Source organism: Roseomonas acroporae (genome assembly GCF_023223525.1).
Classification (GTDB): domain Bacteria; phylum Pseudomonadota; class Alphaproteobacteria; order Acetobacterales; family Acetobacteraceae; genus Roseomonas_E; species Roseomonas_E acroporae.
Genome location: NZ_JALPRX010000071.1, coordinates 1 through 103,410, shown reverse-complemented (window position 1 = coordinate 103,410; position 103,410 = coordinate 1). Strand labels below are relative to the sequence as shown.

The following is a 103,410-nucleotide window of genomic DNA, read 5'->3' as shown; positions in this document are numbered from 1 at the left end:
CGACCACGCTGGTCGGCACCTGGATCTCGGCGGCGACGCGCGGCGGGCGCGCGGCGAGGTCGATGATGCTGATCGTGTCGGGCGCCGGGTTCTGCGCCACCCCGGCCACGCCGTTGCGCAGCACCGCCTTGTTGTCGTTGGCCGAGATCGCGATCTCGGCCGAGGCGCCGGCGGCGCCGGCCGCCAGCAGGGCCAGTGCCGCCACGCCGGCGCGCAGCCGGTTCCGAATGCCCATCGTTTCCAACCCCATGGCTCGTTGCGGGGCCGTCGGCCCCGACGCACTGTCGGCCGGGCGCCGGCGGTTCGGCAAGACGGGGGCGGCGGATCCCCGGGGCGTCCACCGCGTCGCTCCGCCGGCCCCGCTACGGCGAACCGCAGTCCGGTCGGGACTGCGGTTCGCTGTCGCTCGTTGTTCTCGGCACGGATTCACGCCGCCGGGACCGGTACCGTCTCGCCGGGGACCGGTGCCGGCCGGAGCGGTGGGGCCGGGCGCTGCCCCGGCGGCGATCGGGCCGCGCTTTCCGGCGCGGCGTCAGGCCGTCGAGCCGGCCGAACGGTCCGTGGGGTGGTCGGCGGGCTTCGGGTTGCGCTCCAGCGCGTGGCGCAGCAGCGCCGCGGAGCGGTACACGCCGTGCACCATCTTGCTGTAGGGCACCACCAGGAACAGCGACAGCACGATGCCGAGATGGAGGGCGAGCAGCACCCCCATCGCCCCGGTGCCGCGCAGCGCCAGCAGCAGCAGGCCGGTGGCGGCGGTGAGCAGCAGCAGCACGAGCAGCGCGTAGTCGGCGCCGAGCAGGCGGCGCGCCACGGGCGCCTGGTCCTGCACCACCTTGAGCCAGATCAGCCCGCCGCAGCCCGCCACCATGCCGATGCCGCCCACCGTGCCGAGCAGCACGGGCAGGCTGAGGAAGGGGTAGGGCGCCACGCGGCCGAGGAAGTGGTCGTAGAAGGTCGCCGTGACGGTGGCGGCGAAGCAGAGCAGGAAGCCGTAGAACATGGCGTGGTGGAAGCGGCGGCGCAGGGTGGAGAAGTGCTCGCCCGTGTCGTTGCAGCCGCCGCCCCCGCCGCCGAGGTTGCGCAGCGTGAGGATGTCGTGCAGGGCGAGGGCGAGCGGTCGGCCGCGCGTCAGCTCGTCCGGCCGGCCGCCCGTGTCGCGCCAGAAATTGCGGAAGCCCATGGCCAGGGCGAGCACGGCGAACAGGAAGCTGCCGCCGGCGAGCGTCACCATCAGCCACCACGGGATGATGCGGTAGAAGGCACCCGGCCCATGCTGCGGGCTGTACAGCACCGCCGGGTCCTGGATCGCGGCGGTCAGGATCAGCGCCAGCGCCATGCCGAGGGCCGCCGCGAGCGAGACGATGGTGCCGTTGCGCCGGAACAGCCCGGCGAGCGGCTTCGGCCAGGCGTATTCCTCGTAGGTCTCGGCGCGCACCCTGGCGAAGGTGGCGGGCAGGTTGATGCCGAATTCGTGCGGCGGCGCGTACTGGCACGCATAGTAGCAGCCGCGGCAGTTGTGGCAGAGGTTGGCGAGGTAGGAGAGATCGGCCGCCGCGAATTCGCGTCGCAGCTCCATCGCCGGGAAGACGGCGCAGAAGCCCTCGCAGTAGCGGCAGGCATTGCAGATGTCCATGGCGCGGCGCGCCTCCTGGACGGACTCAGTTTCGCGCATGCTTCGCGGCCTCCCTGCCCGCGATCCGGCCGAACACGGTACCGATCGCCATGCCGAAGCCGGCGAGATAGCCCTTGCCGAGAATCGACCCCGCCATGATCTCGCCCGAGGCGAAGAGGTTGGCGGTGGGCCGGCCATCCTCCATCAGCACGCGGGCGTTCTCGTCGACCTTGACGCCGAGATAGGTGAAGGTGATGCCCGGCCGCAGCGGGTAGCCGATATAGGGCGGCACGCTGATGTCGCGCGCCCAGTTGGTCTTGGGTGGGGTGATCCCCTCGGTGCGCAGCCCGTCGAGGCGCGAGCTGTCGAAGGGGCCGGGCCGGCAGGCGGCGTTGAACGCGCGCACCGTGGCCGCGACCTTCGCCGGTGGCAGGCCGAGCTTCTCCGCCAGCCCCTCGATGGTGTCCGACTTGATGGCGGGGAAGACCGAGGGCATGAACAGGCGCTCGGCGCGGCTGTCGATGATGGCGTAGCCCACCTGGTCGGGCTGCTGCGCGACGAGCCGGCCCCAGATGGCGTAGCGCTTGGGCCAGACATCCTCGCCCTCGTCGTAGAAGCGCTCGCCGTTCCGGTTCACCACGATGCTGAACGGCACGCAGTCGAGCCTTGTCACGATGCCGCCGTCGAATTTCGGCGCCCGGCCGTCGATGGCGACGGCGTGGCACTGCGTCGGGTCGCCCACCGAGGCGACGCCCTGGTCGAGCAGGTTGCGCAGCACGCGGCCCTTGGCGTAGGGCGTGCCGCGGATCAGGAAATTCTCGGCCGCCGGTCCCCAGCCCTGCTTGAGCCATTCGAGATTGGCCTGGAAGCCGCCGGAGGAAGCCACCACCACCTTGGCCCGAACCCGTTCCGGGAAGCCCTTGCTGGTGACGACCGCCTCGCGCACGAAGCCGTCGTCGAGCACGAGGTCGGTGACTTCCGTGTCGTACAGGATGTCGATGCCCAGGCGTTCGGCCGTCGCGTAGTAGGCGTTCACCAGCGCCTTGCCGCCGCCGAGGAAGAAGGCGTTGGTGCGGGAGAGGTTCAGCGTGCCGGTCAGCGAGGGCTGGAAGCGCACGCCGCAGGCTTCCATGAAGGGCAGCGCATCGGCCGTGGCGCGGATGGTCAGCCGCGCCAGCCGCTCATCCGTCTGCCCGCCGGTGACGCGCAGCAGGTCGTCCCAGTACTCGTCCTCCAGATAGGCCTCGGTGAGCACCGAGGTGGGCGCCTTGTGCATGGTGCGCATGTTGCGCGTGTGCCGGCTGTTGCCGCCGCGCAGCGGCTTCGGCGCGTGCTCCAGCACCAGCACGCTGCACCCCGCCTGGCGCGCCGTGACCGCCGCGCACAACGCCGCGTTGCCACCACCCACCACGAGGACGTCGTAGAGCCGCGACAGGTCCACCATGGGCCGCCTCGCATCCCTTCATTGTATCCCTTCGGGTACAATACGGCGGCGGGCTGCCGGCCGCAAGCGGCGAGGCAGTGGGGAATGGTCCGACGAAAGCTGGCATGGCTATGGTGTGGTCATGCCCCCTCCCGGCCCCGACACCCCGGCGCTGCGCGACGCCCTCCGCTTCTGGGAGCGCGGCCGCCTGCTCTACGTGCTGGCGCTGGCGGCAACCGTGCTGCTGGTGGCGGGCGGGCCGGCCGGGCTGGCCGGCAGGCTGGTGCCCGGCGGCTGGCTCGGCCTGTTCTCGCTCGCGGTGATCGCCAACCTGCTCTACTGCCTCGCCTACGTGCCGGAGGGCCTGGCGATGCTGCTCGGCGTGCGGCACGGGTGGCGTCCGTTCCGGCCACCGCTGCTCGTCCTCGGCACGCTGCTGGGCTGCCTCGCCGCCTGGGCGCTCACGCCCGTGCTGCTGGGCGCCGACCCGCTGCCGATCCGGCCGGACTGAGAGGGACCCGGGCGGGCCGCCGCGCCGCTCACACGGGTCCGCACAAGTGCGGACCCGTGTGATTCGCCGATGCGGCGTGCGGCCGCCCCGCCAACCCCGCGCGGGGTGAGCGCGATGCTGCGCCCGGCGCGCTGGAACAGGCGGACGCCGAGCGCCGCCTCCAGCACCTGCACCATGCGGCTGACGGCGCCCTGGGTCACGCCCAGTTCGCGCGCGGCGGCGGTGAGGCTCGGCGTGCGGCCGGCGACGGCGGAGCCGCGGATGGCGTTGAGCGAGGGACGGCGTGTCCCGGTCATGAATTCCGATGAGTTCATCTCATGACATCCGACGGCGATACCGTTTGCGCGCCGTCAGGGAAGGACGCACCCGCCCGGCCTGCCGCGCGAGGGCGCGGGACGAATGCCCTTGCCCCCTTCCACATCGCGTTCCCGCTCAAGCACTTGGAAGCCGCGCGCGAATTCCATGGAGGCATTGCCGGAACCTCCGCAGGGCACAGTCCCGATACATGGATGCCTTCGGGTTCTTCGGCCACCGGATCGTCGCCCGCCACCGCCGCGCGCGGCGGCGGGAGCGGGGCTTCGTGATCGAGCCTCATCTCCGCTTCAGGAACCGGACAGGCGGGCGGACCACGATCCCTTCCTCGATCCGGCCGCAACTCGCTGAAGTTCGCGGCTTTCGGCGACATGTCGCCGCCATTCGCGAAGCGGGACGGGATGATCGGTTGCGGGCCGGGCAGCTCGCCCGGATCGCGGCGTCCGCCGCAAGGCAGTGCCTCTTTCGTCGTTCGAAGTATCCATCCTTCGACCGAAAGTATTGATTCCGGAGATGGACAGATGCCGCACAGGCCACGGCCAGATCAGGAAAATGCCCAGACTTCGGACTTCCTGCCGGCATCATGGGCACACGAAGGAAATTCCCCTGTCGATGCCTTTTTCTGTTGCATCGCGAAAAAGTGGGGTCTAGGCAGCCTGCGCGGCGACGACGCGGCGCAAGCGCAGCATCGCCTCGACGCAAAAGTCATGGATCGACAGCATGGGCCCGCGTGCCGTCATCGTTCCGATGCGGCCCGCCGCGGCGAGAGGCATGGATGACACGAGGCGCGCGCTTGGCCGTCGACATCGGCGGCACCTTCACCGATCTCGCCGTGGAGTGGGCCGGCCCCGGCGGGACGGCGCGCCAGACCGCCAAGGTGCTGACCACGCCGCACGCGCCGGAGCAGGGCGTGCTGGAAGGCATCCGGGTGCTGCTGGCCAAGGCCGGCCTCGCCCCCGGTGACATCGCGCTGTTCGTCCACGGCACGACGCTCGCGACCAACGCCGTGATCGAGCGCAAGGGCGCGCGCACGGCGCTGCTGACCACCGAGGGCTTCCGCGACGTGCTCGCCCTCGGCAACGAGAGCCGTTACGACCAGTACGACCTCGACATCGAGCTGCCGCAGCCGCTGGTGCCGCGCCGCTGGCGCGTGCCGGTGCCGGAGCGGCTCGACAACACCGGCAAGGTGCTGCTGCCGCTGGACGAGGCCGCGCTGCGCGAACGCGTCGCCTTCCTGCGCGCCGAGGGCATCGAGAGCCTGGCGATCGGCTTCCTGCACGCCTTCCGCAACCCGGCGCACGAGCAGCGCGCCGCCGCGATCCTGCGCGAGCTGTGGCCGGAGCTGCCGGTCTCGCTGAGCAGCGAGGTGAGCCCGGAGATGCGCGAGTGGGAGCGCTTCTCCACCACCGTCGCCAATGCCTATGTCCAGCCGCTGATGGCCAGCTACCTGCACCGGCTGCGCGACGGCGTGCAGGCGGCGGGCTTCGCCTGCCCGCTCTTCCTGATGCTCTCGGGCGGCGGGCTGACCACGCTGGAGACGGCGGCGCGCTTCCCGATCCGCCTCGTGGAGAGCGGCCCGGCGGGCGGCGCCATCTTCTCGGCGCACGTGGCGCGCCAGCGCGGCTTCGCCAACGTGCTCTCCTTCGACATGGGCGGCACCACGGCGAAGATCTGCCTGATCGACGACTTCCGGCCGCAGAACAGCCGCACCTTCGAGGTGGCCCGCGTCGGGCGCTTCAAGAAGGGCTCCGGCCTGCCGCTGCGCATCCCGGTGATCGAGATGGTGGAGATCGGCGCCGGCGGCGGCTCGATCGCGCAGGTGGACAGCCTCGGCCGCATCCAGGTGGGGCCGGAGAGCGCCGGCGCCGATCCGGGCCCGGCCTGCTACGGCCGCGGCGGCACGCGCCCGGCGGTGACCGACAGCAACCTCGCCCTCGGCCGCTACGACCCGAAGCTGTTCGCCGGCGGCAACCTGCCGCTCTTCCCCGAGCGGGCGCGCGCGGCGCTGGCCGAGCATGTCGGCGGCAGGCTGGGCCTCGACGCGCCGATGGCGGCGCTCGGCGTGGTCGAGATGGTGGACGAGAACATGGCCAACGCGGCCCGCGTCCACGCCATCGAGAGCGGCACGGGCTACGAGGGCCGCGTGATGATCGCCTTCGGCGGCGGCGGGCCGGTGCACGGCTACCGCGTCGCCGAGAAGGTCGGCATCGACCGCGTGCTGGTGCCCTCCGGCGCCGGCGTCGGCTCGGCGATCGGCTTCCTGCGCGCGCCGGTGGGCTACGAGGTGGTGCGCTCGCTCTACCAGCGCTTCGCCAGCTTCGACGTGGCGGCGGTGAACGCGCTGCTCGACGACATGGTGGCCGAGGCGGAGCAGGTGGTCGCGGCCGGCGCCTTCGGCGCGGCCACGGTGCAGACGCGCATCGCCTACATGCGCTATGTCGGCCAGGGGCACGAGATCGCGGTGCGCCTGCCCGCCCGCACCCTGACGGCGGCGGACGTGGCGGCGATCCGCGCCGAGTACGACGCGGAGTACAGCCGCTTCTTCGACCGCCCCGTGCCGGGCAGCGACGTGGAGGTGATGAGCTTCGCCGTCACCGTCGCGACCGAGGTGGCGGCGGCCGAGCCGGTGGCCGAGCCCGAGGCGGCGCCCGCCCCGGCGCCGGCGCGTACCCAGGCGGTGCGCGACACGGCCACGGGCGAGGTCTCGGACTGGGCGGTGTACGACCGCGCCGCGATGGCGCCCGGCGCCACCCTGCGCGGCCCGGCGATCGTCGCCGAGGCGGAAACCAGCACGCTGGTCGGCCCCGGCTGGCGCTGCCGCGTCGACGGGCTCGGCTATCTGGAACTGGTGAAGGAGGCGGCGTGATGCCCGACGGGAACAGCAACGGCGCGCTCGCCGCCATCCAGCGGCAGATCCAGTGGAACCGCCTGATCGCGGTGGTGGAGGAGCAGGCGCAGACCATGATCCGCACCGCCTTCAGCACCACGGTGCGCGAGGCGGGCGACCTTTCGGCCGGCATCTTCGACCTCCAGGGCCGCATGCTGGCCCAGGCCGTCACCGGCACGCCGGGGCACGTCAACTCCATGATGGAGAGCGTGGGCCACTTCCTGGCCAAGTTCCCGGTGGAGACGATGCAGCCGGGCGACCACTACATCACCAACGATCCCTGGCTCGGCACCGGCCACCTGCACGACCTGACCGTGGTGACGCCGGCCTTCCACAAGGGCAGGATCGTCGGCCTGTTCGCCAACACCGCGCACGTGATCGACGTGGGCGGGCTCGGCATGGGGCCCGAGGGGCGCTCCGTGTTCGAGGAGGGGATGTACATCCCGATCGTCAAGTGCTTCGACCGGGGCCGGGCGAACGAGACCTTCTTCGACTTCATCCGCGCGGGCTCCCGCACGCCGGTCGAGCTGGAGGGCGACGTCTATTCCCTCTGCGCCTGCAACGACGCCGGCGCCAAGCGGCTGGTCGAGATGCTGGACGAGTTCCGCCTCGACGGGCTGGACGCGCTGGCCGCCTACATCTTCGACAGCTCGCTCCGCGCGACGCTGGCCGAGATCGAGCGCCTGCCGCGCGGCACCTACCGCGCCGAGATCCGCTCCGACGGCTACGAAGCGCCCGTCACGCTGAAGGCGGCGATGACGGTCCACCCCGACCACATCGAGGTGGACTACGCCGGCACCTCCGGCCTCTCCGGGCGCGGCATCAACGTGCCCGCCGCCTACACCCGCGCCTATGCCTGCTTCGGCATCAAGTGCGTGGTGGCGCCGGAGATCCCGAACAACTGGGCCAGCCTCGCGCCCTTCCGCATGGTGATCCCGGAGGGCTGCATCCTCAACGCGCCGCGCCCCTTCGCGGTCAGCGTGCGCCACATCGTCGGCCAGCTCCTGCCCGATCTGATGATGGGCTGCCTGCACCAGGCGGTGCCGGACCGGGTGGTGGCCGAGGGCTCCTCGGCGCTGTGGAACCCGCCGCTGCGCGGCGGCGCGCAGGTCTCGGGCGGCGAGGCGGTGCTGCCGGACTTCGAGATCATCACCTTCAACTCCGGCGGCACCGGCGCGCGCCGGGGCAAGGACGGGCTGGACGGCACCGCCTTCCCCTCCGGCGTGCGCACCATGCCGGTGGAGGCGACGGAGAACGTGGCGCCGGTGATCTTCTGGAAGAAGGAGCTGCGCCCGGATTCGGCCGGAATCGGCCGCACCCGCGGCGGCTTCGGCCAGATCATGGAGATCGGCACCAAGGGCGAGCAGGAATTCGCCGTCAACGCCATCTTCGACCGCGTCGCCAACCCGCCGCGCGGCCGCGACGGCGGCGGCGACGGCGCGCCGGGCTGGGTCGGGCTGACCGACGGCGAGACGCTGCGCAGCAAGGGCTACCAGGTGATCCCGAAGGGCAAGCGCCTGCTGCTGCTGCTGCCCGGCGGCGGCGGCATGGGCGACCCGGCCGGGCGCGACCCGGCGCTCACCGAGCGCGACAGGGCCGACGGGCTGGTCACGCGCTGAAGGCGGGGCCGCCCCGCCGCCGCGCCCGCCGGGGCGTGGCGCCGCCGGCGGGCGTGGCGCGGCTCACGTCTCCAGGGCCGCCGCCTCGGCCAGCACGTCCGACAGGTGGTGCGCCAGCATTTCCGTGGCGATGGGCAGCGGGGTGCCGGCGCGGCCGTAGAGGTTCAGGCCGCTCTGCAGATGGCCGCGGCCGTGCCGCAGCGGCACATGGGCCAGGAGACCGGCGGCGAGCTCCTGCTCGATGCCGATGCGGGTCATCAGCCCCACCCCGAGGCCTCTGAGGACGAGCTGCTTCATCAGGTCGATGGAGCCCGCCTCGTAGCGCCCGCGATCCGCCAGCCCCGCCTGGACGAGCATGGGGTGGAGCTGCTGCCGGTTGGCGAAGTTCCCCTTCGGCAGGATGAGCGGGTGGTGGCGGATCTCGCTCAGGGAGGTGTGCGGCAGCGCCGCCAGGGGTGAGGCCGCCGGCGCCACGGCGCCGAGGCGGAACCGTGCCGCGGCGATCCGGCGCAGCTCCGGGCGCGGCCCGACCTCGAAGGCCAGGCCCAGATCGGCCTCCCCGGCGGCGACCGCGGCCGGGATCGCCTCGGTGCCGAGAATGGCGACCCCGATGCTGACCCGCGGGTAGCGGGCGCTCATGGCGGCGATGGCGGCCGGGACGAGGTGGTGGCACAGGCCCTCCAGGGTCGCCAGCTCGACATGGCCCGCCTCCAGCCCCTTCAGCGCGTCCAGCGCCGACCGGACCCGCTCCGCGTCGCGCAGCACGCCGATGACGTGGTGGGCGAGGATCTCCCCCGCCGCGGTCAGCTTCAGGCCGTCGGGCAGGCGCTCGAACAGCGGCGCCTGCACTTCCGCCTCCAGCGCGAGGATCTGCCGGTTGACCGCGGAGGAGGCGACGTTGAGGCGGCGCGCGGCCTCCCGGATGCCGCCGGCGCGGCGGACGGCGTCGAAGTAGGCCAGCGCCGCCGCGTGGATGCGATAGCGGGGCCGCTGCACGGCCGCCTCCGTCACTGATGCCGGAACGGCATCAGCATGGCCGATATCCTGTTCTTGTTCGAGCGGTATCCTTCTGGGAAAGGTGCGGACGGGCGGCCCGGCGGCCGGCGCGGGAGGTGCCGGCGGCGCTTCACCCCGGGCCGGCGCGGCACCCGCGACGCGACGCGGGACCTGCCGCCGACGCAACGCACCGGTCCGGACGGTCCCGGCCCCGGCACGCACGGAAGGGAATGATCCTCGATGCCGACTGCTCCACCCGATCTTGCGGTGCCCGCGCCGGGCGCCGTCCCCGCGGGAGGCGACGTCGTCACCCGCGACGCCTGGAAGGCCCTCGCGGGTTCCGCCCTCGGCTACGCTATGGACGGCTTCGACCTGCTGATCCTGGGCTTCATGCTGCGGGCCATCGCCGCCGATCTCGGCCTCACCCAGGCCGAGGCCGCCTCGCTGGTGACCGCCACGCTGGTCGGCGCCGTGATCGGCGGCGTCGGCTTCGGCATGCTCTCGGACCGGCTCGGGCGGGTGCGGGTGCTGACCTGGACCATCGTGCTGTTCGCGGTCTTCACCGGCCTCTGCGCCCTGGCGCAGGGCTACTGGGACCTGCTGGCCTACCGCACCATCGCCGGCATCGGCCTCGGCGGCGAGTTCGGCATCGGCATGGCGCTGGTGGCCGAGGCCTGGCCGGCCAGCAGGCGGGCGCGCGCCTCCTCCTATGTCGGCCTCGGCTGGCAGCTCGGCGTGCTGGCGGCGGCGCTGCTGACGCCGCTGCTGCTGCCGGCGATCGGCTGGCGCGGCATGTTCGCCATCGGCCTGTTCCCCGCCGTCGCCGCCTACTTCATCCGCCGCGGCCTGCACGAGCCGGAGGTGTTCGTCGCGCATTCCGCGCGCGGGGAGAATGCGAAGGCCGCGACGCCGCCGGCAAAGTCCTCGCTGCGGCTGCTGGTGGCGGATGCGGAGACGGCGCGCCGCAGCCTCGGCATGGTGATCCTCTGCGGCGTGCAGAATTTCGGCTACTACGGCGTGATGATCTGGCTGCCGAACTACCTCTCGGGGCGGTTCGGCTTCGGCCTCACCCAGTCGGCGGCCTGGACCGCCGTCACCATCCTCGGCATGGCGGTGGGCATCTACGCCTTCGGCCACGTCGCGGACCGCGTCGGCCGCCGGCCGGCCTTCCTCGCCTGGATGCTCGGCGCCGCCGTGATGGTGGTGGTGTATTCGCGGCTGACCGATCCCATGGCGCTGCTGGTGGCCGGCGCGGTGATGGGCTTCTTCGTCAACGGCATGCTCGGCGGCTACGGCGCGCTGATGAGCGAGCTCTACCCGACGGCGGCGCGCGCCACGGCGCAGAACGTGCTGTTCAACATCGGCCGCGCCATCGGCGGCTTCGGCCCGGTCGTGGTCGGCGCCGTCGCCATGGCCTGGGGGTTCGACACCGCCATCGCCCTGCTCGCGCTGCTCTACGGGCTCGACATGCTGGCGCTGTGGCTGCTGATCCCCGAGCGCAAGGGCGAGGCGCTGTCATGAGCGCCACGGCAGAAGCCGCGGCCGAGGGGCCCGGCGCCTTCCGCCCGAGCGCGGCGGAGGAGGCTGTCGCGGTCCTCGCCAACGAGGTCGTCAACGGCGAGTACCGCCATCTCGTGGTCTCGTGCAGCGAGCTGGCGGCGACGGCGGCGCCGGGGCAGTTCTACCAGCTCCTCTGCCCCGCCCCGCCCGGCACCCCGGCGGGCGCGGCGCCCTTCCTGCGCCGCCCGATGAGCCTCTACGGCGCCGACCCGGCGCGGCGGCGGGTGGAGTTCCTCTACAAGGTGACGGGCCTCGGCACGCGGGGCCTCGCCACCCTCGCCCCGGGCGACACGATGCAGCTCCTCGGCCCGCTCGGCCGCGGCTACCGGCTGGACCCGGCCTGGAAGCACATCGTCGCGGTGGGGCGCGGCGCCGGCCTCGCGACGCTCGGGCCGATGGCGCAGGCGGCGCGGCGGGCGGGGATCGGCGTCACCGCCATCCTCTCGGCGCGCCGGCCGGACCTCGTCGTCTCCGACGCGCTGTTCCGCGCCCACGGCGCCACGGTGCTGACCGTGACCGACGCCGAGGGCAGCAGCGGCCCGGCCAATGTGGAGCGGCTGCTGCGCGGCCTGATCGCCGAGGGGCGCTGCGACGCCTTCTTCACCTGCGGCTCGGCCCGCCTGCTGCGGGTGCAGCAGCTGCTCGCGCGCGAGTTCGGCCTGCCCGGCCAGGTGGCGATGGAGCAGCAGATGGCCTGCGGCCTCGGCCTCTGCTTCTGCTGCGTGCGCGACTTCAACCTGGGCGGCGAGATCGTCCACCGGCGCGTCTGCTGGGACGGCCCGGTCTTCGACCTGCTGGAGGCGCTGCCGTGACCGACCTTGCCGTGACGATCGGCGGGCTGCGCCTCGCCAATCCGGTGATGCCCGCCTCCGGCACCTTCGCCGAGGGGCTGGGCGAGGCGATCGACCTCGACCGGCTCGGCGCCCTGGTGACCAAGACCGTCACCCGCGAGCTGCGCGACGGCAACCCGCTGCCGCGCGTGGCCGAGGTGGCGGGGGGCATGCTCAACGCCATCGGCATCCCGTCGAAGGGCATCCCCTACCTGCTGGAGAAGACGGTGCCGCTCTACCGGCGCTGGTCGCCGCCGCTGGTGGTCTCCATCTCGGCGCCGACCGCCGAGGGCTTCGCCTCGCTGGCGGCGGAGATCAGCGTGCCGGGGGTGGCCGCCATCGAGGCCAACATCTCCTGCCCGAACATCGAGGAGGACGGCAAGGCCTTCGCCATGCGCGCCGCCTCCACCGAGGCGGTGGTGCGCCAGCTCCGCGCCGCGACCGCGCTGCCGCTCTGGGTCAAGCTCACGCCCAACACCGGCGACATCGCCGAGGTGGCGCGGGCGGCCGAGGGCGCGGGCGCCGACGCGCTGGTGGTGGCCAACACGGTGCTCGCCATGTCGATCGACCTGAACACCTTCCGCCCGCGCCTCGGCAACGTCATGGGCGGCCTCTCGGGCCCGGCGATCAAGCCGATGATCCTGCGCCAGGTCTACCAGTGCGCCCGCGCCGTGCGCGCCCCGGTCATCGGCTGCGGCGGCATCGCCACGGCGGCGGACGCGGCCGAGTACATGCTGGCCGGCGCGGCGGCGGTGCAGGTGGGCACCGCGACCTTCCTCAACAGCCGCGCCATGATCGAGGTGATCGAGGGGCTGGACCGCTTCTGCGAGGCGCGCGGCATCGACCGCGTCGCCTCGCTGACCGGCGCGCTGCGGCACGAGGAGGCCGACGAGGAAGACCTTTCCTGGGTATCCCCGGCGCCATGACGGCGGACCGGACGGGCGCCGCGCCGGCGGTGCCGGGCGCCACGACGTCATCCGCGCCGGGCGTCACGATGCCACCCGCGCCGGGCGGCGCGGCCGCCGCGGCGCCGGTTTCCGGACCGGCCCCCGGATCGACCGAGGCGCCTCCCTGGCTGGGCGAGGCCGCCGCCGCGAGCCGCGCCCTGGCGGAGGAATTGTTCGACGCGCTGCGCCGCGCCGGCGACGACGGCGTCGGCATCACCCGCGACAGCTACGGCGCCGGCGAGAGCGCGGCGCTCGACCTCGTCGAGGCGGCGGCGCGCCGGCACGGGCTGGAGACGGCGCGCGACGCCGGCGCCAACCTGGTCGTCACCCTGCCCGGCAGCGATCCCGCCCTGCCCGCCCTGGCCTGCGGCTCGCACCTCGATTCCGTGCCGCAGGGCGGCAATTTCGACGGCGCGGCGGGGGTGATCGCCGGGCTGATGGCGCTGGCGCGGCTGCGGGCCGAAGGCTTCGCGCCCCGCCGCGCCATCCGCCTCTACGCGCTGCGCGGCGAGGAGAGCGCCGCCTTCGGCCGGGCCTACATGGGCTCCTCAGCGCTGTTCGGGCAGCTCTCCCCGGCCGACCTCGCCCTGCCGCACGCCGTCACCGGCCGCACCCTGCGCGACTGCATGGCCGAGGCCGGCGCCGACGTGGCGCGGATCGGGCGCGGCGAGGCGCTGCTGGACCCGGCCTCGCTCTCGGCCTGGCTGGAGCTGCACATCGAGCAGGGGCCGGTGCTGGTCGCCCGCCGCCTGCCCGTCTCGGTGGTGACCGGCATCCGCGGCAATGTCCGCCACCGCAGCGTCACCTGCCTCGGCGAGGCCGGCCATTCCGGCGCGGTGCCGCGCTGGCTGCGCCACGACGCGGTGTTCGCCGCCGCCGACCTGCTGCACCGGCTGGACGGGCACTGGCAGGCGATGCTCGGCCAGGGCCACGACCTCGTGGTGACGACCGGGGTGCTGGGCACCGACCCGGCCGAGCACGCCATCGCCCGAATCCCCGGCCGGCTGCGCTTCTCCTTCGAGGCGCGCAGCCAGTCCCAGGCGACGCTGGAGGCGTTCCATGCGCTGTTCGTGGAGGAGTGCGGCCGCGTCGAGGCGGAGCGCGGCGTGCGCTTCGCGGCGGAGCGGCGCCTGGACACCGCGCCGGCGGTGATGGACCCGGGCTGGATCGGGCGGCTGCGCGGCATCGTCCGCCGCCTGGGCCTGCCCGACGAGCCCATGGCCAGCGGGGCGGGCCACGACGCGGCCGTCTTCAGCAATGCCGGCGTGCCCAGCGTCATGCTCTTCGTGCGCAACGAGAACGGCTCCCACAACCCGCGGGAGGCGATGGAGATGGAGGATTTCATGGCCGGTGCCGAGGTGCTGCGGCTCGCCCTGACCGAGGGGGCCGCCTGACCATGCCGGCGGACGCTGCGACCGCCCCGATCGCGTCCCGCCGTCCGGGCGGATCCGCGCCCCCGGGCGTTCCCGCCTGCCGGCGCGCCGCTCCGGTGCCGACGGCCGCCGCGGCGGATGCCCCGGCGCAGGGTGGCGGAGACGCGGCCCGGGACATCCGGGAGGACGGCCGATGACGGGCGCGGACGGCGCCGGTGCCGCCCCCGCCGGGACGGGTGCCGGGATGGCCAGGCTCCTGCTGGAGGCAGGGGCGGTCCAGGTCAGCCATGACCGCCCCTTCGTGCTGGCGGCGGGCTGGGCCAGCCCCGTCTACGTGGACTGCCGGCGCCTGCTGGGCATGCCGCACCTGCGCGCCGGGGCCATCGCCCTGGCCCTGGACTACCTCCGGCAGCGCTTCGGCGCCGCGCCGCCCTTCGACGCCGTCGCGGGGGGGGAGACGGCCGGCATCCCCTGGGCATCCTGGATCGCGGACCGGCTCGGCCTGCCGCTGCTCTACGTCCGCAAGCGACCCCTGGGCATCGGGCGCCACGCCCAGGTCGAAGGTGGTGCGCCGGAGGGCTCGCGGGTGCTGCTGGTGGACGACCTCGCGACCGACGCGGCCAGCAAGGTCGCCTTCGCCCAGGGGTTGCGGACCGCCGGGATGCGGCTGTCCGACGCGCTGGTGCTGTTCCACAACCGCGCCTTTCCCGGCTGGGATGCGCGCCTCGAGCATCTGGGCCTGTCGCTGCACGCGCTGGCCAGCTGGGACGACGTGCTGCGCCCGGAAGCGGGCGAAACGCTGCTCTCCCCGGCGGACCGGGACGTGATCGAGCGGTTCCTGCGCGACCCGGCGGGCTGGTCGGCCGACCATGGCGGCCGCAGGGCGCCCATGACGCCGCCCCGGTGATCGAGGCTGGACCGGGCGGCGCCGCCAGGAACGCGGCCCTGCCTCGGCCGCCTCAACCCGGCGCGGCGACCAGCGCGCCGACGGACGGGCGCGCCGGCAGCGGCCGCGCTTCCACCAGGCACGTGCCGGGCAGGGTCAGCCAGGTGCGCGTGCCCACGCCCGGCACCGCCTCCAGCCGCAGCTCGCCACCATGGGCGCGCATCAGGCGCTGCGCCATGGCCAGGCCGAAGCCCATGCCGCGGGTGCGCATCGCCTCGTCCCCCGCCGCCGCGTCCACCGCGAGATCCCCGGCGCCCGCGCCCATCCCCTCGTCCTCGACGATCAGCGAGACGGTGTCGGCGGTGCGCAGGAGGCGCAGCGCGATGAAGTCGCCATCCCGCGACAGCCGCGCCGCCCGGGTCAGCACATGGGACAGGACGCCGTGCAACGCCCGCCGGTCGGCATGCAGGGTGGCGACCTCCAGCTCCCGCGCGATCCGCCAGTGCCGGCAGGCGGGGCCGAGCAGGCTGCCCACCGTCTCCGTCACCTCGCGCAGCAGGGGCGCCACGGGAAAGGCCTCCGGCGCCACCACGCCGGGCCCGGCCTCGGCCGCGGCAAGGTCGGCGACGTCCTCGGTCAGCCGCAGCAGCTCGCGCGCCATGGCGGCGATGGCCAGCGCGCCGACGCTGACCGCCTCGGGCGCCGCCTCGGGCGACTGCGCCCCAAGCCGCTCCGCATGGCCCAGCATGCCGAAGGCCGGCACGCGCAATTCCCTGGCCACCAGCCCCAGGCAACGTCCGCCGGCCGCGAGGCCGCGCCGCGCCTCCGCCAACGCCGCCTCGCAATGCCGGAGCCGCCGGCGATAGTGCAGGCAGGCCCCTGCCAGGAGCGACAGGACCAGGGCACAGACAGCCAGGAAAACGGGATTCTCGGGCATGCCGGCATCAGTAATGCGACAAACCCTGATGCCGGGTTAACCGGCACCGCGATGGCGCCTCACGAGCCGGTGCGCGCCCGCGGCGGCGCGCCCGCACGTCGCGGAAGCCCGCCGGGACAAGGCCCCGGCATGGCAGCGTCCCACATCGGCCAGGGCGGCCGCCCGTGCGGCGCGCCCCGTGCCGGCTTCAGGCCGCGGCGGCGGCCGTCTTGCTTCAGGCCGCGGCGGCGGCCTTCTTGGCCTGGGCGCGCGCGATGCGGCGCTTCAGCGTGATCGCCTCGGTCGGCAGGCGGCGGTCCGGCGTCTCCAGCAGGAAGCTGTCGAGGCCGCCATTGTGCTCCACCGTGCGGATGCCGTGCGTGGTCAGGCGCAGGCGGATGCTGGTGCCGAGCACGTCGGAGAAGAACGACGTCTCCTGCAGGTTCGGCAGGAAGCGGCGCCGGGTCTTGTTGTTGGCGTGGCTGACGTTGTTGCCGGTCAGCACGCCCTTGCCGGTGATACCGCAGCGGCGGGCCATGACGCGTACTCCTGAATCTCGCAAGGGGCGCCCCGAGCGGCAACGCGGGGGCGCCCGCGCACGGTCGCACCGCGCGCGGGGGAACGGTTGAGGGGCAGGCGTATGACCGAGCCGACCCGCCGCGTCAAGCCATGCGGCGCCCCGGCGGACGCCGCACCGCGGCGGTTCGGTGGATGCCGCGCCGCGATGGCCGGCCCGTACCGCTCAGCCCGGCACCGAGGCGCCCGGCGGCGGCGCCTGCCGCATGGCGCGCAATTCGCCGCTCTCCACCGAGCGCAGCGCGCTGCGCAGGATGCCGGCCACGGCGCGGTCGTCCAGCGTGCGCGAGAGCAGCCCGAGCGCCCCGCCGAGCAGCGCCGAGGCGATCGAGATCGAGGCGATGTTCTGCTCCAGCATGTACTCGATGGCCTTGTCGATCACCGCGCCGGCGTGGCTGAGGTCTTCGGGGGCCATGCCCTCCGGGTCGAGCTGCATCAGGCGGATACTCCTTCTGCGGCGGGAGATAGTCGCGCCCGGCCGCTGCCGGAACCCCCGGCCGGCCAGATGCCACGGTTTCGCCGCGATGCGTCGCCGGCGGGACACGCGCGGGCGTTCCCGGCGGGGCGGGGCTCGCCCGCCGGGGCGGGGCGGGCCCCCGGAGCATTTCCAGGCCCAGCGGCCCGGAAGATGCGCCGGAGCAGCGGCCGGAGCCGTTCCGGCCCGATGCGGTCGGGCCGGAAGCGGCTCTCTGGAACGGCTCTCTGGAACAACTCCGGGCGGCACGGCCCCGGAGGATCAGCCCCCGCGCGGCGCCTCCGCCATCTCCACCGCCCGCCCGAGATCCACCGAGAGCAGGCGGGAGACGCCGCGCTCCTGCATCGTCACCCCGTACAGCCGGTGCATCCGCCCCATGGTCAGGGCGTGGTGGGTGACGACCAGGAAGCGCGTGCCCGCCTCCACCGCCATCGCCTCCAGCAGGTCGCAGAGCCGCTCCACGTTGGCGTCGTCGAGCGGCGCGTCCACCTCGTCGAGCACGCAGACCGGCGCCGGGTTGCAGCGGAACACGGCGAAGACCAGGGACAGCGCCGTCAGCGCCTGCTCGCCGCCCGAGAGCAGCGACAGGGCGGCGAGCTTCTTGCCCGGCGGCTCGGCGTAGATCTCCAGTCCCGCCTCCAGCGGGTCGTCGGAGCCGACCAGCGCCAGGTGCGCCCGGCCGCCGCCGAACAGGCGGCCGAACAGGGCGCGGAATTCCGTGTCCACGCGCTGGAACACGGCGCGCAGCCGCTCCCGGCCCTCGCGGTTCAGGTGGCCGACCGAGCCGCGCAGCTTGGCGATGGCGGCGCCGATCTCCTCGCGCTCGCGCTCGATGCCGCCGATGCGGGCCTCGATCTCGGTCACCTCGTCCTCGGCGCGCAGGTTGACCGGGCCCATCTCCTCGCGCTCGCGCAGCAGCCGCTCGGCCTTGCGCCGCGCCTTCTCCTCGGCGGCATCGGTCAGCTCCGGGCCGGGCGGCGGCAGCGGCGTGGCGCCGAGGCGCTCGGCCACGCGCCCGGCCACCGTGGCGGCGGCGGCATCGGCCTGGGCCAGCAGGCTCTCGGCCCTGACCTGCGCCTCGCGCGCCGCGGCGAAGGCGGCATCGGCCGCGCGCCGCGCCTCGGCCGCCTCGCGCGCCTCGGTCTCGGCGGCGAGCAGCGCGGCGGCGGCGGCGCGGTGGGCGGCCTCGGATTCGGCCAGGAGGCGGCCGCCCTCCCGGCGGCGGGCCTCGGCGGCCTCCGGCGCCTCGGCCACCGACTCGCGCTCGGCCGCCGCCGCATCCCGGCGGCGGCGCAATTCCCCGACGCGCCCGGCCGCATCCGTCCGGCGCGTGCCCCAGGCCGCCGCCTCGCCCGACAGCGCCGCACGGCGGGCGGCGAGCCGCGCATCCTCGCCCTCCAGCGCGAAGCGGGCGGCGCGCGCCGCCGCCTCCTCGCCGCGCGCCGCGGCCAGCGCCTCGCGCGCGGCCTCCAGCGTCGCGCGCGCCGCCTCGGGATCGGCCAGCCCGGCCTCGGCCTCGCGCAGCGCCGCCAGCGCGGCCTCCGCCTCGGCCAGCTCCGCCGTGCGGGCGGCGAGCTGCGGCTCGATCGCCGCCAGCAGGCTTGCCGCCTCGCTCGCCGCCGCCGCCAGACGGGCGGATTCCGCGCGCGCCGCTTCCAGCGCCGACTCGGCCGCCCGGCGCGCCTCCCGCGCCGCCGCCTCCGCCGCCATGGCCCGCGCGGCCTCGGCCGCCGCCGCGTCGCGCGCCGTCCGCACCGCCTCCGGCGCCGGCAGGGCCGCGACGGCCGCCGACGCGTCCGCCAGGGCCTGCCGCAGCGTCGCCAGCTCGCCATCCAGCCGCTCGCGCTGCGGCGCCAGGGCGGCGGCGCGGCTCTCCGCCTCCGCCCCCTGCGCGGCGAGGCGCGACTGCGCCGCCCGGGCCTCCTGCAATCCCTGATCCGCCCGACGACGCGCCCCACGCGCCGCCTCCAGCGCCTGCGCCGCCGCGTTCGCCGCCCGCGCCGCCTCGCCGCGCGCCGCGCGCAGGGCGGCGATCTCCGGCAGGCCGGCGAGCGTGGCCTCGGCCGCCCGGAGCGCCGCCGCCGTCTCGTCGCGCTCGGCCAGCAGCCGGTCGCGCTGCGGCGTCAGCGCCGCCACCCGGCCCGCCGCCTCGGCCTCGCGCGCCGCCAGCGCCGAGAGGGCGGAACGCGCCTCCCCGAGCCGTGCCTCGGCCAAGCGGCGCGCCTCCCGCGCCGCCGCCTCGCGCGCCGTGGCCGTCTTCGCCGCCTCGGCCGCCTCCCGGCCGGCCGTTGCCGTCCGTGCCGCCTCGGCCTCGGCGGCGGCCAGCTCGTCGCGCACCGCGCGCAGCCGGTTGCGCTGGCGCAGCCGCGCCGCCGCCGGGCCCGGGGCGCCGGCGGCCAGCACATGGCCGTCCCAGCGCCACAGCGCGCCATCCGCCCGCACCAGCGCCTGGCCGGGACGCAGCGCCGCCTGCCACGCCGCGCCGTCCGCCCCGTCCGGCAGCAGCCCGACCTGCGACAGCGCCCGCGCCAGTTCGGCCGGCGCCTCCACCAGCGCCGAGAGCGGCCGCACACCATCGCCGGGCACCGCCGAGAGCGGGTCGAGCGCCGGCAGCGCCCGCCAGTGGCGGGGGGCGGCCGGGTCGGTCGGGCTTTCTAGCGCCTCGCCCAGCGCCGCGCCGAGCGCCGCCTCCAGCCCCGCCGGCACCGTCACCGAATCGAGGATCGGCGCGCCGCCGCCGCTGCCCGCCTCGGCCAGCAGGGCGGTCAGCCCGTCCGCCTCGGCCGCGAGGCCGGCCCGCGACGCATCCGCCGCCGCCGCCGCGCGGCGCGCCGCATCCTCGGCCGCGGCCGCCCCGGCGCGCGCGGCTTCCGCCGCTTCCAGCGCCGCGCGCGTGGCCTCGGCGGCTTCGGTGGCCTCGGCCGCCGCCCGCTCGGCCGCCGCCAGCCGGTCGGCCGGCACGCGTGCCGCCTCTGCCTTCGCCAGTTCCACGCCGAGCGACTGCAACTGCCCGGCCAGGCGCTGTGCCCGCTGCGCCAGGGTGGCGCGGTCGGTCTCGGCCTGGGCGCGCGTGGCCTCGGCGCCGGTCAGGCGGCGTGCCGAGGCGGCGGATTCCTCCTCGGCCGCCGCGCGCGCGGCCTCCGCCGACTCCAGCGACGCGGCGGCCTCGGCCAGCGCCCGTTCCGCGTCGGCCAGGGCGGCGCCGGCCGCCTCCAGCCGCTCGGCCGGCACCAGCGCCCGCCGCGCCGCCTCGTGCTCGGCCACCAGCGCCGCGTGGTCGCGCTCGGCGCGCCGGGTGCGCTCGGCCAGCGCGGCCTGCGCCGCCTCCGCCCGCTCGCGCTCCGCCGCCGCCGCCTCGGCCGCCCGCGCGGCCTCCGCCGCCGCCGACTGCGCCGCCGCGCGCGCCGCCTCGGCGCGCTCCAATTCCTCGCCGGCCGCCAGACGGGCCGCCTCGGCCGCATTCACCGCCGCCGCCGCCCCGGCCAGCGCCTCGGGCGGCACCTGCATGCCGGCCGCCGCCGCGCGTTCGGCGGCCAGCGCCGCATGGCGCTCGGCGGCGCGGGCGAGGCGGGCTTCCGCCGCCTCCCGCTCCGCCGCCGCCTGGCGCGACCGGGCCGTGGCCGCCGCCGCCGCGTCGGCCGCCGCATCCGCCGCCTCGCCGGCCCGGGCCGTCGCCGCCTCGGCCGCCGCCAGCGCCTCGGCCGCCGCCTGCACGCGCGCCGGCAGGGCTGCCTCCGCGGCGACCACCTCGGCGTGCTCGGCCTCCAGCCGGGCCAGCGCCGCCGCCGCGTCGCCCTCGGCGCGCCCGGCGTGATCGAGGTCGAGCGCGATCTGGGCGAGTCGGGCCTCGGCCGCCTCCAGCGCCGCCCGCGCCCGCCGCTCGGCCTCCTCCAGCCCTTCCGACTCGACGCGCCGGCGCTCCAGCGCGGTGCGCGCCACCGCCTCGGCCTCGCGCGGGGCCGGCAGGGCCTGCTCGGCGGCGAAGACGCGGCGCACCGCCGCCTCGGCCGCCGCCTCGGCCGCGCCGGTGGCGCCGCGCGCCGCGTCGAAGCCGGCGCGCGCCTGGGCCTGCGCCGTGCGCGCCCGCGCGTCGAGCAGCGACAGCCATTCCGCCTCGGCCGCCCGCGCCATGCCGGAGAGGTTGCGGTAGCGCGCCGCCTGCCGCGCCTGCCGCTGCAGCCCCTGGCGCTGCGCGTCGAGCTGGCCGAGCAGGTCCTCGGAGCGGGTCAGGTTGGTCTCGGCGGCGCGCAGCTTCAGCTCCGCCTCGTGCCGCCGGGCGCGCAGCCCGGCGATGCCGGCCGCCTCCTCCAGCACCTGCCGGCGCTCCTCGGGCTTCGCCGCGATCAGCGTCGCGACGCGGCCCTGGCTGACCATGGCCGAGGCGCGGGCGCCGCTGCCGATGTCGGCGAACAGCGTCTGCACGTCGCGGCCACGCACCTCGCGCCCGTTGACGCGGAAGGCCGAGCCCTCGCCGCGGCTGATGCGGCGGGTGATCTCCAGCTCGTCCGCCTCGGCGTGCGGCGGCGGGGCGAGGCCGGCGGCGCCCTCCAGGCTCAGCGTCACCTCGGCGAGGTTGCGCCCCGGCCGCGTCGCGGTGCCGGCGAAGATCACGTCGTCCATCTCGCCGCCGCGCAGGGCGCGGGCCGAGCTCTCGCCCATCGCCCAGCGCAGCGCCTCGACCACGTTGGACTTGCCGCAGCCGTTCGGGCCGACGATGCCGGTGAGGCCGGGCAGCACCTCCACCGTGGTGGGCTCGGCGAAGCTCTTGAAGCCGGCGATGCGCAGGCGGGTGAGCGTGGCCGTCGCGGCGGAAGTATCCGCCGGGGCTTCGGTGGTGTCGGGGGCGTCGCTCATGCGGTGATGGTCCAGTGCCGGGACTCCGCCCCGGACCCCGGCCAGGGGCACTGCCCCTTGGGGAACCCCGCCAGGGGGCGAAGCCCCCCTGGAACCCCCCGTTCGGTTTTGGCCACGAGCGGTTCAGCCCGCGAGACCGAAAACGCCGGCGGAGGTCCAGGAACCTGAGGTTCCTGGCGGATGGGGTCCGGGGAAGGCAGCGCCTTCCCCGAAAAGGCCGACCCGGCGACCGTGGTCCCGCGCAATCTCAGCCCGCGGCCAGTTGCGCGAAGCGCTCGAAGCTGAGGTCGCCGGATTCCTTGCGGTCCCCGAAGACGAAGCTCGGCGTGGCGTCGACGCGGTAGCGCTGCTCGCCCTCGACACGCGAGGCCGTCACCGCCCGGCGCAGCGCTTGGTCCGCCTGCACCGCGTCGAATTGCTGCGCGTTCATGCCGGCGAGGGCCGCCATCTTCCGCAGCTCCTCCAGCGGGTCCTGGCGTCGGGTGAAGGCCCAGCGGTCCTGGGTGGCGAAGAGGGTGCCGATGAACGCCTCGTAGCGCTCGGCCGGCAGGGCGCGGGCGGTCATGGCGGCGGCCAGGGCGAGGCCGTCCAGCGGGAAGTCGCGCCAGACGAGGCGGACCTTGCCGGTCTGCACCAGCTCGGTCCTCACCTTCGGCAGCGTCTCCTTGTGGAAGTGGGCGCAGTGGGTGCAGGTGAGCGACATGAACTCCTGCACCCGCATCGGCGCGTCGAGCCGGCCGATGCCGCGCTCGGTCAGGCGCGGGTCGCCTTCCGGCGCGGCGGCGGGGGCGGCCGGAGCCGGGGTTTCGGTCGTGTTCCCGGCAGCCCCCCCGGCCGTTCCCCCGGCTGCGCCCCCTTGCGCCCGGACGATTCGCGGCATGGCCAGCAGCGCGCCGGCGGCGAGGATCAGGCCACGGCGGGGCGCGGCGGGGATATCGGACATGCGGTCACTCTCCCGAGTGGGCGGCGGGCCGGCGGTGGGGGGCCGCCCCGCTTCATCGGCGGTTCCGATAGACGCCCTGCGCCAGCTTTGCCAGGGCCGCGCGCAGCCCCTCCCCCGGCACCGTGCCCAGTGCCGCGCTCACCGAATCGGGCACGGGGGCCGGTCCGCGCGGGGCCGGGCGGGCGGCGGGGCCCTGCCCCGGCTGCACCGGACGCTGCACGAAGCGCAGGCGCTGCACCGCCACCTGGCCCAGCCCGGCGTTGATCCGCTCCATGAGCTGGGGGGCGAGGTGGGTCAGCTCCATGGCCATGGGGCCGGAGCAGGCGATGGTCAGCGTGCCGCCGGTGAGGGAGCGCGGCGCCGTCACGGCGGCGAGTTGCGGGCCGACCAGCGTGTGCCAGTCCGCCAGCAGCGGCGCCGCCGCGCCGCGCCGGCGCAGCGCCGGCTTCACCAGCTTCGGCACCAGCGCGCCGAGCGGCCTCGGGCCTCCGAAGAAGCGCCCCGCGAACCTATCTTCCGTCACCCGTGACCACTCCCCCGACTGCTCCCTTGGCCGCTCCCTGGGCCGCTCCCTTGGCCACCCCCGCCGACGCCCTGCTCGGATGGTACGACCGGCACCGGCGCACCCTGCCCTGGCGCGCCCCGCCCGGCGCCCCGGGAGGCGGCCGGCCCGATCCCTACCGCGTCTGGCTGTCGGAGATCATGCTCCAGCAGACCACCGTTGCCACGGTCGGGCCGCGCTACCGGCGCTTCCTGGAACGCTTCCCGACCGTCGGGGCGCTGGCGGCGGCGCCCGAGGCCGAGGTGATGGAGGAATGGGCCGGGCTCGGCTACTACGCCCGCGCCCGCAACCTGCACGCCTGCGCGAAGGCCGTGGCCGCCGCCGGCGGCTTCCCGCACACCGTGGCGGGGCTGCTCGCCCTGCCCGGCATCGGCCGCTACACCGCCGCCGCCGTCGCCGCCATCGCCTTCGACCAGCCGGCGGTGCCGACCGACGGCAACGTGGAGCGGGTGGTGGCGCGGCTGCACGCGGTGGAAGCGCCGCTGCCCGGCGCCCGGCCGAGGCTCGACGCGCTGGCGCAGCGTTTTCTCGCCGATCCCGCCATGCGCGCCCGGCCCGGCGACTTCGCGCAGGCGCTGTTCGACCTCGGCGCCACGATCTGCACCCCGCGAAACCCGGCCTGCGCCCTCTGCCCCTGGCGCGAGGGCTGCGCCGGCCACCGCCTCGGCATCGCGGCGACGCTGCCGCGCAAGGCGCCGAAGGCGGCGCGGCCGCTGCGGCACGGCGCGCATTTCCTGCTGCTCGACGGGGCGGGGCGCGCCGTGCTGCGGCGGCGGCCGCCCGAGGGGCTGCTCGGCGGCATGCTGGAGATCCCCGGCACGCCCTGGCGGGAAGCGCCCTGGGGCGAGGCCGAGGCGCTGGCCGCCGCGCCCTTCCCCGGCGTGCCCGGCGACGCCTGGCGCCTGCTGCCCGGCGTCGCCCGGCACGGCTTCACGCATCTCGAGGTGGAGATGCGGCTCTACGCCGCGGCCCTGCCCGGCCTCGACGCGCCGCCGGGCACCGAGCTGCGCCCGGTCGCCGAGGCGCGCGCCGCCCTGCCGACGGCGATGCGGCGGCTGCTGGCGCTCGCGGACGCCGCCGGCCTCGGCTGAGGCCCGCGCGGCCGGGCCACACACACGGGAGCGTGCATCTTCGTGACCGTATTTTAATGTGATGCGTCTGTGCATCGTGCCCGAATGCCTGTGGAGTAGGCGCAGCCCCCGACGCGGCGCGCCCGCACAACCTGCCGAGGAGCCCCGATGCAGCGCCTCACCACCTACATCCTCGTCGCAATGGTCCTCGGCATCGTGGTGGGCTACGGCTGCCACGAGCTGTGGCCCGACCCGAACACGGCACGCTCCATCGCCAGCTACATCTCGCTGTTCACCGACATCTTCCTGCGCCTGATCAAGATGATCATCGCGCCGCTGGTGTTCTCGACGCTGGTGGTCGGTGTCGCGCACATGGGCGATGTCGGCGCGGTGGGGCGGATCGGCGGCAAGGCGATGCTGTGGTTCGTCTCCGCCTCGCTGGTCTCGCTGCTGCTCGGCCTCGTGCTCGTCAACCTCATGCAGCCCGGCGCCAGCCTGAACCTGCCGCTGCCGGAAGCGGGGGCGGCCAGCAGCATCCGCGCCTCCTCGCTCTCGCTGAAGGACTTCGTGGCCCACCTCGTGCCCGTCTCGGTGTTCGACGCGATGGCGCGCAACGAGATCCTGCAGATCGTCGTCTTCTCGCTGATGTTCGGCGTCGCTGCCGCGGCGCTCGGCGAGAAGGCCCAGGTGCTGGTGCGGTGGATCGAGGAGCTGTCGCACGTCATCCTGAAGATGACCGGCTACATCATGCTGCTGGCGCCGATCGCGGTGTTCGCCTCGATGGCGGCGATCATCACGACGCAGGGCCTGGGCATCCTCGTCACCTACGGCACCTTCGTGCTGGAGTTCTACATCGGCCTCGCCATCCTCTGGTGCCTGCTCACCGCGGTCGGCTTCCTTTTCTTCGGCAAGCGGGTGTTCGAGCTGGTCTCGCTGGTGCGCCAGCCCTTCCTGCTGGCCTTCAGCACGGCGAGCAGCGAGGCCGCCTATCCGCGCCTGATGGAGCAGCTCGCCCGCTTCGGCGTCAGCCCGAAGGTGATCTCCTTCGTGCTGCCGCTCGGCTACTCCTTCAACCTCGACGGCTCGATGATGTACTGCACCTTCGCGGTGGTGTTCATCGCGCAGGCCTACAACATCGACCTCTCCTGGGGGCAGCAGGCGACGATGCTGCTGCTGCTGATGCTGACGAGCAAGGGCATGGCCGGCGTGCCGCGCGCCTCGCTCGTCGTCATCGCGGCCACGCTCTCCACCTTCAACATCCCCGAGGCCGGGCTGCTGCTGATCATCGGCATCGACCAGTTCCTCGACATGGGCCGCTCCGCCACCAACGTGATCGGCAACTCGCTCGCCGCCGCCGTGGTCGGCAAGTGGGAGGGCGACCGCACCCCCGAGCCCGGCGCCGCCGTGCTGCCGGAACCGCCGCCCGGCACCTTCGACCAGGCCGAGGCGGCGGAAGCGGCCGGCGCGACCCAGCCGGCATGAGCGCCGTGCCTGCGGTATCTCCGGCGGCGGCGCCCGCCGCCGCCATGCCGGCAACCGGCCCTGCCCTGGCGATGCGGCGCATGGGCCGTGCCCTGGCCGGCCGCGCCCGTGGCCTGGGCGCGGCGCTGATCTGGACCATCGCCTGGACCATTCCTTGGGCCCTCGCCCTTCCGACCGCCCCGGCCAGGGCGCAGGACGCCTCGCCCTCCGCCGGGTCGCCCGCCACGCTTTCCGGCACGCTGCGCGAGGCTGCCGCGCGCGGCAGCCTGCGCCTCGGCTACCGCGAAAGCTCGCTGCCCTTCTCCTTCCTGGACGCGCGCCGCCAGCCCGTCGGCTATTCGATCGACCTCTGCCTCGCCGTGGTCGCCGCCGCGCGCGAGGCGCTCGGCCGCGACCTCGCCGTCGAATGGCGGCCGGTGACGCCGGCGAGCCGCATCCCCGCGCTGCTCGGCGGGCTGATCGACCTCGAATGCGGCTCCACCACCAGCAACGCCGAGCGCGAGCGGCAGGTCGCCTTCTCACCCATCATCTTCGTCGCCGGCACGCGGCTGATGGTGCCGCGGGGCAGCCCGGTGCGCCGCTTCGCCGACCTCGCCGGCCGCAACGTGGTGGTCACCGCCGGCACCACCAACGCCGAGGCGCTGCGCAGCCTCGCCGAACGCCAGCGCATCCCGATCAACCTCGTCGCGGCCCCCGATCACGCGCAGTCCTTCGCCCGCCTCGTCGCCGGCGAGGTCGACGCCTTCGCCACCGACGACGTGCTGCTCCAGGGGCTGCTCGCCACCAGCCCGGAGGGCGACCGGTTCCGCGTCGCCGGCCCGCTGCTCTCCTACGAGCCCTACGGGCTGATGTTCCGCCGGGGCGACCCGACCATGGCCGACCTCGTCACCCGGACCTTCGCGCGCCTCGCCGCCAGCGGCGAGCTCGGCGACATCTACGACCGCTGGTTCACCCGCCGCCTGCCCGGCGGCGAGCTGCTGAACCTGCCGATGGGGCCGCAGCTCACCGAGCTGTTCCGCATGCTGGGCGCGCCGGACTGAGCGCCTGTCCGGGAAGCCGGCGGCGGGGGCGGCGGCGAGGGATCCGCCGTGCCGGGAAAGGGTTCGGCGCACCGCGCCGAGCGCCGCAGGCCCACCCCCTGCCCCGGCGTCCCGCATCGGGGCAGGGGGCCGGCCTCTCGAACGGGCCCCGAGGCCGGCGCACGGCGCGGGGCAGGGCGGGGCAACACCGCCTTGCCCTCGCCACCGCCGCCATGGCAAGCCGGCGGAACCGCAACCGACGGAAAAGCCCGCATGCGCCACGCCATCGCCTACCGGAATGCCGCCCGCCCCTCCTCCACCCTGCGCCTCGCCGGCTTCGCCGTGCTGGGCTCGCTGGCGCTCGCGGCCTCGGCACAGGTCGCCCTGCCCTTCTGGCCGGTGCCGGCCACGCTGCAGAGCCTCGTCGTGCTGCTGCTCGGCGCCCTCGGCGGCAGCCGGCTCGGCGTCGCCTCGGTCGTGCTCTACCTCGCGCAGGGGTCGCTGGGGCTGCCGGTCTTCGCCGCCGGCACCGCCGGCCCGGCCGTGCTGGCCGGCCCCACCGCCGGCTACCTGCTGGGCTTCCTGCCCGCCGCCGCCCTGGCGGGCCTGGCCGGGCGCGGCTGGGCGCGGCAGGCGCTGGTGCTCGCCGCCGCGCACCTCGTCCTGTTCGTGCCGGGCGTCGCCTGGCTCGCAGGCTTCGTCGGCTGGGAGCGCGCCCTCGCCGCCGGTTTCGTGCTGTTCCTGCCGGCGACCCTGGTCAAGACCGGCCTCGCCTTCGCGGTGCTGCGCGCCGTCCGGCGCTGACGGGCGGCAGGGCGCGGGACCGGCCTGCCGGCGCCCTGCGCCCTTGCCGGGCGGGGACTTGCCCGGCCCGCCCTCGTGCCGACCTGCCCAGGCCGGCGTGGATCGCCGGCGGGCGGAGGCGGCCCGGCGGCGCGGATCCCGACCGGCGGCGACGAGCCAGGGCGGGACGCGGTCCCGCAGCCGTTCCGGCCCGACCGCGTCCGCGGCCTCCTCGGCCATCGCCCCTGCCGCTGCGCCGCCCGGCTCAGGATCACCCGGGCCGGTATCGCGCGCGGGGTTGGTGGGGCGGCCGCGCGCCGGACCGACGAATCATACGGGTCCGCACTTGTGCGGACCCGTATGACAGGCCGACCGTGCCGCCGCGCGCGCGTCAGAGCCGTTCGTGCGAGGCGCCACGACGTCCCGGCGGAGCCGTGGATCCGCGCACCACGAGGGTCGGTGGCAGCACCGTGATGCCGGACGAGGCGCCACGCCGGATCGTCTCCAGCAGCAGGGCCGCCGCCTGCCGGCCCATCGCGTCGTGCGGGATGCGCACGGTGGTCAGGCCCGGCGTGATCATATCCACCAGCGGCATGTCGTTGTGGCCGCTGACCGAGATGTCCTCCGGGATGCGCAGGCCGGCCGCGTAGCAGGCATCGTAGGCGCCCAGCGCCAGGAGATCGTTGGCGCAGGCCAGGGCGGTCGGCCGGTCCGGCCGCGCCAGCAGCCGGTCGGCGGCGAGCCGGCCGGCCGGCCGATCGAACGCCTCGGCCACCTCGATCGGCGCGTCGCCGTCCGCGTGCAGGCCGCATTCCGCCATCGCCTGCTCGAACCCCTGCCGGCGCAGCAGGCCGGTGGACAGCGTGGCCGGCCCGGCGAGATGCCCGATCCGCCGGTGCCCGAGCCCGGACAGGTGCGCGACGATCAGGCGCATGCCCGCCACGTCGTCCGGCACGACGGCCGGTACCACCGCCGTCCCCCTGGCGCAGGCGCGATTGATCAGCACCACGGGCAGGCTTCGCTGCAGGCAGGCGGCGACGGCCGGGTCGTGCTCGCGCGCCGCGGTGGCGAGCAGCATCCCGTCCACCCGGCGCGAGGCCAGCTCGGCCACGAAGGCGGCGGCGCGCGCGGGGTCGTCGCCGGGATCGGCCACCAGCAGCGCGTGGTCGGCCTCGGTCAGGGCGGCGGCGGCGCCGGCCAGGATCGGCGCGAAGACCGGGTTGGCGATCCCCGGCACCAGCGCGCCCACCAGCCGCGAGCGGCCCGAGCGCAGCGCCGAGGCCGCCGCGTCCACCCGGTAGCCGAGACGTGCCGCCACCGCCTGCACCCGCTCCGCGACCGGCGCGGCGACGAGATGGCGCGTCGCCGGGTTGAGGGCGCGAGAGACGGTGGAGAAGTGCACGCCGGCCTCGGCGGCGACCTGGCGGAGCTTGGGCGCCGGGCGGGGCGGATTCGGCGGGGCGGAAGGCGACATGGCGGCAATATAGGCTTGCACCGCGCCGCAAACGATCCTACAAACGTTTGCAGGAACGTTTGCAAAGATCCCTCCACCGCAGAAGCCGCCCCACGAGAGGCGGCGAGAGGAGCGCATCGTGATCATCGACAAGGCAGCGGACGTGACCCCCGCCGTGCTGGCCGCCATGGCGGCGACACCCGACCCGAGGCTGCGCGAGGTGACGGCGGCGCTGGTGCGCCACCTGCACGCCTTCGTGCGGGAGGTCCGGCCGACCGAGCAGGAATGGGAATACGGGGTGGAGTTCCTCGGCCGCGTCGGCCAGGCGAACACCGCGACGCACAACGAGGGCGTGCTGTTCTCCGACGCGCTCGGCGTCTCCACCCTGGTCTGCCTGCTCAACAACGGCGACGACGGCGCGACCGAGACGGCCGCGGCGCTGCTCGGGCCGTTCTGGCGCGACAATTCGCCGCGCACCCCGGATGGCGGCAGCCTGGTGCGCAGCCCGACGCCGGGCCCGCGCCTGTTCGCGCGCTGCACCGTGCTGTCGGGCGGCGCGCCGGTGGCGGATGCGCGGGTGGACGTGTGGCACTCCTCGCCCACCGGCATGTACGAGAACCAGGACGCCGCGCAGGCCGAGATGAACCTGCGCGGGCAGTTCGTCACCGATGCCGAGGGACGGTTCCGCTTCGTCTCGGTCAAGCCCGCCGGCTACCCGGTGCCGACCGACGGCCCGACCGGCGACCTGCTGCGCGCGCAGCGCCGGCACCCCTTCCGCCCCGCGCACCTGCACTTCCTGATCCACAAGCCCGGCTACAGGACGCTGATCACCCAGGTCTTCGTGGACGACGACGAGCACCTCGGATCCGATGTGGTGTTCGGCGTCACCCGCGCGCTGGTCGGCGGCTTCCGGCGGGGCGAGGGCGCGGCGCCGGACGGCGGCGCGGGCGAGTGGTGGAGCCTCGACTACACCTTCCATCTCGAACCCGGGGAGGCGCGCCTGCCGGTGCCGCCGATCGCGTGAGGAACTCGCCATGAGGGACCTGCAGGGAAGCACCGCCGTGGTGATCGGCGGCTCGGGCGGCATCGGCGCGGCGACGGCGCGGCTGCTCGCGGCGTCCGGCGCGGCGGTGACGGTGACGTATCACCGCAACGCCGAGGCGGCGGCGGCACTGGTCGCGTCGCTGCCGGGCGAGGGGCACGCGGCGCTGCACGCCGCGTCCGAGGACAGCGCCTCGCTGGACGCGCTGGCCGGCGAGGTGAGCGCGCGGCGCGGCCGCTGCGACCTGCTGGTGAACAGCGCCGGCTTCACCCGCGCCATCCCGCACGCCGATCTCGACGCGCTGGACGACGCCTTCCTCGACGCGATGTGGGCGGCGAACTGGCGCGGCCCCTTCGCCGCGGTGCGCGCCTTCCGACCGCTGCTGGCGGAGTCCGAGGGGCTGGTGGTGAACGTCTCCTCGATCGCCGGGCTGAACGGCTCGGGCTCCAACCTCGCCTACGCGGCGCTGAAGGCGGCCACCGACAGCCTGACGAAGTCGCTGGCCCGCGCGCTGGCGCCCGCCGTGCGCGTGATGTCGGTCTCGCCCGGCGTGGTGGATACCGGCTTCGTGCCGGGGCGCGGCGCCGACGCCAACGCGAAGCTCGCGCCCGGCATCCCGCTGCGGCGCGTGGCGCGGCCCGAGGACGTGGCCGAGGCGATCCTCGCCTGCGCGACCCTGCTGACCTACTCGACCGGCTCCGTGATCCTGGTGGACGGGGGGCGGGCGCTGTGAGGGCCGTGCGCGACGAGGTCATCCTGACCTGCGCCGTCACCGGCAACCTGACGACGCGCGAGCAGCATCCCGGCCTGCCCGTGACGCCTCTGGAGATCGCCGAGGCGTCGCTCGCCGCCGCCGAGGAAGGGGCCGCCATCGTGCATCTGCACGTGCGCGACCCGGAGACCGGCCGCCCCAGCATGGAGCTCGCCTACTACCGCGAGGTGGTGGAGCGCATCCGCGCGCGCAACCCGTCGCTGATCATCAACCTCACCACCGGCCCGGGCGGGCGCTTCGTGCCCTCCGAGGAGGAACCGCGGCTGGCGGCGCCGGGCACCACGCTGACGACGCCGGCGATCCGCACCGCGCACATCACGGAGCTGCGGCCGGACATCGCGACGCTCGACCTCAACACGATGAATTCGGGCGGCGAGGTGGTGATCAACACGCCGCGCAACGTCCGCCGCATGGCCGCCGCGATCCGCGCCGCCGGCGCGGTGCCGGAGATCGAGCTGTTCGATTCCGGCGACATCGCGCTGATGCGCGACCTGCTGGCGGACGGGACGCTGGCCGCGCCGCCGCTCTGCTCCTTCGTGATGGGCGTGCGCTATGGCTTCCAGCCCTCGCCCGAGACCGTGCTCTACGCGCGCAACCTGCTGCCCGAGGCGGCCGAGTTCACCGCGATCGGCATCGGCCGCGCCGCCTTCCCGATGGTGGCGCAATCCGTGCTCGCCGGCGGGCATGCGCGCGTCGGGCTGGAGGATGCGGTGATGATCGAGCGCGGCGTGCTCGCCCCGTCCAACGCCGCGATGGTCGCCAAGGCGCGGCGCATCGTCGAATCGCTGGGCAGCCGCCTCGCCGGCCCGGCGCGCGCCCGCGCCATCATCGGCCTGTCCTGAGGGAACGACGCATGTCCGCCCTATCCAGCCCCCTGCCGGGCCCTGTCTCCGCGCCCGTTCCGGGTGAAGCTTCCGCGCCCGTTCCGGGCGACACCTCCGCGCCCGTTCCGGGCGACGCTCCCGCACTGCGCGTCGCCACCAGGGCGGCCGGTCCCGACGCGCTGGGCCTTGCCCTGGTCGAGCACCGCCCGGCGCTGCCGCCCGGCTGGTGCCTGGTCGAGGTCGCCGCCGCCGGGGTGAACCCCTCCGACGTCAAGGCGGTGCTGGGCGCCATGCCCAAGGCCGTGTTCCCCCGCACGCCGGGCCGCGACTTCGCGGGCCGGGTGGTGGAAGGCCCGGCCGGGCTGCTCGGGCTGGAGGTGTGGGGCTCGGGCGGCGATGTCGGCATCACGCGCGACGGCAGCCATGCCCGCTACCTCGCCCTGCCGCCCGAGGCCGTGTTCCGCAAGCCCGAGACCCTGTCGATGCGCGAGGCGGCCGCGATCGGCGTGCCCTTCGTGACGGCCGAGGTGGGCCTGCGCGAGGCGGGCGGCGTGCATCCCGGCCAGGTGGTGCTGGTGCTCGGCGCCAACGGGCGCGTCGGTCAGGCGGCGTGCCGCATCGCCGCCGCCGCCGGGGCGCGCGTCCTCGCCGGGGTGCGGCGCGAGGTCGCGGTGCGCGGCGCCGAGGCGGTGTTCGACTGCCGCGCGGTGGACGTGGCGCAGGCGGTGCGCGCGGCGACGGACGGGCACGGCGCCGACATCGTGTTCAACTGCGTCGGCTCGCCCTGGTTCGCCGCCGGCAACGCGGCGATGGCGCACGGCGCGGTGCAGGTCTTCATCGCGACGCAGGACCGCGCCGTGCCGTTCGACATCTTCGCCTTCTATCGCGGCCGGCACCGCTACGTCGGCGTCGACACGCTGGCGCTCACGGCGGCCGAGACCGGCGCGGTGCTGGAATCGCTGCGGCCCGGCTTCGAGAGCGGCGCGCTCTCGCCCTACGAGATCGAGGCGGACCACGTCTTCCCGCTGGAACGCGCGGCGGAGGCGTACCGGATCGTGCTCGGCGGCGCCACGCAGCGCGTGCTGCTGGAGCCGCGCGGGTAGCGGGCGGAACGGGGAGGGCGCCGCCCTCCCCGCCGCCGATCCGCCGGGAAGCCCGGATTCCGAGGTTCCGCCGGCCTTCTTCCGCACGGGTGTGCGTGCCCGCAAGGCCGATGGCGATCCCCGCGGGCTTCGCTCCCGGCGGGAGGACCCGGGGAGGGCAACGTCCTCCCCGGCGGGGTTCGGGGAGCGATCCCGAACCCGGGCGACAAGACCAGGAACGGGAGAAGCGGATGAGAAGCAGGACGATCGGGGTCGCGCTGGCCGGGCTGTTGCTGGCCCTCTCCCCCGCCGGCGCGCAGGAGCGCTTTCCGGAACGCACGGTCACGGTGATCGTGCCCTTCGCCGCCGGCGGCCCCACCGACGTGGTGGCGCGCCAGCTCGGCGAGGCGATGTCGCGCGACCTCGGCGTCGCCGTGGTGGCGGAGAACGTCACCGGCGCGGGCGGCACCATCGGCGCGCAGCGCGTCGCGCAGGCACGGCCGGACGGCTACACGCTGCTGCTCGGCAATGTCGGCGTCGCGACGGCGCCGGCGCTGTACCGCCGCCTGCCCTACGACCCGCTGACCGCCTTCGACACGGTGGGGCTGATCACGCCCGTGCCGATGACGCTGATCGGCCGCCCGGACCTGCCGGCGGCCACGCTGCCGGAGCTGGTGGCCTGGATCCGCCGCACCGGCGCGGAGGTGAACCTCGCCCATGCCGGCCTCGGCTCGGCGAGCCATCTCTGCGCCACGCTGTTCCGCTCCCTGCTGCAGGTGCCGGTCACCGCGGTCGCCTTCCGCGGCACGGCGCCGATCATGACGGAGATGATGGGCGGGCGCGTCGACCTCGCCTGCGATCAGACCACCAACACCGTGCCCTATATCCGGGACGGCCGCGTGAAGGTATTCGCCGTGACGACGCCGCGGCGCCTGGCCGCGCTGCCCGACGTGCCGACCACGGCCGAGGGCGGCATGCCCGGGCTGCTGGTGACGATCTGGCACGGCTTCTACGTGCCGCGCGGCACGCCGCGCCCGGTGGTCGAGCGGCTGGCGCAGTCGCTGCGCGCGGCGCTGGCCGATCCGGCGGTGGTGGCGCGCTTCGCCGACCTCGCCACGACGCCCGAGCCGCCGGAACGGGCGACGCCGGAGGCGCACCGGGCGCTGCTTGACGCCGAGATCGCCCGGTGGCGTCCGGTCATCGCGGCAGCGGGCGAATACGCCGACTGACGGGCCGCGCCGCCTGGATCCGTCGCGTCGATACGGTCCGTCGGCGGGCGGCCCCGCATGCTTCGCCGGCTCGGCGCGCGGCCGCCCCACCCAGCCCCGCGCGCGATACCGGCCCGCACAAGCCGGGACTTGCGCGGGCCGGTGTCAGAGGGTGATGCCGCGCTCCCGGATCAGCGCCCCGTAGCGCGCCTGCTCGCCGCGGATCATCGCCGCGAAGTCGTCGAGCACGACCGGGTCGAGCCGCACGTCGGGCGTCGCGCGGCTGCGCACGAAGTCGCTGCGGATCGCCTCCGACAGCGCGTCGGCGAGGCGCCGCAGCACGGGCTGCGGCACGCCGGCCGGCGCCACCACGCCGTGCCAGAACTCGAACACCACGTCCGGATGCACCGTCTCGCGCAGCGTCGGCACCTCGGGCATGATCGCCAGCCGCTCGGCCGAGGTCAGGGCCAGGATGCGGAAGGTCCCGCCCTCCCGGAAGGGCAGCAGGGAATAGACCGATCCGGCGTAGAACGGGATCCGCCCGGCGCCGAGATCGGTGACGATCGGCGCCTCGCCGCGATAGGCGACGTTCTGCAGCCGCACGCCGCTGCGCGCCATCATCAGCTCCATCGCGATGTGCGGCGAGGAGCCGTTGCCGACGCTGCCGCAGCCGGCGCCCGGATTGGCGCGGATGTAGTCGAGCGCCTCGGCCACGGTGCGGATGGGCAGCTGCGCGCTGACGGCGAAGGCGAGCGGCGCGCGGTAGGCCTGGCAGAGCGGCGCGAAATCCTCCAGCCGGTAGGGCAGGCTGGCGTAGAGGTTGGGATTGAGCGAGAGCGTGCTCGTCGCCACCCAGCCGATCGTGTAGCCGTCCTTCGGCGCGCGCGCCGTGGCCTCGGCGGCGATGATGGTGTTGGCGCCCGGCCGGTTCTCCACCACCACGCTCTGCCCGAGCGTCTCGCGCAGCCGCTCGGCCACGGTGCGGGCGAAGGCGTCGCCGCCGCCGGGGGCGAAGGGGTAGATCAGCCGCACCGGCCGGTTCGGCCAGGGCGCCTCCTCCGCGCGGGCGGCCCGTGCCAGGACCGGCAGGGCGGCGAGGCCGCCGGCGAAGGCGCGGCGGGTGACGGGGTTCGGCATTCTCGGACCTTCCTCCTGCTGCTGCGCGTCGGGTTGCCCCCGATCGCCCGCGCGCCGGGCATCGCCCCCGGCTTCGTTCGTGTCACGCGAAGGGCGGGGTTCGCCGATCCGCCCCGGCCCCGGACACTGCACCGAAGGACCGTGGGGAACGGTTCCCCTTCGAGACCTGCGGTCCGCCGGGACGGATCGAACGGCGCCGCCGCGTGCCTCAGGCGGCGCTCGCCCGCCCCTTCCGCTCGGCGACCGGCACGGCGCGGTCGCCGATCACGCCAGCCGCCGCCAGCCGCGCCAGCGCCGCCCCGTCGAGCCCGAGCTCGCCGCCCAGCACCGCCGCGTTGTGCTCGCCGAGGGTCGGCGCCGGCCGCCGCACCGCGAAGGGCGCGCCGCCGGCCGGCCGGAACGGCGCCGAGGGCTGGCCGTGCGCGCCGATGAAGGCGCGTTCCGCCGGCTGCCAGAAGCCGCGCGCCAGCAGGTGCGGGTCCTCGCGCAGCCGGGTCGGCCAGCGCACCGTGCCGGCCGCGATGCCGGCCGCCTGCAACGCCTGCATCGCCGCGTCGGAATCGTGCCGGCGCGTCCAGTCCGCGATCGCGGCCTCCAGCGCGCCCTCCCGCGTCCGCCGCCCGTCGAGCGTGGCGAGCGCCGGGTCCGCGCCCAGATCGGGCCGGCCGATCGCGTCGCAGAGCCGCGCCCAGGCCGCGTCGTCGGTGACGGCGACGGCCAGCCACTCGCCGTCGCCGCAGGGGAAGCAGCCATGCGGCGCCTGGGTCGGGTGGCGGTTGCCCCAGCGCGGCCCGGGCGAGCCGGTGGCCGACTGCGCCACGATCCAGGGCGCCACCAAGGGGAACAGGCATTCCACCTGGGCGAGGTCGATGTGCTGGCCCTCGCCGGTGCGCTGCCGGTACAGCAGCGCGGCCAGCAGCGCGGCGGCGCCGTTCAGCCCGCCGATCGGGTCGCCATAGGCGAGCTGGTTGGTGGTGGGCGGCCAGTCCGGCTCGCCCGAGACGCTGGGCAGGCCGGAGGCGTGCTCCAGCGTCGAGCCGTAGGCACGGGCGTCGCGCCACGGCCCCTCGCCGCCGAAGGCGGGCATGGACAGCATCACCAGGTCCGGCCGCTCGGCCGACAGCACCTTGTAGTCGAGGCCGAGCTTGGGCAGCACCTCGCGCGCGTAGTTCTCCACCACCGCGTCGGCACCGCGCACCAATTGCCGCAGCAGCGCCGCGCCCTCGGGATCGGTGAGGTCGAGCGTGATGCCGCGCTTGTTGCGGTTCAGCACGCAGAAGCGCAGGTCGCGCTCGTACTGCCGGCTCTCGAAGAAGGCCGGGCGCGGATCGACGCCGCGCCACCAGTCCGGGTACTGGCAGGCCTCGACCTTGATCACCTCGGTGCCGAGATCGGCGAGCTGGCGCGTGCAGAGCGGCCCCGCCCAGCCCATGGAAAGATCGACGACGCGCAGGCCCGCCAACGGCAGCGCGCCCGCCGGCCGCGCCGCTTGCGGCGTCACGGGCCGCGCCGCCAGCGGCGTCACGGATCGCGCCGCCAGCGGCGACGCATCGTGCTCGCCGAGGCGCGGCGCCGTGCCGGTCGCCAGCGGCGGCGTGCGCGTCAGGCGCTGCGGCAGGGTCGGCCCCTCGAATTCGGCGTCGCCGATGCGCACGCGCTGGAAGGCATCGCGCGCGCGGTGCGTCGGCGTCGCCAGCAGCCCCGCCATGTCCGGCACCACGGCGAAGGGCAGGCGGCGGCGGAGCGCCTCCTCGAACCATTCCATCGCCGTGCGCTGCGCGAGATGCGGCGCGAACAGCGCCTCCAGCGCGTCCGCGTGCTGGAGGCGCTCGATGCCCATCACGTAGCGCGGGTCGCGCCCCAGCTCCGGCGCGCCGATCATGTCGCAGAAGGCGCGGAACTGCGCCGGCGTCACCACGGTGACGCCGAGCCAGCCCTCGCGGCAGGGATAGACGCCGAGCGGCGAGGTCGGGGCGAAGCGGTTGACGCCGTGGCGGCGCTCCACCTCCGGGTTGGTGAGGCCCTGCGTCGCCTGGTACTCGGCGATGGCGATGTTGGCCTCGTGCACGCTCAGCTCCAGCCGCGCCGGCTGCCCGTCGGCCGCGGGGCCGCCAAGGGGGCCACCGGGGGGGCCGCCGAGCAGGTGCGCCGCCACGGCGTTGAAGGCGGCGAGGCCGCCGACCACCTCGCCCGCGATGCCGCCGAGCATGGCAGGCGGCCCCTCGGCGGGCCCGGTGCAGGCGAAGATGCCGGAGAGGGCGCGGCAGGTGGTGTCGGTCGCCGCGAAGTCGCGGTACGGGCCGCTGTCGCCGAACCAGGAGAGGGCCAGGGCGATGCCGCGCGGCGCCAGCGGCAGCGCCTCGCGCTCGGCGCGCGGGCGGGCGTCGAGCAGCACGTCGCAATCGGCGACGAGGCCGGGCAGGCGCGCCGGGTCGGCGATCAGTCCCCGCTTGTTGGTGTTGAGCCAGGCGAAGAGGGCCGATTCGGCGCCCTCTCCCGCCTCGACCAGCGGCGGCGCGTGCCGCAGCGGGTCGCCTTCCGGCGGCTCGGCCTTCAGCACCTCGGCGCCGAAATCGGCGAAGAGCTTGCCGGCATAGGCGAGCGCCACGCCGCCTCCCACCTCCGCCACGCGGATGGCGGCAAGCGGCTGGGCGTGGCGTGGCGCTGCGGTCATGGGCACGTTTCTCCCACTGGGACGGGGCTCGTCGCCCGCCATTTGTTATTTGTGATATAAGATTGCCGGGCGCGCCGCCGTCAAGCCGCTTCCGTCCTTCGCCCTGGTATCCGGGCCGCCCCATGCGCGGCCACCCACCGCCCCCGGCCCTCCGGGCCGTTCCCGCTCCCGTCGGCTGCCTCCCCGGGCTTTCCCTGGGGCTCTCCCTGCGGGCCGCCCGATCAGGCCAGCCCCGGCATCCCGGCCGGCAGCGCCGCCCGCGGCGCGACCCCCGACCCACCCGCCGGCCCGTCCCCCGGCACCCCACCCGCCGCCGCGCCGGCGGACGGAGCGGCAGGCGGGGCGGCGTTCAGCGCCGGCAGGCGGCGGATCAGCTCCTCCGTGTACACGTTGATGTCCTGCTGCATGGCCAGCCGGGCGAGCGCCGCGTCGCCCTCCCGCACCCCGCGGATGATCTCCAGATGCGGGTGCCGGTCGCGCGGATGGCGCATCCGGGTCAGCGCCAGCCCGCCCTGCAGCGGGCCGCACTGCAGCCACAGCCCCTCGATGATCCGCCCCAGCACCACCTGGCCGGAGAGCCCGGCCATCAGCATGTGGAAGCGCTCGTTCTCGGCCAGCATGTCGTGCGGGCGCCGCGCCAGCCCGGCCGCGATCATGCGGTCATGGATGGCGCGCAGCGCCTCCGCCGCCTCGGGGCGCGGCCGCTCGGCGGCGCGCTCGGCGGCGCGGCCCTCCAGCTCGGCGCGCAGCGACAGGATCTCGCGGCACCGCTCCTCGGTGAGCACGGGGACGCGGACGGAGCGGTGGTCGAACTGCTCCAGCCCGTGCTCGCTCACCAGCCGCGCCAGCGCCTCTCGCACCGGGGTCGGGCTGACGCCCAACTCCAGCGCGAGGTCGCGCAGCTTCAGCTTCTCGCCGGGGCGGAAGCGGCTGCGCATCAGGTCCCGGCGCAGCCGGTTGTAGACCCTGGCGCCGAGGTTCTCGCCCTGGATGGGGCCGGTTTCCGTCTCCACGCACAACTCCCGGCACGGTCCGCTACAGCCGGCTTGACGCACGGCCAGCCTTGTGTGATTTGTGATAACAAATTCCGGCAGAGAGGACCAGGGGAATGTCCGAGGTGAAGGTCGTGTCCGAGATCGCGGCCTCGGTCTGGAAGATCCAGGCCAATCCGGGCGACCGGGTGGAGGAGGGCGACGTGATCCTCATCCTCGAATCCATGAAGATGGAGATCCCCGTCACCGCGCCGCAGGCGGGCACGGTGCAGGCGATCCTGGTGCGCGAGGGCGAGACGGTCGAGGAAGACCAGCACGTCGCGACCCTGGCCGGCTGAGATGGCCGCCCCCGCCGCCTCCCTCGCCGCGCTCGGCCCGGTGCTGATCGCCAACCGGGGCGAGATCGCCTGCCGCATCGCCGCCACCTGCCGGCGCCTCGGCATCCCGACCGTCGCGGTGTACTCGGACGCGGACGCGACGGCGCTGCACGTCGCCGCCGCCGACGACGCCGAGCGGATCGGCCCGGCGCCGCCGCGCGAATCCTACCTCTCCATCCCCGCGATCCTCGACGCGGCGCGCCACGCCGGGGCGCGCTCGGTGCATCCCGGCTACGGCTTCCTCAGCGAGAACGCCGATTTCGCGGCGGCCTGCGCGGCGGCCGGGCTGGTCTTCATCGGCCCGCCCGCCGAGGCGATCCGCGCCATGGGCGGCAAGGCGGCGGCGCGGGCGGTGGCGCGCGGCGCCGGCGTCCCTTCCGTGCCCGGCTACGACGGCGAGAACCAGTCGGACGCCGTGCTGCTCGCGGCGGCGGAGTCGGTCGGCTTTCCCGTGATGATCAAGGCGGTGGCGGGCGGCGGCGGGCGCGGCATGCGCCGCGTGCCGGACGCCGCTGCCTTCCCCGCCGCGCTGGAGGGCGCGCGCCGCGAGGCCGCCGCCTTCGGCGACACGCGCGTGCTGGTCGAGAAGCTGGTGCAGCGCGCCCGGCACATCGAGGTGCAGGTCTTCGCCGACCGCCACGGCAACGTCGTGCATCTCGGCGAGCGCGACTGCACCCTGCAACGGCGCAACCAGAAGCTGGTCGAGGAATCCCCCGCCCCCGGCATGGACGCGGCACTGCGCGAGGAGCTCGGCCGGCGCGCCACGGCGCTGGCCAGCGCGGTCGGCTATGTCGGCGCCGGCACGCTGGAATTCGTGGCGGATGCGGACGCGCCGCTCGCGGCCGACCGGATCTGGTTCATCGAGATGAACACGCGCCTCCAGGTCGAGCATCCGGTGACGGAGATGGTCACCGGCCTCGACCTCGTGGAATGGCAGCTCCGCGTCGCCGCCGGCGAGCCCCTGCCGCTGCGGCAGGAGCAGATCCGGCTCGACGGCCACGCGGTGGAGGCGCGGCTCTGCGCCGAGGACCCGGCGCGCGGCTTCCTCCCCTCCCCCGGCCGGCTCGCCGCGCTGCATCTGCCGGAGGGGCTGGAGGGCGTGCGGGTCGATACCGGCGTGCGCGCCGGCGACTTGGTGACGCCGTTCTACGACCCGCTGCTGGCCAAGGTGATCGCCCACGCGCCGACGCGCGAGGCCGCGCTGGACCGGCTGGCCGAGGCGCTGCGCCGCTGCGCCGCCGAGGGCATCCGGATCAACGCCGCCTTCCTCGCCGCCGCGCTGGACAGCGCCGAGATGCGGTCGGGGGAGGTCGATACCGGCTTCCTCGAACGCGCCCGCACCAGACTGCTGCTCGCGCGGGCGGCCTGAGCCGACACGGCGCCGTCGCCTGCCCCCTCTTTCATAAGAAGGGGGTTTCAACGGGAGCTTCGCCCCTTCGCGGGGGTCGAACGCACCGCGTTCGACGGGCAGCGCCCCGGGGATTCAACGAACGAAGCCTGCGGCGCGAATCCGCCCGCCGGGGCCACGACCAGGAGGATCACGTCCCATGCCCGCCTTCGCCGCCGCCTCCCTCGCGCGCTCCCCGGCACGCGCCGCGCTGCTCGCCCTCGGCGGCAGCCTCGCCGTCGCCGCCTCGGCGCAGATCCAGGTGCCGCTGCACCCGGTGCCGATGACGCTGCAGAGCCTGGTCGTGCTGCTGGTCGGCGCCGCCTATGGCTGGCGCCTCGGTGGCGCGACGCTGGCGCTCTACCTCGCCGAGGGGCTGGCCGGGCTGCCGGTCTTCGCCGGCTTCAACGCCGGTCCGGCGGCGCTGCTCGGCCCGACCGGCGGCTTCCTGCTCGGCTTCGTGCCGGCGGCGGCGCTGGCGGGCTGGCTCGCCGAGCGCGGCTGGGCGCGCGGCCTCGCCGGCAGCGCCGCGATGCTGCTGCTCGGCCATGCGGTGATCTTCGCCGCCGGAATCGCCTGGCTGGCCACGCTGGTCGGCCTGCCGACGGCCGTCGCCGCCGGGCTGCTGCCCTTCCTGCCCGGCACGGCGGTGAAGGTGGCGCTGGGCACGGCGCTGCTGCGCGCCGCCGGCCTGGTCCGCACGGCGCGCTGAGGAGACCGCGAGCATGACCTGGCAACCCGAACTCGACGAGCTGCGCGCGCGCGAGGCGATGGCGCGCGCGCTGGGCGGCGCCGACAAGGTGGCGCGCCAGCACGCCGGCGGCCGGCTGACGGTGCGCGAGCGCGTCTCGGCGCTGGTGGATGCGGGCTCCTTCCACGAGACCGGGGCGATCGCCGGCAAGGCGAGCTACGACGAGAGCGGCCGCCTCGCGGAATTCCAGCCCTCCAACTGCGTCTTCGGCCGCGGGACGCTGGACGGCCGCCCGGTGGTGGTGGTGGGCGACGACTTCACCGTGCGCGGCGGCTCGGCCGACGCCACGATCCGCGAGAAGCCGATCATGGCCGAGCGGATGGCGCACGACTTCCGCCTGCCGCTGATCCGCATGATCGAGGGCTCGGGCGGCGGCGGCTCGGTCAGGACCATCGAGACGACGGGCCGCGCCAACCTGCCGGGCGGCGTCGGCGGCGGCTGGCTGTACCACTACACCACGGGCAACCTCAGCGTGGTGCCGGTGGTGGGGCTCGGCCTCGGCTCGGTGGCCGGGCTCGGCGCGGCACGGCTCGCCTCCACCCACTTCTCGGTGATGACCAAGGAGACGGCCTCGATGTTCGTGGCCGGCCCGCCCGTGGTGGCGCGGCTCGGGCAGAAGCTCGAGAAGAAGGAGCTCGGCGGCTGGGAGATCCAGACCAAGAGCGGCGCCATCGACCACGCCGTCGATTCCGAGGAGGAGGCCTTCGCCGCCGCCAGGCGCTTCCTCTCCTACCTGCCCTCCTCCGTTCACGAGCTGCCGCCCGTCGTCCCGTCCGAGGACGAGCGGCTGCGGCGCGACGAGAAGCTGTTCAAGGCGATCCCGCGCGACCGGCGGCAGGTCTACAAGATCCGCCCGATCATCGAGAGCGTGGTCGACCAGCGCAGCTTCTTCGAGATGGGGAAGATGTTCGGGCGCTCGATCGTCACCGGCCTCGCCCGGCTCGACGGGCACCCGGTGGCGGTGATGGCGAGCGACCCGTTCTTCTACGGCGGCTCCTGGACCGCCGACACCTGCCAGAAGGTGATCCGCTTCCTCGACCTCGCCGAGACCTTCCACCTGCCCGTCGTCTACCTGATGGACTGCCCCGGCTTCATGATCGGGCTGGAGGCGGAGCGCACCGCCACCATCCGCCTCGGCGTGCGCGCCATGGCGGCGCTGAACCAGACCACGGTGCCGATGTGCACCATGATCCTGCGCAACGCCTTCGGCGTGGCGGCGGTGGCGCACCAGCCGGCGGGGCGCTTCTCGCTGCGCTACGCCTGGCTCTCGGCGCGCTGGGGCTCGCTGCCGCTGGAGGGCGGGATCGAGGCCGCCTACCGCGCCGAGCTGGACGCGGCGCCGGACCCGCAGGCGGCGCTGGCGGAGATCGAGGGGCGGCTGGACCGGCTGCGCTCGCCCTTCCGCACCGCCGAGACCTTCTGGGTGGAGGAGATCATCGACCCGCGCGAGACGCGGCCGCTGCTCTGCGAGTTCGCGCATCTCGCCCGGCCGCTGCTCTCGCCCACCCCCTCGCGCCTGCAGATGCGGCCGTGAACCGGGCAAGGCCGGGGCGGAGGCCGCCCGGTGGCGCCGGCGCCCGTGGCCGGCGCATCGGTCGCCGCCTCGGCGCGGCCCTGGCGCTGCTGCTCGCCGCCGCCGCCGCCGCGCCGGCGGCGGCCTTCCCGGACCGGCCGCCGCGCATCCTCGGCGGCTTCGCGGCCGGCGGCACCAGCGACATCGTCAACCGCCTCACCGCCGAGGCGGTGGCCCCGTCCTTCGGGGTGCGGCCGGTGGTGGACATCCGCACCGGCGCCAACGGCTTCATCGCCGCGGCCGAGGCGGCGCGCAGCGCGCCGGACGGGCTGACCGTGGTGCAGTGCTCCACCGGGCTGCTCACCATCACGCCCGAGCTGCCCGGCGCGCAATTGCCGATCGACCCGGCGCAGGACCTCGTGCCGATCGCCAACGTGGCGCATTCCAGCCAGGCGATGGTGGTCTCCTCCCGCTCGCCCTACCGCAGCGTGGGCGAGTTCCTGGCGGCGGCGCGGGCACGGCCGGGGACGCTGACCTATGCCAGCGCCGGCATCGGCTCGGTCTCGCACCTCTCCGGCGCGCGGCTGGCGCGGCTCGGCGGGCTCGAGCTGGTGCACGTGCCCTATCGCGGCGCGGCGCCCGGCGTGCTGGACGTGGCGGCGGGGCGCGCCGACACGATCATCACCAATCTCGGCGACGTGGTCGGGCAGCTCGGCGAGGGGCTGCGCCTGCTGGCCTTCGCCGACGGCATCGGCTCGCCGCGCTTCCCCGGCGTGCCGCAGCTCGGCGATTCGGTGCCGGGCTACGCGGTGAGCGGCTGGTTCGGGCTGTGCGGCCCGCGCGGCCTGCCGGCGGCGCTGGCCGAACGCTGGGTGGCGGCGCTGCGCGCCGGCTTCGCCGACCCCGCGCTGCGGCAGCGGCTGGAGGAGAACGGTCTGGTGCTGCGGCTGGAGGACACCGCGACCTTCGCCCGCACCATCGCGACCGACCGGCGCGACTGGGGCGAGGTGATCCGGGCCGCGCGCATCCGGGTCGAGTAGCCGTGGCCGAGGCCGGCGGCACGCCGGCGGCGGGCGCGAACCAACAAGACACCGGCCGGGGTGGCCGCCGCGGGCAGCGTCCGCGCCGGCCGCCATGCGGCGTCGGGACAGGGAAGAGAACGGCATGAGAAGGCGGATGCTGGGACTGGCGCTGCTCGGCGGCGCGCTGCTGGCGGGGCCGGCCATGGCGCAGACGGCGCCAGGGGGCGCGCCGGGAGGAAGCCCCGGGGGCACGATGGGAGGAAGCACGGCGCGCATCGTCGCCGGCTTCGCCCCCGGCGGCACCAGCGACATCATGGCGCGGCTGGTGGCCGAGGCGGTCTCGCAGCTGCTCGGGCAGCGCGTCATCGTCGAGAACCGCACCGGCGCCAACGGCTTCATCGCCGCCGAGGCGGTGGCACGCGGCCCGGCCGACGGCTCGGCGCTGTTCCAGTGCCCGATGGGCACGATGACGATCAGCCCGGAGCTGCCCGGCCTCACCCTGCCGATCGACGTGCGCACCGAGCTGGTGCCGGTCGCCAACGTGGCGCTCTCGCGCTACGCCGTGGTGGCCGGGCCGCGCGGCCCCTACCACAGCCTCGCCGACTTCATCGCGGCGGCGCGACGGCAGCCCGACACGCTCAGCTATGCCAGCGCCGGCGCCGGCTCGGCGCAGCACCTGGCCGGCGAGCGGCTCGCCCGCCTCGCCGGGCTGCGGCTGATCCACGTCCCCTATCGCGGCGCGGCGCCGGCGGCGCTCGACGTGATGGCCGGGCGGGCGGACCTCCTCATCACCAACCTCGGCGACGTGGTGCGGCAGATCCAGGGCGGCGAGCTGCGCCTGCTGGCGCTGGGCGACGCCGCCCCCTCCCCCGACTTCCCGGACGTGGCGCGCCTGCCCGCGATCGTGCCGGGGCTGGAGGTGGTGGGCTGGTTCGGCCTGTGCGGCCCGCGCGGCCTGCCGGCCGAGGCGTCGCAACGCTGGTCCGAGGCGGTGCGCCGGGCGCTGGAGGATCCGGCGCTGCGCCGCAAGCTCGGCGAGAACGGGCTGACGCCGCAATTCGAGGATCAGGACGCGTTCGGCCGGCGCATGGAGGCCGACCGGCGCCTGTGGCGCGACACGATCCGGGACGCCAACATCCGGGTGGATTGACCGGGGCGCCGCTTGCCGCCGTCCCGTGCCGGCCGTGGTGACCGCCGACACGTCCGGGGCTCTTCCGGAGCCGTTCCGGCCTGACCGTATCGGGCCGGAACGGCTCCAGCCTTCTGGTTCTCCGCATTTCCCGGGTCGCCGGGTGAGGACACCCGGCCTGAAAATGCTCCTGGGCCCTGCCCCAGACCCGGCGCCGAAGGGCCCTCGGGCGCCCCCCTTCGCATGACGGATCGCCGATCCGGCCGCCCGTGTCAGCCCGGCTCCAGCCGCAGGATGCGCCCCTGCGTCTCGTCGGTCAGCAGGTAGAGGAAGCCGTCCGGTCCCTGCAGCACCTGGCGCAGCCGGGTGCGGCCCCACAGCAGGCGCTCCTCGCCCGTCACCCGCTCGCCCCCGGGGGCGCCCTCGGTCGAGAGCCGCACGAGGCCGGGCGTGTTCAGCGCCGCCAGGAACAGGCTGCCGCGCCAGGCGGGGAAGGCGTCGCCGGCGTAGAAGCCGATGCCGGAGGGGCTGACCGAGGGCACCCACCAGTGCAGCGGCTCCTCCAGGTCTGGCCGCGACGCCCCCTCGCCGATGCGGCTGCCGTCGTAGTCCACGCCCCTGGTCACCAGTGGCCAGCCGTAATTGCGCCCCGGCCGCAGCAGGTTGACCTCGTCGCCGCCGCGCGCGCCGAATTCCGCCTCCCAGACCGCGCCGGTGGCGGGGTGCAGCGCCAGCCCCTGCGGGTTGCGGTGGCCGTAGGTGAAGATCTCGGGGCGCGCGCCCTGCTGCCCGAGAAAGGGGTTGCCCGGGGCGGGGCGCCCGTCCGGCGTCAGCCGCAGCACCTTGCCGGCGAGGTCGTCGAGGCGCTGGGCGCGCATCTTGTCGACGTAGCGGTCGCCGGTGGAGAGGTAGAGCATCCCCTCGCGGTCGAAGAGGAGGCGGCAGCCGTAGTGGTTGCCGCCCGCGGCCTGCGCCGGCGTCGCGTCCAGCAGCTGCTCCACGTCAGAAAGCCCGTCGGCGCCGAGCCGCGCCCGCACCAGGCGGGTCAGCGTGCCGCCTTCGGCGTTCGCGGCGAGACAGAGGTGGATGCGGCGGCTGACGGCGAAATCCGGCGCCACCGCCACGTCGAGCAGCCCGCCCTGTCCCCGCGCCGCCACGGCAGGCACGCCGGCGAGCGGCGGTCCCACCCGGCCATCGCGCCCGACCAGGCGCAGCCGCCCCGGGCGCTCGGTCACCAGCAGCGTACCGTCCGGCAGGAAGGCGGCGCCCCAGGGATGATCGAGCCCGGTGGCGAAGGTGGTGACGCGGAAGGCGACGGGGCCGGCCCGTTCCACCTGCCCGGGCGGGGTGGCGACGAGCGGCGCGGCGCAGGCCGGCAGGGCGGCGGCGAGGAGAAGCAGGCCGGCGGCGAGCAGGCCGCGCCGGCGGCGGACGGGGCGTGCCGGCCCCGTCGGCCCACGCCGCGCCGCGGCGGCGTCCGGCTCCGGACCGGGGCGCGCATCCGGGCCGCCCAGCCCGCGTCCTTCACCCGACATCGCGCGCCGCCGGACCGTGCAGCGCCCCGATCGGCCCGTGCCGGTCACTCGCCGATGGACTTGGCGACCCAGTCCTTGAGCTGGCTCTTCGGCATGGCGCCCACCTTGGTGTCCACGGGCTTGCCGTCCTTGAACAGGATCATGGTGGGAATGCCGCGCACCGCGTAGTCGTTCGGCGTGCCGGGGTTCTCGTCGATGTTGACCTTGGCCACGGTCAGCTTGCCGGCATAGTCGCGGGCGATCTCGTCCAGCGCCGGGGCGACCATGCGGCAGGGGCCGCACCACTCGGCCCAGAAATCCACGAGCACCGGGCCCGGCGCCTCCAGCACGTCCTGCTTGAAGGTCTCGTCGGTCACGGCCTTGGTGTGTTCGCTCATCGCCACTGATCCTTCGGGAGGCGGACGACGGCAGCGCCGCCCGGCCTTTGCCGGAAGGTCGTGCGCCCCGGCCGGACGGTCAAGGCGTGGCCACCGCATGGCTGGAGCCGTTCCGGCCTGACCGTATCGGGCCGGAACGGCTCCAGCCTTTGGTTTTCCGCAGTTTCCGGGTCGCCGGGTGAGTACACCCGGCTTGAAAATGCTCCGGAGCGGATCGCCGGCGGGCGGCCGCACCCGGCGGCGTGAATCCGCGCCGAAAACAACGCGCTACGGCGAGCCGCGGGCCCCACCGGACGGCGGTCCGCCGTGGCGGGCGGCCGGTCCGCCATGCCGATGGCGGGGACCGGCCCCGGCCGTCGGCGTGGCGGCCGCCACGCGACCGCCGCCGCCCCGATGGGCGGGAGGCTCAGCCGCAGCGCTCGCCGGTGCCGCCCTGGCCCTCACCCGGCGCCTTGTGGATCGGATCGACCCAGAGCACCGTCTCCGGCTTCTCCACCGGCTCGATGTCGAGGTTGACCACGACCGCCTCGTTGTCGCTGCGCACCAGGACGCATTCCAGCGTCTCGTCGGTGGAGGCGTTGATCTCCTGGTGCGGCACGTAGGGCGGGACGAAGATGAAGTCGCCGGGCCCGCCCTCGGCCACGAATTCCAGGTTCTCGCCCCAGCGCATGCGGGCGTGTCCCTTGACGATGTAGATCACGCTTTCCAGCGCGCCGTGATGGTGCGCGCCGGTCTTGGCGTTCGGATGGATGTGGACCGTGCCCGCCCAGATCTTCTGCGCCCCGGCGCGGGCGAAGTTGATCGCCGCGGCACGGTTCATGCCGGGCGTCTGGGCGGTGTTGGTGTCCAGGCTGCTGCCGGGGATCACCTGCACGCCCGTGTGCTTCCAGCCGTCGGGCGGGATGTCGTGGTGCTCGTGGCCGTCATGCGGCATGGCTGGGCTCCTCTCTCGGCGCCGGCGCCGGCCGGCGCAGGGACGGGCCCCGACGGGGGCCACGCGGCGGCCGGCCGGCCGCTTCGGGGCGGAAGGCGCCAACGGGCACCGCCAACCCTCCGGGCGAACCGGGCCAATCTAGCCAGCCGAGCGGCGCCGCGTAAGACGTGCGCATGGCGCGCCTCGCCAGCGGATCGCAACTTCGGAGCGCGACTTCGGAGCGTGCCTCCGGACCGCACCGTCGGGCCGCCGCCGGCCATGCCATGCCGGCCGGCGGCGATCCGTTCCCGGCGGATCGACCCCATCGGCCGCTTCCGCCAGGTCGCTTCCGTCAGGTCGCTTCCGTCAGGCCGCCTTGATGCCGGCCAGGAAGCGCCCGACCTCCTCGTTCAGCCCGGCCGCCTGGCGCGAGAGGCCCTGCGAGGCCTCCAGCACCTCGCGCGTGGCGCCGCCGGTCTCGCTCGCCGCCCGGCTCACCTCGGCGACGTTGCAGGTCACCGCCTGGGTGCCGGCGGCGGCCTCGCCGACATTGCGGGCGATCTCGCGCGTGGCCGCGCCCTGCTCCTCCACCGCCGCGGCGATGGCGGTGGCGACCTGGCTCACCTCGCCGACATGGGCCGCGATGTCCTCGATGGCGGCGACGACATCGCGCGTCGTCGCCTGGATCCGGCCGATCTGGTCGCCGATCTCCTCGGTCGCCTTCCCGGTCTGGCCGGCGAGGGTCTTGACCTCGCTCGCCACCACCGCGAAGCCCTTGCCCGCCTCGCCGGCCCGCGCCGCCTCGATGGTGGCGTTCAGGGCCAGCAGGTTGGTCTGCCCCGCGATGTCGGAGATCATCTTCACCACGTCGCCGATGCGCCCCGCCGCGTCGGCCAGCCGGCGCACCGTGCCGTCAGTCCGACGCGCCGCCAGGACGGCCTTCTCCACCAGGGCGGTGGAGTGCGCCATCTGCCGCGTGATCTCGGCCACCGAGACCGCGAGCTGCTCGGCGGCGGCGGCCACGGTCTGCACGTTGCCGTCCGCCTGCCCTGCCGCCGCGGCGGCCTGCCCGGCGCGGTCGGAGGCCAGGACGGCATGGCCGGACATGGCGGCGGCGGTCACCTGGAGCGAGGCGGCGGCATCGGCGATGCCGCCCACCAGATGGCCGGCCTCGGCCTCGAAGCGGCTCGACAGCGCCTCCAGGCGTCGCGCGCGCTCGATGCGGCCGGCCTGCTCGGCCGCCTGCTCCGCCGCCCGCGAATCCGCCTCGCGCAGCCCGCCTCGGCACTCGTCGATCGCGCGCGCCATCTCGCCGATCTCGTCGGCCAGCACCACGCAGGGCAGCTCGAAATCGTAGTCGCGCCGGGCGAGCTGGCGCATCACGCCGGACAGGCGCACCACCCGCGCCACCACATGGCGGTTCAGCCAGGACGCGGCGGCCAGTGCCACCAGCACGGAGACCACCATGACGGCGCCGGTCAGCCAGGCCGTGACGCGGAACGTGCCGTCCACCGCCGCGACCGCCTCGCCGGCCATCCGGCCGTTGAGCGCGCGGACATCCCGCAGCGCGCCGGCGAAGCGGTCGAACGTCTCGCGCAGGCCGGTGCTGTAGAACGCGCCGGCGGCGGCGACGTCGCCCGCGCCGACCAGCGCGTCGAGCCGCCCGTCCTGGGCGCGGTACGACGCCCAGGCGGCGCGCATGGCATCGGCCAGACGACGCTCCTCGCCCGCGGTCACCAGGGCGGCATAGGCGCCGAGACTCTCCTCCAGCGCCGCCAGATACGACGCCCGGCGCTGCATGACCGCCGCGGCACGCTCGCTGCCGCCGGCCAGGATCACCGAGGCCTGCTGCTGGCGGTAGCGCGTCGCCTGCGCCTCGATCCGGCCGAGCAGGTCGATGCTGGGGAGCCAGTTGCGGCTGATCTCGGCGGCGGCGTCCCGCTGCCGCGATGCCTGGTACAGGCCGATTCCGCCGAGCATGCCGAGCATGAGGAGCAGGGCGCCGAAGGCGGCCAGCAGCCTGACCCTGATCGAGATACCACGGTAAGCGCGCATGGCTGTCCTTGACGGTCATGGGTCGGACAGGCGCCAGGGCGACCGGAGGCGGCCCGGGGCGTGCTTTCTCCTGGAGCCTGTCCGAGTGGCCGGCGGCGGGACGTGAGGGACTTTCGTGCCGGGAAGGAAGGCCCGCCGCCCCGATGCGGGGCATCGGGGCAAGGGCTGTGACGCTCCCGGCGCGGAAAGGACCCGCCAGACCGACCCGCAGGCCACTCGGGAGGAATTCCTAGCGCGGTATCGGTGAAGGCCCCCTGAACGGCGCCGATTTCGCTTCGACGCCGCAGCGAACGGCCGCCCCGCATGCTCGATCCGGGCATGCTCGATCCGGGCATGGGGCCGGCCCGGGCGTGCCGGCCGCCGGCAGGCGGGCGTCAGGCCAGCCGCGGATAGGCGGCGGGGTCGAAGAAGGAGGCGCCGGCGACGTAGCGGCGCCCCTCGGCCATGTCGGGCGGCGGACCGTCCTCGGCAGCGCCCTCGAAGGTCAATTCCATCTGCACGCCGGACGGGTCGTAGACGAAGAGCTGCCAGAGCGTGGTGCCCGGCACCAGGAACTCGCGCCAGTCCAGCCCGGCGGCGCGGAAGCGGGCGATGAAGCCGTGGTAGCCGCGGCAGGCGAGCGAGACATGGTCGATGGCGGCGGTGCCGACGGGCGCCTCGCCGGCCGGTCCCAGGGCCGGGCCGCCGGCATAGATGTGCATCACTGCCTGCCCGCCCGGCAGCGGGATGGCGAGCCAGGCGCCCGGATAGCCGAAGTCGGGCCGCTTCGCCTCCGTCAGCCCGAGCACGCTCTTGTAGAAGGCGAGGGTGGCGGGCAGGTCGTTCGTCTTCACCGCGATGTGGAACAGGCCGGTGACGAGCGGCGCGGCGGCGTCCGTCATGGGCGGAAACCTTGCCGGCGGCGCGCCGCGCGGTCGGGTTGCCGGGGCGCGGAGCGTGCTGCCGCATGCCGGGGACCGGGGGAGGGCTTGTCTGTCATCGCCGTCCGTCCTCGCAAGAACCGTGCATCGCGGGATGCGGGCGGCATGCCGGCCCGCCCGGGCGGCCGGCACGCCGCCCCCGTTCCCGGATCGGCCTGGACGAGGGCGGATCGCCCGGGCAGGGGCATTCGTTCGCCTATTCTGTAGGCACATGATCCATTCGTGTGCTTACAATTCGGCCGGCTGGCCGATATCGAGCAGAAACTTGGCCCATAGTCGATATTTCGCTGGAATTTTCCACTAACTCCGTGCTTCATGTGGCCACGGCGGATGCGGGGCGTCAGGCCGCGCCGGACGTGGGGATGCGAAGGATGTGGCCGGAACAACCGAATCTGCGCCGGACTGACGTGGCGTCGCCGGCCCGGCCCTCCGGGCGCGTCGTCGCCGGCCGCATCGGCCCGTCCCCGATCCATGACGCGTGAGGAGCCGAGAATGAACCACCTCGCCAACGCCGCCCCACGCGAGGAGGGCGGGATTTCGGCCCCCGGGAACGCCCCCGGGAACGCCCCTGGGGACACGCTGGCACCGCTGCTGGCCGAGATCCGCGCCCGGCGCGGCGAATTCTCGGCGCAGCGCCACGTCTCGCCGGACATCGTCGAGGCGTTCCGCCGCGTCGGCGTGTACCGCGCCATGGTCTCGCGCCGCTTCGGCGGCGAGGAGCGCAGCCCGGCCGAGTTCTGCCGCCTGATCGAGCGGATCTCGGCAGCCGACGGCTCCGCCGGCTGGGTGGCCAGCTTCGGCGCCGCCGCCACCTACCTCGCCGCCCTGCCGGAGCCGACGCTGCGGCAGGTCTATGCCGAGGGTCCGGACGTGGTGTTCGCCGGCGGCCTGTTCCCGCTGCAGCCCGCGCGCCGCGTGCCCGGCGGCTTCGTGGTGAAGGGCCGGTGGAAGTTCGGCAGCGGCTGCACCGGCGCCAGCCTGATCGGCGTCGGCATCGCGGTCGAGGGCGAGCAGGGCGGTCTGCCGCGCGTCGCCGTGATGCCGGCCGGGCAGGTCGAGATCCGGCCGAACTGGGAGGTGATCGGCCTCCAGGGCACCGGCAGCCACGACCTCGTGGTGAACGACGTCTTCGTGCCCGAGGAATGGACGCTGATCCGCGGCGGCCCGGCCTCGGTGGACTCGCCCGCCTACCGCTACCCCTCGCTCGGCCTCGCGGCACAGGTGCTGGCCGTGGTCGGGCTCGGCGTCGCCCGCGCGGCGCTGGACGAGGTGACGGAGATGGCCGGCGGCCGCGCCTCCATCACCGGCGCGCCGCGGATGGCCGACCGCCCCTACGTGCAGTCCGAGGTCGCCAGGGCCGAGGCGCTGCTGCGCTCGGCGCGGGCCTTCTTCTACGAGGCGACCGAGCAGGTCTGGGCGACGGCGGTCGCCGGCGGGAAGCTCCCGGTCGAGGAGGCCAGCCTGCTGCGCCTCGCCGCGACGCACGCCGCGCGCACCGGCGCCGAGGTCGCGCGCCTCGCCTGCGGCCTCGCCGGCACCACCTCGATCTACGAGGGACACGGGCTGGCGCGCGCCATGTGCGACAGCCTGGTGGTGGCGCAGCACGCCTTCCTCGGCGAGGGCACGCTGCAGAGCGCCGGCCGCGTGCTGCTCGGCCTGCCCACCACGCCCGGCTTCCCCTGATCCCGCGCGACGGCCGACGAGACGCCCCGAGACATCACCGAACGAGACATCGCCGAGGAATCCCGAGATGGACACCAACCTGCCCATGCCATCCACGCTCGACGCGCTGGTGCAGCCGGACCGCGCGCGCACGACGCTCTACACCGACCCCGCCATCTTCGAGGCGGAGATGACGCGGATCTTCGAGAGCAGCTGGGTCTGGGTCGCGCACGAAAGCGAGATCCCCAAGCCCGGCGACTTCAAGACGGCGCAGGTCGGCCGCCAGCCGGTGATCGTGGTGCGCGACCGCAAGGGCGCGGTGCATGTCCACGTCAACCGCTGCCGCCACCGCGCGGCGACGGTCTGCGAGGTGCACAAGGGCCGCACCAACAGCTTCGTCTGCCCCTATCACGGCTGGTCCTACGCGCTGGACGGCTCGCTGCGCGGCGTGCCCTACGAGAAGGGCTACGACGGCACGCTGGACAAGGCGTCGCTGCCGCTGCGCTCGCTGCGGGTCGAGACCTATGCCGGGCTGATCTTCGCCTCCTTCAAGGCGGACATCATGCCGCTGGCCGACTGGCTGGGCGGGGCGCGCAAGTGGATCGACCTGTTCATGAAGCAGGGCGCCGGCTACCCGATCGTGACCCAGGGCGAGCACCGGTTCCGCTTCCCCGGCAACTGGAAGATCCAGCTCGAGAACACCACCGACGCCTACCACTTCCCGCTGGTCCACCGCTCCTTCCTCACCGCCGCCGACACGGAGACGGAGGAGTCCTGGGACATCATGAACAAGGGCGGCTTCGTCGAGGATCTCGGCAACGGCCACAGCGTCATGGTGATGATGCCCGAGCTGGTGGACCTGGAGGAAGGGCTCGACGCGCCGATCCCCGAGCGCTTCGCCGAGCTGGCCGCCGAGCTGGCGAAGGAGCATGACGACCCGACGGTGCGCCGCATCGTGCGCGCGGTCGGCGGCTGCGGCTTCAACCTGAACCTTTTCCCCAACCTCGGCTGCTCCGCCGCCTTCTTCCGCGTGCTCCAGCCCATCTCGGTGGACGAGACCGAGGTGCGCCACGTCGCCCTCGGCATGCAGGGCGGCCCGGCGGCGGCGAACCGCGCCCGGCTGCGCATCCACGAATTCTTCCAGGGCCCGATGGGCTTCGGCAGCCCGGACGACGCCGAGGTGTGGGACCGCGTGCAGCACGGCGCCAGCGGCGGCCCGGAGCTGTGGCTGATGATCAACCGCGGCCTCTCGCACGAGGAGGCGCTGCCGGACGGCCACCGCCGCAGCGACGTCAGCGCCGAGACCGGCATGCGCGCCGCCTACGGCCAGTGGAAGCGGATGATGGAGGGCTGAGCGATGGACATGCCGATCACGGGAAACGCCGCCATGGCCGCCGCCGACGCCACGAACACCCTGACCCCCATTACCCTGACCCCCATTACCCTGGCCGAGGCGATGGAATTCGCCTGGCTGGAGGCCGACCTGCTCGACCATGCCGAGTACGAGGCCTGGCTCGCCCTCTGGACGCCGGATGCCCGCTACGTCGTGCCGATCGAGCCGGGGGCGACCGACTTCGAGAACACGCTGAACTACGCCTATGACGACCACGCCATGCGCGAGAAGCGCGTGCAGCGCCTGACCAGCGGCCAGTCCGTCTCCGCCTCGCCGGTGGCGCGCACGGTGCGCTCGCTCTCGCGCTTCCGCCTGCTGAACGCCGACGCCGCCGGCTGCGCGCTGCGCTGCTCGCAGATGCTGACCGAGTTCCGGCGCGGCCGCGAGCGCTTCTACGCCGCCGATGTCGAGTTCCGCCTGGTCCGCGCGGCCGGCGGGCTGCGCATCGAGCGCAAGGTGGTCCGGCTGATCAACAGCACCGAGGCCCTGCGCGGCATCGGCTACATCCTGTGAGCGCGACGACGACGGACCGGCGCGTCGCGCTGGTCACGGGCGGCGGCAGCGGCCTCGGCAGCGCCATCGTCCGGGCGCTGCACGGCGCCGGCTACCGCGTCGCGGTGGCCGACATCGACGAGGCGGCGGCGCGCGACGTGGCGGCGGGGCTCGACGCCTCGGGCGGCACGGCGCTGGGCCTCGCCCTCGACGTGCGGGAGAAGGCGGCGTTCGAGCGGGCGCTGGCGCTGCTGGTGGCACGCTGGGGCAGCGCGCAGGTGCTGGTCAACAACGCCGCCATGACCGTGGCGCGGCCGGTGATGGAGATCAGCCCCGAGGAATTCGACGCGGTGGTCGCGGTGAACCTGCGCGGCACCTTCCTCGGCTGCCAGGTGTTCGGCGCGCATTTCCGCGACCGGGGCCATGGCCGCATCGTCAACATGGCCTCGCTCGCCGGGCAGAACGGCGGCACCGCCACGGGCGCGCACTACGCCGCCTCCAAGGGCGGGATCGTGACGCTGACCAAGGTGTTCGCGCGCGACCTCGGCCGCGCCGGCGTCACGGTGAACGCGATCGCGCCCGGCCCGCTGGACACGCCGATGGTCCACCGCACCGTGCCGCCCGAGCGCCTCGCCGCGCTGAAGGAGGGCATCCCGGTCGGCGAGATCGGCGATCCCGCCTTCGTGGCGAGCCTGGTGGTCCAGCTCGCCTCCCCCGAGGCCGCCTTCGCGACCGGCGCCACCTGGGACGTGAACGGCGGGCTGTACCTGCGCTGACGCCCAACCACTGAGGCCCGGCCGGGCCGGAAACGGAGAGACCGAAGCATGGGCGACGAGCTTCTGGAGGTGGTGATCGCGCGGCGCGAGGAGCAGGCGGCGGGAATCGTCGTGCTCGACCTCGTGCCCGCCGCCGGCGGCGCGCTGCCCGGCTTCGAGGCCGGCGCCCATGTGGACGTGCATGTCGGCCCCGGGCTGGTGCGGCAGTACTCGCTCTGCGGCAGCCCGGCCGACGCCTCGCGCTACCGGCTCGGCATCCTGCTCGACCCCGCCTCGCGCGGCGGCTCGGCGGCGATCCATGCCGGGTTCCGCGCCGGCGAGCGCCTGCGCATCGGCCGGCCGCGCAACCTGTTCCCGCTGGCGGACGGCGCCACGCGTTCGGTGCTGGTCGGCGGCGGCATCGGCATCACGCCGATGCTGGCCATGGCGCATGCGCTGGACCGCGCCGGCGCGGAATTCGAGCTGCACTACTGCGCCCGCGAGCGCGGCCGCGCCGCCTTCCTCGACGAGCTGGCGGCAGCGCCTTTCCAGGGCCGCACGCGGCTGCACCTCAGCGCCGAGACCGGGCGGCTGGTGCCGGAGCGCGACCTGCCGCCGCCGGCGCCGGGCATCCACCTCTATGTCTGCGGCCCGGCGGGCTTCATGGAGGAGGTGATCGCCGGCGCGCGCCGCCTCGGCTATCCGGAACCGCAGCTCCACCGCGAATACTTCCAGACCGAGGTGGACACGTCGGGCGACGCCTTCGAGGTGGAGCTGGCGCAGTCCGGCCGCACCGTCGCCGTCGCCGCCGGCCAGAGCATCGTGGCCGCGCTGGCCGGGGCCGGCGTCGCGGTCGAGGTGTCCTGCGAGCAGGGCATCTGCGGCACCTGCCTGTGCAACGTGCTGGAAGGCGAGCCGGACCATCGCGACGAGTACCTCACCGAGGAGGAGAAGGCGGCCGGCGACCAGATCCTGCTCTGCTGCTCGCGCGCGAGGTCGAAGCGCCTCGTGCTCGATCTCTGAGGGAGAAGACCGCCATGTCGGACACCATCGGGCGCGACGCCTTCCGCGAGGCCATGAGCCGCCTCGGCGCCGCCGTCAACGTCGTCACCACGGACGGGCCCGCCGGCCGGCACGGGCTGACCGCCTCGGCCGTGTGCAGCGTGACCGACACGCCGCCCACCCTGCTCGTCTGCGTCAACCGCGCGGCCGGCGCGCACGACGTGCTGCGGGCCAACGGCGTGCTCTGCGTCAACGTGCTGGCCGGGGGGCACGAATCCCTCTCCAACCGCTTCGGCGGCCGCGGCATCGAGGTGCCGGCGCGCTTCGCCGGCGCCGAGTGGCGCCGCCTCGCCACGGGCGCCCCGGCGCTCGCCGACGCGGCGGTCAGCCTCGACTGCCGCATCGCGCAGGTGACGGAGGTCGGCACCCACAGCGTGCTGTTCTGCGAGGTGCTCGACCTCGCCCTCGCCGACCGGCCCGCCGGGCTGATCTACTTCGACCGCGCCTATCACCGCCTCGGCGCGGCCGCCTGAGACGACCACGCCGCCTGGCCCCGCTCTTGCCAGGACGGCGCCACGAACAACGACAACGCGGGCAGCCGACCGCCTCGCGCAAGAACGGCACGGGATGGAACCAGCCGCGCACCCCGATCGTGACGGAGACTGGTTGATGCTTCGACGTGACCTCCTCGGCGCCGCCCTCGGGCTCGGCGCCGCCCCGCTCGCCGCCCGCACCGCCTTCGCGCAGGACGGCTGGCCGACGCGCACCGTGCGCTGGATGGTCGGCTACGGCGCCGGCGGCACCAGCGACGTTCTGGCGCGCCTGCTCGGCAAGGCGATGACCGAGCTTTCCGGCCAGTCCGTGGTGGTGGAGAACCGCCCGAGCGGCGGTGCCATCGTCGCCACCGAGGTGGTGGTGCGCGCCCCGGCGGACGGCTACACGCTGCTGCAGGTGGACAACGGCGTGATGGTCTACAACCCCGCCCTCTATTCGCGCCTGCCCTTCGACCCGGACACGGACCTCGTCCCGGTCAACTTCATCGGCCGCTTCCCGATGATCGTGATGGTGCGCAAGGAGAGCCCCTACCGCAGCTTCGCCGACCTGCTCGCCGCCTCGAAGAAGGAGGCCGTCACCTTCGGCACGCCCGCCGTCGCCTCGCCGCACCATCTCGGCATGGAGCTGCTTAAGCTGCGCTCGGGGCTCGATGCGACGCACGTGCCCTTCCGCGGCACGCCGCCGGCGATCCAGGAGATGCTGGCCGGGCGCATCGACTGCGCGATGATCGACCTCGGCAACGTGCTGCCGCTGGTGCAGGCCGGCGCCGCGCGCGCCCTGGTCGCGGTGCACGAGGCCCGCGCCCCCGCCCTGCCGGAGACGCCGACGGCGCGCGAGCTGGGCTACGACGTGGTGGCGCCGGGCTGGCAGGGCGTCGTCGTCGCCCGGGGCACGCAGCCGGCGCAGGTCGCGGCGATGGACCGGGCGCTGCAGGCGGCGCTCGACACGCCCGAGGTGAAGGCGAAGCTCGCCACCTATGGCGGCGAGCGGCTGCCCGGCGGCCCGGCCGAGTTCGCCGCCTACATCCGGCGCGAGAACGCCGCCTGGCGGCCGCTAATCCGCGACCTCGGCCTGCGCATGGACAGCTGAGACAACAAGGGGAGATCGCCGGCATGGATATCGAGCAGCTCGCGGGGACCGTCCAGGCCCTCGCCGAGGAGGTCCGGGTGCTGCGCGCCGAGGCGGAGATACGCCGCATCCAGGCGCGCTACATGTTCCTCTGCGACACGCCCTGCCCGGAATACGGCGTGGAGAACGACGAGCAGCGCATCGAGGCGATCATGGCGCTCTACGCCGAGGACGCGGTCTGGGAAGGCGTCGGCAGCTACTACGACAACCAGTTCGGCCGCATGGTCGGCAAGGCGGCGATCCGCAGGCACTTCCAGGGCTTCTGGGGGCAGAAGCGCGATCCCGCGCTGCTGCTCAACGTCCACTACCTCACCTCCGAGCAGATCCACGTGCGCGGCGACGAGGCGGACGGGCAGTGGGTGCACTGCCAGCCCTGGATCTTCGGCGACGGCTCCTCGCTGCTCCGCTCCTCGCGGCTGAACAACCTGTTCCGCTGCGTGGACGGGCAGTGGAAGATCGCCCGCACCCGCACGGAGAACGTGTTCGTGGCGCCGCTCACCCCGGGCTGGGCCGAGAGCATCCCGGAAACCTCGGTGCTGATGAAGCCCTGAAACCACCATCGGGATTGCCGAACCGGATCGGGGAAGGCTCTGCCTTCCCCGGACCCCATCCGCCAGGAACCTCAGGTTCCTGGACCTCCGCGGGCGTTCGAGCCCAGGTGTTTCAACCGCCGGGCCCAGAAACCGAACGGGGGATCCAAGGGGGCTTCGCCCCTTGGCGGGCGGGGGTGCGGGGGAGGGCGGCGCCCTCCCCCGCCGCCGGCCACCCCACAGCCGCCCGAAAGGCCGAGACCGCATGACCGACTCCCCCTTCCGCGTCGCCGTCCTGGGCGGCGGCAACGGCTCCTTCGCCGCCGCCGGCGACATGGCCCTGGCCGGGCACGAGGTACGCCTGTGGCGCCGCGACAAGGCAGCGGTCGCCGCCCACCGCGCCGCCGAGAACCGCATCACCGTGCGTGACTCGAAGGGCGCGCACGACGTGCATCTCTCCCTCGTCACCGACGACCTCGCCGAGGCGGTCGCCGGCGCCGAACTGATCCTCTGCCCCGCCCCCGCCACCGCGCAGCCCGACATCGCGCGGGCGCTGGCACCGCTGCTGACCGACGGGCAGGTGGTGTTCCTGCCGCCCGGCACGCTCGGCTCGGTGCTGCTGGCCAAGGCCCAGCACGATGCCGGCAACCGTGCCGCCACCGCCTTCGCCGAGACCGGCACCCTGCCCTGGCTGGCCCGCAAGCACGGGCCGCACGAGGTGACCATCTCGGTGCGCGCCGTGCGCCTGCCCACCGGCGTCTTCCCGCTTTCGCGCGCCGAACACGCGCTCGCCGTGATCGGCCGCGCCTTCCCGGGCGCGATCGAGCCCTGCGGCGACGCGCTCTCCGGCGCGCTGATGAACGCGGGCTGCATCATCCACCCGCCGCTCATCACCATGAATGCCGGGCCGCTGGAGCACTTCCCGCGCTGGGACATCCACAACGAGGGCACCCAGCCCGCCATCCGCCGCGTCACCGACCGGCTGGACGCGGAGCGCATCGCGGTGCGCGCGGCGCTGGGCTACGGCGCGCCGCACTTCCCGCTGGCCGACCACTACGCGACGGAGGGCGAGGAATGGATGTACGGCCGGAAAAGTCATGACCAGCTCGTCGAATCCGGCGACTGGCGCGAGCACATCGTCCTGACCGAGCACCGCTACATGCTGGAGGATACGCGCCTCGGCCTGTCGCTGCTGGTCTCGGCGGCGGCGCTGGCCGGGGTGGAGACGCCGCTCGCCCGCGCCTTCGCCGCCATCGGCTCGGCGATCTGCGGCATCGACTTCCTGCGCGACGGGCGCGACCTCGGACGGGTCGGCCTCGGCGGGCTGGACCGCGCCGGGGTGCAGGCGGTGCTGCGCACGGGCTTCGGCGCGTGAGCGAGGCACGCGGAGCCGCCGTCGCGCCGGAAAGCGCGCCAGTCGTCGCCCTCGGCGCGGGGCGCATGGGGCGCGGCATCGCGCTGGTCTTCGCCTATGCCGGCTGGCCGGTGCGCATCCTCGACTTCAAGCCGCGCGCTTCCGACGCCTTCGCGGCGTTGCGCGAGGAGATCGGGCGGGAGCTGCGCGCCACCCTGGCCGACCTCGCCGCCTGCGGCCTGTTCGACGCGACGGCGATCGACACCATCCTGGCGCGCGTCACCGTGGTCCCGGAAGCCGGGGCGCCCGACGCGCTGCGGGACGCCGCGCTGGTCTTCGAGGGCGTGCCGGAGGTGCCGGCGATGAAGCGCGAGGCGCTGGCCCGCGCCTCGGCCCTGGCGCCCGCGGCGATCATCGCCTCCACCACCTCCACCATCCTGGTGGACGAGCTGGCGCCTGCCGTCGCGTCGCCGGGGCGCTTCCTCAACGCGCACTGGCTCAACCCCGCCTTCCTGATGCCGCTGGTCGAGCTCTCGCCCGGCCGGGACACCGAGCCGGCGGTGGTCGCGCGGCTGAAGGCGATGCTGGAATCGGTCGGCAAGGTGCCGGTGGTCTGCGCCGCGCGGCCCGGCTACATCGTGCCGCGCATCCAGACGCTGGCGATGAACGAGGCGGCGCGCATCGTCGAGGAGGGCGTCGCCACCGCCGAGGACGTGGACAAGGCGGTGCGCTACGGCTTCGGCCTGCGCTTCGGCGTGCTCGGCCTGCTGGAGTTCATCGACTGGGGCGGCGGCGACATCCTGTTCCACGCCTCGCGCTACCTCGTCGGTGCGCTCGGGCACGAACGCTACGCGGCGCCGGACGTGATCGAGCGCAACATGGAGCGCGGCGACATCGGCCTGCGCACCGGCCGCGGCTTCCTCGACTACGCGGGGCTGGACCGCGACGCCTACCGCCTCGCCCGCCTGCGCGCCTTCGCCGAGCGGCTGCGCGCCGAGGGCCTGGCCCGCCCGCCGGTCCTCGATGCGCCGGAGCGCGCCGCATGACCCTGCCCCGACGCGCCCTGCTCGCCGACGGGCTGCGCGCGCTGCTGCTGGCGGTGCTCGCCGGCCGCGCGGCACGGGCGCAGCCGGGCCATGCCCCGGCGGGCGCGCCGAACCGCACCGTCACCCTGCTGGTCGGCTACCCGCCCGGCGGGCAGACGGACTTCATCGCCCGCCTCGCCGCGCCCGGCCTCGCCGCCGCGCTCGGCCAGACGGTGGTGGTGGAGAACCGCACCGGCGCGGGTGGCAACATCGCCACCGAGGCCACGCTGCGCGCCCGGCCGGACGGCGCCACGCTGCTTGCCGGCAACGGCACGCCGGTCACGATCAACCCGCACACCTTCCCGAATCTCGGCTTCGACCCGCTGCGCCTCGTGCCGGTGGGCATGATGCTGGAATCGCCGCTGGTGCTGAACGTCCATGCCTCCGTGCCGGCGACCGACGCGAAGGGTTTTTCCGAGTGGTGCAAGGCGCAGCCGGGCGGGCCGAATTACGGCTCGGTCGGCGCCGGCAGCCTGTCGCACGTGGCGATGGAGCTGTTCCGCGCCCGCATGGGCATCCCGGAGATGACGCACATCCCCTATCGCGGCGCCGGCCCCGCCAACCAAGACTTCGTCGCCGGCCGCTTCAGCGCCATGTTCGACGGCATCTCGCCCGCCCTGCCCTTCATCCGCGCCGGGCAGACGCATGGCGTGCTGGTCACGGGCGAGCGCCGCTCCGACGTGCTGCCGGGCGTCGCCACCGCCGCCGAGCAGGGGCTCGACGACTTCGTCTTCAGCAACTGGATCGGCCTGTTCGCGCCGCCCGGCACGCCGGCGGCGACGGTGCATGCCCTCAACGCGGCGCTGAACGCCGTGCTGGCCGAGCCCGCGATCCGCGGCCGCATCACCGCCCAGGGCGACCTGCCCGGCGGCGGCACGCCGGAGGCGCTCGGCGCCGTGGTACGCCGGGATGACGAACGCTGGGGCCGCGTCGTGCGCGACCACCACATCCGCGCCGACCAGTAGCCACCATCCGGAAGACAGGGAGAACCCGCTTGCCCGACGACAGCTTCCCCGCCCGCGCCGCCGCCGAGATCGACGCGCTGCACCGCCTGCTCCAGGCCTGGTTCCGCGCCGAGGGCGAGGCCGACCCGGCACCGATCCTCGCGCATTTCGACGAGGGCTACACCATGGTCACGCCGCTCGGCACCCGGACCGGCTACGCGCCGTTCCGCGAGGCGCTGCCCGGCCTGCGCGGCTCCCGCCCGACCCTGGTGATGGAGATCTTCGACGTGGTGGTGCAGCACGCCGGCGCGGATTCCGCGCTGGTCACCTACCGCGAACGCCAGACCCAGGATTCGGGCAGCAACGAGCGCCTCTCCACCGCGCTGCTGCTGCACCGGCCGGACCGCCCGACGCCGGTCTGGCGCCACCTGCAGGAAACCTGGAAGGGCTGACGCCATGCCGGAGGTCGAGATGTGGGGGACCTACCGCTTCCGGGGCCACCGCGTGCAGGTGATCCAGCAATGGCGGGACCCGTTCGGCCAGCGGATGGTGCGGATCGCCGTGATGGACACCGCGCCGGACGCGCCGCTGGAGGACGGCATGACCGAGGCCGCCTTCCTCGGCGAGGCCGTGCCCGAGGCGGCCGGGGGCTGAGGCCGCCGTGCGCGGGCCGGGCCGCGCCACGCATGGCGGCGGCACCCCCTCCATTGCGGCAGGGCCACGATCCGTGCAACCCCGGCCGGCAGCGCGGCGAATCGCGGTGGCGGCCCGCCCGCCCGCCGTGCCGCCCGCGCCATGCCGAGGAAGCCCGGACATGGACGACAGGCAGGCCGATCAGTTCCGCGACCGGGTGGACCCGGGGAGCGACCGCTTCGAGTTCGGGAAGTGGCCGTTCTACCACATGGTCCGCCTCGTCGGCCTCTACACCATGCGGATGGACGCCATCCTGAAGCCGATCGGCATGGACGTGCCGCGCTGGCGCGTGCTGATGATCCTCGCCAGCTACCGCGTCGCCACCATCACCCGGATCGCCGACGAGGCCGCGGTGCGCATCTCCACCATGGCCAAGATCATCCAGCGCATGGCCGCCCAGGGCCTCGTGGAGACGCGCCCCTCCGCCGAGGATGCGCGCTCTACCGAGGTGCTGCTCACGGCGAAGGGCCACGACATCCTGGTGCAGGTGCGCGCCAAGGCCAGCATGGTGTCGAAGCAGGCCTTCCAGGGCGTCTCCGACGAGGAGCTGCGCTTCCTCAACGCCATCGCCGGCTCCATCCACGACAACCTGGCGCCCTGATCCCGCCTCGCACGAGGCCCGCAGGGGGTCGGCGGGGCCGGCCATGCGCCGGCCCGGGAAGCCTGCCGGTCCGCCCCCGCGCCGCGGCGGGTGGCGACCGGACGGCGGGAGAAGGGGAGAGGGGGACGATGGGGACGCCGGCGGCACCGATGCCCCGGCGCGAATTCCGGGCGGCGCGGCGGCGGGCCGCGCCGCCCCCCTCGCATGACGGCCCGTCGACTGCCATCTAGCAGGGTCCGAACGATCCGGAGTCGAGACCCCGCCGATGCGGCTGCCCCGTTCCGCCCAGCTCCTGCTCCTCGCCGGCCTCGCCCTGCCCTGCGCCCTGCCCGCCGCCGCCGCCGCGCCCCCGGCCGACCGCAGCGGGCAGGCCGAGCGCGGCCTTGCCTCGGTCATCCCGGCGGCGCAGCTCACGGGCGTCGATCCGCGCGCCAACAGCGTGTTCAGCAGCACGCTGCCCAAGGGGGCGACGGCGCGCGTGACCAACACGCGCAACAACCGCTCCACCATCGTGCTGGTGCAGGACCGCATCCCGGCGCCGCGCCCGGGCCATGTGCTCGCCGTCAGCCAGCGCGTGGCGGACCTGCTCGGCATGCCGCGCAACGGCGTCGCGACGGTCAAGGTGGCGCCGCTCGCCGTGCCGCAGCCCGACGGCACCGTCCGGCTGGGCACCGGCACCGGCCTCGCCGGCCGCCGCGCCTTCGTGCCCGCGCCGCCGCACGGGCGGTAGGACCCGGCCGCCGGGGCTGACGGCGCCGTTCGCCCCTGGCGGAACCGCCCGACCCGGGCGGCGCGGCACCGGCCCCGACCCTGGCCCCGATCCTGGCCCTGGCCCCGGCGAGCGCCGGTCGCCTCGCGCGCACGCACCACCCCGCGCGGGCAGCCCTGGATGCAGGCTGCCGGCCGGCGTTTCCCGGAGCGGCCGCGGGCGCCGCCGCCGTGCCTTCTCCGGGCTACCGGGCGGGCACGCCCCTCCTGACGCCGCTCTGCTACCGCCCGTCCGGGCGGGACGGCTCGTCCAGCGGCCGCGTGAGCGGCTCGGCCGGCTCGTCGGCGGCCTCCTCGCCCGGCGGCGCGCCGTGCATGCCGCGCCGGAACAGGTGCCGCAGGATCAGCGCCCCCGCCCAGGGCCAGCGCCGCGAGAATCCAGCCCAGCCAGTCCGGCATTCCCCGCGCCCTCAGACCGCCGCCACCGGCCGCGTATCCTCCACCACCACGCCGTCGTTCGGCAGGCTGCCGGACGGCACCAGCTCCACCGCGCCGCGCAGCTTGGTCTCGGCCTGGAGCGCCCCCTGGAGCGTCTCGGCCAGCCGCGCCCGCAGCGCCGGGTCGCCCGGCGCGTCGGCGGGCAGCTCGGCGCGCAGCACCATGGCGTCGCGATCCCCGTCCAGCGAGACCACCAGCCGGGCGCGGCCGATCCCGGGGCAGGCGCGGCGCACCGCCGCCACCTGCTCGGGCCGCACGAACAGGCCGCGCACCTTGGCCGCCTGGTCGGCACGGCCCATCCAGCCGCGCAGCCGCCGGTTGGTGCGGCCGCAGGGCGAGGCGCCAGGGGAGGCGCCGGGGGAGGCGCCAGGGGAAGCGCCAGGGGAAGCGCCGGGGGGAGCATCGGGCAGGAAGGCGGAAAGGTCGCCCGTCGCCAGCCGGATCATCGGGTAGTGCGGCGAGAGGGTGGTCACCACCACCTCCCCCACCTCGCCCTCCGGCACCGGCTCGCCCGTGCCGGGGCGGACGATCTCCACCACCACCCCCTCGTCCAGCACGAGGCCGGCGCCCGCCTCGGTCTCGTAGGCGATCAGCCCGACATCGGCGGTGCCGTAGCTCTGCCGCACCGTCAGCCCCCGCGCCGCGTACCAGTCGCGCAGCGAGGGCAGGAACGCCCCGCCGGTGACATGGCCGAGCCGCAGCGAGGAGAGATCCAGCCCGAGCGCGTCGCCCGCCTCCAGGATCGCCTTCAGGAAGTCCGGCGTGCCGCTGTAGCAGACGGGGCGGAGCTGCGCCGCGGCGCGCGCCTGCGCCTCGGTGTTGCCGGTGCCGGCCGGGAAGACCGGGCAGCCCAGGGCGCGGGCCCCCTCCTCCAGCATCATCCCGGCCGGGGTGAAGTGGTAGGCGAAGCAATTGTGCAGCAGCCCGCCGGCGCGCAGGCCGGTGGCGAACAGGGCGCGGCCGTAGCGCCAGGGATCGGGCTCGGCCCCCGCCGCCTCGAAGATCGGCCCGGGCGACATGAACACCCGCGCCAGCCGGCCGAAGGGCGTGGCGTTGAAGCCGCCGAGCGGCGGAGCGGCGGCCTGGCGCGCCGCGAGATCGGCCTTGCGGGTCACGGGCAGCCGCGCCAGCGCCGCCAGGTCGGTGACCGTGGCGGGATCGATGCCGGCCAGCGCCGCCGCATAGGCCGGGGCGTCGGCCCGGGCGCGCGCCACCTGCGCCGGCAGGGCGGCGGCCAGCGCCGCCGCACGCGCCGCCGGGCTGCGCGTCTCCAGCGCGTCGTAGTGCTCGGTCACGACATTTCCCCCCTGGCGCTTTCCGGGCGCCGCCCCGGGCGCGCCTTCCGGGCGCCGTCAGCCTGCCCCTTCTGCCGGCACCCTACCAGCACCGCCCGGCCGCGTGCAGCGGCCGCGCCACCCGGGCACCGGCTCCCCGGTCCCCGGCGCCCGGTTCCAAGGCACCGGTCCCGGGACCCAGGCAAAGGGACGAATCAAGAACGATTTGCCCAAACGTCATCCGGGACGTCAGCCTCCCGTAAGGCCGCCTGCTCACTTTCCCGCGCGGTCGGCCATGGCCGGCCCTGCCGCCCCCATCATGCCGGCAGCAGGGGCACCGGCCGGCGGCCCCCACCTTCCCAGCAGGCGCGCCGCCGACGCGCCACGAGGTTCAGTCCATGCGCGCGATCGTCTCCTTCTCGCTGCAGCGCCGCGCGCTGGTGATCCTGCTCTTCATCGTCTTCCTGATCGCGGGCGTGGTCGGCTTCACCAACCTCAACATCGAGGCCTACCCGGACCCGGTGCCGCCCACCGTGGTCATCATCACCCAGAACGCGGGCCAGAGCGCCGAGGAGATCGAGCGCTACATCACCATCCCGATCGAGGTCGGCATGGCAGGCCTGCCGAACCTGACCACGGTGCGCTCCACCTCCCTCTTCGGCCTCTCGGACGTCAGGGTGCAGTTCACCTTCGCCTTCACCTACGAGCAGGCGTTGCAGCAGGTGCTGAACCGGCTGGGGCAGATCAACGGCCTGCCGGACGGGGTGCAGCCGCAGATCTCGCCCTGGAGCCCGATCGGCGAGATCATGCGCTACCGGCTGGTCGGCCCGCCCGGCTTCGGCCTCGACGACCTCAAGACTCTGCAGGAATGGGTGCTGGACCGGCGCTTCCGCCGCGTCCCCGGCGTGATCGACGTCTCCTCCTTCGGCGGCCTCACCAAGTCCTACAACGTGGTGGTGGACCTGCCGCGCCTGAACGCCTTCGGCCTCTCCCTGCCGCAGGTGGTGCAGGCGATCGGCAACGGCGACGCGACCGTCGGCGCGGGCACCATCAACATCGGCCCGCAATCGGCCGTGGTGCAGGGCATCGGCCTGATCCGCTCGATGGACGACGTGCGCAACATCGTGCTCGGCTCGCAGAACGGCGTGCCGGTGCTGCTCTCGGACGTGGCCACGGTGGAGGTGGGCAACGTCCCGCGCCTCGGCATCACCGGGCACGAGAACGACGACGACGTGGTGCTGGCCGTGGTGCTGATGCGGCGCGGCGAGCAGACCCTGCCCACCATACGCGGGGTGGAGGCGGAGGTGCAGCGGATCAACGCCGGCGGCATCCTGCCCCCCGGGGTGCGCATCGTGCCGCTCTACGACCGCAAGGACCTGGTCAGCGTCACCACCCACCACGTGGTCCACAACATCATCATGGGCGTGCTGCTGGTGGTGTTCATCCAGTGGCTGTTCCTGGGCGACCTGCGCGGCGCCGTGGTGGTGGGCGCCACCATCCCCTTCGCCTTCTTCTTCGCCGTCCTCGTCATGCTGCTGCGCGGCGAGAGCGCCAACCTGCTCTCGCTCGGCTCGCTCGACTTCGGCCTGCTGGTCGACGCCACCGTGATCCTGGTGGAGAACGTCTACCGCCACCTGCACCTGGCCCACGGCGCCGTCCGGGCGCCGGCGCCGCGCACGGCGCGCGGCCTCGGCGGCGTGGCGCTGACCGTGCTGCGCGCGGCGAGCGAGGTGGACAAGGCGATCATCTTCTCGGCCCTGATCATCGTCGCCGCCTTCATCCCGCTCTTCACCATGGGCGGCATCGAGGGCCGCATCTTCGGCCCGATGGCCAAGACCTACGCCTACGCCATCGGCGGCGCGCTGATCGCCACCTTCACCGTCGCCCCGGCGCTCGCCGCCACCCTCTTCCGCGACGACACGAAGGAGAAGGTGATGCCGATCGTGCGCTGGATGTCGGCCGGGCACGAATGGCTCTACCGCGCCGCCATCGCCCGGCGGGCGGCGACGCTCGGCGTCGCCGCCGCGCTGCTGCTCGGCTCCGGCCTGCTCTTCTCCCGCCTCGGCGGCGAATTCCTGCCGACGCTGGAGGAGGGCTCGATCTGGCTGCGCGCCACCATGCCCGCCACCATCTCGCTGGAGGAGGGCACGCCCACCGTCAACCGCATCCGCCGCGTGCTGCTGGAGTTCCCCGAGGTCGTCACCGCCACCTCGCAGCAGGGTCGCCCCGACGACGGCACGGATTCGGCCGGCTTCTTCAACGCGGAATTCTTCGTCCCCCTCAAGCCGCAGGACGAGTGGACCACCGCCCACACCAAGGACGCGCTGATCGCCGCCATCCAGGCCCGGCTGGAGCGCGAATTCGTCGGCGTGGACTTCAACTTCTCCCAGACCATCTCCGACAACGTGCAGGAGGCGGCCTCGGGCGTGAAGGGCGCCAACGCGCTCAAGGTGATCGGGCCCGAGCTCGACGTGCTCGCCCGCCTCGCCGAGCAGGCGCGGCAGGTGCTGGACCAGGTGGACGGCATCGCCGACCTCGCCGCCTTCCGCACCCTCGGCCAGCCGACGCTGGCCATCCGCATCGACCGTGCCCGTGCCGCCCGCTACGGCCTCGCGGTCGCCGACATCAACACGGTGATCGGCACCGCGATCGGCGGGCAGGAGGCGGCGCGCCTCTACGAGCCCGGCGGCGACCGCAATTTCCCGATCATGGTCCGCCTCGCGCCGCAGTACCGCCAGGGGCGCGACGCGATCGGCCGCCTGCCCGTGGGCAACGGCGCGACGCTCGCCGACGTCGCCGACATCCGCCTCGTCTCCGGGCCCTCCTACATCTACCGCGAGGATGCCAGCCGCTACGTGCCGGTGAAGTTCTCGGTGCGCGGCCGCGACCCGGCCAGCGCCGTGACCGAGGCGCAGGAGCGCGTCGAGGCCAGCGTGCCGCTGCCGCCCGGCTACCGCTTCGAGTGGGTGGGAGAGTTCCGCAACCTGCAGGACGCGATCGCGCGCCTGCAGATCGTGGTGCCGATCGCGCTCGCCCTGATCGCCGTGCTGCTCTACGTGCAGTTCTCGTCGCTGCGCGACACCCTGCTGGTGTTCGGCCTGCTGCCGCTCTCCTGCGTCGGCGGCGTGGTGGCGCTGGAGGCGATGGGACTGAACTTCTCCGTCCCCGCCGCCATCGGGTTCCTGGCGCTGTTCGGCATCACGGTGATGGAGGGCATCATCCTGCTCTCCCACTTCAAGCTGCTGCGCGACGAGGGCATGCCCTGGCGGCAGGCGCTGGACCAGGCGGGCACGGACCGCATGCGGCCCGTCATGATGACCTGCATGGCCGCGATGGTCGGCCTGCTGCCCGCCGCCGTCGCCACCGGCATCGGCTCGGACCTGCAGAAGCCGCTGGCCGTGGTGGTGGTGGGCGGCACGGTGCTGCTGCCGGTCTTCATCCTCATCATCTTCCCGGTGATGATCGACGTGTTCGGCCGTTCCGCGGCGGAACGGCAGCGCGTCGCCGCCCGTCGGACGGTGCCGGGCACCCAGGGCGCCGGGGACTGACGAACCCTGCCGCCGAGGGAATCGGCGCCTCGGCGGCAGCCGGGTGCGTGACTCCGAACGCCGAAGGGCAATGCGCGACGCGGATTTCCGGGGCGCGCGGGTTCACCGGCCGGCACAGGTCCCGACCTGTGCCGGCCGGTATCGCGCGCGGGGCTGGCGGGGTGGCCGCGCGCGATACCGGCGAAGCCTGCGGGCGGCCGGATCCACCCGGCGCCGAACCGGCGCGGCGAGCCGGGAGGCCCCGCCTCCTCCCGGGAACGCCTCCGCCTAGAGCCGATCCAGCCTGACTGTATCAGGCCGGAACGGCTCTAGCCTTTGATTTTTCGCATTTTCCGAGCCGCTGAGCGAGGACGCTCAGCTTGAAAATGCTCTATCCCGCCAGGAGCGCCCAGACCCGCGGCGGCGTCAGCGGCATCTGCAGCGTGTCCGCCTCGCCGGCCCGGCCCTCGCGTGCCAGCGCGTCGGCCACCGCGTTGACCAGCGCCGGCGTGGCGCCGATGGTGCCGAGCTCGCCCACGCCCTTCACCCCCAGCGGGTTGGTCCGGCACGGCACGGACTGGTCGAGCGCGGTCACGTAGCCGCCCACCAGCACGTCCGCGCGCGGCATGGCGTAGTCCTGGAAGCTGGCGCTGAGCGGCTGGCCGCTCTCCGGGTCGTAGACCACCTGCTCGAAGATGGCCTGGCCCAGCCCCTGCAGCGCGCCGCCGGCGATCTGGCCCTCGACGATCATCGGGTTCACCACGCGCCCGGCATCGTTGACCGAGACGTAGGAGACGACCTCGATCTCGCCGGTCTCGCGGTCGATCTCGACCTCGCAGACATGGCAGCCGTTGGGCCAGGTGGGGCCGGCGACCTTGCTGGTGGAATCGATGAAGATCCGCCCCTCCGGCTGCCGCGCCGCGACCTCGAACAGCCCGATCTCCCGGTCCGTTCCGGCGACGCGGAAGCGGCCGCCCTGGTATTCCAGGTCGGCCGACGCGACCTCCAGCGCCTCCGAGGCGAGCGCCTTGCCCTGGTCCACCGCCTTGCCCGAGGCGACGCTGACCGCCGAGCCGGCGGTGAACAGCGAGCGCGAGCCGGCGCTGCCGAAGCCGCTGCCCCGGTCGGAATCGCCGAACACCACGCTGATCCTCTCGATCGGCACGTCGAACACGTCCACCGCGAGCTGCGCGTAGGAGGTGCCGATGCCCTGGCCCATCGCCTGCGTGGTGGCGTAGATCTCGATGCCGCCGTCGCCCTTCACGGCGACCGTCACCCGCTCCTCGAAGGCGTTGCCGCCGGTCCATTCCAGGAAGGTGGCGATGCCGCGCCCGCGCAGCCGCCCGCGCGCCGCCGAGGCCGCGGCGCGGGCCGCGAAGCCGTCCCAGTCCGCCAGCGCCAGCCCCTGCTCCAGCATCCGCTCGAAGTCGCCGCTGTCGTAGGTCTGGCCCATGGCGTTGGTGTAGGGCATCTGCTCGGGGCGGATCATGTTGCGCCGGCGCAGCTCGGCCGGGTCGAGGCCGAGATGCCGGGCCGCGACGTCCATCAGCCGCTCGATGATGTAGATCGCCTCCGGCCGCCCGGCGCCGCGATAGGCGCCGGTGGGGTTGGTGTTGGTGGCCAGGGCGGTGAAGGTGAAGTCGATCGTCGCGATGTCGTAGATGCTGGTGGAGAACCAGGGGCCGATCAGCAGCTGGATGGCGATGCCGGTGCTGCGGGGATAGGCGCCGACATTGGCGCGGCCGTGCACCCGCAGCGCCAGCACCCGGCCCTCGGCGTCCAGCGCCATCGCCGCCCGGCTCTCCACGTCGCGCCCGTGCACGGCGGAGAGGAAGTCCTCGATGCGCGTCGCCGCCCACTTCACCGGCCGCCCCACCTGCCGGGCGGCGAAGGCGACCACCGCGTCCTCCGGGTAGAGGCCGGTCTTCATGCCGAAGCCGCCCCCGACGTCGCCGATCACGACGCGCACGCTGCCCGGGGGCAGGCCGAGCAGGTCGACGATCGCGTCGCGGGCCGAGGAGGGCATCTGGCTGCTCAGCCGCACGGTCAGCCGGCCGGTGGCGGCATCGTGCGCGGCCAGCACGACGCGCGGCTCCATCGGCGCCGGCGCGAGGCGCTGGTTGGCGAGATCCACCTCGACCACGTGCGCCGCCCGGTCGAACGCGGCCTGCGCCGCGGCGGCGTCGCCGTAGCGGCTCTGCGCCACGAGGCGGTCGGGCTCGTCCATGGCGGCGGCGATGGTGGTGACCGCCGGCAGCTCCTCGTAATCAACCTCGATCGCCTCCGCCGCGTCGCGCGCGGCGGCCATCGTCCCGGCGATCACGGCCGCGACCGGCTCGCCCACGAAGCGGACCGCGCCGGTCGCGAGCAGCGTCTGCGGCTCGGCCAGCAGAGGCGAGCCGTCGGGGCGCCTGAAGGGCAGGGCGGCGGTCATCGGCTTCACGCCGGCGGCGGCGAGGTCGGCGCCCGTGAGCACCGCCAGCACGCCCGGCACCGCGAGGGCCGGCGCCGTGTCGATCGAGAGGATCCGGGCATGCGCGTGCGGCGAGCGCAGGAAGACCAGGTGGGCCAGCCCCTCGGGGGCGAAGTCCCCGGTGAAGCGGCCCTCGCCGGCGAGCAGCGCCTGGTCCTCGACCCGGCGCACCGCCCGGCCGCTGCCGAACCGACCGAAATCCATGTCCATTCGTGTCATCCCGCCCGTTCGCATGCGGCACTGCCATGAGTGCCGACCGGCCGGCGACGTCCCGCCCGGACCGGCGCGGTCACGATAGAGCATTTCCAGGCCCGACATACTCGCCCGCCGGCTCGGAAAGCACGCGAAAACAAGGGCTAGAACGGAACCCGCCGGAGCGGTGCCCGGGGTGGCGACGGCCGGTCACCGCGCCGGCGGCGACATCCGGCGCTGAGAAGGGCGAGGTCGTGCCGTGGCGGGCCTGGTGGTGGGCGCGGCGCTCGGCCATGCCCGGCCGCAGGGGCAGCAGGGGCCGGCACCACCGGCGGCACCCGCCGCCGATGCCGGAAGGGCGACGCTCAGGGCGACGAATCCTGATCCTTGTGCGCCGGCATGCCGTCCTGCTGCTCCGGGCGCGCGTCGGGTTCCGCAGCCTTCACCTCGCGCTTCCGCTGCGCCTTGCTCTCGGCCTTCGCGGCCTTGGCCCGTTCACGCTGCGCCCGCTCCTGGCTGTAGTTCGGCTTCTTCAAACCTGTTCCCCTTCGCTACGTTGGTTCTCGCGCTTCTGCCTCCACCCCCGCCCTGTCCCCGTTCCGGCCGGCGGTCCCGGCTCCAGCCTCGCCCCACCGGCCGAGTGGTCCTGGGGCCCCTGCGTCGGTACGGGGCTCGGCCCGCTGCCGACCTGCACGGCACCGCAGCCCGAGAGCAGGCCGACGGCGACCAGGAGCGGGATGGAACGGCCGCGCATGGCCCCGCCTTCCGGGGGTGGCCGCACGGCGGGTGGAAGTCCGGTCTGGAACCGGGGCAGGTCGGCAACCTTCCCCGCGCACCGGATCGCCGGCGGCCTCGCGCCGCCATGCCGGACACCGTCATGCCAAACGCCGTCATGCCGGACAGGGCCATCGACGGGGCACCGAGGGCGCGTACGGCTCGCGCATGTCCGGCCAGATATGGGCATTCCTCGTCCGTTGATTGTGTGGGAGCGGCTGCGGCAACCGCTCCGATCCGTCCGTATGTGGACAGGAAAGTGACACACATGACGTGTGGAGGCAACGGATCGGCCCGGCAGTTCCGGGGCCGCCGCCTTCGGCCAGGGACGGGGACGGGGCGGAGCGGACGCCGTCATCCGTCCAGCGGCGCGCGGCCGCCCGCGTCGGATGGAGATGCCGGGGTAGCCGTGGCCAGGGCAATCACCGGCGCGGAACCGGGGGGCTGACCCAGTCGGGCGGCCCCTCCCGTCCGGCCTCGACGGCGGCCGGGCTTCAGCCGCCCGCGTCGCCGACCGCGCGAAGCAGCGTCAGCATCATGGCGTTGAGCGGCGTCGGGATGCCGTGCCGTTCGCCGGCGGCCACGACGTAACCGGTCAGCGCCTCCGCCTCCAGCGGCCGGCCGGCCATGGTGTCGTGGTACATCGAGGTGCCGGCCTCCTCGGGATAGGTCATCAGCGTCGCCCAGATCGCCGTGGCCTCGTCCGGCCGCAGCGCTGCTCCCTCCGCGCGCCCCACCGCCACGGCCTCCTCCAGCATGGCCAGCCCGAGCGCGCGGATGTCCGGCCGGCGCAGCACGCGCTGGCGCTGCCGGGTGATGGCCGTCAGCGGGTTGACCGCGATGTTGATCAGCAGCTTGCGCCAGGCCAGGAGCGCGAAATCCGGCGCCGGATGGGCGCCGATCATGCTGCCCTCCAGCAGCGCCGCGAAGGCGTGCCCGTGCGCGTCGTCCGGCACGGCCATGTCGTGCCCGGCCACGCGCCGCAGCCGCACGCTGCCGGGCGCCGTGCGCTCGCCGTTGTAGTAGACGATGACGGGCACCACCGGCGCGTCGCCGACGAAGGGGCGCACCCGGTCGGCATGCCCGAGGCCGTTCTGCAGCACGGCGACGCGGGTCGCCGGACCGGCGAGGCGCCGCAGCCAGGCACCGGCGGCCGGCGTGTCCTGCGTCTTGGTGCAGAGCAGGACCCAGTCGGCCGGCGTGGCCGCGTCCGGGTCGGCGAGGCAGCGCAGCGGGATTTCCGCCGTCCCGCCCGGATGCTGGAACGTCAGGCCGGCGAGCGGCCGGCGCGGGCAGGCGAGCACGTCGTGGCGGCCGGCCAGTTGCAGCGCGGCCGCGGCAACGCCGCCGATCCCGCCGAGGCCGATGACGGCTACGGTCTGTGGCTTCATGACCCGGCATCGTGCCAAGTGGCGCCCGGCCATGGAAGGGGCCTCGGGGGGAAAGCCCCGGCCTGCCGCGTTAGAGCATTTTCAAGCTGAGCGTCCTCGCTCAGCGGCTCGGAAAATGCGAAAAATCAAAGGCTAGAGCCGTTCCGGCCTGATACAGTCAGGCTGGATCGGCTCTGGAGCGGATCGCCGGCGGGCTGACACGCCCGGCGGCGTGAATCCGCGCCGGGAACAACGAGCGACGGCGAACCGCAGTCCCAACCGGACTGCGGTTCGCCGTAGCCGCCGCGGCCGGCCTTCGGGAGCGCCGGCCCGTGCCGCCGGCGGCGCGCCCCCTGGCCGCGCCCCCAGGCGGCGCCCCCTGGCCGCGCATCGGGACCGCGCATCGGGCGGCGCGCGGATGCCCTATCCGGCGCCCGCCCCGGCACGGGACTCCCCATGGGCCGCCAGGAGCCGTTCCGCCAGACGCAGATGCGGGCGGTCGAGCATCCTGCCGTCCATCCGCAGCACGCCCGCATCGCCGCTGCCGGCGAACAGATCGACCACGCGGCGCGCCCAGTCCAGCTCCTGCGGCGTCGGCGAGAAGACGGCGTTCACCACCTCGACGTGCTTCGGATGGATCACGGCCTTGGCGCCGAAGCCGTCGCGCCTGGCCTCCCGCGCATCGGCCTCCAGGCCGGCGAGGTCCTCGATGTCCACGTGCACGGTGTCGATCGCGGGAACGCCGGCCGCCGCCGCGGCGGCCAGGCAGAGGTCGCGCGCCATCTGGAACGGGGGCAGCCAGCGCCCGTCCGCCCGGTTCGCCGTCGCGCCGAGCGAGGCCGAGAGGTCCTCCGCCCCCCACATCATCCCGGAAAGGCGCGGGCCGGCCTCGGCGTAGGAGCCGAGGCCGAAGAGCGAGCCCGCCGTCTCGGTGGCGATCACCATGATCCGCGTGCGGCCGGGCGCGATGCCGTGGGCGGCCTCGAAGGCATCGAGCCAGAGCGAGACCTGCCGCACCGGCGCCGCGCCGCCGCACTTCGGCAGGACGATGCCGTCGGGCCGGGCCGGCATCACCGCCGCGAGGTCGTCCAGGGTCATGCCGGTGTCGAGCGCGTTCACGCGCACGTAGCGCCGCTTCGTCCCGGCGGGCGTGGCCAGCATGCCGGCGGCGATGCGCCGCGCCTCGGCCTTCCGGCCGGCCCCGACGCTGTCCTCCAGGTCGAGGATCAGGCCGTCGGCCGCGCCCTCGGCGGCACGCGCGAATTTCCGCTGGCTGTCGCCGGGGACGAACAGGAGCGACCGCATCAGCCCGTCACCGCCGCCTGCCGACGGTGCATCAGGCCGGTGCGCCGGCAGGTCGCCACCACCTCGCCGCGCTGGTTCAGGCATTCGTGCTCGAACTCCACCAGGCCGGCGCCCGGGCGGGATCTGCTCTCGCGCTTGGAGACGATCCGCGTGCGGGCCCGCAGCGTGTCGCCGTGGAAGACGGGCCGCGGGAAGCGCACCTCGGTCATGCCGAGGTTGCCGATGGTCGTGCCCAGCGTCGTGTCCGCCACCGACATGCCGATCATGATGCCGAGCGTGTAGAGGCTGTTGAACAGCCGCTGGCCCCATTCCGTCCCCTCGGCGAAATGGGCGTCGATGTGCAGCGGCTGCGGGTTCATCGTCATCAGGCTGAACATGGTGTTGTCCATCTCCGTGACCGTGCGGGTCAGCGGGTGCTCGAACACCTGTCCCTCGACGAATTCCTCGTAGTAGAGGCCTGCCATCCTATTCCTCCCTCTTGTTGTCCGCGCGGCCCGGCCGCCAGCCCAGGCGGCGCGACAGCGCGCGCCCTGCCTGCCGCACCTGCCGCGCCAGGCCGGACAGGCGGGGCTGCGCCCGGGCGAGGGGCGCCGCCAGCACGATCCCCGCGACCACCGCGCCGCGCGCGTCGAAGACCGGCGCGGCGATGCCGGCCACGCCCTCGGTCGCCTCGCCGAGCGTCACCGCGTGCCCCAGCTCGCGCACCTCGGCGACGAGGCGGCGCAGGCTGCGCCGGTCGGTCACGCTGCGGCCGGTCAGCGGCTCGAGCCGCACCCGCCCCAGATACTCGTCGGGCCAGGGCGGCGGCGACCAGGCCAGCATCACCCGCCCGGAGGCGGTGCAGTGGATCGGCCGGCGGTCGCCGACGGTGGCGGCGAAGCGCAGCGCCGTCCGGCTCTCGACCTTGTCGATGTAGACCATCGCGCTGCGGTCGGGCGCCAGCACGGCCAGCATGGCGGACTCGCCCGTCGTCTCCGCGAGCCGCTCCAGCAGCGCGTGCCCGGCCGCCCCGAGGCCGGCCTCCGGCCGGGTCGCCAGGATGGCGTGCGCGAGCCCGAAGCATTCCGGGCCGAGCCGCCACACGCCGCCGGCCTGCGATGCGTAGCCTGCCGCGGCCAGCCCGCGCAGCAGGCCGAGCAGCGTCGTCTTCGGCGCCGCCAGCGCCTGGGCCAGCGCCGCGAGCGACAGCCCCTCCGGCGCGGCCGCCAGCCGGTCGAGCAGCTGCAGCACGCGCGCCACCGAGCGCGGCCCGCCGCCGCGATCCGGCCCGGCGGCGAACGGGGCGCCGGCCAGGGGATCGATCAGGGGATCGACCAGGGGATCCACCAGGGGATCGGCCGGAAGATCGACCGGGGCGTCGGGCGGGATGGCGGGTGACGCGGTCGCCATCACTGCGGGGTGATGCCGGCGATGCGGACCCGCTCGCCCCAGACCTGCAGCTGCTCGCGCACGTAGCGCGTGAATTCCGCCGGCGTGCGGGCGAAGGGCAGGAAGCCGAGCTGCCGCAGCTTCGCCCCCGTGGCCGGCAGCCGCAGCGACGCGTTCAGCGCCTGGTTGGCGCGCGCGACGATCGCCTCCGGCAGCCCGGCCGGGCCGGAGATGCCGAACCAGACGGTGATGTCGAAGCCCGGCAGCACCGTCGCCACGGGCGGCACCTCGGGCGCCAGCGGCGTCGGCTCGAGCGCCGACTGCGCCAGCGCCCGGACCCGGCCGGCCTGCGACTGCGACAGCCCGTTCGCGAAGTCGGTGAAGGTGCAGTCGATGCGCCCGGCCGAGACGTCGGTCAGCGCCTCGGCGCCGCCGCGATAGGGCACGCCGGTCAGCGACACGCCGGCGGCGCGCGCCAGCACCTCGGTCATGATCTGGCTGCTGGCGTTGCCGTAGCTGTAGGTCAGCTCGCCCGGCTTCTGCCGCGCCCGTTCCAGGAAGGCGCGGAAATCGGCGTCCGGCGCGCCGGGCTGGCCGACGAACAGGTAGGGCGCCTCGGCCAGCGTGCCGATATGGGTGAAGTCGCGCACCGGGTCGAAGGGCATGTGCCGCAGCACGTGCGGGTTGATCGAGGCGGCGCTGCTGCTGGTGACGACCAGGGTCTGCCCGTCCGGCGCCGAGCGCGCCACCGCCTCGGTGCCGACGATGCCGTTGCCGCCGGGGCGGTTGTCCACCACCACGGTCTGGCCGAGCTCCCGGGCCAGCGGCTCCACCAGCACACGCGCCAGCACGTCGGTCAGGCTGCCCGGCGGGAAGGCGACGACGAGGCGCACCGGCCGTTCCGGCCACGCCGCCCGTGCCGCGCGCGGCAGGAGCGACGGCAGCAGCAGCGCCGGCAGCGCGAGCGCGCCGCGTCGCCGCAGCGCCGTGCGGCCGCACCCGGATGCCTTTCCGTTTCCCATCGCGTCCTCCCCTGCGTGGCCACCGATACGGCGCGACCATCGTTCGAATATATGAATGCAGCCTGCTTGATCCGAACGAGCCGGTCAAGTTGCGTGTTGACAGGAGCGGCCCGGCGACACAGTTTCGCGCCCAACAATGGGGCCCAACAACGGGGGACGTCGTCCATGGATTTCGCGCTGACGCCCGAGCAGGCCGACATCCGCGAGCAGATGCTGAAGCTCTGCGCCGGCTTCGGCGACGAGTACTGGCTGCGCAAGGAGCGCGAGGCGGCCTTCCCCGAGGAATTCCACGCCGCCATGGCGCAGGGCGGCTGGCTCGGCATCGCCATGCCCGCCGAGTTCGGCGGCGGCGGCCTCGGCATCGCCGAGGCGGCGGTCATGATGCAGGCGATCGCGGAATCCGGCGCCTGCATGAGCGGCGCCTCCGCCATCCACATGAACATCTTCGGCCTCAACCCGGTGGTGGTGTTCGGCACGGAGGCGCAGAAGCGGCGCATGCTGCCGCCGCTGATCGAGGGGCGCGACAAGCCCTGCTTCGCGGTGACGGAGCCCAATGTCGGCCTCAACACCACGCAGCTGAAGACCCGTGCCGAGCGGCACGGCGACCGCTACGTGGTGAACGGCCAGAAGATGTGGATCAGCACGGCGCAGGTCGCGAACCGGATGCTGCTGCTCGCGCGCACCACGCCGCTCGACCAGGTGAGGCGCAAGACCGACGGGCTCTCGCTGTTCTACACTGATCTCGACCGCTCCCGCGTCGAGGTGCGGCTGATCGAGAAGATGGGCCGCCACGCGGTCGATTCGAACATGCTGTTCTTCGACGGGCTGGAGATTCCCGTCGAGGACCGCATCGGCGAGGAAGGCAGGGGCTTCCACTACATCCTGCACGGCATGAACCCCGAGCGCATCCTGATCGCCGCCGAGGCCGTGGGCATCGGCCGCGCCGCGCTGCGCAAGGCCAGCCGCTACGCGAAGGAGCGCGTGGTGTTCGGCCGCCCGATCGGCCAGAACCAGGGCATCCAGCACCCGCTGGCGCGCAACTGGGCGGAGCTGGAGGCCGCCGACCTGATGGTCGCCAAAGCGGCCTGGCTGTACGACCGCGGCGCGGAATGCGGCGCCGAGGCGAACGCCGCGAAGTACCTGGCCGCCGAGGCCGGCTTCCGTGCCGCCGAGACCGCGGTGATGACGCATGGCGGCATGGGCTACGCGCAGGAATACCACGTGGAGCGCTACCTCCGCGAAAGCCTGATCCCGCGCATCGCCCCGGTCAGCCGCGAGATGATCCTCTCCTTCATCGCCGAGCGCGTGCTCGACCTGCCGAAATCCTACTGACCGGCCGCGCGCGATGCAGCGGCTCGATCCCGCCGCGCCCGCGCTACGCGGGCTGATCCGGCCGGGCGACCGGATCCTCTGGGGGCAGGCGGCCGGCGAGCCGCCCACGCTGGTCGAGGCGCTGGTGGACCAGCGCGCGGCGCTCGGCGGGGTCTCGGTGCTGCTCGGCACCGGGCTGGCGGCGACGCTGCGGCCGGAGCACGCCGACCACATCGCGATGCAGGGCATCGGCGGCCTGGGCACGACGCGCGCGCTGGCCAATGCCGGCGTGCTCGACATCCTGCCGCTGCACGGCGGCCAGGTGGGCAGGATGCTCGCCGAGGGCAGGCTGCGCTGCGACGTCGCCCTGCTCATGCTGCCGCCCGCCGGCCCCGACGGCGCGCACAGCCTGGGCTGCACCGTCGACTACATGGACATGGCGGTGGCGCAGGCCCGCACCGTCATCGCCGAGGTCAGCCCGCGCGTCCCCTGCACGCTCGGCCACGCCGCCATCCCCGCCGCCCGGCTCGACGCGGTGCTGGAGACCGACCGCGCGCCATTGGGCACGCGGCCGCCGCGCATCGGCGAGGCCGGCCGGCGCATCGCGGCCCATGTCGCGGCGCTGGTCGCCGACAGCAGCACCATCCAGGTCGGGCTGGGCGAGCTGCCGGAGGCGATCCTGGACGGCTTCGCCGCACACCGCGATCTCGGGCTGCATTCCGGCATCTTCGGCGACGCCGCGATGCGGCTGCTGCGCGCGGGCGTGCTGACCAACGCGCGCAAGCCGATCGACGCCGGCGTGAGCGTGGCGACCACGGCGGTCGGCACGGCGGCCCTCTACGACTTCGTGCACCGCAATCCCGCCGTGGCGCTGCGCCCGTGCGGCTACACCCATGCCGACGCGGTGCTCGCGCGCCTGCCGCGCCTGGTCGCGATCAACGCCGCGGCCGAGGTGGACCTGACCGGACAGGTCAACGCCGAGCAGGCCGGGCGCGCCGTGGTCGGCGGCATCGGCGGGCAGGCCGACTTCGCGCGCGCCGCGTCGCGCTCGCCGGGCGGCTGCTCGGTGATCGCCCTGCCGGCGCTGGCATCGACGGGCGGGACGCGCATCGTCCACCGGCTGTCGGGCCCGGTGACGACGCCGCGCGCCGACGTGGACGTGGTGGTGACGGAGCACGGCGCCGCCGACCTGCGGGGCTGCGGCCTCGCGGAGCGTCGCCGGCGGCTGATCGGCATCGCCGCGCCGGAATGCCGCGAGGCGCTGGAACGGGCGGTTCGGGAGGAAGGAGAGGCATGATGGCGGGGCACGGAACGCTGGCGGGCATCCGGGTGCTGGACCTGACGTCGGTGCTGATGGGGCCGTTCTGCACCCAGATCCTGGCCGATCACGGGGCCGAGGTGATCAAGGTGGAAGGCCCGGAGGGCGACACGACCAGGCAATTGCCGGTCATGGCCGCGCCCGCCATGGGCGCCATGTTCACCAACCTCAACCGCGGCAAGCGCGGCCTGTCGCTGGACCTGAAGCGGCCCGAGGCGCGCGCGGCGCTGCTGCGCCTCGCGGCCACGGCGGACGTGTTCATCCACGCCATGCGCGCCGACGCGATCGAGCGTCTGGGCCTGACCTACGCCGACCTCGCCGCCGCCAACCCGCGCATCGTCTACGCCAACGTCTACGGCTTCTCCCGCCGCGGCCCCTACGCCAACGGCCCGGCCTACGACGACACCATCCAGGCCATGTCCGGCATGGCGGCGCTGCAGGAGCGGATGCAGGGCGCGCCCGCCTACTCCGCCACGCTGGTGGCGGACAAGGTGTCCGGCCTCACCGCGCTCTACGCCGTGCTGATGGCGCTGCTGCACCGCGCCCGCACCGGCGAGGGGCAGGAGATCGAGGTCGGCATGTTCGAGACCATGGCCAATTTCGTGCTGACCGACCACGTCAACGGCGCGCTGTTCGAGCCGCCGCGCGGCGAGCCGGTCTACGGCCGCGCCGCCTCGCCGAACCGCCGGCCGTACCGCACCGCCGATGGCTGGATCGCGGCGCTGATCTACACCGACAAGCACTGGCGCGCCTTCCGGCGGGTGGCGGACGAGCCGGCCTGGATGCAGGACCCGCGCTTCGCCACGCTGGGAAGCCGCGCCCAGCACATCGGCGAGATCTACGGCCGGATCGGCGAGACGCTGGCGCGGCGCACCACGGCGGACTGGCTCGCCGCGCTGAACGACGCCGGGATCCCGGCCGCGCCGGTGAACGACACGGCCGACCTGCTGCACGACCCGCATCTGGAGGCGGTGGGCTTCTTCGTCGAGCAGGAGAGCCGGTACGGCCGGCTGCGCTATCCCGGCATGCCCGCCTGGTTCTCCCGCACGCCCGGCCGGATCACCGGCCCCGCGCCGGCGCTGGGCCAGGACGGCCGGGCGATCCTGGCGGAGGCCGGCTTCGGCGCGGCCGAGATCGCGGATCTGGAAGCGGGCGGCGCGCTGATCGTGCCGGCGGCGCCGGCCGAGGCCGTGCCGTGACGCACGGACGCCCCGATGCGGACGGTCGGCCTTCGCGCCGGACGGCGTAGGGGTCGGCATGGTCCGTCCCGGCCCGGCGCAGGGCGCCGATGCCGATGGGTTCTCCGTGGCCCGGGACGGCGATGCTGCGAGGGCGACGGCCAGCCGGCCCGCCTTCCCGGCTTCCGCGTCGCTCCGCCGGCCCTGCCCCGGCGAGATCGCCCGTCCCCGTCCGCGCCCTCGGTGAGCGGCCGGCCGCCCCGGCGGGGCGGAGGGGAAGAGGCGCCGCGCGGCTGGTGAACCGCCGCAGCCGCCTCCGTCATGGCCGGCGCCGCCGTCGGCCCCGCGCCGAGGGTTTGCGCCTACGGCGAACCGCAGTCCGGTCGGGGCTGCGGTTCGCCGTGGCTCGTTGTTCCCGGCGCGGATTCACGCCGCCGGGCGTGTCCGCCCGCGGGCGATCCGCTCCGATGGTCTGCGCCGGATGCCCGAACCGTGCGACAAGAGGGGCGAGGGAACCGGCCTCCGCCCGTCACGCCGACGATCCCGGCGCGGCGGGCCGCGACGCGCTGCCCCCTCACCGGCAACGCCGGCACGGCCCACAGGCGGCGAGAAGGAAAGCCACCCCCGCCGCCGCTCCCGAAGGTGTCCCGCTTGCGATCCCACGCCTCCCGGCCCGACCTTCGCTGGCCCGACCTTCCCTGGCCCAGCTTTCCTTGGCCCAACCGTCCCTCGCCCGGTCTGCCCCGAAAGGCCGTGCGCCGCGCGGCGCTGCTGCTGCTCGCGGCCCTCGCGCTGCCGCCCCGCCCCGCCCCGGCTCAGGAGGCGCCCTGGCCGAGCCGCCCGATCACCATCCTGGGCGGCTTCCCCAACGGCTCGGGCGTCGACATCTACGCCCGCAAGCTGGCCGAGCCGCTCTCGCAGGCGCTCGGCGTGCCGGTGGTGGTGGACAACCGCACCGGCGCGGGCGGCAACATCGCCTCCGAACACGTCGCCCGCGCCCGGCCGGACGGCTACACGCTGCTGCTCGCCACGGCCGGCACGCACGCGATCAACGCCGCGCTGTACCGCCACCTGCCCTTCGACCCGATGCGCGACGTGACGCACATCGCCCTGCTCGGCGACGTGCCCAACGTGCTGATCGTCAGCCCGCAGCACTCGCCCGGCCTCGCCACCTGCCGGGAGCTGATCGCGGCGGCGAAGGCGCGGCCGGGGGCGCTGGCCTACGCCTCCACCGGCAACGGCGCCTCGACCCACCTCGCCGGGGTGCAGTTCGCCGAGGCGGCCGGGATCTCGCTGCTGCACGTCCCCTATCGCGGCCAGGGGCCGGCCATGGCGGCGCTGCTCGGCGGCGAGGTGGCGATGTTCTTCAACCAGAGCGGCCCGGCCATCGGCGCGGTGCGCCAGGGGCAGGTGCGGGCGCTGGCGGTGACGGTGCGGCGCCGCCTCGGCCCGCTGCCCGACGTGCCGACGGTGGAGGAGGCGTGCGGGCTGCCGGGCTTCGAGAGCAGCACCTGGTACGGGCTGCTCGGCCCGCGCGGCCTGCCGCCCGAGGTGACGCGGCGGCTGGCCGAGGAGGTGGCGCGCATCATCGCGGCGCCGGACTTCGTGCGCTGGCTGGTGGAGAGCCAGGGGATCACGCCGCCGGCCGACCCCTCGCCGGAGGCGTTCCGGCGGGTGCACGAGCAGGACATGGCGCGCTGGGGCGAGGTGGTGCGGCAGTCGGGGGCGACGGTGGACTGAGCCGCGGCATCCCGCCGCCTTGGGGCGCGCCCGTCCGGCCCGCGGCCCCCTTCCTGCCCCGGCCATCCTGTCCGAGGATGGAACGGGTCCATCCGCGAGAAGGCGGCCGATGCCACGACGAGGACATCCCGACCTGCCCAGGCCCGCCGCCCTGGCCTTGGCCGCCGCCCTGGCCACCGGCGCGCTGCTGGCGGCCGGCGCGCCGCCGGCACGGGCGCAGGAAGCGGGGCGCGTGCAGCGGATCGAGGAGGCGCAGTTCCGCGCCGGCGCCGGCCGCATCACCTTCGGCGAGCTGCCGGCGCACACCCCGAACCCGGTCTATCCGCCCGCGCTCTACGGCGGCGGCCCCGGCAGCCCCACGGTGCGCTTCGGCGGCTTCTTCCAGGGCCGGCGCATGGGGCGGCCGGAGGAGTGCCCGCCCGGCGCGGTGCCCACCGGCTGCCTCGCCGGGCGCCCCTCCGCCCCGCTGACGCTGGACCCGGCGGCGCCGGCGGCGCTCACCCTGATCGACCGCAGCCGGCCGGAGGAGGCGCCGCAGCTCGGCGGCACGCCGGTCTTCAATGGCCCGGTGGCGATCTGGTTCGACGCCGACCAGGCGGCGGTGGGGCTGGAGGGCGGCGTGTTCGACGCCATCGGCTCGGTGGCGATCACCATCTACGACCGCCAGGGGCAGGCGCTGGGCCGCGTCACGAACCGGCGTCTGGGCGCGGAATTCCTGGGTCTCGCCACGGCCGACCTGGTGCCGCGCATCGCCGGGCTGGAATTCCATCTGGTCGGGGCGGAGCAGGGCGGGTTCGGGGTGGACAACATCCGCTTCGGCGCGCCGAGCCAGGTCGAGCTGCCCGACGTCACGCCTCCCCCGGCGCCGTCGCCCCGACGGGCGCCGATCCTGCCCTGAACCGGAGTCGGACCGCGCCCGGCCGACGGCGCCGGAGCGGAATGCCGTCCGGAACGGCTCCAGCCCTTGATCCGGCGCATTTTCCAAGGCGCTGGGCGAGTACGCCCAGCCTGAGAATGCTCAGGGGTTGTTCCAGCCGCGCCAGTAATCCGGATCGCTCCGGCGCTGCGCGTCGACCGGCCCGAAGCGACGGCGTGCCTCGTTGCAGCCCTGGACGAATTGCGGGTCGGGATGGAAGCAGTCGCCGGGGTTGGGCCGGTTGCGACGCTCCGCCCAGTAGTCGATGCCGTAGCGGACGCCGGGCGGCTGCCGCGCCACCCAGGCCTCCATCTCGCGCCGGTCCGCCTGGCCGCGCTCGAAGGGGCTGGCGGCGACCGGGGCGGGCGCCGCGGCGGCGGGCGGTCCCTTGGGCGGCACGGCCGGTGCCGCCGGCATCGGGGCGGCCCAGGGGGGCTGCGACGGCTCGAACGGTGCCGGCGCTTGCCGGGGCGGCACCAGTGCCGCCGGCAGCTTCACCGGCGCCACCGGGGATGGTGCCGACGGCGCCGGTGAAGCTGCCGGCGGCGGGGCCGGGGGATCGGCCGGTGGCGGGGGCCGGGTGGGCTCCGGCCCGGGAAGCGCCCCGGGAAGCGCCCCGGGGGCGCCGGGAGGAACCTCGGCCACCTGCGTCCCGGCGCGCGGCGCCCATGGCACCCCACGATCGAGGATCCACCACGCCGCGGCGGCACCCAGCAGCAGCACGGGGATCATCAGCAGGTAGGGCAGCCAGCGTTCCCGCGGCCGTCGCCGCGGCGGCGCCCCGCCGGTCGCGACGCGGGGCGGCGTGCCGGCACGCGGGCCGACCGGGGAGATGCCCGGGGAGATGCCCGGGAACGTGCCCGGCGGGCTGGAAGGCGCTGCCGGGCCACGCAGGTTCAGCGTGTCGTCGTCGCCGCCAACGGGGACCGGTACCCCGGCCCCCGCCGGGAGTCCCCCGGGCGCGTGGCCGGCGGGCGGCGGCCGGGTCACCGTCGCGTCCTCGTCCCGGCCGGGCGGCACCATCGGCGGCGCGACGGCCGGGGCCGGCGCCGGAGGCTCCTGGCCACGCCCCTGGCCCGCCGGCGATACGGCGGGCGGATAGGAGGGCGGCGGCTCCTCGCGCGGCGGCGCCGGCGGGGCGGTGCCGCGCGGGATCGGCGGCCAGATGTCGGAGCCCTCGGCGCCGGTGCCGAGCAGGCGGACGTGCACCGCCGTGTCGGGCAGCACGTGGTAGGACACCTCGGCCCCGAACAGCACCCAGAGCTCGTCGTCGCGCTTCTCCACCTGCCGCGCGCGCAGGCCGGTCGAGGAGACCGCCCAGCCATGCGGGCCGAGCAGGTTGTTCTCCCGCCCGAAGCGCTCGATCACGAAGCGCGCGCCCTCCGGCGGCAGCGCCGGCGGCGGGCTGAACACCAGCGCGCCGGTCACCTGCCCGGTCGGGTCGTCGACCTTCTCGATGCGGAACTGCATGCGCGTGGCCTAGAACGGCTCCCGATCGGGCGGAATCGCCCGGCCGGGTGAGGATTCTCGACAAGGCGGGGAGCCGGGGCGGCTTCGGTGGGCCATGGCGAACGGGATCCGCCCTAGGCCGCCGCGCCAAGCAGCGGGCGATAGGGCAGCGGCGCGAAGCGCGTGGCGTGCCAGGCGATCTCCTGCCAGACCCCGCCCGTCACATAGGGATCCGCCGCCCACCACGCCCGGGCCACCGCCACGTCCGGATGCGCGGTGATGGCGAGGGAGCCGATCATCCGCCCGCCCGGCGACTCCAGCAGCGCGCCGCCCAGCGTGATGATCCCCGCGGATGCGGCGGCGCGGGCACGCCCGAAATGGGCCTCGCGCACCGCGAGCCGGCGGTCCGGCGCCGCCGCGTCGCGGCCATCCCAGGCGATGACGACCGTGTGGCTCGGCACGGCCGGCGCCGGCCCCCGCGGCAGCGGGCGGTAATCGAGCGGCGCCAGCCGGAACGGGTGCACCGACCAGTCCCGCCAGACGCCCTCGCGCCGGAAGGGCTCGGCCTCCAGGTAGCGCTCGGCCGCCGCCGGCGTGACCAGCATGAGGGAGCCTGCATAGGCCCCCGAGGCGTCGAGCAGCGGCACGCCGAGGACCAGTTCCCCCGCCGCCGCCATCGGCTCGACCAGCGCCAGATGCGCCGGGCGCGCCGCACCGATCCGCTCGCCCGCATCGCCGGCCGCCCGCGCCAACACCATCCGGTATTCCGTCACAGGCAGTCTCCTCTCCGTCGTCGCCCGCCGCCCCGCCCGCCCTACAGCAGCCGCAACACCGCCCCCAGCGCCTCGTTCTCGCGCGCGTCCACGAGGCCGGCCCCCTCGCGGTCCAGCACGTTGCGCCGCACCGCGTCGGTCAGCGCGTCGATCCAGCCGACGCAGAACAGCGCGCCGTAGGGCTCCGCCTCCTCGCCGATCTCGAAATCCGGCCCCGGCGGCGGCGGCGGCGCGAAGACCGGCGGGCCGCCGCCGCCCAGCAGCGGCCGGTCCGGCAGCAGCCGCCCGTCCTGGCGCAGGCCGAGATGGCTCACCTGCTCGTTCACCACCCCCGCCGCCGCCACGGCGTGCCGCTCGGCGGCGAGGTCGAAGCGCTCGGTCTGGCCGCCGGCGCGCAGCGCGGCGGCGAGCCGGTCGGTCAGCCGGGTGCGCAGCGCGGCGCCGGTGAGTTCCGCCACCAGCGCGTCGGCGGCGGCGGCGTCGAAGCCGAAATAGGCGCGCAGCGCCGGGTCGGCCGGGAAGCGGCGCAGCTTGGCGAGCCAGGCGGCGACCAGCGCCTCGGCCTTCTCCTGCGGCGGGTCGCGCCGCGTCGCGGTGATGGCGGCGGCGGCGCCGGCGCGGGTGCGGGCGAAGATGTCGCGCACCGAGCCGCCCGGCCGCGCGGCGGGCGCGGCCTGCGCCGCCTCCCCGTTGCCGCCGCCGCGCAGCAGCACCTCGCGCGCCTCGGCCGGGTCGATCTGGAGCTGCGCCAGCAGCAGGCCGAAGGTCGCGGCGTCGCCGCAGCCGAGCAGCGCCTCGACGGCCGGCGCCAGCGCCGTCTGGCGCTTGGCCAGCTCCGTCTCCAGGTCGTCGCCCACATGCCACTCGGAGAGCCGCCGGCGCATCGCATCGCGCAGCAGCGACACCTGGTTCTCCACCTGCGCCAGCTTCAGGCGCGGGTTGCAGACCGGCGCGAGCCGCTCGACCAGATAGGCCATGCCGGCATCGTTCAGCCGGAACACCTCGTCCCAGGCGCGCCGCGCGTCGCGCACGTGCCGGCGGATCTCCGGATGCGACGCGAATTCGCCGCCCCAGCGGGCGATCCGCTCCGGCACGCCGGGCAGGAATTCCGCCTCCCCGCCATCCGCCGCCAGCCGCGAGAGGGATTGCGAGCGCCCCGGGTTGCGCGCCAGCAGCGTGTTGTCGAAGGGCCGGCCGGGGTGCCAGTTGTCCAGCCACCCGTTCGCCTCCTGCAAGGGCTGTTGCAGGCTCGACTTCACCCGCGCCTCCCACAGATCGTGCGAGGGCGCGTTCTCGTCGCGGCCGGGCGTGCGGTTGAAGTGCATGTCCATGCGCGTCAGCACGACGAACAGCGCCGTCTCGACGCGCGCCCGGTCCTCCGGCCGCTCGCCATGGGTGCGCGCGATCCAGGCGCGGATGGATTGCCGGATCGTCGCGTCGAACGGGTTGTTGCTCTCCTTGATGCAGAGCAGCAGCGCGTTCAGCTCGCGCTCGGCGGCGTAGCGCTCGAACAGGTAGGCGACCTTGCCGCGCAGGAAGTAGAGGCCGAGGATCGCCGGGTTCGCCGGCACCTCGTCCGCATGGTTCTTCGCCATGCGCTCGCGCGCGCCGGGGAAGTCGAGCAGGTCGGTGCTCTCGAAGATCGGCCAGGGCCGCTTCGCCATGGTGATCTGCAATTCCGCCGTCAGCGCCGTCAGCTCCGGGCGCGTCAGCGTGGCGCGGGCGCCGTTCTGCGCCTGGATCTCGATCCGCGCCGCCGCCTCGTCGTGCAGCCGGTCGAGCGAATCGACCGAGAGCACGCTCTCGGTCTTGGGCACCAGCGCGGCGATCGGCGCCCAGGCGTCGCGGTCGAAGCGCAGGTCGCGCAGCCGCCCGGCCAGCCGGCGCAGCAGCGCGGTGAAGGGCGGGAAGCGGTTCCACAGCAGCGCGTAGAGGTCGATCCGCCGCTCCAGCGGCAGGCGCGGCAACAGCGCGGCCATGTGGTCCCAGAAGGGGCCGCGGAAATCCTGCGCCGAGAGGTAGCCGCGGAATTCCGTCTCCACGTAGCTCTGCAGGTCCCACGCATCCTCGGCGTCGAACTCGTCCAGCTCGCGCGAGGACGCCGCGTCGCGCCCGGCGGCGGCCAGCGCCTCGGCGACGGCCTCGGGCGGCACGGCGCCGGCGGCCTCGGAATCCTTGGCGTCGCGGTACCAGGAATTGGCGAGGATCTTGACGAGATCCGTCTCGGTCAGCAGCCGCAGCCGCACCGGGAAGCCGGGCGGCCCCGCCTCGCGCCGCATGGTGAAGCGGGTGACGAGGCCGGTGGCCTCCTTCTCGCTCTCCGGGTTGATGTCGGCGAGGAATCCGCGCGGCCGGTCCAGCTCGGCCAGCAGCTCCTCGCCGGGCGGGCGCGCCAGGGTGGAGATCAGGTAGGACTTGCCGGCCTGCGACAGCCCGTACACGCCCACCGCCACCGGCCGCGCGGCGGCGCCCCGCAGCTTGCGCGCCTCCACGGCGGCGAGGCGCAGCTCCTTCTCCAGCACCGGCCGCTGCGTCGCGGTGCGCGCCGGGAAGTCGCGCAGCCAGGCGAGGGCGCCGGCGGCGGCGCGTTCGGTCTCGGCGCAGCGGCGGATCAGGGAGTCGGTCTCGGCGTCGGACATGGCGGCCGAGGATAGAGCATTTTCAGGCCGGGCGTACTCGCCCGGCCGCGCCCGCGCTTCGCCGTGGCCCGTTGCTTCCGGGGCGGATTCACGCCTCCGGCGATCCGCTCCGGCCTCAGCAATTCATCCGGCCGGAAGCCACGCAGTCCTGGTAGGTGACCAGGGCGAGCAGCTTCGGGAACAGCCACCAGCCCAGGGTGCCCAGACCGACGACCGCGAGCAGCACGAGGATCGGCAGGAAGTCGATGGGCGGCCGGCCGCCGGGGTTCTCGGGAATGGAAGACGGCCTCCGCCTCGCTCGCGCCCGGCACGACCGGTGCCACGCCCCTCCCTGTCGCCACCGGCCGATCCGTGTCAATGGCGCGGCGGCATGCCGCTGTCCCGGGCCGGCCGGCGGGAACCGTGCCCACGGTCCCTCGCGCCCCGCCCTACGCCAACGCCCCCAGCACCGCGTCCAGCGTCGCGAGCTGCCCGGTATCCAGCCAGTAGCTGCCATCCTCGGAGCGCAGCGTCTGCAGCCGCCGCCGCACCGTGCGCTCCGCCAGCCGGTTGCCGCGCGCGTCGAACACCCGGCTCTCGTCGATCTCGAAGTCGGTCGCCTCGCCCCCGTCCGGCGCCCGCCCCGAGGAGCGGCGCAGCGTCACCTGCAACGGCAGCGCGATGCCCTGCGCCGCCTCGGGCGAGGCGAATTCGATGCGGTAGAGCGGGCTCGCCGGCCAGCGCTCGGCGCGGAACTGCTTGAAGCCCAGGAAGCAGCGGCCGGAGAAGGGCAGCGTGCGTTCCGCCATCTCGCCGCCGCCCTCCTCGCTGTCGAGGTCGAGGCCGCTGAACAGCACGCGGTCGGCGCGGATGCGGCCGTCGTTCTCCATCAGCCCGACATAGCGCGCGGTGGAGCGCATGCCGAACTTGTCCACCAGGGCGAGGTTGTCGAGCTGCCCGTCGCGCAGCAGCCGGCACAGCATGGCGCCGACCGCGACCGTGGTCTTGGGGTCGGAGATGCGCCCCGTCGCGTCGGCATGCGGATACCAGGCGCCGACGCGGTAGTGGTGCATGGGCTGCACCCGGTCCGGCTCCACGGCGAGCGAGGCGGTGACGAGGTCCTGCACCGCCGGCCAGCGCGCGCCGCGCCCGGAGAGCAGCAGCACGTCGCAGCCGAAGCGGTGCACGATCTCGCAGAGCGGGTCGAGCGCGTCGCGCAGGGTGCGGCGCACCGTCTCGTGGATGGCGGCGAAGTCCAGCTCGATCTCGGCCGCCTCGGTGCGGAAGCCGATGGCCCCGGCCTCGGCGGCGCGCGCGTCGAGCCAGGCGGCGGCGCGCACCGTGGCCGCCTCGCGCGACTGCCCGCGGTTCTGGTTGCCACCCTGGGCCGCGCGCGCCTCGGGATCGAGCGCCCGCAGCCCCGCCGGGGCGCGCACGGCGAGCAGCGCGCCGAGCGTGCGAGTCTCGACGCCGCCGGCGGCGAGCGGGCTCCAGCCCTCGTACTCCGCCAGCAGCCCGAGGGCGGCGGGGGCGAGGACGTGGTTGAGCGCGAGGCGGCGCGCCTGCCGCTCCGGCTCGGTATCGGCCGGCCGGCGGAACAGCGAGAGCAGGAAGTGCTGCGCCCGCGCCATCCCCATGTTGCCCGCCCCCGCCAGGGCGCGGCGCAGCCCGGGCAGGACGTGGCGCATCACCACCGTCTCCAGCACGTCGTCGCCGGCGAGGCGGAAGCCCTCGCGGAAATCCTCGCGCGGCACCACCACGCGGTCGGCCAGCGTGTAGGTGTAGATGGCGAGGTCGGTGGTGCCGCCGCCCACGTCGATCGAGGCGATGCGCAGCGAGGGCGCCTCCTGGCCCGCCGCCTCCGCCCCCGTTCCCGGCGGCCGCCGCCGCCCGATCAGGTCGAGATAGGCGGGCGCGTCGCCGCGATAGGCGTGGCTGATCTGGTCGTAGAGATAGACGATCTGCGTCGCCGTCGCCTCGTCCAGCCGCGCCTCCACCTCCAGGCGCTTCTGCCTGCCGCGCGTGCCGGTCACGTCCTCCAGCAGGTAGGCGGCGGCGTTGGCGCGCTCGCGCACCTTGCGCACCTCCTCGGGCGGCAGGGCGGGCGGCAGGGTCAGGATCAGCCGGCCCAGACGGCGCGGCGCGGCGAGGTCCTGCCGGCCGTAGCGCGCGGCGTAGCCGTTCACCTGGGCGCGGGCCTGGAGCAGCACCTCCAGCAGGAAGAAGGTGAACAGGCTGGCGCGGCTGAACAGCGGCCGGAGCGCGATGCCGCCGCGCCGCTTCATCGACAGCACCGTGCCGTCCTCGGAGACGAAGCGCAGGAAGCCGCCGCGGATGGCGCCCTCCGGGTCCGATGCCGGGTTGAAGCGCCAGGGGGTCAGCACCGGCGCCTCGTCCCAGAGATACCGCTTCGGGCTGGAGAGCCCGGTCTGGCCCTCGTTGCCGCGGTTGCGGCTGGACAGCCGCGCCGCCTCCGGCCCGACGCGCACCGGGCTCGGCCAGTCGAAGGCGGTGCCGCGCCCCGATTGCAGCGACCATTCCTCCTTGCCGAAGCCGGCGCGGGCGAATTCCACCCGGCTCTCGAAGGGCAGGTTGGAGGTCTCCTCCGGCGCCGAGAGGTCGCGCAGGGCGAGGCGGTAGCTGTCCGAGAGCGAGGCGGCGCGCCCCGCCGTGCGCTCCACCAGGAAGCCGCAGGAGCGGGAATTGCCGAGGTCGAGCACCAGGTCCACCTCGATCACCCCGCCCGGCGTGCGCTCGGCGGTGGCGAGGTCGATCAGCCGGATCGGCGGCAGCGCGCCGCTCTCCTCCAGCACGGCGAGGAAGGTGAGGTAGGCGGCGAGGTGCCGGCAGCCGATCTCCGCGTCCGGCGCCAGGGCGCGGCCGGCGATGTCGCGCTCGCGGTACAACTCGGCCAGCCAGCCGCGCATCCATTCCCGGTCGAGCAGCCAGCCCGCCTCGGCCGGGGTGGAGGCCAGGGCGAAGCGCGCCGGCTCGTCGTTCCAGGGGGTGAGGAAGCCGGCGCCGGGCAGGCGCGCGGCGGTGGTGGTGTCGAAGGCCAGCACGGCGCGGTGGGTGCGCCCGTCCGGCTCCTTCTCCGCGAGCTTCACGACGCGGATGCGCGCCCAGTTCTCCGGCCCCGGGGCGAAGCGGCGCCGGCCGGGCGGGCCGTCCACCTCGACCTGCAGGTAGGGCAGCGGCACCCATCTGCCGAGGAAGGGCTCCAGCGCGCCGGTCGCGTCGATGTCGAAGCGGCCTTCCTCGTCCATCGCGACGAAATGCGCCTGGCCGTTCTCGTCCCAGGCGTAGCCGCCCTCGTCCGGCGCGTCGCGCAGGGCCTTCAGCGCGGCGAGACCCTCGCCGCGCGGCAGCTCGAACCAGTTGCGGCGCAGGCGGACGCGCTCCAGCGGCAGGGCGGCGTCGAGGAACTGCACGCCGGAATTGGGCACCAGCGGCACGTCGCTGCCCGGCAGGAAAGGGGGGAGCGCGGAATGGGGCTCGATCATGCGCGGCCGATCATAGGCGGGTTGCCGGGATTGGGCAGGGCGGCGGGGAGGGTTTCACCCTCCCCGTACCCCTCCGGACCAGGGGCTTTGCCCCTGGACCCCACCAAAGGGCGAAGCCCCTTTGGAAACCCCATTTGGATTCGAGTCCCGACGGTTGATCCCGGGAGGCCGCGAAACGCCGGCGGAGGTCCAGGAACCTGAGGTTCCTGGTGGGTGGGGTCCGGGGAGGGCAACGCCCTCCCCGAAGGTAGGGGTGCAGGGGAAGGCGCAGCCTTCCCCGCCGGAAGCGACGGGAATCCCACCCCCCTCACCGCGACGCGCGCGGGATGCAGGCGTTCTGCGGCGCCGCCCGCAGCCGCTCGGCCAGCAGCCGCCCCAGATCCGCCCCCGCCTCCGGCGCGAAGACCCGCCCGCCCGTCGCCTCGGCGAGGCAGGCGATCTGCTCGTTGCGCGCGATGTCCACCACCGCGATGGCCAGCCCCGGATCGGCCGCCCGGGCCGCGCGCGCCGCCGCGCAGGGGTCGCCGCGGCAGGATTCCACCCCGTCCGTGATCACCACCACCATGCCCGGCACGCCCTCGGGCCGCGCGCGCACCGCCGCCGCGCCGCGCTCGATCGCCTGGGCGAGCGGCGTGCCGCTGGCATCCGGCCGCAGCGCGCGCAGCGCCGATTGCAGCGGCGCGCGGTCCGGCCCCGGGAAGCTGCCCACCGGCGCGACGGTGCAGCTCGGCCGCTCCTGCGCATCGTCCGGCGCGCCGGCGAAGGAGAGGAGCTGCACCCGCGCCCGCGCCGGCAGCCCCTCCAGCGCGGCGAGGGCGGCCCGGCGCGCCGCCTCCATGCGCTGCTGCGCGGGCGGGGTGCGGTTCAGCTCGGCCAGGAAGCGGTCGTTGCCGCGCGGCTCGGCGACCGGGCCGGCCTCGCGCTCGATCTGGGCGATGCGGGCGCGCTCGGCGGCGGCGTCCATGGTGGCGGGCCAGCGCATCGAGGCGGAGGTGTCCACCACCAGCGCCACGTCCACCGCCTCCGGGTCGGCGCAGACGCGGCACTGCGCACGGCGGCGGGCGAGGTCGCCCTCCAGCTCGGCGACGCGGCGGCGCAGGTCGGTCTCCTCGGCGCGCAGGTCGCCGTAGAGGCCGGGCGGGACGCGGCAGATCGCCTCACGCGCGCTGTCGCTGCCGTGCAGCGCCGCCGCCAGCTCGAAGCCCCACCAGCCGGCCAGGGCCGCGAGCGGCAGGCCGGCCGCGAGGGAGGCCAGCGCGAGCGCCGGCAGGAAGCGGTGCCGCCGGGGCGACGGCCAGGGGGGCGGCGGCAAGGGGGGTGACCGGCCCGGCATGCCGTTCGTGGTCGGCGGCTCGGTCATCGCTCCCTCGCCATCGGCCGGCCGGCCGGGGCAGGCGCGATCGCCGCCCCCCGGCCCGCTGCCACGTCCCTCAGTGGCCCGGCCGTCATCGGATGGTGAACTCCGTCACGACCTGCTCGGTGGGCCCGTTGGCGACGCCGCGATACTCGCGCTGCTGGCCCTCCAGCCGCACGCGCACGACGAAGGGCACGGGGGTGCGGCGGCGGTCGAAGTCGTAGTAGTCCACGATCACGCGCCAGGTGCCGGGCGCCGGCCGGCCGGCCCAGACGACGTTCTCCACCGGCTGGTTCGACATCCGCCCGCCGGCGTTCATGTCCACGTCCAGCGTGGCGCCGCAGGCGCGCCGGTTCTGGAAGAAGATCTCCCCCCCGCCCGGGCAGCGGACATGCAGGTCGAGGTCGGCGGGGCCGTCCCAGGACAGCGTCACCTGGAAGTCGCTGTTCCGCGCGCCCTCGCGCTCCAGCCGGCGGTCCATCTCGCTGCGCTGCGGCGGCGCGGGAGGCGGCGTCGGAGGCGGCGGGGGCGGCGCCGCGTCCAGGCGGCACTGCACGATGCGCTCGGCCAGGCCGCGCTCCAGCTCGGCGACGCGGGCGCGCAGCCGCGTCTCCTCCTGCTGCAGGCCGATCAGCCCCTCGTCCGGCGCGGGCGCGGGCTGGCAGATGCGCGGCAGCGGGGCGCGCAGCGCGGCCACGGCGCCGGCCACCAGTCCGGGCAGGAGAAAGGCGAGCAGCGCCGCCAGCAGCAGCAGCGCCGCCGAGGCCGCCAGCAGGCGCAGCGGCCATGGCCCGCGCGCCGGCGCGGCGGCAGGGGGCGGCGGGGGCGGCGTCGGTCCGGGCGGGGGTGGAGACGGCTCCGGGAGGGGCTCCGGGAGCGCCGGCGGGGAAGGCGGCGGGGCTGGCGGCGCCACGGCGGCGACGCGGCGCAATTCGCCGAGCAGGTTGGGCGGCGGCAGCGAGGTGGTGTCCACCGGCCGCAGCCCCCAGCCGGCCAGCACGGGCTGCTTCCCGACGAGGCGCAGGTCGGCGAGGCGCGAGCCCTCCAGCGCCACGGCCAGCAGCTCGCCCAGGGTGCGCAGCGAGGGGTTGCGCTCGGCGCGCAGCCGCTCCGCCTCGCGCGACAGATCCTCCACCAGCCCGGCCGTCTCGGCGGCCAGCGCGCGCTGGCGCTCGATCGGCAGCGTGTCGAGGGACCGGATCTCGCCGTCCAGGCCGGTGAACCACTGAACGCGATCCGGCAGCGGGTTGGCCTCGGCGAACAGCTCGGCATGGGCGGCGAGGCCCTGGGCAAGCAGGTGCTGCCGGATCTGGTCGCGGTAGTCGAGGGCGGTGCCCTCGAAGACGCGCGCCGGCCGACGCTCGGCGCGGGGTATCTCGTTGAGGAGACGCAGCCGCGCCACGGCCCGGCCTCAGCGCGACGGGGCGGCGGGCGCCGGCGGGCTGCCGGGCGCCGACGGGTTGGGGACGGGCGGGGCGGGGGCGGGACCGGCGGGCGGACGGGGGGTGCCGCCCTGCGGGCTTCCCGGCGGGCTGGCGGGGCGGCCGTCCTGCGGGGCGGCGCCCTGGGGCGCGGCCCCCGGCGGAGCGGTACCCGGCGGGGGCGTACCAGGGGCCCCACCCTGGAGACCACCCTGGGCTCCACCCTGGGCCCCACCCTGGGGGCCGGCCGACGGGGCGGCCGGCGAGGCCGCGGCGGGGCGGCAGGGTCCTTCCTCGGTGCGCGCCTCGACGTTGTTGCGGCGCAGGAACTCCAGCAGCGAGGCGGTGGGCAGGGCGTAGTCGGCGCGGTAGGCCACCTCGCGGTCGGCGCGAAGGAAGGTGTTCACGGAGACGACGCGGCCGCAGCGGTCGGCCAGCGGGCCACCCGAATTGCCCCGGTTGATCGCCGCCGTGTGGATCACCACGCGCTGGCCGCGCAGCTCCTGCAGCGCGCTCACCTCGCCGCTGGTGAAGACCGGCGAGGGCAGGTTGCCGGCCTCGCCGCGCAGCAGGCGCTGGAAGTCGTCGCCGGGCTGCACCACGAAGCCGGGGAAGCCCACCGCCACCACCGGCAGCAGCCGGTCCACGGCCGGCGTCAGGACCAGCGGCGGCAGCTCGCCCTCGGCGAGGCGGAGCACGGCGAAGTCGGGCTGGCCCGGCTCGTTGCCCGGGGTGCTGGCGACCACCTCGGCGGCGACCAGCCGGCCGAGCCGGCGGCTGGCGACGCGCAGCCGCCCCGGCGTCACCTCCGCGACGACGTGCCGGTTGGTGACGACCAGCCGCGGGCCGATCGCGAAGCCGGTGCCGGTGCTGATGCCCTGCCCGTCCGGGCGCTGCACCTGGCCCAGCACCAGCACCACGGAATCGTCGAGCAGGTCGGCGAGGTTGGTGACGGCCGGCGCCTGCCCGGGCTGCGGTGCCGGGCGCTCCACCGGCTGCGCCTCCGGCGCCGGCGGCAGCAGCGGCATGGCCTGCTGCCCAGGGGGCTGTCCAGGGGATCGGTCGGGCGCGGCCGGATCGGCGCGCTGCTCGGGCAGGGCCGGCATGGGGCCGGCGGGAGCGACGCAGACATTGCCGCGCAGCGCGCCCTCCAGCGTGGCGATGCGCTGGCGCAGCCCCTCGTTCACGCCTTCCTGCATGCGGCGCATGTCGGCGTCCAGGCCGGGATCGCCCGGCGGCGGGACCTGGGCCTGCAACTCCTGCACCAGCCGGTGCCAGCCGTAGTAGTAGCCGGCCGCGACCGCCACCGCCGAGAGCAGCAGCACGAGGACGATGGCTGCCAGCACCGCGCCCACCGCGCCCAGCACCCCGCCCGACCGGCCGGCGGGCAACGGTGCGCCCGATGGGGACCCCGGGGGGGATCCCGGCGGGGGACCGGGCGGAAGGCCGGGAGGGAACCCGGCGGGAGGTCCGGGCGGCATCCCCGGGGGAACGCCGGCCGGACTGTCGGGCGTGCCCTGGGCGGACGTGCCCTGGGCGGACGTGGCCCGGCCGGGCGCGGCATGGGTCGCGGCACCCGCGGCCGCGCCCGCCGGAGTGTCCGGCAGCCGGCCCGGCGTTTCCGCCGCCGACGCGGGCGGCGCGGTCCAGGGGTTGCCGCCCGGCGGCATCCAGGCGCCGAGCGTCGCGTCGAAGTGCCGCGCGAGGGCGGCGGGCGCGTCGCCGACCGAATCCGGCACCATGCCCCAATTGACCAGGACCACGGATTCGCCGGTCCACAGGATGTCTCCGGGTCCGGGAACGGCCAGCGCCGCGCACAGCAGCGGCGCCACCTCCGGATCGGCCAGCAGCGGGTGCAGCGCCGAGAGCTGCTCGCGCAGGCTGCTCTCGGCCAGCAGCCGCTGGGCGGTGCGCAGCGAGGGCAGCGGCACCGGCTCGGCGCCGGCGGGCGCGTACCAGGAGGCGCGCGTGGGGCGCTGGCCGTCCTCGCGCGCATCGAGCACCGGCTCGGCGAACAGGTCGGCCGCCGCCGGGGCCCTGGCGGCCAGGATCTCCCGCAGCCGCGCGTGCTGGCGGATCGCCGCCTGGCCGCCGGCCGGCAGCAGGACCCGGCTCTCGAGGCCGGAGCCGAGCAGGAATCGCGACATGGACATCGGCGCTCCGGTCGGGCGGCTCCGGTGGACCGGCCCGAGGCAAGGGGCCGCAAGGCGTTGCAGGCGAAGGCGATCGGCGCGGGCATCATGTTGCTGGGGCGTATCGCTTCCGGCAAGGGCCCGGCGGCGCCGTCCTCCCCCGTGCCGCCGCCCCGCGATGGCTTCCCGCGACGCCTGCCCGATGGTTACAGGCGCCGGCCGACATCCCCCTTACATCCGCGCGGCGCGCCCACGCTTCCGGAACCCGGCGGAGCACATTGCCGTTCGTCCATCATGCCCGCACACGAAAGGGATCGCCCGTGAGCACTGGCCTGCTCGCCCTGCTGGACGACGTGGTCGGACTGACCAAGGCGGCCGCCGCCTCGCTGGACGACGTGTCGGCGCAGGCCGCGCACGCGGGCGGCAAGGCGCTGGGCGTCGTGATCGACGACGCCGCCGTCACGCCGCGCTACGTGACGGGGCTTTCCCCGGCGCGCGAGCTGCCGATCGTCTGGCGGATCGCCGTCGGCTCGGCGCGCAACAAGCTGCTCTACCTGCTGCCCGCCGCCCTGCTGCTCAGCGCCTTCGCGCTGTGGAGCGTCACGCCGCTGCTGATGCTGGGCGGCGCCTATCTCTGCTACGAGGCGGCGGAGAAGATCTGGCACGCGCTGCGCCCGCACGGGACCGGGACGCATGGGGCCGGGACGCATGGGGCCGCGGCGCGCGAGGCGGCGGCCGGACCGGCGCCGGCGGACCCGGCGCGGCTGGAGGAGGAGCGGGTCCGGGGCGCCATCAAGACCGACTTCATCCTCTCGGCCGAGATCATGGCGCTCACCCTCGCCACGCTGGAAGGCGGCTCGACCGTCATGCGGGCCGCGATCCTCGCCGTGGTGGGCCTCGGCATCACCGTGCTGGTCTACGGCGCGGTGGCGCTGATCGTGAAGGCGGACGATGCGGGCCTGTCGCTGGCCGCCAACGACCGGCCGGCCTCGACCCTGCTCGGGCTGCGTCGGCGCGCCGCCGGCGCGGCGCCCGCCGGCGGCGCCGATCGCGCGCTGCGGCCGCTGACGCAGGGGATCGGCCGCGGCGTGGTGCTCGGCATGCCGCACTTCCTGCACCTGCTCGGGATCGTCGGCACGGCGGCGATGCTCTGGGTCGGCGGCGGCATCCTGCTGCACGGGCTGGAGGCGTTCGGGGCGACCGGCCCCGCGCACCTGGTGCACGACCTCGCCCACGCGGCCGGCGCGGCGTTGCCGGCCGTGGCGGGGGCGGTGTCGTGGCTGGTCTCGGCGGGCCTGTCCGGCCTGCTCGGACTGGCCGTCGGCATCGTGCTGATCCCGCTCGTGCAGCACGTGCTCGCGCCGGCGGCGCGGCAGCTCGGGGCGCTTCGGGGAGGGCGCCCGGCGGCCGCCCCGGAAGGCCACGGCGGCCGGGCGGCGGCGCCTCCCCCGCACGAGGCGTGACGCCGGCGCGCGGCGGGAGTGGCCCGGCGCGTCTCGCACGGGTGGCCGGTCCATCCGGGACAACGTCCCGAAGGGGGCTTCACCCACCAGGGTCCCCCGGCGCGGGATCCGGGGCGGCGCTCCGGGCAGGTCCGCGAACGCCGCTGCGGCTAGAGCCGATCCAGCCTGACTGTATCAGGCCGGAACGGCTCTAGCCTTTTGATTTTTCGCATTTTCCGAGCCGCTGAGCGAGGACGCTCAGCTTGAAAATGCTCTATCGTCCCGCGCCGCGTCCAGCCGCGCCGCCAGCCGCTCGGCGAACCGGGCGGCCGCCACCGGCAGGGCCCGTCCCCTGAGCTGCCCGAGGACCAGCGGCCCGTGCGCGAGGTTGGCCTCGTCCAGCGGGCGCACCGCGTAGGCCGGGTCGTCGCGGGCGGGCGCGCCGGTCTCGATCTGGAAGGTCAGCGTCCGGCCGTCGCGCACGGAATGGCGCAGCAGCTCGAAGGAATTCGACTCCAGCACGACCCGCAGGCGGGCGGAGTGGCCCGCCATCCGCTCCTCCAGGATCTGCCGCGCCCCCAGGCTGCGGTCCGGCAGCGCGACCGGCCAGGGCAGGCAGTCGCGCAGCAGCACCGTCGCCCGCGCCGCCAGCGGATGCGACGGCGCCATGATCGCCACGATCCGCTGGCCGATCTGCGCCAGCGGCTGCCAGTCCGCGTTGGGCGGCGGGCGGAAGATCAGCGCGAGTTCCGTCTCGAACGCCGCCAGCTCGTGCAGGGCGGCGGCGTGGTCGCGGATGGAGACCTGGAAGGTCACGCCCGGGTAGAGGGCGCGGAAGGCCGCGATCTCGTCCGGCAGGAAGGAGAGGGCCAGGGCCTGGCTGGCGGCGATGCGCACATGGCCGCGCCGCAGCCCGGCCAGGTCCTCGATGCGCGAGCGGACCTGCTCCAGCGCCGAATCCTGGGCGCGTATCCAGCCCAGGAACAGCTCCCCCGCCACGCTCAGGCGCATGCCGGTGGCGGACCGCTCGAAGAGCGGCGTGCCGAGATCGGCCTCCACATCGTCGAGGCGGCGCTGCAGGGCCGAGGCGGTGATGTGCAGCCGCTCCGCCGCCTGCCGCAGCGAGCCGGTGCGGGCCACGGCGTCGATGCTGCGCCAGATGCGCATGTGCCGAAGCGGGGTGGCGGGATGGCGGGCCATCCGGAAAGCGTAGACTTTTCGTCGACGCCCTGCGCGGAAAACGGCGATGGCGGAGAACGCCGGTCCTGGCTTTCCTGGAGCGGATCGCTGGCGGGCGGACACGCCCGGCGGCGGAATCCGCGCCGAGAACAACGAGCGACAGCAAACCGCAGTCCCAACCGGACTGCGGTCCGCTGTAGCGGCAGACCCGATCATGGAGCCCGCCCCCATGCCCCGCCCCATGCCCCGACGCACCCTGCTCGGCGCCCCGGCCCTTGCCCTCGGCGGCGCCCTGGCCGGCACCGGCCCGTCACGCGCCCAGGGAAGCAGCCAGGGAAGCGCCAAGGGAAGCGGCCAGGCGCCGACGCGCCTCAGGATGGTGCTGAACTGGAAGTACCAGGGCCCGCAGGGCTGGTTCTTCCTGGCCGAGGACCGCGGCTACTTCCGCGAGGCCGGGCTGGCCATGACGATCGACCAGGGCGAGGGCTCCTCCGCCCCGGTCACGCAGATCGCCGCCGGCGCCTACGATGTCGGCTTCGGCGACATGAACGCGCTGATCCAGTTCGCCGCGACCCGGCCGGACGTCGCGCCGCTCGCCGTCTTCATGATGTACAACGTGCCGCCCTTCTGCATCGCGGTGCGGGCCGACAGCCCGATCCGCACCCCGCAGGACCTGGTCGGCCGCACCATCGGCGGCCCGGCGAACGACGGCGAGCTGAAGCTCTTCCCCGCCTTCGCCAAGGCGGCCGGGATCGACGCCGCGAAGGTCAACATCGTCACCATGCAGCCCAGCCTGCGCGAGCAGATGCTGTTCAGGGGCCAGATCGACGGCGCCTTCGGCTACGTCAACACCATCCGCTTCTCGGCGCGCGGCGCCGGCATCGACGACCGGCAGCTCCGCTACATCCGCTACGCCGATCACGGCATCGACCTCTACTCCAACACCATCATGGTCTCGCGCGCCCTGGCGCGCGACAAGCCGGAGGCGGTGCGCGGCCTGCTCGCGGCGATCAACCGAGGCGTGGCGGAGGCGCTGAAGGACCCGGCGGCGGCGGTCGCGGCGGTGGGCAGGCGCGACAGCCTGCTCGACCTCGCGGTGGAGCGCGCCCGCTTCGACGCCACCGTGGCCGACGAGATGAGCGCGCCGGAACTGGCGCGGATCGGCCTCGGCGACATCGACGAGGCCCGCATGGCGCGCGCCATCGCGACGGTCGCCGAGTCGAACAACCTGCCGACCCGCCCCGCGGTGGGCGACGTCTTCTCCCGCGCATTCCTGCCGCCGCTCGCCGAGCGGCCGCGCAAGCTGGTGGACTGAACCGGACATGGACCTGCATCTGAAGGGCCGCGTCGCCCTCATCACCGGCCCGGCCAAGGGCATGGGCGCCGCCGTCACCCTGGCCTTCGCGCGCGAGGGCTGCCGGCTGGCGCTGGTCGGCCGCGACCTCGACGCCATCGAGCCCGTCGCCGCGCGGGCGCGCGAGCTCGGCGCCGAGGTGCTGGTGACGCGCTGCGACCTGACCGACACGGCGCAGTGCGACGCGGCGGTGGCGGCGGCGGAAGCGCGCTTCGGCCGGGTGGACATCCTGGTCAACGTCGCCGGCGGCTCCGGTCCGATCGGGAAGACCGGCTGGGAGACGACGCGCGAGGAGTTCGACGAGATCGTCACCCTCAACATGGCCGGCTGCTTCAACACGATGCGCGCCGTGCTGCCGGGGATGATCGCGCGGCGCGACGGCAAGGTCGTGAACGTGGGCGGCACCTTCGGCATGCGCGGCCGCGCCGGGCGGATGGCCTACTCGGCCTCGAAGTGGGGCCTGCGCGGCATCACCAAGTCGATGGCGCTGGAGGCCGGGCCCTACGGCGTCAACGTCAACTGCGTGGCGCCCGGCATGGTCGACGGCGACCGTTTCCGCGGCAAGGTGGTGCCCGAGATGGCGCGCCGCCTCGGCATCACCGAGGAGCAGGCGGTGGAGCGGCACGCCGCCGACTACGCGCTGAAGCGCATCACCGTGGACGAGGACGTGGCGAATGCCTGCCTGTTCCTCGCCTCCAACGTCTCCCGCCAGATCACCGGGGTGGACCTCCCGGTGGATGGCGGCTGGGCGATGCTGTGAAGGGGGAGTGACGCCATGACCGAATTCGCCGACCTCGTCATCGCCAACGGCCGGGTGGCCACCGAGGACGCCGTGTTCCCCGCCAGCGTCGCCATCCGCGACGGCGCCATCATGGCCGTGGGCGACCACGGCGCCATGCCGCCGGCGCGCGAGGTGCTGGACGCGGCCGGGCTGCACGTGCTGCCCGGCGCCATCGACGTGCACGTGCACTTCCGCGATCCCGGCTACACCCACAAGGAGGACTGGGACACCGGCACCGCCGCCGCCGCCATGGGCGGGGTGACGACGGTGTTCGAGATGCCCAACGTGATCCCGCCCACCTCGACGCCCGAGGGGCTGCGCGCGAAGCAGGCGGCGGCCGCCAAGGCGCGGGTGGATTTCGGCCTCTACGGCCTGCTCGGGGAGGAGAACCTGGAGCATGTCGAGGCGCTGGTCGCGGGCGGGGTGAACGCCTTCAAGCTCTACATGGGCAACACCTTCGGCGACCTGCCCTCGCCCTCCACCGGGGCGATGCTGGAGGCATTCGAGATCGTGGCGCGGCACGGGCTGCGCATCTCGCTGCACGCCGAGACCGCCAGCATCATGGCGCGCCGCACGCAGCGCCTGCGCGACGCGGGCAAGGACACGCCGCTCGACCATCTCCGCTCCCGCCCCGCCGTGGTGGCGACCGAGGCGGTCTCGCGCGCCTGCGTGCTGGCGGAATGGACCGGCGCGCGCATCCACGTGCTGCACATCTCCTCGGGCGACGAGCTGCGGCCGCTGCGCGAGGCGCGGGCGCGCGGCGTGGACGTGACCGGCGAGACCTGCCCGCACTACCTGCTCTTCGACGAGCGCGCCTATGACGAGATCGGCCCGGTGATCCGCGTCAACCCGCCGGTGCGCGAGAAGCCGCACCAGGAGGCGCTGTGGCGCGGCCTGGCCGACGGCGTGATCGACATGATCGCCACCGACCACGCCCCGCACGCGCCGGAGGAGAAGACGCGCAACACCATCTGGCAGGTGGATTGCGGCTTCCCCGGCGTCGAGACGCAGATGCCGCTGATGCTGACCCAGGTGGCGCGCGGCCGGCTCTCGCTGACCGACTACGTCCGCCTCAGCGCCGGCGCCCCGGCGCGCGCCTTCGGCCTGTTCCCGCGCAAGGGCGCGCTGATCCCGGGCGCCGATGCCGACATCGCCGTGGTCGATCTGGCACGCGAGGAGCGCATCGCCGCCGGGGCGCTGCATTCCCGCGCCAAGGTGACGCCCTTCGAGGGGATGGGCGTGCGCGGCGTGCCGGTCCACACGCTGGTGCGCGGGCGCTTCGTGATGCGCGACCGCGCGCTGGTGCCGGGCACCGAGGGCTGGGGGCAGTCGGTCGGCCGGGTGCAGCGCATGCCCGAGCCCCGGCCGCGCCACGTGGACCAGACCATGGCGGCGATCACCGCCTGACCGGGCCGGCCGCGGGCCTCGCCCGCGGCC

At 75.0% G+C, this 103,410-nt stretch carries 82 protein-coding genes and 2 pseudogenes; 48 read left to right on the top strand and 36 right to left on the bottom strand.

Annotated elements, in window-relative coordinates; translation table 11 throughout:
* The 3 genes and pseudogenes from M0638_RS16585 to tcuA all read right to left on the bottom strand — a co-directional run.
* Positions 1–235 (bottom strand): annotated as a pseudogene (locus M0638_RS16585) (hypothetical protein); the annotation flags it as partial.
* 297 nt (positions 236–532) lie between these two features.
* A complete protein-coding gene (gene tcuB, locus M0638_RS16580; RefSeq protein ID WP_248668113.1) occupies positions 533–1,672 on the bottom strand; it encodes a tricarballylate utilization 4Fe-4S protein TcuB in 1,140 nt (379 codons plus the stop codon).
* Positions 1,659–3,056, bottom strand: a complete 1,398-nt coding sequence (gene tcuA, locus M0638_RS16575; RefSeq protein WP_248668112.1) for an FAD-dependent tricarballylate dehydrogenase TcuA — start codon at positions 3,054–3,056, stop codon at positions 1,659–1,661. Before tcuA ends, tcuB begins: the two co-directional genes overlap by 14 nt.
* A gap of 121 nt (positions 3,057–3,177) precedes the next feature.
* Between tcuA and M0638_RS16570 the strand changes: the two genes are divergently transcribed.
* A complete protein-coding gene (locus M0638_RS16570; RefSeq protein ID WP_248668111.1) occupies positions 3,178–3,546 on the top strand; it encodes a hypothetical protein in 369 nt (122 codons plus the stop codon).
* Between the two features lie 107 nt (positions 3,547–3,653).
* Here the strand turns inward: M0638_RS16570 and M0638_RS16565 are convergent.
* Positions 3,654–3,842, bottom strand: a pseudogene (locus tag M0638_RS16565) (LysR family transcriptional regulator); the annotation flags it as partial.
* Between the two features lie 809 nt (positions 3,843–4,651).
* Between M0638_RS16565 and M0638_RS16560 the strand changes: the two are divergent.
* On the top strand, positions 4,652–6,724 hold the full coding sequence (locus M0638_RS16560) for a hydantoinase/oxoprolinase family protein (RefSeq protein WP_456316044.1): 2,073 nt from the start codon (positions 4,652–4,654) through the stop codon (positions 6,722–6,724).
* Positions 6,724–8,364, top strand: coding sequence for a hydantoinase B/oxoprolinase family protein (locus M0638_RS16555; protein WP_248668109.1), 1,641 nt, complete (start codon positions 6,724–6,726; stop codon positions 8,362–8,364). Before M0638_RS16560 ends, M0638_RS16555 begins: the two co-directional genes overlap by 1 nt.
* Before the next feature lie 63 nt (positions 8,365–8,427).
* On the opposite strand, the gene M0638_RS16550 is transcribed toward M0638_RS16555, so the two are convergent.
* Complete coding sequence (locus M0638_RS16550; RefSeq protein ID WP_248668108.1) at positions 8,428–9,360, bottom strand: LysR family transcriptional regulator; 933 nt, start codon at positions 9,358–9,360, stop codon at positions 8,428–8,430.
* Between the two features lie 240 nt (positions 9,361–9,600).
* Here M0638_RS16550 and M0638_RS16545 point away from each other — a divergent pair, with 240 nt between their 5' ends.
* The 5 genes from M0638_RS16545 to M0638_RS16525 all read left to right on the top strand — a co-directional run bounded on the left by M0638_RS16545 (position 9,601) and on the right by M0638_RS16525 (position 14,977).
* On the top strand, positions 9,601–10,881 hold the full coding sequence (locus M0638_RS16545) for an MFS transporter (RefSeq protein ID WP_248668107.1): 1,281 nt from the start codon (positions 9,601–9,603) through the stop codon (positions 10,879–10,881).
* Entirely contained in the window at positions 10,878–11,732 is an 855-nt protein-coding gene (locus M0638_RS16540) for a dihydroorotate dehydrogenase electron transfer subunit (protein WP_248668106.1), read from the top strand. The genes M0638_RS16545 and M0638_RS16540 overlap by 4 nt, the downstream gene beginning before the upstream one ends.
* Positions 11,729–12,676, top strand: a complete 948-nt coding sequence (locus tag M0638_RS16535) for a dihydroorotate dehydrogenase (protein ID WP_248668105.1) — start codon at positions 11,729–11,731, stop codon at positions 12,674–12,676. The genes M0638_RS16540 and M0638_RS16535 overlap by 4 nt, the downstream gene beginning before the upstream one ends.
* The gene (locus M0638_RS16530; protein WP_248668104.1) at positions 12,673–14,091 is read left to right on the top strand and encodes a Zn-dependent hydrolase; all 1,419 of its coding nucleotides are present in this window, start codon (positions 12,673–12,675) and stop codon (positions 14,089–14,091) included. Before M0638_RS16535 ends, M0638_RS16530 begins: the two co-directional genes overlap by 4 nt.
* Before the next feature lie 223 nt (positions 14,092–14,314).
* Complete coding sequence (locus M0638_RS16525) at positions 14,315–14,977, top strand: orotate phosphoribosyltransferase (protein WP_248668103.1); 663 nt, start codon at positions 14,315–14,317, stop codon at positions 14,975–14,977.
* Between the two features lie 52 nt (positions 14,978–15,029).
* Here the strand turns inward: M0638_RS16525 and M0638_RS16520 are convergent, their stop codons facing one another.
* The 6 genes from M0638_RS16520 to M0638_RS16495 all read right to left on the bottom strand — a co-directional run bounded on the left by M0638_RS16520 (position 15,030) and on the right by M0638_RS16495 (position 23,243).
* On the bottom strand, positions 15,030–15,893 hold the full coding sequence (locus tag M0638_RS16520) for a sensor histidine kinase (protein ID WP_248668102.1): 864 nt from the start codon (positions 15,891–15,893) through the stop codon (positions 15,030–15,032).
* A gap of 214 nt (positions 15,894–16,107) precedes the next feature.
* Entirely contained in the window at positions 16,108–16,410 is a 303-nt protein-coding gene (rpmB, locus tag M0638_RS16515) for a 50S ribosomal protein L28 (RefSeq protein WP_248668101.1), read from the bottom strand.
* A 204-nt stretch (positions 16,411–16,614) separates the two neighbouring features.
* Positions 16,615–16,884, bottom strand: coding sequence for a hypothetical protein (locus M0638_RS16510; RefSeq protein ID WP_248668100.1), 270 nt, complete (start codon positions 16,882–16,884; stop codon positions 16,615–16,617).
* A gap of 300 nt (positions 16,885–17,184) precedes the next feature.
* On the bottom strand, positions 17,185–21,777 hold the full coding sequence (locus tag M0638_RS16505; protein ID WP_248668099.1) for an AAA family ATPase: 4,593 nt from the start codon (positions 21,775–21,777) through the stop codon (positions 17,185–17,187).
* Positions 21,778–22,024: 247 nt separating this feature from the next.
* Positions 22,025–22,720 carry a DsbA family protein gene (locus M0638_RS16500; protein ID WP_248668098.1) on the bottom strand — a complete coding sequence of 232 codons (696 nt, stop codon included), beginning with the start codon at positions 22,718–22,720 and terminating at the stop codon, positions 22,025–22,027.
* A gap of 52 nt (positions 22,721–22,772) precedes the next feature.
* Positions 22,773–23,243: a DUF721 domain-containing protein gene (locus M0638_RS16495; protein WP_248668097.1), complete on the bottom strand. Its 471-nt coding sequence runs from the start codon at positions 23,241–23,243 to the stop codon at positions 22,773–22,775.
* 50 nt (positions 23,244–23,293) lie between these two features.
* Between M0638_RS16495 and M0638_RS16490 the strand changes: the two genes are divergently transcribed.
* From M0638_RS16490 to M0638_RS16475, 4 genes are all read left to right on the top strand, one after another.
* A complete protein-coding gene (locus M0638_RS16490) occupies positions 23,294–24,373 on the top strand; it encodes an A/G-specific adenine glycosylase (protein WP_248668096.1) in 1,080 nt (359 codons plus the stop codon).
* 147 nt (positions 24,374–24,520) lie between these two features.
* Entirely contained in the window at positions 24,521–25,834 is a 1,314-nt protein-coding gene (locus M0638_RS16485; RefSeq protein ID WP_248668095.1) for a dicarboxylate/amino acid:cation symporter, read from the top strand.
* The gene (locus M0638_RS16480) at positions 25,831–26,874 is read left to right on the top strand and encodes an amino acid ABC transporter substrate-binding protein (protein WP_248668094.1); all 1,044 of its coding nucleotides are present in this window, start codon (positions 25,831–25,833) and stop codon (positions 26,872–26,874) included. The genes M0638_RS16485 and M0638_RS16480 overlap by 4 nt, the downstream gene beginning before the upstream one ends.
* A 252-nt stretch (positions 26,875–27,126) precedes the next feature.
* A complete protein-coding gene (locus tag M0638_RS16475; protein ID WP_248668093.1) occupies positions 27,127–27,657 on the top strand; it encodes a biotin transporter BioY in 531 nt (176 codons plus the stop codon).
* 370 nt (positions 27,658–28,027) lie between these two features.
* On the opposite strand, the gene M0638_RS16470 is transcribed toward M0638_RS16475, so the two are convergent.
* A complete protein-coding gene (locus M0638_RS16470) occupies positions 28,028–29,131 on the bottom strand; it encodes a LacI family DNA-binding transcriptional regulator (RefSeq protein ID WP_248668092.1) in 1,104 nt (367 codons plus the stop codon).
* A gap of 97 nt (positions 29,132–29,228) precedes the next feature.
* On the opposite strand from M0638_RS16470, the gene M0638_RS16465 reads away from it, so the two are divergent.
* The 5 genes from M0638_RS16465 to M0638_RS16445 all read left to right on the top strand — a co-directional run bounded on the left by M0638_RS16465 (position 29,229) and on the right by M0638_RS16445 (position 34,038).
* Complete coding sequence (locus tag M0638_RS16465) at positions 29,229–30,113, top strand: dioxygenase family protein (protein WP_248668091.1); 885 nt, start codon at positions 29,229–29,231, stop codon at positions 30,111–30,113.
* A 10-nt stretch (positions 30,114–30,123) separates the two neighbouring features.
* Positions 30,124–30,864 carry an SDR family NAD(P)-dependent oxidoreductase gene (locus M0638_RS16460; RefSeq protein ID WP_248668090.1) on the top strand — a complete coding sequence of 247 codons (741 nt, stop codon included), beginning with the start codon at positions 30,124–30,126 and terminating at the stop codon, positions 30,862–30,864.
* A gap of 5 nt (positions 30,865–30,869) precedes the next feature.
* A complete protein-coding gene (locus M0638_RS16455; protein ID WP_248668089.1) occupies positions 30,870–31,745 on the top strand; it encodes a BKACE family enzyme in 876 nt (291 codons plus the stop codon).
* Between the two features lie 11 nt (positions 31,746–31,756).
* Positions 31,757–32,830, top strand: coding sequence for a quinone oxidoreductase family protein (locus tag M0638_RS16450; protein ID WP_248668088.1), 1,074 nt, complete (start codon positions 31,757–31,759; stop codon positions 32,828–32,830).
* A gap of 230 nt (positions 32,831–33,060) precedes the next feature.
* Positions 33,061–34,038: a tripartite tricarboxylate transporter substrate-binding protein gene (locus M0638_RS16445; RefSeq protein WP_248668087.1), complete on the top strand. Its 978-nt coding sequence runs from the start codon at positions 33,061–33,063 to the stop codon at positions 34,036–34,038.
* A 144-nt stretch (positions 34,039–34,182) separates the two neighbouring features.
* Here M0638_RS16445 and M0638_RS16440 read toward each other — a convergent pair whose 3' ends face one another.
* The 3 genes from M0638_RS16440 to M0638_RS16430 all read right to left on the bottom strand — a co-directional run bounded on the left by M0638_RS16440 (position 34,183) and on the right by M0638_RS16430 (position 38,841).
* A complete protein-coding gene (locus M0638_RS16440) occupies positions 34,183–35,154 on the bottom strand; it encodes a Bug family tripartite tricarboxylate transporter substrate binding protein (protein WP_248668086.1) in 972 nt (323 codons plus the stop codon).
* A 208-nt stretch (positions 35,155–35,362) separates the two neighbouring features.
* Positions 35,363–37,828, bottom strand: coding sequence for a CaiB/BaiF CoA transferase family protein (locus tag M0638_RS16435; protein WP_248668085.1), 2,466 nt, complete (start codon positions 37,826–37,828; stop codon positions 35,363–35,365).
* Between the two features lie 221 nt (positions 37,829–38,049).
* The gene (locus tag M0638_RS16430; RefSeq protein ID WP_248668084.1) at positions 38,050–38,841 is read right to left on the bottom strand and encodes a GntR family transcriptional regulator; all 792 of its coding nucleotides are present in this window, start codon (positions 38,839–38,841) and stop codon (positions 38,050–38,052) included.
* Positions 38,842–38,936: 95 nt separating this feature from the next.
* Between M0638_RS16430 and M0638_RS16425 the strand changes: the two genes are divergently transcribed.
* The 6 genes from M0638_RS16425 to M0638_RS16400 all read left to right on the top strand — a co-directional run bounded on the left by M0638_RS16425 (position 38,937) and on the right by M0638_RS16400 (position 45,020).
* Positions 38,937–39,158, top strand: coding sequence for a biotin/lipoyl-binding carrier protein (locus M0638_RS16425; RefSeq protein WP_248668083.1), 222 nt, complete (start codon positions 38,937–38,939; stop codon positions 39,156–39,158).
* Between the two features lies 1 nt (position 39,159).
* Positions 39,160–40,566: an acetyl-CoA carboxylase biotin carboxylase subunit gene (locus M0638_RS16420; RefSeq protein ID WP_345893039.1), complete on the top strand. Its 1,407-nt coding sequence runs from the start codon at positions 39,160–39,162 to the stop codon at positions 40,564–40,566.
* A 178-nt stretch (positions 40,567–40,744) separates the two neighbouring features.
* Entirely contained in the window at positions 40,745–41,296 is a 552-nt protein-coding gene (locus tag M0638_RS16415; protein WP_248668082.1) for a biotin transporter BioY, read from the top strand.
* A gap of 13 nt (positions 41,297–41,309) precedes the next feature.
* On the top strand, positions 41,310–42,869 hold the full coding sequence (locus tag M0638_RS16410) for an acyl-CoA carboxylase subunit beta (protein WP_248668081.1): 1,560 nt from the start codon (positions 41,310–41,312) through the stop codon (positions 42,867–42,869).
* Positions 42,866–43,888 (top strand): Bug family tripartite tricarboxylate transporter substrate binding protein, encoded by a 1,023-nt coding sequence (locus M0638_RS16405; protein WP_248668080.1) that lies wholly within the window; start codon positions 42,866–42,868, stop codon positions 43,886–43,888. Before M0638_RS16410 ends, M0638_RS16405 begins: the two co-directional genes overlap by 4 nt.
* 136 nt (positions 43,889–44,024) lie before the next feature.
* Positions 44,025–45,020: a Bug family tripartite tricarboxylate transporter substrate binding protein gene (locus M0638_RS16400; protein ID WP_248668079.1), complete on the top strand. Its 996-nt coding sequence runs from the start codon at positions 44,025–44,027 to the stop codon at positions 45,018–45,020.
* A 251-nt stretch (positions 45,021–45,271) separates the two neighbouring features.
* Here M0638_RS16400 and M0638_RS16395 read toward each other — a convergent pair whose 3' ends face one another.
* The 5 genes from M0638_RS16395 to M0638_RS16370 form a co-directional block, all read right to left on the bottom strand.
* A complete protein-coding gene (locus M0638_RS16395) occupies positions 45,272–46,534 on the bottom strand; it encodes a PQQ-dependent sugar dehydrogenase (protein WP_248668078.1) in 1,263 nt (420 codons plus the stop codon).
* Between the two features lie 44 nt (positions 46,535–46,578).
* On the bottom strand, positions 46,579–46,911 hold the full coding sequence (gene trxA, locus M0638_RS16390) for a thioredoxin TrxA (RefSeq protein ID WP_248668077.1): 333 nt from the start codon (positions 46,909–46,911) through the stop codon (positions 46,579–46,581).
* Positions 46,912–47,317: 406 nt separating this feature from the next.
* On the bottom strand, positions 47,318–47,845 hold the full coding sequence (locus tag M0638_RS16385) for a cupin domain-containing protein (protein WP_248668076.1): 528 nt from the start codon (positions 47,843–47,845) through the stop codon (positions 47,318–47,320).
* A 345-nt stretch (positions 47,846–48,190) separates the two neighbouring features.
* Positions 48,191–49,879, bottom strand: a complete 1,689-nt coding sequence (locus M0638_RS28870) for a methyl-accepting chemotaxis protein (protein WP_282572072.1) — start codon at positions 49,877–49,879, stop codon at positions 48,191–48,193.
* A gap of 374 nt (positions 49,880–50,253) precedes the next feature.
* Positions 50,254–50,760 (bottom strand): VOC family protein, encoded by a 507-nt coding sequence (locus tag M0638_RS16370; protein WP_248668075.1) that lies wholly within the window; start codon positions 50,758–50,760, stop codon positions 50,254–50,256.
* A gap of 531 nt (positions 50,761–51,291) precedes the next feature.
* Between M0638_RS16370 and M0638_RS16365 the strand changes: the two genes are divergently transcribed.
* The 15 genes from M0638_RS16365 (at position 51,292) to M0638_RS16295 (ending at position 63,723) form a co-directional block, all read left to right on the top strand.
* Positions 51,292–52,482: an acyl-CoA dehydrogenase family protein gene (locus M0638_RS16365; RefSeq protein ID WP_248668074.1), complete on the top strand. Its 1,191-nt coding sequence runs from the start codon at positions 51,292–51,294 to the stop codon at positions 52,480–52,482.
* Between the two features lie 67 nt (positions 52,483–52,549).
* Positions 52,550–53,815 carry an aromatic ring-hydroxylating oxygenase subunit alpha gene (locus tag M0638_RS16360; protein WP_248668073.1) on the top strand — a complete coding sequence of 422 codons (1,266 nt, stop codon included), beginning with the start codon at positions 52,550–52,552 and terminating at the stop codon, positions 53,813–53,815.
* A gap of 9 nt (positions 53,816–53,824) precedes the next feature.
* Complete coding sequence (locus M0638_RS16355) at positions 53,825–54,367, top strand: aromatic-ring-hydroxylating dioxygenase subunit beta (protein ID WP_248668072.1); 543 nt, start codon at positions 53,825–53,827, stop codon at positions 54,365–54,367.
* Positions 54,364–55,122, top strand: a complete 759-nt coding sequence (locus M0638_RS16350) for an SDR family NAD(P)-dependent oxidoreductase (protein WP_248668071.1) — start codon at positions 54,364–54,366, stop codon at positions 55,120–55,122. The genes M0638_RS16355 and M0638_RS16350 overlap by 4 nt, the downstream gene beginning before the upstream one ends.
* Before the next feature lie 48 nt (positions 55,123–55,170).
* Positions 55,171–56,124 carry a PDR/VanB family oxidoreductase gene (locus M0638_RS16345; protein WP_248668070.1) on the top strand — a complete coding sequence of 318 codons (954 nt, stop codon included), beginning with the start codon at positions 55,171–55,173 and terminating at the stop codon, positions 56,122–56,124.
* A 14-nt stretch (positions 56,125–56,138) separates the two neighbouring features.
* Positions 56,139–56,636 (top strand): flavin reductase, encoded by a 498-nt coding sequence (locus M0638_RS16340; RefSeq protein WP_248668069.1) that lies wholly within the window; start codon positions 56,139–56,141, stop codon positions 56,634–56,636.
* A gap of 136 nt (positions 56,637–56,772) precedes the next feature.
* Positions 56,773–57,747 (top strand): Bug family tripartite tricarboxylate transporter substrate binding protein, encoded by a 975-nt coding sequence (locus M0638_RS16335; protein ID WP_248668068.1) that lies wholly within the window; start codon positions 56,773–56,775, stop codon positions 57,745–57,747.
* Positions 57,748–57,770: 23 nt separating this feature from the next.
* Positions 57,771–58,337, top strand: a complete 567-nt coding sequence (locus tag M0638_RS16330) for a nuclear transport factor 2 family protein (RefSeq protein ID WP_248668067.1) — start codon at positions 57,771–57,773, stop codon at positions 58,335–58,337.
* A 244-nt stretch (positions 58,338–58,581) separates the two neighbouring features.
* Positions 58,582–59,691 carry an NAD/NADP-dependent octopine/nopaline dehydrogenase family protein gene (locus M0638_RS16325; protein ID WP_248668066.1) on the top strand — a complete coding sequence of 370 codons (1,110 nt, stop codon included), beginning with the start codon at positions 58,582–58,584 and terminating at the stop codon, positions 59,689–59,691.
* Positions 59,688–60,716 (top strand): 3-hydroxybutyryl-CoA dehydrogenase, encoded by a 1,029-nt coding sequence (locus M0638_RS16320; RefSeq protein WP_248668065.1) that lies wholly within the window; start codon positions 59,688–59,690, stop codon positions 60,714–60,716. Before M0638_RS16325 ends, M0638_RS16320 begins: the two co-directional genes overlap by 4 nt.
* Entirely contained in the window at positions 60,713–61,720 is a 1,008-nt protein-coding gene (locus tag M0638_RS16315; protein ID WP_248668064.1) for a Bug family tripartite tricarboxylate transporter substrate binding protein, read from the top strand. The genes M0638_RS16320 and M0638_RS16315 overlap by 4 nt, the downstream gene beginning before the upstream one ends.
* Positions 61,721–61,749: 29 nt before the next feature.
* A complete protein-coding gene (locus M0638_RS16310) occupies positions 61,750–62,151 on the top strand; it encodes a nuclear transport factor 2 family protein (RefSeq protein WP_248668063.1) in 402 nt (133 codons plus the stop codon).
* Positions 62,152–62,155: 4 nt separating this feature from the next.
* On the top strand, positions 62,156–62,353 hold the full coding sequence (locus M0638_RS16305) for a hypothetical protein (protein WP_248668062.1): 198 nt from the start codon (positions 62,156–62,158) through the stop codon (positions 62,351–62,353).
* Between the two features lie 160 nt (positions 62,354–62,513).
* A complete protein-coding gene (locus tag M0638_RS16300) occupies positions 62,514–62,993 on the top strand; it encodes a MarR family winged helix-turn-helix transcriptional regulator (RefSeq protein ID WP_248668061.1) in 480 nt (159 codons plus the stop codon).
* A 265-nt stretch (positions 62,994–63,258) separates the two neighbouring features.
* Positions 63,259–63,723, top strand: coding sequence for a septal ring lytic transglycosylase RlpA family protein (locus M0638_RS16295; protein WP_248668060.1), 465 nt, complete (start codon positions 63,259–63,261; stop codon positions 63,721–63,723).
* A gap of 448 nt (positions 63,724–64,171) precedes the next feature.
* Here the strand turns inward: M0638_RS16295 and M0638_RS16290 are convergent, their stop codons facing one another.
* Positions 64,172–65,494: a phenylacetate--CoA ligase family protein gene (locus M0638_RS16290; protein ID WP_248668059.1), complete on the bottom strand. Its 1,323-nt coding sequence runs from the start codon at positions 65,492–65,494 to the stop codon at positions 64,172–64,174.
* Positions 65,495–65,871: 377 nt separating this feature from the next.
* Here M0638_RS16290 and M0638_RS16285 point away from each other — a divergent pair, with 377 nt between their 5' ends.
* Complete coding sequence (locus M0638_RS16285; protein ID WP_248668058.1) at positions 65,872–69,021, top strand: efflux RND transporter permease subunit; 3,150 nt, start codon at positions 65,872–65,874, stop codon at positions 69,019–69,021.
* Between the two features lie 370 nt (positions 69,022–69,391).
* Here M0638_RS16285 and M0638_RS16280 read toward each other — a convergent pair whose 3' ends face one another.
* From M0638_RS16280 to M0638_RS16250, 7 genes are all read right to left on the bottom strand, one after another.
* Entirely contained in the window at positions 69,392–71,677 is a 2,286-nt protein-coding gene (locus M0638_RS16280) for a xanthine dehydrogenase family protein molybdopterin-binding subunit (protein ID WP_248668057.1), read from the bottom strand.
* 353 nt (positions 71,678–72,030) lie between these two features.
* Positions 72,031–72,201 (bottom strand): hypothetical protein, encoded by a 171-nt coding sequence (locus tag M0638_RS16275; RefSeq protein ID WP_248668056.1) that lies wholly within the window; start codon positions 72,199–72,201, stop codon positions 72,031–72,033.
* A gap of 732 nt (positions 72,202–72,933) precedes the next feature.
* The gene (locus tag M0638_RS16270; protein WP_248668055.1) at positions 72,934–73,830 is read right to left on the bottom strand and encodes a 2-dehydropantoate 2-reductase; all 897 of its coding nucleotides are present in this window, start codon (positions 73,828–73,830) and stop codon (positions 72,934–72,936) included.
* Between the two features lie 402 nt (positions 73,831–74,232).
* Positions 74,233–75,114 (bottom strand): HpcH/HpaI aldolase/citrate lyase family protein, encoded by an 882-nt coding sequence (locus M0638_RS16265; RefSeq protein WP_248668054.1) that lies wholly within the window; start codon positions 75,112–75,114, stop codon positions 74,233–74,235.
* Positions 75,114–75,578, bottom strand: a complete 465-nt coding sequence (locus M0638_RS16260) for a MaoC family dehydratase (protein ID WP_248668053.1) — start codon at positions 75,576–75,578, stop codon at positions 75,114–75,116. The genes M0638_RS16265 and M0638_RS16260 overlap by 1 nt, the downstream gene beginning before the upstream one ends.
* Position 75,579: 1 nt before the next feature.
* Positions 75,580–76,503, bottom strand: a complete 924-nt coding sequence (locus M0638_RS16255; RefSeq protein ID WP_248668052.1) for an IclR family transcriptional regulator — start codon at positions 76,501–76,503, stop codon at positions 75,580–75,582.
* Positions 76,503–77,504 (bottom strand): Bug family tripartite tricarboxylate transporter substrate binding protein, encoded by a 1,002-nt coding sequence (locus tag M0638_RS16250; protein ID WP_248668051.1) that lies wholly within the window; start codon positions 77,502–77,504, stop codon positions 76,503–76,505. The genes M0638_RS16255 and M0638_RS16250 overlap by 1 nt, the downstream gene beginning before the upstream one ends.
* A gap of 165 nt (positions 77,505–77,669) precedes the next feature.
* On the opposite strand from M0638_RS16250, the gene M0638_RS16245 reads away from it, so the two are divergent.
* From M0638_RS16245 to M0638_RS16225, 5 genes are all read left to right on the top strand, one after another.
* Positions 77,670–78,836 carry an acyl-CoA dehydrogenase family protein gene (locus M0638_RS16245; RefSeq protein ID WP_248668050.1) on the top strand — a complete coding sequence of 389 codons (1,167 nt, stop codon included), beginning with the start codon at positions 77,670–77,672 and terminating at the stop codon, positions 78,834–78,836.
* Positions 78,837–78,849: 13 nt separating this feature from the next.
* Positions 78,850–80,112 carry an acetyl-CoA hydrolase/transferase family protein gene (locus tag M0638_RS16240; protein WP_248668049.1) on the top strand — a complete coding sequence of 421 codons (1,263 nt, stop codon included), beginning with the start codon at positions 78,850–78,852 and terminating at the stop codon, positions 80,110–80,112.
* Positions 80,112–81,332 (top strand): CaiB/BaiF CoA transferase family protein, encoded by a 1,221-nt coding sequence (locus tag M0638_RS16235; RefSeq protein ID WP_248668048.1) that lies wholly within the window; start codon positions 80,112–80,114, stop codon positions 81,330–81,332. The genes M0638_RS16240 and M0638_RS16235 overlap by 1 nt, the downstream gene beginning before the upstream one ends.
* 732 nt (positions 81,333–82,064) lie before the next feature.
* Positions 82,065–83,051: a Bug family tripartite tricarboxylate transporter substrate binding protein gene (locus M0638_RS16230; RefSeq protein ID WP_248668047.1), complete on the top strand. Its 987-nt coding sequence runs from the start codon at positions 82,065–82,067 to the stop codon at positions 83,049–83,051.
* Positions 83,052–83,160: 109 nt separating this feature from the next.
* The gene (locus M0638_RS16225; RefSeq protein ID WP_248668046.1) at positions 83,161–83,949 is read left to right on the top strand and encodes a PEP-CTERM sorting domain-containing protein; all 789 of its coding nucleotides are present in this window, start codon (positions 83,161–83,163) and stop codon (positions 83,947–83,949) included.
* A 120-nt stretch (positions 83,950–84,069) separates the two neighbouring features.
* Here the strand turns inward: M0638_RS16225 and M0638_RS28865 are convergent, their stop codons facing one another.
* The 7 genes from M0638_RS28865 to M0638_RS16190 all read right to left on the bottom strand — a co-directional run bounded on the left by M0638_RS28865 (position 84,070) and on the right by M0638_RS16190 (position 97,238).
* A complete protein-coding gene (locus M0638_RS28865; RefSeq protein ID WP_282572071.1) occupies positions 84,070–85,437 on the bottom strand; it encodes a hypothetical protein in 1,368 nt (455 codons plus the stop codon).
* Positions 85,438–85,550: 113 nt separating this feature from the next.
* The gene (locus tag M0638_RS16215) at positions 85,551–86,189 is read right to left on the bottom strand and encodes a YciI family protein (RefSeq protein WP_248668045.1); all 639 of its coding nucleotides are present in this window, start codon (positions 86,187–86,189) and stop codon (positions 85,551–85,553) included.
* Positions 86,190–86,230: 41 nt separating this feature from the next.
* Positions 86,231–88,828, bottom strand: coding sequence for a virulence factor SrfC family protein (locus M0638_RS16210; RefSeq protein ID WP_248668044.1), 2,598 nt, complete (start codon positions 88,826–88,828; stop codon positions 86,231–86,233).
* Positions 88,829–89,256: 428 nt separating this feature from the next.
* Positions 89,257–92,310 carry a virulence factor SrfB gene (locus tag M0638_RS16205; protein ID WP_248668043.1) on the bottom strand — a complete coding sequence of 1,018 codons (3,054 nt, stop codon included), beginning with the start codon at positions 92,308–92,310 and terminating at the stop codon, positions 89,257–89,259.
* A 307-nt stretch (positions 92,311–92,617) separates the two neighbouring features.
* Positions 92,618–93,670 carry a VWA domain-containing protein gene (locus tag M0638_RS16200; protein ID WP_248668042.1) on the bottom strand — a complete coding sequence of 351 codons (1,053 nt, stop codon included), beginning with the start codon at positions 93,668–93,670 and terminating at the stop codon, positions 92,618–92,620.
* An 85-nt stretch (positions 93,671–93,755) separates the two neighbouring features.
* Positions 93,756–95,066 carry a YfaP family protein gene (locus M0638_RS16195; protein WP_248668041.1) on the bottom strand — a complete coding sequence of 437 codons (1,311 nt, stop codon included), beginning with the start codon at positions 95,064–95,066 and terminating at the stop codon, positions 93,756–93,758.
* Between the two features lie 9 nt (positions 95,067–95,075).
* Complete coding sequence (locus tag M0638_RS16190) at positions 95,076–97,238, bottom strand: S1 family peptidase (RefSeq protein WP_248668040.1); 2,163 nt, start codon at positions 97,236–97,238, stop codon at positions 95,076–95,078.
* Between the two features lie 299 nt (positions 97,239–97,537).
* Between M0638_RS16190 and M0638_RS16185 the strand changes: the two genes are divergently transcribed.
* Positions 97,538–98,680, top strand: coding sequence for a DUF808 domain-containing protein (locus M0638_RS16185; RefSeq protein WP_248668039.1), 1,143 nt, complete (start codon positions 97,538–97,540; stop codon positions 98,678–98,680).
* A gap of 237 nt (positions 98,681–98,917) precedes the next feature.
* Here M0638_RS16185 and M0638_RS16180 read toward each other — a convergent pair whose 3' ends face one another.
* Positions 98,918–99,826 carry a LysR family transcriptional regulator gene (locus M0638_RS16180; RefSeq protein WP_248668038.1) on the bottom strand — a complete coding sequence of 303 codons (909 nt, stop codon included), beginning with the start codon at positions 99,824–99,826 and terminating at the stop codon, positions 98,918–98,920.
* A gap of 241 nt (positions 99,827–100,067) precedes the next feature.
* On the opposite strand from M0638_RS16180, the gene M0638_RS16175 reads away from it, so the two are divergent.
* The 3 genes from M0638_RS16175 to allB are packed head-to-tail and all read left to right on the top strand — an operon-like array spanning position 100,068 to position 103,380.
* Positions 100,068–101,153 carry an ABC transporter substrate-binding protein gene (locus M0638_RS16175; protein ID WP_248668037.1) on the top strand — a complete coding sequence of 362 codons (1,086 nt, stop codon included), beginning with the start codon at positions 100,068–100,070 and terminating at the stop codon, positions 101,151–101,153.
* Positions 101,154–101,160: 7 nt separating this feature from the next.
* Positions 101,161–101,952, top strand: a complete 792-nt coding sequence (locus M0638_RS16170; RefSeq protein WP_248668036.1) for an SDR family NAD(P)-dependent oxidoreductase — start codon at positions 101,161–101,163, stop codon at positions 101,950–101,952.
* 15 nt (positions 101,953–101,967) lie between these two features.
* Entirely contained in the window at positions 101,968–103,380 is a 1,413-nt protein-coding gene (allB, locus tag M0638_RS16165) for an allantoinase AllB (protein WP_248668035.1), read from the top strand.
* Positions 103,381–103,410: the final 30 nt, after the last annotated feature.

Excerpts from the sequence above, each read along its gene's own strand:
- tcuB (WP_248668113.1), bottom strand. The coding sequence starts at position 1,672 with ATGCGCGAAACTGAGTCCGTCCAGGAGGCGCGCCGCGCCATGGACATC.
- tcuA (WP_248668112.1), bottom strand. The coding sequence starts at position 3,056 with ATGGTGGACCTGTCGCGGCTCTACGACGTCCTCGTGGTGGGTGGTGGC.
- M0638_RS16570 (WP_248668111.1), top strand. The coding sequence starts at position 3,178 with ATGCCCCCTCCCGGCCCCGACACCCCGGCGCTGCGCGACGCCCTCCGC.
- M0638_RS16555 (WP_248668109.1), top strand. The coding sequence starts at position 6,724 with ATGCCCGACGGGAACAGCAACGGCGCGCTCGCCGCCATCCAGCGGCAG.
- M0638_RS16545 (WP_248668107.1), top strand. The coding sequence starts at position 9,601 with ATGCCGACTGCTCCACCCGATCTTGCGGTGCCCGCGCCGGGCGCCGTC.
- M0638_RS16540 (WP_248668106.1), top strand. The coding sequence starts at position 10,878 with ATGAGCGCCACGGCAGAAGCCGCGGCCGAGGGGCCCGGCGCCTTCCGC.
- M0638_RS16530 (WP_248668104.1), top strand. The coding sequence starts at position 12,673 with ATGACGGCGGACCGGACGGGCGCCGCGCCGGCGGTGCCGGGCGCCACG.
- M0638_RS16525 (WP_248668103.1), top strand. The coding sequence starts at position 14,315 with ATGGCCAGGCTCCTGCTGGAGGCAGGGGCGGTCCAGGTCAGCCATGAC.
- M0638_RS16520 (WP_248668102.1), bottom strand. The coding sequence starts at position 15,893 with ATGCCCGAGAATCCCGTTTTCCTGGCTGTCTGTGCCCTGGTCCTGTCG.
- rpmB (WP_248668101.1), bottom strand. The coding sequence starts at position 16,410 with ATGGCCCGCCGCTGCGGTATCACCGGCAAGGGCGTGCTGACCGGCAAC.
- M0638_RS16510 (WP_248668100.1), bottom strand. The coding sequence starts at position 16,884 with ATGCAGCTCGACCCGGAGGGCATGGCCCCCGAAGACCTCAGCCACGCC.
- M0638_RS16505 (WP_248668099.1), bottom strand. The coding sequence starts at position 21,777 with ATGAGCGACGCCCCCGACACCACCGAAGCCCCGGCGGATACTTCCGCC.
- M0638_RS16500 (WP_248668098.1), bottom strand. The coding sequence starts at position 22,720 with ATGTCCGATATCCCCGCCGCGCCCCGCCGTGGCCTGATCCTCGCCGCC.
- M0638_RS16485 (WP_248668095.1), top strand. The coding sequence starts at position 24,521 with ATGCAGCGCCTCACCACCTACATCCTCGTCGCAATGGTCCTCGGCATC.
- M0638_RS16480 (WP_248668094.1), top strand. The coding sequence starts at position 25,831 with ATGAGCGCCGTGCCTGCGGTATCTCCGGCGGCGGCGCCCGCCGCCGCC.
- M0638_RS16475 (WP_248668093.1), top strand. The coding sequence starts at position 27,127 with ATGCGCCACGCCATCGCCTACCGGAATGCCGCCCGCCCCTCCTCCACC.
- M0638_RS16460 (WP_248668090.1), top strand. The coding sequence starts at position 30,124 with ATGAGGGACCTGCAGGGAAGCACCGCCGTGGTGATCGGCGGCTCGGGC.
- M0638_RS16450 (WP_248668088.1), top strand. The coding sequence starts at position 31,757 with ATGTCCGCCCTATCCAGCCCCCTGCCGGGCCCTGTCTCCGCGCCCGTT.
- M0638_RS16445 (WP_248668087.1), top strand. The coding sequence starts at position 33,061 with ATGAGAAGCAGGACGATCGGGGTCGCGCTGGCCGGGCTGTTGCTGGCC.
- M0638_RS16440 (WP_248668086.1), bottom strand. The coding sequence starts at position 35,154 with ATGCCGAACCCCGTCACCCGCCGCGCCTTCGCCGGCGGCCTCGCCGCC.
- M0638_RS16435 (WP_248668085.1), bottom strand. The coding sequence starts at position 37,828 with ATGACCGCAGCGCCACGCCACGCCCAGCCGCTTGCCGCCATCCGCGTG.
- M0638_RS16425 (WP_248668083.1), top strand. The coding sequence starts at position 38,937 with ATGTCCGAGGTGAAGGTCGTGTCCGAGATCGCGGCCTCGGTCTGGAAG.
- M0638_RS16420 (WP_345893039.1), top strand. The coding sequence starts at position 39,160 with ATGGCCGCCCCCGCCGCCTCCCTCGCCGCGCTCGGCCCGGTGCTGATC.
- M0638_RS16415 (WP_248668082.1), top strand. The coding sequence starts at position 40,745 with ATGCCCGCCTTCGCCGCCGCCTCCCTCGCGCGCTCCCCGGCACGCGCC.
- M0638_RS16410 (WP_248668081.1), top strand. The coding sequence starts at position 41,310 with ATGACCTGGCAACCCGAACTCGACGAGCTGCGCGCGCGCGAGGCGATG.
- M0638_RS16400 (WP_248668079.1), top strand. The coding sequence starts at position 44,025 with ATGCTGGGACTGGCGCTGCTCGGCGGCGCGCTGCTGGCGGGGCCGGCC.
- M0638_RS16395 (WP_248668078.1), bottom strand. The coding sequence starts at position 46,534 with ATGTCGGGTGAAGGACGCGGGCTGGGCGGCCCGGATGCGCGCCCCGGT.
- trxA (WP_248668077.1), bottom strand. The coding sequence starts at position 46,911 with ATGAGCGAACACACCAAGGCCGTGACCGACGAGACCTTCAAGCAGGAC.
- M0638_RS16385 (WP_248668076.1), bottom strand. The coding sequence starts at position 47,845 with ATGCCGCATGACGGCCACGAGCACCACGACATCCCGCCCGACGGCTGG.
- M0638_RS28870 (WP_282572072.1), bottom strand. The coding sequence starts at position 49,879 with ATGCGCGCTTACCGTGGTATCTCGATCAGGGTCAGGCTGCTGGCCGCC.
- M0638_RS16370 (WP_248668075.1), bottom strand. The coding sequence starts at position 50,760 with ATGACGGACGCCGCCGCGCCGCTCGTCACCGGCCTGTTCCACATCGCG.
- M0638_RS16365 (WP_248668074.1), top strand. The coding sequence starts at position 51,292 with ATGAACCACCTCGCCAACGCCGCCCCACGCGAGGAGGGCGGGATTTCG.
- M0638_RS16360 (WP_248668073.1), top strand. The coding sequence starts at position 52,550 with ATGGACACCAACCTGCCCATGCCATCCACGCTCGACGCGCTGGTGCAG.
- M0638_RS16355 (WP_248668072.1), top strand. The coding sequence starts at position 53,825 with ATGCCGATCACGGGAAACGCCGCCATGGCCGCCGCCGACGCCACGAAC.
- M0638_RS16345 (WP_248668070.1), top strand. The coding sequence starts at position 55,171 with ATGGGCGACGAGCTTCTGGAGGTGGTGATCGCGCGGCGCGAGGAGCAG.
- M0638_RS16340 (WP_248668069.1), top strand. The coding sequence starts at position 56,139 with ATGTCGGACACCATCGGGCGCGACGCCTTCCGCGAGGCCATGAGCCGC.
- M0638_RS16335 (WP_248668068.1), top strand. The coding sequence starts at position 56,773 with ATGCTTCGACGTGACCTCCTCGGCGCCGCCCTCGGGCTCGGCGCCGCC.
- M0638_RS16330 (WP_248668067.1), top strand. The coding sequence starts at position 57,771 with ATGGATATCGAGCAGCTCGCGGGGACCGTCCAGGCCCTCGCCGAGGAG.
- M0638_RS16325 (WP_248668066.1), top strand. The coding sequence starts at position 58,582 with ATGACCGACTCCCCCTTCCGCGTCGCCGTCCTGGGCGGCGGCAACGGC.
- M0638_RS16315 (WP_248668064.1), top strand. The coding sequence starts at position 60,713 with ATGACCCTGCCCCGACGCGCCCTGCTCGCCGACGGGCTGCGCGCGCTG.
- M0638_RS16305 (WP_248668062.1), top strand. The coding sequence starts at position 62,156 with ATGCCGGAGGTCGAGATGTGGGGGACCTACCGCTTCCGGGGCCACCGC.
- M0638_RS16300 (WP_248668061.1), top strand. The coding sequence starts at position 62,514 with ATGGACGACAGGCAGGCCGATCAGTTCCGCGACCGGGTGGACCCGGGG.
- M0638_RS16295 (WP_248668060.1), top strand. The coding sequence starts at position 63,259 with ATGCGGCTGCCCCGTTCCGCCCAGCTCCTGCTCCTCGCCGGCCTCGCC.
- M0638_RS16285 (WP_248668058.1), top strand. The coding sequence starts at position 65,872 with ATGCGCGCGATCGTCTCCTTCTCGCTGCAGCGCCGCGCGCTGGTGATC.
- M0638_RS16280 (WP_248668057.1), bottom strand. The coding sequence starts at position 71,677 with ATGGATTTCGGTCGGTTCGGCAGCGGCCGGGCGGTGCGCCGGGTCGAG.
- M0638_RS16270 (WP_248668055.1), bottom strand. The coding sequence starts at position 73,830 with ATGAAGCCACAGACCGTAGCCGTCATCGGCCTCGGCGGGATCGGCGGC.
- M0638_RS16265 (WP_248668054.1), bottom strand. The coding sequence starts at position 75,114 with ATGCGGTCGCTCCTGTTCGTCCCCGGCGACAGCCAGCGGAAATTCGCG.
- M0638_RS16260 (WP_248668053.1), bottom strand. The coding sequence starts at position 75,578 with ATGGCAGGCCTCTACTACGAGGAATTCGTCGAGGGACAGGTGTTCGAG.
- M0638_RS16255 (WP_248668052.1), bottom strand. The coding sequence starts at position 76,503 with ATGGCGACCGCGTCACCCGCCATCCCGCCCGACGCCCCGGTCGATCTT.
- M0638_RS16250 (WP_248668051.1), bottom strand. The coding sequence starts at position 77,504 with ATGGGAAACGGAAAGGCATCCGGGTGCGGCCGCACGGCGCTGCGGCGA.
- M0638_RS16245 (WP_248668050.1), top strand. The coding sequence starts at position 77,670 with ATGGATTTCGCGCTGACGCCCGAGCAGGCCGACATCCGCGAGCAGATG.
- M0638_RS16240 (WP_248668049.1), top strand. The coding sequence starts at position 78,850 with ATGCAGCGGCTCGATCCCGCCGCGCCCGCGCTACGCGGGCTGATCCGG.
- M0638_RS16235 (WP_248668048.1), top strand. The coding sequence starts at position 80,112 with ATGGCGGGGCACGGAACGCTGGCGGGCATCCGGGTGCTGGACCTGACG.
- M0638_RS16225 (WP_248668046.1), top strand. The coding sequence starts at position 83,161 with ATGCCACGACGAGGACATCCCGACCTGCCCAGGCCCGCCGCCCTGGCC.
- M0638_RS28865 (WP_282572071.1), bottom strand. The coding sequence starts at position 85,437 with ATGCAGTTCCGCATCGAGAAGGTCGACGACCCGACCGGGCAGGTGACC.
- M0638_RS16210 (WP_248668044.1), bottom strand. The coding sequence starts at position 88,828 with ATGTCCGACGCCGAGACCGACTCCCTGATCCGCCGCTGCGCCGAGACC.
- M0638_RS16205 (WP_248668043.1), bottom strand. The coding sequence starts at position 92,310 with ATGATCGAGCCCCATTCCGCGCTCCCCCCTTTCCTGCCGGGCAGCGAC.
- M0638_RS16200 (WP_248668042.1), bottom strand. The coding sequence starts at position 93,670 with ATGACCGAGCCGCCGACCACGAACGGCATGCCGGGCCGGTCACCCCCC.
- M0638_RS16190 (WP_248668040.1), bottom strand. The coding sequence starts at position 97,238 with ATGTCCATGTCGCGATTCCTGCTCGGCTCCGGCCTCGAGAGCCGGGTC.
- M0638_RS16180 (WP_248668038.1), bottom strand. The coding sequence starts at position 99,826 with ATGCGCATCTGGCGCAGCATCGACGCCGTGGCCCGCACCGGCTCGCTG.
- M0638_RS16175 (WP_248668037.1), top strand. The coding sequence starts at position 100,068 with ATGCCCCGCCCCATGCCCCGACGCACCCTGCTCGGCGCCCCGGCCCTT.
- M0638_RS16170 (WP_248668036.1), top strand. The coding sequence starts at position 101,161 with ATGGACCTGCATCTGAAGGGCCGCGTCGCCCTCATCACCGGCCCGGCC.
- allB (WP_248668035.1), top strand. The coding sequence starts at position 101,968 with ATGACCGAATTCGCCGACCTCGTCATCGCCAACGGCCGGGTGGCCACC.